Source organism: Faecalibacterium sp. Marseille-Q0746 (genome assembly GCF_017377595.1).
GTDB classification, from domain to species: domain Bacteria; phylum Bacillota; class Clostridia; order Oscillospirales; family Ruminococcaceae; genus Faecalibacterium; species Faecalibacterium duncaniae.
The window spans coordinates 1-114035 of sequence record NZ_JAFREI010000001.1 but is presented as its reverse complement, the minus strand read 5'-3'; the positions used below and the strand labels follow the sequence as shown (position 1 = coordinate 114035).

At 57.2% G+C, this 114035-nt stretch carries 114 protein-coding genes, 1 tRNA gene and 1 other annotated feature (1 of these 116 running past the window's edge); of the genes, 51 read left to right on the top strand and 64 right to left on the bottom strand.

What is annotated here, in order from left to right:
• The 4 genes in view from lon to hslO are tightly spaced (at most 15 nt apart) and all read left to right on the top strand, a layout consistent with a single transcriptional unit that may run on beyond the window.
• Window positions 1-259 carry the 3' end of an endopeptidase La gene (gene lon / locus J3351_RS00575; protein ID WP_207683844.1) on the top strand. It extends 2192 nt beyond the left edge of the window, so 259 of the gene's 2451 nt are visible here — the last part of the coding sequence; its start codon lies off the left edge, out of view; its stop codon occupies window positions 257-259.
• A 15-nt stretch (window positions 260-274) separates the two neighbouring features.
• On the top strand, window positions 275-886 hold the full coding sequence (gene yihA, locus J3351_RS00570; protein ID WP_005932873.1) for a ribosome biogenesis GTP-binding protein YihA/YsxC: 612 nt from the start codon (window positions 275-277) through the stop codon (window positions 884-886).
• A 3-nt stretch (window positions 887-889) separates the two neighbouring features.
• Window positions 890-1651, top strand: coding sequence for a class I SAM-dependent methyltransferase (locus tag J3351_RS00565; protein ID WP_098922388.1), 762 nt, complete (start codon window positions 890-892; stop codon window positions 1649-1651).
• The gene (hslO, locus tag J3351_RS00560; RefSeq protein ID WP_207696869.1) at window positions 1644-2555 is read left to right on the top strand and encodes an Hsp33 family molecular chaperone HslO; all 912 of its coding nucleotides are present in this window, start codon (window positions 1644-1646) and stop codon (window positions 2553-2555) included. Before J3351_RS00565 ends, hslO begins: the two co-directional genes overlap by 8 nt.
• 45 nt (window positions 2556-2600) lie before the next feature.
• Here hslO and J3351_RS00555 read toward each other — a convergent pair whose 3' ends face one another.
• Both J3351_RS00555 and J3351_RS00550 read right to left on the bottom strand, forming a co-directional pair.
• Window positions 2601-3839, bottom strand: a complete 1239-nt coding sequence (locus J3351_RS00555; RefSeq protein ID WP_207696868.1) for a sporulation protein YqfD — start codon at window positions 3837-3839, stop codon at window positions 2601-2603.
• Window positions 3751-4038: a sporulation protein gene (locus J3351_RS00550; protein WP_307862843.1), complete on the bottom strand. Its 288-nt coding sequence runs from the start codon at window positions 4036-4038 to the stop codon at window positions 3751-3753. The genes J3351_RS00555 and J3351_RS00550 overlap by 89 nt, the downstream gene beginning before the upstream one ends.
• 69 nt (window positions 4039-4107) lie before the next feature.
• Here J3351_RS00550 and J3351_RS00545 point away from each other — a divergent pair, with 69 nt between their 5' ends.
• The 14 genes from J3351_RS00545 (at window position 4108) to tyrS (ending at window position 17257) form a co-directional block, all read left to right on the top strand.
• On the top strand, window positions 4108-5217 hold the full coding sequence (locus J3351_RS00545) for a hypothetical protein (RefSeq protein WP_207696867.1): 1110 nt from the start codon (window positions 4108-4110) through the stop codon (window positions 5215-5217).
• Between the two features lie 78 nt (window positions 5218-5295).
• Complete coding sequence (locus J3351_RS00540) at window positions 5296-5676, top strand: Asp23/Gls24 family envelope stress response protein (protein ID WP_207696866.1); 381 nt, start codon at window positions 5296-5298, stop codon at window positions 5674-5676.
• A gap of 19 nt (window positions 5677-5695) precedes the next feature.
• Window positions 5696-6139, top strand: a complete 444-nt coding sequence (nusB, locus tag J3351_RS00535; RefSeq protein WP_005933702.1) for a transcription antitermination factor NusB — start codon at window positions 5696-5698, stop codon at window positions 6137-6139.
• Entirely contained in the window at window positions 6136-7077 is a 942-nt protein-coding gene (locus J3351_RS00530; RefSeq protein ID WP_207696865.1) for a glycoprotease, read from the top strand. The genes nusB and J3351_RS00530 overlap by 4 nt, the downstream gene beginning before the upstream one ends.
• Window positions 7065-8288 (top strand): exodeoxyribonuclease VII large subunit, encoded by a 1224-nt coding sequence (gene xseA / locus J3351_RS00525; protein ID WP_207696864.1) that lies wholly within the window; start codon window positions 7065-7067, stop codon window positions 8286-8288. Before J3351_RS00530 ends, xseA begins: the two co-directional genes overlap by 13 nt.
• Window positions 8266-8481, top strand: a complete 216-nt coding sequence (gene xseB / locus J3351_RS00520; protein ID WP_223383781.1) for an exodeoxyribonuclease VII small subunit — start codon at window positions 8266-8268, stop codon at window positions 8479-8481. Before xseA ends, xseB begins: the two co-directional genes overlap by 23 nt.
• A 12-nt stretch (window positions 8482-8493) precedes the next feature.
• Window positions 8494-9375, top strand: a complete 882-nt coding sequence (locus tag J3351_RS00515; RefSeq protein WP_207696863.1) for a polyprenyl synthetase family protein — start codon at window positions 8494-8496, stop codon at window positions 9373-9375.
• 28 nt (window positions 9376-9403) lie between these two features.
• Complete coding sequence (locus J3351_RS00510; protein WP_207696862.1) at window positions 9404-9874, top strand: divergent PAP2 family protein; 471 nt, start codon at window positions 9404-9406, stop codon at window positions 9872-9874.
• Window positions 9875-9910: 36 nt separating this feature from the next.
• Complete coding sequence (gene dxs, locus J3351_RS00505) at window positions 9911-11788, top strand: 1-deoxy-D-xylulose-5-phosphate synthase (RefSeq protein WP_207696861.1); 1878 nt, start codon at window positions 9911-9913, stop codon at window positions 11786-11788.
• A complete protein-coding gene (locus J3351_RS00500; protein WP_207696860.1) occupies window positions 11785-12588 on the top strand; it encodes a TlyA family RNA methyltransferase in 804 nt (267 codons plus the stop codon). Before dxs ends, J3351_RS00500 begins: the two co-directional genes overlap by 4 nt.
• 34 nt (window positions 12589-12622) lie before the next feature.
• Complete coding sequence (locus J3351_RS00495) at window positions 12623-13474, top strand: NAD(+)/NADH kinase (RefSeq protein WP_207696859.1); 852 nt, start codon at window positions 12623-12625, stop codon at window positions 13472-13474.
• A 28-nt stretch (window positions 13475-13502) separates the two neighbouring features.
• Window positions 13503-13991: an arginine repressor gene (locus J3351_RS00490; protein WP_154276217.1), complete on the top strand. Its 489-nt coding sequence runs from the start codon at window positions 13503-13505 to the stop codon at window positions 13989-13991.
• Window positions 13992-14009: 18 nt separating this feature from the next.
• Entirely contained in the window at window positions 14010-15686 is a 1677-nt protein-coding gene (gene recN / locus J3351_RS00485; RefSeq protein ID WP_186850701.1) for a DNA repair protein RecN, read from the top strand.
• Between the two features lie 34 nt (window positions 15687-15720).
• Window positions 15721-15973, top strand: a binding site (T-box leader).
• A 66-nt stretch (window positions 15974-16039) separates the two neighbouring features.
• Window positions 16040-17257 (top strand): tyrosine--tRNA ligase, encoded by a 1218-nt coding sequence (gene tyrS / locus J3351_RS00480; RefSeq protein ID WP_097771118.1) that lies wholly within the window; start codon window positions 16040-16042, stop codon window positions 17255-17257.
• 97 nt (window positions 17258-17354) lie between these two features.
• On the opposite strand, the gene J3351_RS00475 is transcribed toward tyrS, so the two are convergent.
• From J3351_RS00475 to asd, 5 genes are all read right to left on the bottom strand, one after another.
• Complete coding sequence (locus J3351_RS00475) at window positions 17355-17822, bottom strand: ACT domain-containing protein (RefSeq protein ID WP_097771119.1); 468 nt, start codon at window positions 17820-17822, stop codon at window positions 17355-17357.
• A 36-nt stretch (window positions 17823-17858) separates the two neighbouring features.
• Window positions 17859-19151 carry a CapA family protein gene (locus J3351_RS00470; RefSeq protein WP_242699245.1) on the bottom strand — a complete coding sequence of 431 codons (1293 nt, stop codon included), beginning with the start codon at window positions 19149-19151 and terminating at the stop codon, window positions 17859-17861.
• A gap of 46 nt (window positions 19152-19197) precedes the next feature.
• Complete coding sequence (dapB, locus tag J3351_RS00465; RefSeq protein ID WP_098922361.1) at window positions 19198-19956, bottom strand: 4-hydroxy-tetrahydrodipicolinate reductase; 759 nt, start codon at window positions 19954-19956, stop codon at window positions 19198-19200.
• 78 nt (window positions 19957-20034) lie between these two features.
• Window positions 20035-20928 (bottom strand): 4-hydroxy-tetrahydrodipicolinate synthase, encoded by an 894-nt coding sequence (gene dapA, locus J3351_RS00460; RefSeq protein ID WP_156069870.1) that lies wholly within the window; start codon window positions 20926-20928, stop codon window positions 20035-20037.
• Between the two features lie 41 nt (window positions 20929-20969).
• Entirely contained in the window at window positions 20970-22052 is a 1083-nt protein-coding gene (asd, locus tag J3351_RS00455) for an aspartate-semialdehyde dehydrogenase (RefSeq protein WP_035394444.1), read from the bottom strand.
• A 154-nt stretch (window positions 22053-22206) separates the two neighbouring features.
• On the opposite strand from asd, the gene queA reads away from it, so the two are divergent.
• The 8 genes from queA (at window position 22207) to J3351_RS00415 (ending at window position 27369) form a co-directional block, all read left to right on the top strand.
• Entirely contained in the window at window positions 22207-23235 is a 1029-nt protein-coding gene (queA, locus tag J3351_RS00450) for a tRNA preQ1(34) S-adenosylmethionine ribosyltransferase-isomerase QueA (RefSeq protein ID WP_097771258.1), read from the top strand.
• A gap of 143 nt (window positions 23236-23378) precedes the next feature.
• On the top strand, window positions 23379-24524 hold the full coding sequence (gene tgt / locus J3351_RS00445; RefSeq protein ID WP_156061155.1) for a tRNA guanosine(34) transglycosylase Tgt: 1146 nt from the start codon (window positions 23379-23381) through the stop codon (window positions 24522-24524).
• 83 nt (window positions 24525-24607) lie between these two features.
• Window positions 24608-24928 (top strand): preprotein translocase subunit YajC, encoded by a 321-nt coding sequence (yajC, locus tag J3351_RS00440; protein ID WP_097771124.1) that lies wholly within the window; start codon window positions 24608-24610, stop codon window positions 24926-24928.
• Window positions 24929-24993: 65 nt separating this feature from the next.
• Window positions 24994-25380 carry a TIGR04086 family membrane protein gene (locus J3351_RS00435; protein WP_207696858.1) on the top strand — a complete coding sequence of 129 codons (387 nt, stop codon included), beginning with the start codon at window positions 24994-24996 and terminating at the stop codon, window positions 25378-25380.
• A gap of 35 nt (window positions 25381-25415) precedes the next feature.
• Complete coding sequence (locus tag J3351_RS00430) at window positions 25416-26198, top strand: hypothetical protein (RefSeq protein ID WP_156061153.1); 783 nt, start codon at window positions 25416-25418, stop codon at window positions 26196-26198.
• A 167-nt stretch (window positions 26199-26365) separates the two neighbouring features.
• A tRNA-Thr gene (locus tag J3351_RS00425) sits at window positions 26366-26441 on the top strand.
• 307 nt (window positions 26442-26748) lie between these two features.
• A complete protein-coding gene (locus J3351_RS00420) occupies window positions 26749-27189 on the top strand; it encodes a hypothetical protein (RefSeq protein WP_156061151.1) in 441 nt (146 codons plus the stop codon).
• 15 nt (window positions 27190-27204) lie between these two features.
• Window positions 27205-27369 (top strand): hypothetical protein, encoded by a 165-nt coding sequence (locus J3351_RS00415; RefSeq protein ID WP_156061149.1) that lies wholly within the window; start codon window positions 27205-27207, stop codon window positions 27367-27369.
• Window positions 27370-27441: 72 nt separating this feature from the next.
• Here J3351_RS00415 and J3351_RS00410 read toward each other — a convergent pair whose 3' ends face one another.
• Complete coding sequence (locus tag J3351_RS00410) at window positions 27442-27606, bottom strand: hypothetical protein (RefSeq protein WP_156069864.1); 165 nt, start codon at window positions 27604-27606, stop codon at window positions 27442-27444.
• Window positions 27607-27801: 195 nt separating this feature from the next.
• On the opposite strand from J3351_RS00410, the gene J3351_RS00405 reads away from it, so the two are divergent.
• The 10 genes from J3351_RS00405 to J3351_RS00360 all read left to right on the top strand — a co-directional run bounded on the left by J3351_RS00405 (window position 27802) and on the right by J3351_RS00360 (window position 38774).
• Window positions 27802-28674, top strand: coding sequence for a sugar phosphate isomerase/epimerase (locus J3351_RS00405; RefSeq protein WP_156061145.1), 873 nt, complete (start codon window positions 27802-27804; stop codon window positions 28672-28674).
• A 28-nt stretch (window positions 28675-28702) separates the two neighbouring features.
• On the top strand, window positions 28703-29929 hold the full coding sequence (locus tag J3351_RS00400) for a Gfo/Idh/MocA family protein (RefSeq protein WP_097771129.1): 1227 nt from the start codon (window positions 28703-28705) through the stop codon (window positions 29927-29929).
• Between the two features lie 56 nt (window positions 29930-29985).
• On the top strand, window positions 29986-30996 hold the full coding sequence (locus J3351_RS00395) for a Gfo/Idh/MocA family protein (RefSeq protein WP_005934245.1): 1011 nt from the start codon (window positions 29986-29988) through the stop codon (window positions 30994-30996).
• 32 nt (window positions 30997-31028) lie between these two features.
• Window positions 31029-31916: a sugar phosphate isomerase/epimerase gene (locus J3351_RS00390; protein WP_005934249.1), complete on the top strand. Its 888-nt coding sequence runs from the start codon at window positions 31029-31031 to the stop codon at window positions 31914-31916.
• Window positions 31917-32135: 219 nt separating this feature from the next.
• Window positions 32136-33098 (top strand): PhoH family protein, encoded by a 963-nt coding sequence (locus J3351_RS00385; RefSeq protein ID WP_035394446.1) that lies wholly within the window; start codon window positions 32136-32138, stop codon window positions 33096-33098.
• 52 nt (window positions 33099-33150) lie between these two features.
• A complete protein-coding gene (ybeY, locus tag J3351_RS00380) occupies window positions 33151-33642 on the top strand; it encodes an rRNA maturation RNase YbeY (protein WP_154276129.1) in 492 nt (163 codons plus the stop codon).
• Window positions 33643-33693: 51 nt separating this feature from the next.
• Window positions 33694-34614 (top strand): GTPase Era, encoded by a 921-nt coding sequence (gene era, locus J3351_RS00375; RefSeq protein WP_207696945.1) that lies wholly within the window; start codon window positions 33694-33696, stop codon window positions 34612-34614.
• A 51-nt stretch (window positions 34615-34665) separates the two neighbouring features.
• Window positions 34666-35412: a DNA repair protein RecO gene (gene recO / locus J3351_RS00370; RefSeq protein ID WP_207696857.1), complete on the top strand. Its 747-nt coding sequence runs from the start codon at window positions 34666-34668 to the stop codon at window positions 35410-35412.
• Window positions 35413-35445: 33 nt separating this feature from the next.
• The gene (locus tag J3351_RS00365) at window positions 35446-37857 is read left to right on the top strand and encodes an endonuclease MutS2 (protein ID WP_207696856.1); all 2412 of its coding nucleotides are present in this window, start codon (window positions 35446-35448) and stop codon (window positions 37855-37857) included.
• A gap of 86 nt (window positions 37858-37943) precedes the next feature.
• Entirely contained in the window at window positions 37944-38774 is an 831-nt protein-coding gene (locus tag J3351_RS00360) for an N-acetylmuramoyl-L-alanine amidase (RefSeq protein WP_207696855.1), read from the top strand.
• A gap of 270 nt (window positions 38775-39044) precedes the next feature.
• Here J3351_RS00360 and J3351_RS00355 read toward each other — a convergent pair whose 3' ends face one another.
• From J3351_RS00355 to hprK, 19 genes are all read right to left on the bottom strand, one after another.
• Window positions 39045-39554, bottom strand: coding sequence for an N-acetyltransferase (locus J3351_RS00355; RefSeq protein ID WP_207696854.1), 510 nt, complete (start codon window positions 39552-39554; stop codon window positions 39045-39047).
• Complete coding sequence (locus tag J3351_RS00350) at window positions 39551-40738, bottom strand: tyrosine-type recombinase/integrase (protein WP_207696853.1); 1188 nt, start codon at window positions 40736-40738, stop codon at window positions 39551-39553. Before J3351_RS00350 ends, J3351_RS00355 begins: the two co-directional genes overlap by 4 nt.
• An 18-nt stretch (window positions 40739-40756) precedes the next feature.
• Window positions 40757-42103 (bottom strand): DNA repair protein RadA, encoded by a 1347-nt coding sequence (gene radA / locus J3351_RS00345; RefSeq protein WP_242699257.1) that lies wholly within the window; start codon window positions 42101-42103, stop codon window positions 40757-40759.
• Window positions 42104-42266: 163 nt separating this feature from the next.
• On the bottom strand, window positions 42267-42875 hold the full coding sequence (locus J3351_RS00340) for a SpoIIIAH-like family protein (protein ID WP_207696851.1): 609 nt from the start codon (window positions 42873-42875) through the stop codon (window positions 42267-42269).
• Between the two features lie 30 nt (window positions 42876-42905).
• A complete protein-coding gene (locus tag J3351_RS00335) occupies window positions 42906-43415 on the bottom strand; it encodes a stage III sporulation protein AG (protein WP_207696850.1) in 510 nt (169 codons plus the stop codon).
• Window positions 43412-43705 carry a hypothetical protein gene (locus J3351_RS00330; protein ID WP_207696849.1) on the bottom strand — a complete coding sequence of 98 codons (294 nt, stop codon included), beginning with the start codon at window positions 43703-43705 and terminating at the stop codon, window positions 43412-43414. The genes J3351_RS00335 and J3351_RS00330 overlap by 4 nt, the downstream gene beginning before the upstream one ends.
• Window positions 43705-44790, bottom strand: a complete 1086-nt coding sequence (locus J3351_RS00325) for a stage III sporulation protein AE (protein WP_207683861.1) — start codon at window positions 44788-44790, stop codon at window positions 43705-43707. Before J3351_RS00325 ends, J3351_RS00330 begins: the two co-directional genes overlap by 1 nt.
• Window positions 44787-45170 carry a SpoIIIAC/SpoIIIAD family protein gene (locus tag J3351_RS00320; protein ID WP_156073836.1) on the bottom strand — a complete coding sequence of 128 codons (384 nt, stop codon included), beginning with the start codon at window positions 45168-45170 and terminating at the stop codon, window positions 44787-44789. The genes J3351_RS00325 and J3351_RS00320 overlap by 4 nt, the downstream gene beginning before the upstream one ends.
• Complete coding sequence (gene spoIIIAC, locus J3351_RS00315; RefSeq protein ID WP_005934292.1) at window positions 45167-45361, bottom strand: stage III sporulation protein AC; 195 nt, start codon at window positions 45359-45361, stop codon at window positions 45167-45169. Before spoIIIAC ends, J3351_RS00320 begins: the two co-directional genes overlap by 4 nt.
• A gap of 25 nt (window positions 45362-45386) precedes the next feature.
• Window positions 45387-45845: a hypothetical protein gene (locus J3351_RS00310; protein ID WP_097771140.1), complete on the bottom strand. Its 459-nt coding sequence runs from the start codon at window positions 45843-45845 to the stop codon at window positions 45387-45389.
• The gene (locus J3351_RS00305) at window positions 45842-46762 is read right to left on the bottom strand and encodes an ATPase, T2SS/T4P/T4SS family (RefSeq protein WP_242699244.1); all 921 of its coding nucleotides are present in this window, start codon (window positions 46760-46762) and stop codon (window positions 45842-45844) included. The genes J3351_RS00310 and J3351_RS00305 overlap by 4 nt, the downstream gene beginning before the upstream one ends.
• A gap of 96 nt (window positions 46763-46858) precedes the next feature.
• On the bottom strand, window positions 46859-48856 hold the full coding sequence (gene ligA, locus J3351_RS00300; RefSeq protein ID WP_207683864.1) for an NAD-dependent DNA ligase LigA: 1998 nt from the start codon (window positions 48854-48856) through the stop codon (window positions 46859-46861).
• Between the two features lie 126 nt (window positions 48857-48982).
• Window positions 48983-49936, bottom strand: coding sequence for a ketopantoate reductase family protein (locus tag J3351_RS00295; RefSeq protein WP_207696848.1), 954 nt, complete (start codon window positions 49934-49936; stop codon window positions 48983-48985).
• Window positions 49937-50224: 288 nt separating this feature from the next.
• A complete protein-coding gene (pfkA, locus tag J3351_RS00290; protein WP_097771144.1) occupies window positions 50225-51199 on the bottom strand; it encodes a 6-phosphofructokinase in 975 nt (324 codons plus the stop codon).
• 238 nt (window positions 51200-51437) lie between these two features.
• Window positions 51438-54953, bottom strand: a complete 3516-nt coding sequence (locus tag J3351_RS00285) for a DNA polymerase III subunit alpha (protein WP_207696847.1) — start codon at window positions 54951-54953, stop codon at window positions 51438-51440.
• On the bottom strand, window positions 54950-55894 hold the full coding sequence (gene whiA / locus J3351_RS00280) for a DNA-binding protein WhiA (protein ID WP_154276113.1): 945 nt from the start codon (window positions 55892-55894) through the stop codon (window positions 54950-54952). Before whiA ends, J3351_RS00285 begins: the two co-directional genes overlap by 4 nt.
• A 36-nt stretch (window positions 55895-55930) precedes the next feature.
• The gene (gene rapZ, locus J3351_RS00275) at window positions 55931-56794 is read right to left on the bottom strand and encodes an RNase adapter RapZ (protein ID WP_097771954.1); all 864 of its coding nucleotides are present in this window, start codon (window positions 56792-56794) and stop codon (window positions 55931-55933) included.
• Between the two features lie 13 nt (window positions 56795-56807).
• Window positions 56808-57746 carry a UDP-N-acetylmuramate dehydrogenase gene (murB, locus tag J3351_RS00270; RefSeq protein WP_005934317.1) on the bottom strand — a complete coding sequence of 313 codons (939 nt, stop codon included), beginning with the start codon at window positions 57744-57746 and terminating at the stop codon, window positions 56808-56810.
• A gap of 27 nt (window positions 57747-57773) precedes the next feature.
• Window positions 57774-58709: an HPr(Ser) kinase/phosphatase gene (hprK, locus tag J3351_RS00265; protein ID WP_005934318.1), complete on the bottom strand. Its 936-nt coding sequence runs from the start codon at window positions 58707-58709 to the stop codon at window positions 57774-57776.
• A 328-nt stretch (window positions 58710-59037) separates the two neighbouring features.
• On the opposite strand from hprK, the gene J3351_RS00260 reads away from it, so the two are divergent.
• The 3 genes from J3351_RS00260 to J3351_RS00250 are packed head-to-tail and all read left to right on the top strand — an operon-like array spanning window position 59038 to window position 62872.
• The gene (locus J3351_RS00260) at window positions 59038-60840 is read left to right on the top strand and encodes a Na/Pi cotransporter family protein (protein WP_207696846.1); all 1803 of its coding nucleotides are present in this window, start codon (window positions 59038-59040) and stop codon (window positions 60838-60840) included.
• Entirely contained in the window at window positions 60837-61526 is a 690-nt protein-coding gene (locus J3351_RS00255) for a response regulator transcription factor (protein WP_097771952.1), read from the top strand. The genes J3351_RS00260 and J3351_RS00255 overlap by 4 nt, the downstream gene beginning before the upstream one ends.
• Window positions 61523-62872 carry a cell wall metabolism sensor histidine kinase WalK gene (locus J3351_RS00250; protein ID WP_207696845.1) on the top strand — a complete coding sequence of 450 codons (1350 nt, stop codon included), beginning with the start codon at window positions 61523-61525 and terminating at the stop codon, window positions 62870-62872. Before J3351_RS00255 ends, J3351_RS00250 begins: the two co-directional genes overlap by 4 nt.
• On the opposite strand, the gene J3351_RS00245 is transcribed toward J3351_RS00250, so the two are convergent.
• Genes J3351_RS00245 through J3351_RS00235 form a run of 3 tightly spaced genes read right to left on the bottom strand, consistent with a single transcriptional unit; the run spans window position 62869 to window position 66136 of the window.
• Window positions 62869-63858: a hypothetical protein gene (locus J3351_RS00245; RefSeq protein WP_207696844.1), complete on the bottom strand. Its 990-nt coding sequence runs from the start codon at window positions 63856-63858 to the stop codon at window positions 62869-62871. The genes J3351_RS00250 and J3351_RS00245 overlap by 4 nt on opposite strands.
• Window positions 63855-64679 (bottom strand): hypothetical protein, encoded by an 825-nt coding sequence (locus J3351_RS00240; protein WP_207696843.1) that lies wholly within the window; start codon window positions 64677-64679, stop codon window positions 63855-63857. The genes J3351_RS00245 and J3351_RS00240 overlap by 4 nt, the downstream gene beginning before the upstream one ends.
• 2 nt (window positions 64680-64681) lie before the next feature.
• Window positions 64682-66136, bottom strand: coding sequence for a spore germination protein (locus tag J3351_RS00235; protein ID WP_207696842.1), 1455 nt, complete (start codon window positions 66134-66136; stop codon window positions 64682-64684).
• 66 nt (window positions 66137-66202) lie between these two features.
• Here J3351_RS00235 and J3351_RS00230 point away from each other — a divergent pair, with 66 nt between their 5' ends.
• Together J3351_RS00230 and J3351_RS00225 are read left to right on the top strand one after the other, a co-directional pair.
• Window positions 66203-66910 (top strand): DUF421 domain-containing protein, encoded by a 708-nt coding sequence (locus tag J3351_RS00230; RefSeq protein WP_097771156.1) that lies wholly within the window; start codon window positions 66203-66205, stop codon window positions 66908-66910.
• A complete protein-coding gene (locus J3351_RS00225; RefSeq protein WP_005934332.1) occupies window positions 66907-67275 on the top strand; it encodes a DUF4363 family protein in 369 nt (122 codons plus the stop codon). The genes J3351_RS00230 and J3351_RS00225 overlap by 4 nt, the downstream gene beginning before the upstream one ends.
• 99 nt (window positions 67276-67374) lie before the next feature.
• Here J3351_RS00225 and nrdR read toward each other — a convergent pair whose 3' ends face one another.
• From nrdR to J3351_RS00055, 34 genes are all read right to left on the bottom strand, one after another.
• Window positions 67375-67842 carry a transcriptional regulator NrdR gene (nrdR, locus tag J3351_RS00220; RefSeq protein WP_005934334.1) on the bottom strand — a complete coding sequence of 156 codons (468 nt, stop codon included), beginning with the start codon at window positions 67840-67842 and terminating at the stop codon, window positions 67375-67377.
• A gap of 48 nt (window positions 67843-67890) precedes the next feature.
• Window positions 67891-70236, bottom strand: coding sequence for a protein translocase subunit SecF (secF, locus tag J3351_RS00215; protein WP_207696841.1), 2346 nt, complete (start codon window positions 70234-70236; stop codon window positions 67891-67893).
• 87 nt (window positions 70237-70323) lie between these two features.
• A complete protein-coding gene (locus J3351_RS00210) occupies window positions 70324-71607 on the bottom strand; it encodes an aminotransferase class I/II-fold pyridoxal phosphate-dependent enzyme (protein ID WP_005934338.1) in 1284 nt (427 codons plus the stop codon).
• Window positions 71608-71825: 218 nt separating this feature from the next.
• A complete protein-coding gene (gene clpX, locus J3351_RS00205) occupies window positions 71826-73145 on the bottom strand; it encodes an ATP-dependent Clp protease ATP-binding subunit ClpX (RefSeq protein WP_098922300.1) in 1320 nt (439 codons plus the stop codon).
• Between the two features lie 59 nt (window positions 73146-73204).
• Entirely contained in the window at window positions 73205-73801 is a 597-nt protein-coding gene (gene clpP, locus J3351_RS00200) for an ATP-dependent Clp endopeptidase proteolytic subunit ClpP (RefSeq protein WP_098922298.1), read from the bottom strand.
• A gap of 153 nt (window positions 73802-73954) precedes the next feature.
• The gene (gene tig / locus J3351_RS00195) at window positions 73955-75271 is read right to left on the bottom strand and encodes a trigger factor (RefSeq protein ID WP_207696840.1); all 1317 of its coding nucleotides are present in this window, start codon (window positions 75269-75271) and stop codon (window positions 73955-73957) included.
• A 223-nt stretch (window positions 75272-75494) separates the two neighbouring features.
• A complete protein-coding gene (locus tag J3351_RS00190) occupies window positions 75495-76178 on the bottom strand; it encodes a metallophosphoesterase (protein WP_097771161.1) in 684 nt (227 codons plus the stop codon).
• Window positions 76179-76215: 37 nt separating this feature from the next.
• Window positions 76216-77676, bottom strand: coding sequence for a threonine synthase (gene thrC / locus J3351_RS00185; protein ID WP_207696839.1), 1461 nt, complete (start codon window positions 77674-77676; stop codon window positions 76216-76218).
• Window positions 77677-77774: 98 nt separating this feature from the next.
• Entirely contained in the window at window positions 77775-78137 is a 363-nt protein-coding gene (locus tag J3351_RS00180; RefSeq protein WP_005934349.1) for a YraN family protein, read from the bottom strand.
• Window positions 78137-78781, bottom strand: a complete 645-nt coding sequence (locus J3351_RS00175; protein ID WP_207696838.1) for a ribonuclease HII — start codon at window positions 78779-78781, stop codon at window positions 78137-78139. The genes J3351_RS00180 and J3351_RS00175 overlap by 1 nt, the downstream gene beginning before the upstream one ends.
• A complete protein-coding gene (ylqF, locus tag J3351_RS00170) occupies window positions 78778-79698 on the bottom strand; it encodes a ribosome biogenesis GTPase YlqF (protein WP_207696837.1) in 921 nt (306 codons plus the stop codon). Before ylqF ends, J3351_RS00175 begins: the two co-directional genes overlap by 4 nt.
• Window positions 79695-80246, bottom strand: a complete 552-nt coding sequence (gene lepB, locus J3351_RS00165) for a signal peptidase I (protein ID WP_207696836.1) — start codon at window positions 80244-80246, stop codon at window positions 79695-79697. Before lepB ends, ylqF begins: the two co-directional genes overlap by 4 nt.
• Window positions 80247-80338: 92 nt before the next feature.
• Window positions 80339-80680, bottom strand: coding sequence for a 50S ribosomal protein L19 (gene rplS, locus J3351_RS00160; protein ID WP_035394456.1), 342 nt, complete (start codon window positions 80678-80680; stop codon window positions 80339-80341).
• Between the two features lie 215 nt (window positions 80681-80895).
• Entirely contained in the window at window positions 80896-81540 is a 645-nt protein-coding gene (locus J3351_RS00155) for a TIGR03936 family radical SAM-associated protein (protein WP_097771166.1), read from the bottom strand.
• A complete protein-coding gene (locus tag J3351_RS00150; RefSeq protein ID WP_207696835.1) occupies window positions 81515-83377 on the bottom strand; it encodes a TIGR03960 family B12-binding radical SAM protein in 1863 nt (620 codons plus the stop codon). The genes J3351_RS00155 and J3351_RS00150 overlap by 26 nt, the downstream gene beginning before the upstream one ends.
• A 40-nt stretch (window positions 83378-83417) precedes the next feature.
• Window positions 83418-83900 carry a peptidase gene (locus tag J3351_RS00145; RefSeq protein ID WP_207696834.1) on the bottom strand — a complete coding sequence of 161 codons (483 nt, stop codon included), beginning with the start codon at window positions 83898-83900 and terminating at the stop codon, window positions 83418-83420.
• Entirely contained in the window at window positions 83900-84463 is a 564-nt protein-coding gene (locus J3351_RS00140) for a M23 family metallopeptidase (protein WP_242699243.1), read from the bottom strand. The genes J3351_RS00145 and J3351_RS00140 overlap by 1 nt, the downstream gene beginning before the upstream one ends.
• Window positions 84464-84560: 97 nt before the next feature.
• Window positions 84561-86882, bottom strand: coding sequence for a polyphosphate kinase 1 (gene ppk1, locus J3351_RS00135; protein ID WP_207696832.1), 2322 nt, complete (start codon window positions 86880-86882; stop codon window positions 84561-84563).
• A gap of 48 nt (window positions 86883-86930) precedes the next feature.
• Window positions 86931-87281, bottom strand: a complete 351-nt coding sequence (locus tag J3351_RS00130; RefSeq protein WP_207696831.1) for a helix-hairpin-helix domain-containing protein — start codon at window positions 87279-87281, stop codon at window positions 86931-86933.
• Window positions 87282-87352: 71 nt separating this feature from the next.
• Window positions 87353-88189, bottom strand: a complete 837-nt coding sequence (locus tag J3351_RS00125) for an HAD hydrolase family protein (RefSeq protein WP_207696830.1) — start codon at window positions 88187-88189, stop codon at window positions 87353-87355.
• Complete coding sequence (locus J3351_RS00120; protein ID WP_207696829.1) at window positions 88186-89130, bottom strand: RluA family pseudouridine synthase; 945 nt, start codon at window positions 89128-89130, stop codon at window positions 88186-88188. The genes J3351_RS00125 and J3351_RS00120 overlap by 4 nt, the downstream gene beginning before the upstream one ends.
• 3 nt (window positions 89131-89133) lie before the next feature.
• Window positions 89134-89619: a signal peptidase II gene (gene lspA, locus J3351_RS00115; RefSeq protein ID WP_097771174.1), complete on the bottom strand. Its 486-nt coding sequence runs from the start codon at window positions 89617-89619 to the stop codon at window positions 89134-89136.
• Window positions 89620-89720: 101 nt separating this feature from the next.
• Complete coding sequence (gene ileS, locus J3351_RS00110; protein WP_207696828.1) at window positions 89721-92513, bottom strand: isoleucine--tRNA ligase; 2793 nt, start codon at window positions 92511-92513, stop codon at window positions 89721-89723.
• Window positions 92514-92552: 39 nt separating this feature from the next.
• Complete coding sequence (locus J3351_RS00105; RefSeq protein WP_117504161.1) at window positions 92553-93350, bottom strand: DivIVA domain-containing protein; 798 nt, start codon at window positions 93348-93350, stop codon at window positions 92553-92555.
• Window positions 93351-93371: 21 nt separating this feature from the next.
• Window positions 93372-94193, bottom strand: coding sequence for an RNA-binding protein (locus J3351_RS00100; protein ID WP_154276089.1), 822 nt, complete (start codon window positions 94191-94193; stop codon window positions 93372-93374).
• Window positions 94177-94641: a cell division protein SepF gene (locus J3351_RS00095; RefSeq protein WP_035394461.1), complete on the bottom strand. Its 465-nt coding sequence runs from the start codon at window positions 94639-94641 to the stop codon at window positions 94177-94179. Before J3351_RS00095 ends, J3351_RS00100 begins: the two co-directional genes overlap by 17 nt.
• 107 nt (window positions 94642-94748) lie before the next feature.
• The gene (locus tag J3351_RS00090) at window positions 94749-96065 is read right to left on the bottom strand and encodes an HlyD family efflux transporter periplasmic adaptor subunit (protein ID WP_207696827.1); all 1317 of its coding nucleotides are present in this window, start codon (window positions 96063-96065) and stop codon (window positions 94749-94751) included.
• Window positions 96062-96982 carry a tRNA (adenosine(37)-N6)-dimethylallyltransferase MiaA gene (gene miaA / locus J3351_RS00085; RefSeq protein ID WP_207696944.1) on the bottom strand — a complete coding sequence of 307 codons (921 nt, stop codon included), beginning with the start codon at window positions 96980-96982 and terminating at the stop codon, window positions 96062-96064. The genes J3351_RS00090 and miaA overlap by 4 nt, the downstream gene beginning before the upstream one ends.
• 13 nt (window positions 96983-96995) lie before the next feature.
• Entirely contained in the window at window positions 96996-99146 is a 2151-nt protein-coding gene (mutL, locus tag J3351_RS00080; RefSeq protein ID WP_207696826.1) for a DNA mismatch repair endonuclease MutL, read from the bottom strand.
• Window positions 99147-99185: 39 nt separating this feature from the next.
• Window positions 99186-101801, bottom strand: a complete 2616-nt coding sequence (mutS, locus tag J3351_RS00075; protein ID WP_207696825.1) for a DNA mismatch repair protein MutS — start codon at window positions 101799-101801, stop codon at window positions 99186-99188.
• A gap of 120 nt (window positions 101802-101921) precedes the next feature.
• On the bottom strand, window positions 101922-102329 hold the full coding sequence (locus J3351_RS00070) for a YlbF family regulator (RefSeq protein ID WP_005934385.1): 408 nt from the start codon (window positions 102327-102329) through the stop codon (window positions 101922-101924).
• A 69-nt stretch (window positions 102330-102398) separates the two neighbouring features.
• Window positions 102399-103781: a tRNA (N6-isopentenyl adenosine(37)-C2)-methylthiotransferase MiaB gene (gene miaB, locus J3351_RS00065; RefSeq protein WP_207696824.1), complete on the bottom strand. Its 1383-nt coding sequence runs from the start codon at window positions 103779-103781 to the stop codon at window positions 102399-102401.
• Between the two features lie 100 nt (window positions 103782-103881).
• On the bottom strand, window positions 103882-104268 hold the full coding sequence (locus tag J3351_RS00060; protein ID WP_097771183.1) for a Fur family transcriptional regulator: 387 nt from the start codon (window positions 104266-104268) through the stop codon (window positions 103882-103884).
• Between the two features lie 23 nt (window positions 104269-104291).
• A complete protein-coding gene (locus tag J3351_RS00055) occupies window positions 104292-105566 on the bottom strand; it encodes a replication-associated recombination protein A (protein WP_005934388.1) in 1275 nt (424 codons plus the stop codon).
• Window positions 105567-105754: 188 nt separating this feature from the next.
• Here J3351_RS00055 and nth point away from each other — a divergent pair, with 188 nt between their 5' ends.
• The 10 genes from nth to J3351_RS00005 form a co-directional block, all read left to right on the top strand.
• Window positions 105755-106456 (top strand): endonuclease III, encoded by a 702-nt coding sequence (nth, locus tag J3351_RS00050; RefSeq protein ID WP_098922255.1) that lies wholly within the window; start codon window positions 105755-105757, stop codon window positions 106454-106456.
• Window positions 106453-106785, top strand: coding sequence for a GlsB/YeaQ/YmgE family stress response membrane protein (locus J3351_RS00045; protein WP_005934393.1), 333 nt, complete (start codon window positions 106453-106455; stop codon window positions 106783-106785). Before nth ends, J3351_RS00045 begins: the two co-directional genes overlap by 4 nt.
• A 137-nt stretch (window positions 106786-106922) precedes the next feature.
• Window positions 106923-107240, top strand: coding sequence for a PadR family transcriptional regulator (locus J3351_RS00040; RefSeq protein WP_207696823.1), 318 nt, complete (start codon window positions 106923-106925; stop codon window positions 107238-107240).
• Window positions 107237-107743, top strand: coding sequence for a DUF2812 domain-containing protein (locus J3351_RS00035; RefSeq protein ID WP_097771920.1), 507 nt, complete (start codon window positions 107237-107239; stop codon window positions 107741-107743). Before J3351_RS00040 ends, J3351_RS00035 begins: the two co-directional genes overlap by 4 nt.
• A 152-nt stretch (window positions 107744-107895) precedes the next feature.
• Window positions 107896-108396 (top strand): MarR family winged helix-turn-helix transcriptional regulator, encoded by a 501-nt coding sequence (locus J3351_RS00030; RefSeq protein ID WP_242699241.1) that lies wholly within the window; start codon window positions 107896-107898, stop codon window positions 108394-108396.
• Window positions 108389-110698, top strand: a complete 2310-nt coding sequence (locus J3351_RS00025; protein ID WP_207696822.1) for an ABC transporter ATP-binding protein — start codon at window positions 108389-108391, stop codon at window positions 110696-110698. The genes J3351_RS00030 and J3351_RS00025 overlap by 8 nt, the downstream gene beginning before the upstream one ends.
• Before the next feature lies 1 nt (window position 110699).
• Window positions 110700-112511: an ABC transporter ATP-binding protein gene (locus J3351_RS00020; protein WP_207696821.1), complete on the top strand. Its 1812-nt coding sequence runs from the start codon at window positions 110700-110702 to the stop codon at window positions 112509-112511.
• Window positions 112512-112638: 127 nt separating this feature from the next.
• Entirely contained in the window at window positions 112639-113400 is a 762-nt protein-coding gene (locus J3351_RS00015) for an AzlC family ABC transporter permease (RefSeq protein ID WP_156058160.1), read from the top strand.
• Window positions 113397-113708, top strand: a complete 312-nt coding sequence (locus J3351_RS00010; protein ID WP_005934408.1) for an AzlD domain-containing protein — start codon at window positions 113397-113399, stop codon at window positions 113706-113708. The genes J3351_RS00015 and J3351_RS00010 overlap by 4 nt, the downstream gene beginning before the upstream one ends.
• Before the next feature lie 2 nt (window positions 113709-113710).
• Window positions 113711-114035: sugar nucleotide-binding protein (locus tag J3351_RS00005; RefSeq protein WP_207696820.1), on the top strand; the 325-nt coding region annotated here is incomplete at its 3' end.

Below are 114035 nucleotides of genomic sequence, written 5' to 3'. Positions count from 1 at the left end.
CATGGCTGCCTACCGTGAGGGGATGAAAACCGTGCTCATCCCCAAGGATAACGTTCCGGACCTGTACGAGGTGGATGACGAGGTGAAGAAGAATCTGACCTTCCTGCCCATGTCTGACCTCGCGCAGGTGCTCAATGCCGCTCTGCTCAAGCCCAAGAGCGTTTCTGCCCGTCATCCGCACCCCGCCAAAAAGGCAAAGCCGGTGGAAGCGGCCATCCCGCCCGCACCGGAAAAACCGAAGCCGGGGGCTGTCTGCTAATCAAAGGAGCAAACGATGAACTACAACAAAGCGGATTTTATTGCAAGCTACGGCATTTCCAGCCAGCTGCCCGAAAGTGACCGACCGGAACTCAGCTTCTCAGGCCGTTCCAACGTGGGCAAGTCCAGCCTCATCAACAAGCTGTGCAACCGCAAGAACCTTGCCCGCGTGTCCAGTACACCGGGCAAAACGGCCACCATCAACTTCTATGAGGTGGACAACTGCTATTTTGTGGATCTGCCCGGCTATGGCTATGCCAAGGTCAGCAATGCGGACCGTGAGCGCTGGGATGACCTCATCAACAGCTATTTTGAGGCTCCCCGGCATCATACCCTGCTGGTGCAGCTCATTGACTGCCGCCATGCCCCCAGCGCAGATGACCTGCAGATGCTGAAGTATCTGCACTACCATCAGATCCCCTTTGTTGTGGCATTGACCAAAGCCGATAAGCTCAAAAAGAGCCAGCTGGCCAAGACACAGGAGGATTTTGAAAAGGTCTGCCTGCCCTATGGCTGCCAGAAGGTGGTACTGACCAGCGGCGAGAACGGCTACGGCATCCCGGAGCTGCAGGCGGTGTTGAACGAGGCCGTGGCGGCTGAATTCACCGATGACGAGGAAGCGGAGTAAACCATGGCCTACAATGAATTTGCCTATTTCTATGATGAATTCAACGGCGAAGCCGACTATGATGCCCTCTATGAGCAGATCCGGCAGGAACTGAATGCCCACGATATCCGGGATGGCATTCTGGCCGATCTGGGTTGTGGAACAGGGGAGCTGACCTTGATGCTGACCCAGGCGGGCTATGATATGATCGGCATCGATCAGTCTGAGGAGATGCTCTGTGTTGTGCGGGATAAGGCGGAACAGCTGGGCCTTTCCGGCAAGCTGCTGCTTTTGCAGCAGGATCTGCTCAAGCTTGATCTCTACGGCACCATCCGGGGCGCGGTGTCTACCTTCGATACCTTCAACCACATCCCGGACCTGGATACCGCCATTGCCAACGCGGCTTTTTTCATGGAAGAGGGCGGGGTGTTCCTCTTTGATATGAACACCCCTTACAAGCACCAGAAGGTGCTGGGGGAGAATGTTTTCACCTTTGAGGAAGAGGATGCTGCCTGCGTCTGGCGCAACCACTATCACCCTGCGGACCGCCGGGTGGAGATCACAGTGGACATCGACTACCGCGAGACCGGCGAACACTTCCATGAACAGTTCTATGAATATACCTATGACCTGGATACCATCCGAGCCGCATTGGAAAAACACGGCTTTGTGCTGGAAAAGGTCTGCGACGGTGAGAGCTTCGGCCCCCTGACCGAAGAGAGCGAGCGCTATTTCTTCTGTGCCGTCAAGCAGTATACCCAATTGGAGGAAAAAGAAAATGTCTAATCTGATCCGCGGTATTTCTGAAAACGGCGGTGTTGTGTTTTGCGGTGTGGACTCCACTGAGATCGTCCGCACGGCCGAGCAGCTGCACCACACCAGTGCGACCTGCAGCGCAGCCCTGGGCCGCCTGCTCACCGGTGCGTCCCTGATGGGCTCCATGCTCAAGGACGATGACGATTCCATTACGCTGCGTGTGGCGGGCGGCGGTCCCACCGGCACGGTTGTTGCCTGTACCGATGGTACCGGCAATGTCAAAGGCTGCATCGACCACCCGCTGGTAGAGCTGCCTCTGAAAGCAAACGGCCATCTGGATGTGGGCGGTGCTGTGGGCAAAAACGGCGTGCTGACTGTCATCCGTGACAACCGCCTGCAGAAAGAACCCACTGTGGGCCAGGTGCCGCTGGTCTCCGGCGAGATTGCCGAGGACCTGACCAGCTACTATGCTTACAGCGAGCAGGTGCCCACCGTCTGCGCTCTGGGTGTGCTGGTGGATACTGACCTGACCATTGCCTGCGCGGGCGGCTTCCTGCTGCAGCTGCTGCCCGGTGCCACCGATGCCGAGATCACCCAGCTGGAGCAGAACATCGGCGCAATGCCTTCCGTCACTGAACTGCTTCGGGAAGGCAAGACCCCCGAGGATATGATGAACCTTGCTCTGGCAGGCTTCAACCCCAATGTACTAGATGAGCGCGAGGTGCAGTATAAGTGTGACTGCAGTGCCGAGCGCACCGAAGAGATGCTGCTGAGCCTGGGCCGCAAGGAGCTGGAAAAGCTCCGGGATGAGGACCCGGATTGTGAGGTCGTCTGTCATTTCTGCCACACCAAATACCATTTTGACCTGAATCAGCTGGTGGAGAAGGCTGCTTATAAAAAAGAAGCGGCCGAAGAGCCCGCCGAAAATGCATAAGATGTAACCTGAAAACGGCCTGGAGCGAGAAACTCCGGGCCGTTTTCAGGTGCAGATATCAGCAATGATGGTGTAGACTACCCGGTAATGCAGCGTATCGTTCTCGGTTGTGACATCCACTTTCTGCGCCACAAATTCTGCGTCCGGGTAATCATTTTGCAAGGCCTGTAAGCCATGCAGACGGGCCAGTGCGCTGGCTTCATCCTCTGAGGAATGTACTTCATTTTCTGCCTGTTCGTAATAGGTGGTTTCCTCGACGGAAAGCGGGAGCGTCAGCCCCAGAAGCTCCGGCTGAAGATGCCGTGTGACCGCCGTGGAATCGTCCGCAGGAGAGAAAAGGGAAGGCAATGAGAACACCTGCCCGGCAAGGAAAAGCCTTCGCTGAACGACAGTGTTCCCGGTCAGCTGGCATGTGGCAGCCGTCAGTGGAAGATCTTCCGTAAACTCCCACTCGAACTGCGCCCGGACGCTTCCGGCGGCAGGCTGAAAGATCAGCGTGCCGTCCCGTTCAGCCCGGGCAGTGCCGATGAGTCCCTGACCTTTTTCCACTGCCTGCCCGGGAACCACCAGCATCGTCCCACTGACAAGGTTTGTGCTGACAACCGTGCCTGCAGCCTTTGCCCGCAGGCCGTGGAGCGTTCCGGCGGCGATCTCCGGCACTGGTTTGGCTTCTGCCGCTTCCAGTACCAGCCGCCCGTCCTGAAAATTCAGGCTGACCCACGAGAATTCACCGCTTTGCAGCAGAGCATATTCCCCGGCGGCAAGTTTTTCCTGCGTGACGATACTGCCCGGCATCAAGGAAACGGTTTCCCGCAGCACGGAAGCTGCCCGCGCCTGCTGGCCGGTCGTCAGGCCGGAAGCATCCACAGCCCATACAAGGCCCTGTGACCAAAGCAAAAGCGGCACAAACAGCAAAAGCCCGGCCCACAGCCCCCGCCGCCGGAGGTAGGGCCGCAGAAAGAAAAACAGACCAGTCTTTTTGCGGATGCGCAGATGCACCCGCCGCTTGCGGGCAAGTTTTGCCAGCCGGAGGTAGTGCCATGCCGCGCACCGGGCCGTAAAGCCGCCGGGAGCAGGGAAGATGGCAGTGAGATGCAGGCCTGTCCGTGCAGCTTCGGAGAGCAGGCCATCGGTATCACCGTTCCGGGCAGAAAATGTTGCCCCGGCCCAAAGCTGTAAGATGCTGCATCCCTCCCTAATCGCTGGAAAATTCTGTGCGTAAAAACCGCCCCCGCAGGGTAATTCGGTGAGCGGCCAGTGTTTCGATTCTAAGCCCGTCCCCATACACGGTGAACAACCCGCCCGCGAATTCCAGGCAGAGCCTGCCCTCCTCATAGGTGCGCACCCTGCGGAAGTGCTCGATCTCCATCACACCGCCGCTCAGATAGACAGACGGCTGGCCGTAAAAGCCCCGGGGAGGCTGGCGCAGCATCCGGCCAAACCAGCCGCGCAGGGAGAGCCGCCCGGTTTTCTGCTGTTTCACACCCGCTCCCTCCCCGCCGGGCAAAACTGCGCCCCGTATCACATATATATGGAACCGGAGGGCGTGTGTATGAATCAGCTTTTCAGATGGGATCAGATGGGTTTGTTTTTGCTGGCACTGGCGGCAGGGATTCTGCCGTTTGCAGTGCCGGAGGTTTGTGCCGCTGCTCTGCGGGAAGGGCTGACCCTCTGCAGCGGGCCGCTGCTGCTCTCGCTGTTCCCGTTTCTCGTGGTATCGCGCCTGCTCGTCCAATGCCCGGAAAGCGACCTGCTGGCCCTGCCGTTCCGTCTGGCGGCGTGGGGCATCGGCATCCGCACACCCTGTGCGGCACGGGTGCTCTGCATCGGGTTCCTGGGTGGCTTTGCACCAGCGGCCAGTGCTGCGGCGCAGGCAGTCAGGACCGGTCAGCTTACGGCTGAGGAAGCGGATGCTCTGCTGCCTGCCTGTATCTGTTCCGGTCCATCCTTTGTGGTTCTGACGGTGGGGCAGAGCCTGCTGGGCAGTGCAGAGCTTGGCGTGCTGCTGTTTGCGTCACAGATCACCGCAAACTATCTGACCGCCGCCCTGCTGAACCGGTTTGCAGGAGTGCGTTCGGTCAAACCGGGATCTGCAGCGCCAGCATCCCCTGCACCGCCGCGGCTGGATGAGATCCTGGCCGATGCCGCTATAACGTACTGCAAGCTCTGCGGTTTTATCCTCTTTTTCCGGATGTTGGCTGCCGGGGCAGGGGCGCTTTTGCCTGCCGGTGCGGGCACACTTTGTGCCGTTCTGCTGGAGGTCTGCTCCGGCTGTGACCTGGCCTCCCGTACCGGACGATGGGGGAGCCTGCTCTGCTGTGCAGCACTGAGCGTGCAGGGTCTTTCCGTGTTGCTGCAGGTGCGCACCATCTGCCCGCCGGAAATGACTCTGCGCCCGCTCTACCGGGCCAGGATGCTCCATCTGCCGCTTTCACTGGCCCTGTTCTATCTGCTGCTGCCGGGCGGGGAGGCGGATGTGTTCAGCACCCTGCCTGCCCGGGTCCTTTTGATGCGGCGGGTGCCGCCGGATTGTGCCCTGCTCGTTTTTGCAGTGTGTTGTATGGCAGCCTGCACTTTGCGCAGTGGAATCCGTCAAGTTGAACAGAAACAGATGGCAAGAAATGCAGGTGGGTGTTGTATAAATTCCAAAACTTTGCTATAATAAGACGTAAGCATTCAATGACAGGGAAGCTTCCCTGAACAGATGGAAATAAAATAAATGAGCACACGCTTATTTTAGATGGAGGACCATAGAATGGATTTACAGAATATGGATCTTAAGGGCGGGAGCCTGCAAATTTCCACCGAGGTCATCGGCAAGATCGCACGCTGTGCTGCACTGGAAGTGGACGGTGTGTCCGAGGTCTCCTGCGGCAAGCAGAACAAAAAGGTCAAGGAGCTGCTGGCTGCTGCCAGCATCCAGCCCCCTGTTACCGTGGAGATGCGGGACGGCACCGCTGAACTGACCCTGAATCTGGTGGTCAAGTTTGGTGCAAAGATCCCTGCTGTGGCCGAAAAGGTACAGGAGAATGTCAAGTCTGCTGTTCAGAACATGACCAATGTCACGGTAAGCCGTGTGAACCTTGTCATTGTCGGCCTTGCGGCTGAGGAACAGGAATAAAAAGTAGAAGAGGAAGATTATGGAAAATATTTTGCCCCGTCGTGAAGCCCGTGAGAATGCGTTCCTGCTGGCTTTTTCCCAGACCTTTGGTGATGTGCCCCTGCAGGAAGCACTGGATACGAACAACGAGTGTGGGGAAGAGCGTCCTGTGGATGTGTTCGGCCAGCGCCTGCTGAGTGCCTATTACAGCCACTCTGCAGAGGTGGACGACCTCATCCGTGACCATCTGCGCAACTGGACCATGGAGCGCCTGCCCCGTGTCAGCCTGACTGTCCTGCGTCTGGCTCTGGCTGAGATGCTGTATGGCGACGAGCGTAAGCCCGGTGTTGTCATCAATGAGGCTGTGGAGCTGACCAAGAAATACGGCGCAGATGAGGACTATCAGTTCGTGAATGGTCTGCTGGGTGCTGTTGCCCGTGAGCAGGGTCTGGATACGGAGCCGGTGGAGTCGGAAGAACAGTGAGCCACTATACGCTGGGCATCGACACAAGCAACTATGCAACCTCTCTGGCGGTTTTTCACACAGCCGGAGAGGTTGTTTGCGCAAAGAAACGTTTTCTGCCGGTCAAGGAGGGCCAGCTGGGCCTGCGGCAGAGTGATGCGCTCTTCCACCATACCGCGGCTCTGCCCGAGATGCTGGAGGAGCTTGGCCGGGAGTTTGATCTGACCCAAATCTCGGCAGTGGGCGTTTCCCAGAAGCCGCGCCCCGTGGAGGGAAGCTATATGCCCTGCTTCCTGGCGGGTGTCAGCGCGGCCACAGCCTTTGCGCAGGCCCGGGGCATCCCGCTCATCCATACCACCCATCAGCAGGGACACGCGGCGGCAGCGCTGTTTGCAGCAAAAGGGGAAGAGCTCTTCCGCCAGAAAGTGCTGCTCTTCCACATCTCAGGCGGTACAACGGATCTTCTGCTCTGCAATGAGGTAAAGGAGATCACCACACTGGGCACCAGCACCGACCTATACGCCGGGCAGGCAGTGGATCGTGTGGGGGTCAAGCTGGGGTTTGGCTTCCCGGCAGGTGTGGAAGTTTCCCGTCTGGCTGCCTTGTGTGAGGAACCCATTAAGCCCAGATCCAGCGTGAAGGGGATGCAGTGCAGTCTTTCGGGGCTGGAAAATCAGTGCAACGCCCTGCTGAATGAGGGCAAAACCCCGGAGTATGTCTGCAAATACTGCCTGCTCTGTGTGGCAGACACCGTGGTCAAGATGACAAAAGCCGCCCAGAAGGAATATCCCGGCCTGCCGGTGGTCTGTGCGGGCGGTGTGATGAGCAGTGATATCATCCACGCCTGGGTGCAGCAGCGCCTTCCGCAGGTGTATTTCGTGCCCGGGCAGTATTCCAGCGACAACGCCATCGGCGTGTCCATTCTTGCCGCACAGGGGGCTGGATTATGGCTGAAGTGATCTCAGTCTCGGCCCTGAACCGGTACGTCAAGAATCTGCTGGACATGAATGATGTTCTGTTCGATCTGGCCCTGCGGGGCGAGATTTCCAACTTTGTGCAGAACGCCCGGAGCGGGCACTGCTACTTTTCCCTGCGGGACGAAGCCGCCAGCGTCAGGGCTGTGATGTTCCGCTCCGATGCGCGGCGGCTGGGTTTCCAGCCCGAAGAGGGCATGAAGGTGGTGGTACGCTGCCGTGTGACCCTCTACGAGCGGGACGGCGCGTTTCAGGTCTATGTCAACGACATGTTTCCGGACGGCATCGGTTCGACACAGCTGGCCTTTGAACAGCTGAAGGCAAAGCTGGACAAAGAAGGACTGTTTGCACCGGAGCATAAAAAGCCGCTGCCCCGGTTCCCGCAGTGTATCGGCCTTGTCACCAGCAAGACTGGTGCTGCACTGCAGGATATTCGCAATGTCATCGGTCGGCGCTGGCCCGCAGTGCGTCTGCTGCTGGCTCCTGTGAATGTGCAGGGCTTTGAAGCTGCAGAGGAGATCGCCGATGCCATTACCCGGCTGGACAAAAGCGGGCGGGTGGACGAGATCATTGTAGCGCGCGGCGGCGGAAGCCGGGAGGACCTGTGGGTATTCAACGCCGAGGTCATTGCCCGGGCGGCCTACCGCTGCAAAACGCCCCTCATCAGCGCCATTGGTCATGAGATCGATTTTACGATCCTGGATTTTGTGGCAGATCAGCGCGCGCCCACGCCCTCAGCGGCGGCAGAGCTTGCTGTGCCCGACCGTGCTGAACAGGAACGAAAATTATGCACTTTGGAAGAAAATATTCACAATTGTATCCAATTTAAGCTGAGTTTATGTTATAATAGACTGGAACAGACCGAACAGCTGCTTTCCCGTGCCGGTGTACAGGCAGCGCTGGAGGAGCGTGCTGCCTGCTTGGATACTCTGGCTGGGCGGCTGCAAACTGCCGTCAAAGACAAGCTGCAGGCCGGAGAGCTGCATCTGAAGCATACGGCAGCACTTGCCGCATCCCTGAACCCCTACGGTGTGCTGGCCCGCGGCTATGCCATGGTGCAGGACAATAGGGGAAGGATCTGCACGCCGGATGCACTCCGGCCCGGGCAGACCTGTAAACTCCGGGGCACGGAACACCGCGTGACCTGCACGGTCAACACAGTGGAGGAACTGGATGAGAGCACCCAAAAGCTTTGAGGATGGAATGACCCGGCTGGAAGCCATCCTTGAACAGATGCAGCAGCCGGAAACAACGCTGGCGGAATCGGTCAAACTCTATGCCGAAGCCGCATCCCTGATGGATTATTGTAACGGTACGCTGGAAAAGGCCACGCTGCAGCTGGATGAGATCGACGCGCAGCGGGCCCCCCGGCCGGATGCCGCACATTAAGGAGGAAGTTTCATGGATTACGCGAAGCAGTATCAAGAGTATCTTGCCAGGGCAAATCAGGCACTGGAAAAGGCCTGCGAGACTTTTTTGCCCGAGGAATCTGAGGTCTGCCGGGCTGCCCGTTACAGCCTGCTGGGCGGTGGCAAACGCATCCGCGCAGTGCTGGTTCTGGCCGTGTGCGATATGCTCAACGGCAGCGCTGAAGCAGCCGAGCAGTTTGCGGCGGCGGTCGAGATGCTGCACTGCTATTCTCTGATCCATGATGACCTGCCCTGCATGGACAACGATGACCTGCGCCGGGGCAAGCCCAGCTGCCACAAGGCCTTTGGTGAATCCACTGCTATGCTGGCCGGCGATGTACTGTTGACCGAGGCGTTCAACGTGGTCGCAAATGCACCGGCTTCGCCCATTGTCAGTGTGCAGGCCGCAAGGGCCTTGGGCGCTGGTGCGGGCAGCCATGGCATGGTTTATGGGCAGGAGCTTGACCTGAAATATGAGGCACTGGCTGCCACTGAAGAGCAGCTGCGGCTGATCCACCGGAACAAGACCGGTGCGCTCATCAATGCTGCTGTTCAGATGGGTGCTGCCGCTGCTCAGGCCAATGAGACCCAGTGCAAGGAGCTGGAGGACTATGCCTTCGGCATTGGTCTGGTGTTCCAGATCGTGGATGATGTGCTGGATGTGACCAGCACCGCCGAACAGCTGGGCAAACCCATTGGCAGCGACAGTGAGAACGGCAAGACCACCTTTGTGACCTTGTATGGGGCCGAGGGTGCCATGGAGCTGGCAAAAAAACTGAACAACGAGACCTGCGCCTCCCTGCACGCGGAATTTGGCGAAAAGGCCGCTTTCCTGGAGCAGCTGGCAAAAGAGCTGCTGGTGCGCCGCAGCTGATCCGAAAAAATAAGAAGGTGGAACTACCATGCAATTTATCCATAGCGTCCTGACGTTCAATGAGATCCTTACAGTATCCCTGTTGTCCTGGTTTGTGGCGCAGGTGCTCAAGACCATCATCAACTTTGTCCTGCTGGGCAGGTTCCAGCTGGAGCGGATGTGGGGCGATGGCGGTATGCCCAGTGCCCACAGCGCCACGGTAACGGCCATGGTCATTGCTACGGCACGCAGCGAGGGCATCAATTCGGCTATCTTTGCGGTGGCCGCAGTTGTTGCCATCATCACCATGCACGATGCTATGGGTGTGCGCCGCGAGACCGGCGAGCAGGCCAAGGTGCTGAACAAGATGCTGGAGCAGTGGATCGAAGTGACCGAGAAAAACAATCCCTTCCTGCAGAATATGCACCTGAAAGAGATGGTTGGTCACACTCCGCTGCAGGTTATGGCCGGTTTTGCACTGGGTATACTGGTCGGCTTCCTCTATCCTATGGGCCTTTGAGCGCCCCATTTCAAAACGTGAGAAGGACGTGAATTTATGAATTCGCCTTTGCTGGAGAAAATCTCTCAGCCCAGCGATCTGAAAAAGCTGTCCAGTCAGCAGACCGTGCAGCTTTGCGCAGAAATCCGTGAATTTCTTCTGGATAACGTATCAAAGACCGGTGGCCATCTGGCATCCAATCTGGGTGCTGTGGAGTTGACGGTGGCTCTGCACCGGGTGCTGACCACCCCCACGGATGAGATCGTGTTTGATGTGGGCCATCAGTGCTATACCCACAAGCTGCTGACCGGCCGCCGCGAGGGCTTTGCCAAGTTGCGGCAGCTGGATGGCATTTCCGGTTTCCCGAACCCCAACGAAAGTGAGCATGATGCTTTTATTGCCGGTCACGGCAACACCGCGCTCTCGCTGGCTGTGGGCATTGCCTGGGCCAAAAAGCTGCGGGGCGAGCCGGGACAGGTGGTTGCCCTCATTGGTGACGGAGCCTTTACCGGCGGTATGGTCTACGAGGGGATGAACAATATCGGCGGGCTGGACAATCTGCTGGTCATCCTGAACGACAACAAGATGTCCATTTCCAAGAATGTGGGCGCGTTGTCCCGCTACCTGAGCCATCTGCGCACCACCAGCCGCTATTACGATGCCAAGGAAAATGTGCGTTCCTTTCTGGATGGCGTTCCTGTCATTGGACCGCCGCTGAAATCTGCGATCCAGAACAGCAAGGCCATGGTGCGCAGGGCAATGTATCATTCGACCATGTTTGAGGATATGGGCTTCCACTATTATGGTCCTTTTGATGGCAATAACGAACCGGAGCTTGAAGGGATCCTGCGCGATATCCACAGGCAACCCGGCCCCCATTTCCTGCATGTCGTGACCAAGAAAGGCAAGGGCTATGCCCCGGCTGAGAGCAACCCCGGTAACTTCCACGGTGTTTCGACCTTTGATCTGGTCAACAGCATCCCAGACCCTGAGGTGGCTCCCAAGGAGTCTTTCTCGACGGTGTTCGGCAATGTCCTGAACAAGGAGGGCACGGAAAACCAGAAGATCTGTGCCATCACGGCCGCCATGAAGTATGGTACGGGCCTGCAGTTCTTTGCACACACCCACCCCAAGCGTTTCTTTGATGTGGGCATGGCAGAGCAACATGCTGTGACCTTTGCAGCGGGCCTTGCCAGCCAGGGAATGCTGCCGGTGGTCTGTATCTACTCCACCTTCCTGCAGCGTTCCTATGACCAGATCATCCATGATGTGAACCTGCTGAAGGAGAATGTTGTTCTTGCCATCGACCGTGCCGGTTTTGTTCCGGCAGACGGCGAGACCCATCAGGGAATCTTTGACCCGGCCTTCCTCAGTCAGGTGGGAATTCCTGTCTATTCACCCTCCAACTATGCCGAACTGCGGCACTGGCTGCCCATCCTGCTCAGTGATGAGATGCAGGGCCCCCGGGCAATCCGGTATCCCCGCGGTGGTGAGAGCGCAGCACTGGCGCAGTTTGGCTGTTCCGGCAGAGAATATGACCGGCTCTATACCGCACCTGATGCCAAGGCTGTAATGGTCAGTTACGCCGACGAAGTCGAGGATGTGCTGACTGCGGCGAAGCTTCTGGGCAAAGAAAACGTTCCCTGTGATGTTTATAATCTTGTAAAGATATATCCCTTTACACCTGAGCTTATTTCTGAAATTTCAAGATATGACGTTGTTTTGTTCGCAGAGGAATGCGTAGCCTGCGGCGGCATCGGTGAGCATCTGGAAATGGCTCTGCAGAAAGCAGGCTGGCAGGGTGCTTATATCCATCGTGGTGTGGAGGATGTGCGTCTGCCCCATGCGACGGTTCCGCAGATCAAGCAGAGCACCGGCCTGGATGCAGAACATCTGGCACAGGCCATCCGTACATGGAAAGGAGCAGAATCTTGAAGATTCGTTTGGATCAATATCTGGTTCAGCATGGTCTGATCCAGAGCCGTGAGCGCGCCAAGGCGATGATCATGTCCGGCGTGGTCTTTGTCAATGAACAGAAGGTAGACAAAGCCGGTGAGATGATCAAAGAGGATGCCAAGGTGGAGGTGCGCGGCCATGATATCGGTTATGTCAGCCGCGGCGGCCTGAAACTGGAAAAGGCGATGCAGTGTTTTCCGCTGACCCCCAAGGGGAAAGTCTGCATGGACATTGGCGCATCCACCGGCGGCTTTACCGACTGTATGCTGCAAAATGGTGCAGTCAAGGTCTACGCTGTGGATGTGGGCTACGGTCAGCTGGCATGGAGTCTGCGCACCGATGAGCGGGTGGTCAATATGGAACGCACAAACATCCGCAACGTGACCCTCGACCAATTGGCAGAGCCGATCGAGTTTTTTAGCGTTGATGTCTCTTTTATCTCGCTGCATCATATTTTCCCAGTGGCGCAGGCCATCACCACTCCGGACGCTATGGGTGTCTGCCTGGTCAAGCCCCAGTTTGAGGCTGGCCGCGAAAAGGTGGGCAAAAACGGCGTTGTCCGTGACCCTGTCACCCACCGTGAGGTGCTGCACAATGCCATGGGCTATGCTGCTGCCAACGGCTTCAAGGTCTGCGGACTGGATTTCAGCCCCGTCAAGGGCCCTGAGGGAAACATTGAATATCTGATGTTCGTTCAGAAGAGCGATGAACCCGGTGCACTGGATGATTCGGTTGCTGAACAGGTGGTGGCATCCAGCCATTCTACGCTGGACCGCTGAACCATAATCCACAAAATCAGGGAGGGCGCGGACGATGACCGTCTACATTTCCCCAAACCCCGGCAAGGCTATGGCCTACGGCATTTCCCAGCGTGCGGCGCAGATCCTGCTGACCCATGGGGCACAGGTGTTGATGCAGGACGGCCTGCAGGCCGAGTGCATGACCATGGGCGTGGTGTATCTGACCCAGAAGGAATGCCTGGAACGGACGGATGTCATCCTGACTATCGGAGGAGATGGCACCATCCTGCATGAAGCCAACCTCTCACTGGAATACCGAAAGCCCATCCTCGGCATCAATCTGGGCCGGTGCGGCTTTCTGGCTACCTGTGAGGTCGATGAAATGGAAGCCAAGCTCTCCGCCGTAGCCCGGGGGGAATATTTTCTGGATAACCGGATGCTGCTCTATGTCCGTGTGCTGGGGGATGACAGCTGGGAGGGCCATGCCCTGAATGATGTGGTTATGACCAAGGGCCGCCTGCAGCAGGCAGTGGATTTCAGCATCTATTGTGACGATATCCTGGTGGAACATTACCGGGGCGATGGTGTCATTGTGGCAACGCCCACCGGCTCCACCGCTTATTCTCTGGCGGCAGGCGGGCCGATCCTTGATTCTCAGACCAAGGGCATCGTTGTCACGCCCATCTGCCCCCACAGCCTTGCCAGCCCGGCCATGGTTTTTGCGCAGGAGCGCAAGATCAACCTCTGTGTAGGCCAGGTGGCAGATGAAGAAGTTTTTATCAGCTGTGATGGGGATGCGGGCTATTCCGTAAAAGCCGGAGCCACCGCGGAGGTGCGGCTGTCTGACCAGGTCGTGCAGCTCATCACCTTCAGCAAGGCCGACCAGTTCCAGGCCATTGACCAGAAACTGCGCGGCAGACGATGACACAAACACAACGAAGGGAGAAGATCACATGGGACGCACCAGCCGAGGGGATAACAAAAGCAAGCAGCAGCGGCAGCAGGCCATCCTGCGTCTGATCCAGGAGAATCCCATCAGCCGGCAGGAGACTCTGTTGGAGTACCTGAGCAAGGAGGGTTTTGATGCCACACAGGCGACCATTTCCCGCGATATCCGGGAGATGAACCTTGTCAAAGCTGCTACCACCACCGGCTACCGCTATGTTTCCAGCCACAGCGAGGCACTGAACCCCAAGATGCAGGCCCGGTTTGAGACCATCTTCCATGAATCTGTCCTGGGGGTGGACTTTGCGGGACATGTGGTGCTTGTCAAGTGCTATTCCGGCATGGCCAATGCGGCCTGCGAGGTATTTGACGCACTCAAGTGGAAAAATGTGGTCGGCACCCTTTCTGGTGACGATACCTTTCTGATCGTGGCCCGCTCAGAGCGGGACGCAAAGACCATTTGCACCGAGCTTGGGCATTACATCGGGCAGAAATAAAGGCAGGAGAGAACGAACATGTTGAGCAGTCTGCAAATTGAAAATGTTGCAGTCATCCAGAAGGCCAACGTGCATTTTGAGAAGGGCCTGAATGTCCTTACCGGCGAGACCGGTGCGGGCAAATCTATCCTGATCGACTCCATCAATGCCATTCTGGGCAACCGCACCTCCAAGGATCTGGTGCGCACGGGGGCTGCAAAAGCAGTCATCCGGGCTGCATTTGATGATGTTCCGCCTGCAGTGCTGGACAGCCTGGAAAAGGCGGGGTATGAGCGCTCAGAAGCGCTGACCCTGAGCCGTGAGATCACTGCCGAGGGCAAGAGCACCTGCCGCATCAACGGAATGCCTGCCACAGCAGCCATTCTGCGGGAACTGTGCGGTGGGCTCATCAACATCAACGGCCAGCACGATTCCGTAGGCCTGTTGAACCCGGCCCGCCATGAGGGTATCCTGGATGCCTACGCCCAGAACGGGGCGGTGTATCAGGAGTATTATGCTGTTTACCGGGAGCTTATCAAGGTCAAAAAGGAGCTGGATGCCATCATCACCGATGAGGGTGAAAAACAGCGAAAGATCGATCTGCTGAGTTATCAGGTACAGGAGATCGAGGATGCCAGCCTGACCGCAGGCGAAGAGGAGACGCTGGCGGCCCGCCGTAAGGTGCTGGCGAATGCCTCCACCATCCGGGAGCGCATCTCCCAGAGCTATGCGCTGCTTTCGGGTGGAGATGATGCCCCGGGTGCCGTTGATCTGCTGGGGGAAGCTTCCAATGCGATCGATGGTGCCGCCCAACTGGACAGCGGCCTTTCTTCTGCCGCCGGACAGCTGCTGGATCTTTATTACACCGCAAAAGACCTTTCTGCTGACCTGATCGGGCGGCTGGAGGGCTACGAGACGAATGATGCAGAGCTGGATGAGATCGAACAGCGGATGGATCTGATCTACAAGCTCAAGCGAAAATACGGTGATACTGTGGAAGATATCATCGCATTTGGACAGCAGGCAAGGGAAGAGCTGGACCGCATCCAATTCTCTCAGGAGCGGACAGAGCACCTGCAGGCTGAAAAGCATCGGCTCTATGTACTGGCCAGGGATAAGGCCGAGGTACTGACCCAGACTCGCCTGAAGGCCTTTGAGGAATTGAACAGGCGCATCTCCGGCACACTGGATTTTTTGAACATGCCAGGTGTCCGCATGACCCTGCGCCATACCCGCGGCCCGCTGGCCAGCCATGGCCAGGACAGCGTGGAGTTTTATATTTCCACAAACCCCGGTGAGGATCCCAAGCCCCTGGCAAAAATCGCTTCCGGTGGTGAGCTGAGCCGTATCACGCTGGCAATCAAAAATGCCATGGCCGATAAGGACGCAGTGCCTACGGTCATCTACGATGAGATCGACAGCGGTGTGTCCGGCAAGGCAGCCAGCCGCATCGGTGAGGTGCTCAAACAGAGCGCAAAAGATCACCAGATCCTCTGCATCACCCACACAGCGCAGATCGCTGCACTGGCCGACTGCCATTTGCTTATCCAGAAAAATATCACGAATGAACGCACCTATACCGAGATCCACCCGCTGGATACCGAAGGCAGAGTGGACGCGCTGGCGCATATCATTTCCGGTGACCATGTCACGGAGCTTTCCCGTGCCAATGCTCGAGAGATGCTGGGGCTGGCCGAGCATGAAACCGGTGATTGACAACCCTGCTGATTTGTGCTAAACTGATTTTTGTTGAAAGACGTTGAAGGGAACAAGTACCTTGTCAGTGTCTGCCCAGAGAGACCCCGGTTGGTGCAAGGGGTGTGCAGAACAGCAGGGAAAATACCTCCCGGAGTTGCAGGCTGAATGCTTTGGCTAGTAGGCTGTGCCGCGTGCGAGCGTTACAAACGCAGGAGTGTATCCCATCTCTGTGGGGCGCACTCGTGAGGCCGTTCCTGTGAGGGGGCGGCAAACAGAGGTGGTACCGCGATTTTCTCGCCCTCTGCCAAATTCATTTTTGGCAGGGGGCGTTTTCTTTTGTCCTCTGCCCGATAAAACAGGAGGATAATCCCATGACCCTTTACGAAGAACTGCAGGCTCGCGGTCTGGTGGCCCAGATCACCGACAATGAGATCATTGACCTCATCAACAACGGCAAGGCCACTTTCTATATTGGCTTTGACTGCACTGCGGACAGCCTGACTGCAGGCCATTTTATGGCCCTGACCCTGATGAAGCGCTTGCAGATGGCTGGCAATAAGCCCATTGCCCTGATCGGCGGCGGTACCACCATGATCGGTGACCCCTCTGGCCGTACCGATATGCGCAAGATGCTGACCAAGGAGGACATTGCTCACAATGCAGCCTGCTTCAAGAAGCAGATGGAGAAGTTCATCGATTTTTCTGAGGGCAAGGCTCTGATGCTGAACAATGCCGACTGGCTGCTGAACCTGAATTATGTTGAGCTGCTGCGTGATGTGGGCGCCTGCTTCTCCGTCAACAACATGCTCCGCGCCAAGTGCTATGAGCAGCGCATGGAGAAGGGCCTGTCCTTCCTCGAGTTCAACTACATGATCATGCAGAGCTACGACTTCTACTACATGTTCCAGCACTACGGCTGCAACATGCAGTTCGGCGGCGATGACCAGTGGAGCAACATGCTGGGCGGCACTGAGCTGATCCGCCGCAAGCTGGGCAAGGATGCCTATGCGATGACCATTACTTTGCTGACTGATTCTCAGGGCAAAAAGATGGGCAAGACTGCAGGCAATGCGGTCTGGCTCGACCCCAACAAGACCAGTCCCTTTGAGTTCTACCAGTACTGGCGCAATGTCGGCGATGCTGATGTGATGAAGTGCATCCGGATGCTGACCTTCCTTCCGCTGGAGCAGATCGATGAGATGAGCACCTGGAAGGATCAGCGCCTGAACGAGGCCAAGGAGATCCTGGCCTACGAGCTGACCAAGATGGTCCACGGCGAGGAAGAGGCTGAGAAGGCCCAGAACGCTGCCCGTGCCCTGTTCAGCGGTGCTGCCGACACTGAGCACATGCCCTCCACTCAGCTGACCGAAGCAGATCTGACCGATGGCTCCATCGGCATCCTGACCCTCATGGTCAAGGCCGGTCTGGCCGCTTCCAACGGCGAAGCCCGCCGCCTGGTTGTGCAGGGCGGTGTCCTGGTGGATGGTGAAAAGGTGGCTGCTCCCACTGTCAGCTTTACCGCTGATCAGCTGAAGAACGGTATCGTCATCAAGAAGGGCAAGAAGATCTACCACAAAGTGACCCTGTAATCTTTTAGAACCAGCGTATGATAAAAGCCCGGCGGCATCCAAAAATCGGATGCCGCCGGGCTTTTTACGTTTGTGTAATGTTTATAGAGAAGGGCACTTACAGCTCAAAGGCTTTCTTCAGCACATCGTAAGCGGAGTCCTCGTTCTCACTGCGCACCAGCAGAGAAATATCCAGATCGCTGGTGGTAATGAGCAGAACCTCGATGTCGGCCATAGCCAATGCATTCAGGGCCCGGGCAGCGACTCCGCAGCTGGTGACCATGTCCTCACCGAAGAGGTTCAGTTTGGAGTAACCGACGCTGATCAGCGGGGAAGCCTTGGCATCCTTGTCGAGATTGGCGGCAGAGATGGCCTTCATCACCAGCGTCAGATCGCTGGCAGATGCGGTAAAGCTGAAATCAATGTTGGTACCGTGAGGGGCGCTCTGACTGATCATATCCACCACAACGCCGGTATCGGCAAAGATCTGCAGGTAGCGGGCCAGGCTGTTGCCCTTGAACTCCACATCCTGCACACTGATCATCATCAGGCTGGGCTCAATATTGATTTTGGAAACACCATACATAATGAACACTCCAATCTGCCCCAAAGGGCTGCAAATTCAGGCGAGCGCCAAAAACGCGCTGTTGATGTTGGTCTGTAATACGTTCTGAATGTACTCTATCCCAAAGTTGGGGTAGGCGGCCCGGACACCGTGCGCCTGCGCCAGTTCCGACGTGTAATCCCGGAAGAGGTAGGTGCGGACATTGGATTTTCCTGCATCATAGTGGGTCACGGTGGGATGCAATTGCGGGGAAGCGACAGCGCAGTGAACGCTGCCATCCGGGTCCGTCGTCTTGTTCAGCTCCAGTGTCAGGATGGCACCGATGAGTTGATCCGGTTTGCTCTGGGTGCTGAGGAAATTTCCCAGGGAATAGGCCACAAAGGTCTGGCGGCCATCCACAGAGGTCTTCCACTCGGCATCCTGCACCACATGAGGGTGCGTGCCCAGAATAACATCCGCACCCCAGTCGGAAAGCTGCTGGGCGAGATCCCGCTGGGTCTGGGTGATCTTGTGGCTGTCCTCCACGCCCCAGTGAACTCCCACCACCACGAAATCGGCCAGCTCACGCGCCCTGCGCACCTGCTGTTCCATCACATCCCGCTGGCTGGTGTAGATGACATTGGCCGTCATGGCACTGCTCTGCGGGATGCCATTGGTGTGGTCGGTGTAGGAGAGGTAGGCAATCGTCACACCGTTTACCGTCTGCAGGGGGATGGTGCCATAATCACTCTCTCCGTACCACAGGCCGGTCGTGACCACATCTTCCGGCATCTCGTCCCAGAACCGCAGCGTTGCTGCAATACCTTTGGCACCTTTATCGTAGGTGTGGTTGTTGGAAAGACTGAACACTTGGATGCCTGCCCGGTAAAGAGCCTCTGCGCATTCACCGGGGGTAGAAAAGCAGGGATAGGTGGAAGGCTCCAGTTCCTTGCTGCAGAGCGTTTCCTGGTTGATCCAGTTTACATCCTGCGCGGCATAAAAATCCAGCAGGTGCTCGTAGCAGTAGTCAAAATTATATCGCTGGCCTTCCGCTGCCCGGCGGGCTGCCTGTTTGTAGATGGGAGCATGGATCAGATTGTCCCCGGTGGCCGAAAAACGCAGTGTGGTTGTAACAGGCTGCGGTTCCGGTTCGGGCGGGGAAACGCTTTCAGCGGTCGAAGGCTCGTCCTCAAAAGGGCCAAGCACGATGCCGGGAGTCTGGAAGCGCCAGAAGCCCAAGCAGGCCAATGCCGCACCAGCCACCAGCAGCACGCCCATCATCCTCAGAAAAACGGGTTTTCGTTTTCGCCGGTTCTGCAGTTCGTGCCGCGAATGTCGTTTCGTGGATGCAGCGTGTCTTGCCTGTTCCATTCCGTCAGCCCTCCTGCCACTCAAAATGGTGGAAGACGCAGAGACCTTACAGCTCTGCGATCATGTTACCCATATTGTACAGGCCCGGCTCTTTTTTTGCAAGATAGACAGCAGCATTTATTGCGCCATTTGCAAAAACACTGCGGGAATATGCAGTATGCTTGAGGGTGATGACCTCGTCCGGACCGCAGAACAGCACCTCGTGGTCGCCCACGATGCTGCCTCCGCGCACGGAGCTGATGCCGATCTCCTTGGGGTCGCGCTTCTGGCGCACAGAGGAACGGTCGTAAACATAATGATATGCGCCGTTGTTCTCTTCGTTGATGGCATCGGCCAGCATCAGGGCAGTGCCGCTGGGAGCATCCAGCTTGTTGTGGTGGTGCTGCTCCACGATCTCCACATCATAGTCTGCACCCAGAATGGCCGATGCACGCTTGCACAGCTCCGACAGCAGGTTGATGCCGATGGACATGTTGGCGCTCTTGAACACGGGCACAATGCGGGACAGCTGCACCACCTTCAGCTGCAGCTCTTCGGAAAGGCCAGTGGTGCAGACCACGATGGGCATCTTGTGTGCTTCGCAATAGGTCAGCGCTTTTTCCACAGCAGCAGGAGCGCTGAAATCAATGATGACATCGCCCTTGCCGTCCAGCTTATCCAGACTGTCGTATACGGGGATGCCGTTCTGCTCACCGTCCTGCTGGTCGATCCCGGCGACCACGCGGCAGTCACTCCGGTTTGCAATCATCTCGCAGAGGGCGTGGCCCATCCGGCCGCCAATGCCCTGAATGATAATATCCGTCATTTTTGTTTCCTCGTTTTCTGTTGTAACGGCAAATGCCCGGGAGAAACCATTTCCACCGGGCATTGTGCGTTGTTTCGTTTATTCCCGAATCAGACCTTCGGCCTCCAGTGCCTGCTCGATCTTCTCCTTGTGGGCATCACTGGGCTCGACCAGCGGCAGACGGCAGGGACCGGCCTCCCAGCCCAGCACATTCATGGCGTACTTGACAGGGATGGGATTTACTTCGCAGAAGAGTGCATCCGCCAAGGGCAGGATCTCCAGCTGCAGCTTGCAGGCAGTTTTGGTGTCACCCTCAAACCATGCCTTGCAGCAGTTGTGCACCAGCTCAGGCTTGACATTTGAGACCACACTGATGACACCCTTGCCGCCCAGAGACAGCAGGGGGACCACCTGATCATCGTTGCCAGAGTAGATGTTCAGCTCGTCGCCGCACAGCTGAGCGATCTTGGCCACCTGAGAGATGTTGCCGGAGGCCTCCTTGATGCCGTTGATGAGCGGATTCCGGCTCAGCTCCAGCGCTGTCTCGGGGGTGATGTTCAGGCCGGTACGGGAAGGCACATTATACAGGATAACAGGGATGCCGCCCGCCTCGGCCATAGCGGTAAAGTGAGCCACCAGACCTGCCTGCGTGGTCTTGTTGTAATAAGGGGTCACCAGCAGCAGGGCATCGGCACCGCAGGCAGCAGACTTTGCTGCCAGTGCACAGCCGTGATCGGTATCATTGGAACCAGCACCCGCAATAACAGGCACCCGGTGGTTGACCGTCTCGACCGTAAACTTGATGGCGGCCAGCTGCTCCTCATCGGTCATGGTAGAGCATTCGCCGGTAGTTCCGCAGATCACAATCGCATCGGTGCCCCGTGCAATCTGATTTTCAATGATGCGGCCCAGCTCATCAAAGTTGATGCTGCCATCTTCGTACATGGGGGTGATGATCGCCACCGCCGCGCCGGTAAAGACAGGATTCTTCATAGTATAAAACTCCTTTGTACGCTCCGTCAGGAACGTGTTGTTCAGTCAAAATAGCCCTTTGCCGCCAACAGCTCAGCCAGCAGCACGGCACCGCCGGCAGCGCCGCGCAGGGTGTTGTGGCTCATGCAGGCGAACTTGTAGTCAAACAGGGTGTCCTCGCGCAGGCGGCCGATGCAGACAGCCATGCCGTTCTCGGTGTTGCGATCCAGCTTGGGCTGAGGACGATCGGGCTCAGTGAAGTAGTGAAGGAACTGCTTGGGTGCGCTGGGCAGGTTCAGCTCCTGTGCAGGGCCGCGGAAGTTAGCCCAGGCCTCGAGCATCTGCTCCTGGGTGGGCTTTTTGTCAAAGCTTACAAACACGGCAGCGGTGTGGCCGTCAGAAACGGGAACACGGAAGCACTGCGCAGTGATCGTGGGCTTCTCGGCGTTGACGATCTGATCGCCCTCGATGTGGCCCCACAGCTTCAGCGGCTCGCGCTCGCTCTTCTCTTCCTCACCGCCGATGTAGGGGATAACGTTATCTACGATCTCGGGCATCCGGTCAAAGGTCTTGCCTGCACCGGAAATGGCCTGATAGGTGCAGACCAGAGCCTTGTTGACACCAAACTCCTTCATCAGAGGATGCAGGGCAGGCACATAGCTTTGCAGGCTGCAGTTGGACTTGACCGCAATGAAGCCGCGCTTGGTGCCCAGACGCTTGCGCTGGGCAGGGATGATCTCAATGTGGTCCGCGTTGATCTCAGGCACGACCATGGGAACGTCCGGGGTAAAGCGGTTTGCGCTGTTGTTGGAGACCACGGGACACTCAGCCTTTGCGTAAGCCTCTTCCAGTGCCTTGATCTCGGCCTTGGGCATATTGACTGCGCAGAAGATGAAATCGACCTGAGAAGCGACCTCTTCCACCTTGGCGGCATCCAGCACGACCATCTTCTTGACGCTCTCGGGCATTGGAGTGGTCATTGCCCAGCGGCTGCCAACGGCATCCTCATAGGTCTTGCCTGCGCTGCGGCCGGATGCGGCCAGCGTGGTCAGCTTGAACCAGGGATGATTCTCAAGCAGGGTCACAAAACGCTGCCCCACCATACCAGTTGCACCAACGATACCAACTTTATACTGTTTTTCCATTTCCAGCACCTTTCCTTTCAATAAAAAGCAAATTTACATCGAACACGGCTTGCAAACAAGCCGACCTTGCAATATAATAGATACTGTTTATACAGATTTTATGATAACATTGATACGGCACTCGTGTCAATCATCGGAAAGGCAAATGCAAAGCATGTTAAAAAAAGATTTTTGGTATGATTTACCCAAAGAACTCATTGCACAGGAGCCTGCAGACCCCAGAGATTCGGCCCGGCTCATGGTTCTGAGCCAGAAGGACGACAGCATCCAGCACCGGATCTTCCGCGATCTGCCGGAATATCTTGAGCCGGGTGACCTGCTGGTGGTCAACAACTCCAAGGTGCTGCCCGCCCGCATCGTGGGGGTCAAACAGCCCACCGGTGCTGTGTGTGAGCTGCTGCTTCTGCGGCAGGTCAAGGGAGATCAGTGGGAGTGCCTGGCAAAGCCCGGCAAGCGGATGCAGCCCGGCACCAAGGTTAGTTTTGGTGACGGCACCCTGACCGCTGTGGTGGACGAAACGCTGGAGGATGGCAACAAGTTTGTTACATTCTATTATGACACCGAGACCCTTTATGAAAAACTGGATGAATTTGGCAAGATGCCGCTGCCGCCCTACATCACCAAGCAGTTGGAAGATCAGAGCCAGTATCAGACGGTCTATGCCAAGGAGCTGGGCAGCGCTGCTGCACCCACGGCAGGCCTGCACTTCACCCCGGAGCTGATGGATACCATCCGTTCCAAGGGTGTCGGAATTGCTGAGGTTACCCTGCATGTGGGTCTGGGAACCTTCCGCCCCGTGCAGGAGGACGAGATCACAGATCACAAGATGCACAGCGAGTGGTATTCCATCAGCGAGGAGACTGCTCAGCGCATCCGGGAAACCAAGGCCGCCGGGCACCGCGTGATCGCCGTTGGCACCACCAGCTGCCGCACGCTGGAAGCCGCCGCCGCAAAATATGGCGAGATCAAGGCCTGCAGCGGCAATACCTCTATTTTTCTCTACCCGGGTGTCAAGTTCAACTGCATCGATGGCCTGATCACCAACTTCCACCTGCCGGAAAGCACCCTCATCATGCTGGTCTCTGCCCTCTACGGCTACGAAAAGACCATGGCTGCCTATAAAGTTGCCGTAGAGGAAAAGTACCGCTTCTTTTCCTTCGGCGATGCGATGCTGATCCTGTGATCCCTCAGCACCCGCTCTCCCAAAAGCCCAAAACACTGCCGGATCCGTTTCGGCAGCTCGGTATCCACCACTTCTGAACCTGCCGCCTGCCCGGCGGCACAAGGCTGTACGGCTGTTTTCCGTACACAGAAAGGAAAAAACTTATGCCTTCTTTGACCACTTTTAAGCTGCTCAAGCAGGAGCACAACGCCCGGCGGGGTGAGTTCAAGACCGTGCACGGCACGGTGCAGACCCCTGCCTTCCAGAATGTTGCCACCGCCGGTGCCATCAAGGGCGGCCTGTCCGCGCAGGATCTGCAGCGGATCGGCACCCAGGTAATGCTCTGCAACACCTACCACCTGCATCTGCGCCCCGGTGATCAGCTGGTAGCCGATATGGGCGGCCTGCACAAGTTTACCCGCTGGAACGGCCCCATCCTGACCGACAGCGGCGGATTCCAGGTGTTCAGCCTGTCCAAGCTGCGTAAGATCACGGAAGAAGGCGTGACCTTTGCCTCTCATCTGGACGGCCACCGCATCTTTATGGGCCCTGAGGAGAGTATGCAGATCCAGGCAAACCTGGGCTCCACCATCGCAATGGCTTTTGATGAGTGTGTGGAGAATCCTGCCCAGCACGCGTACTCCAAAGCCAGCTGTGAGCGCACCACCCGCTGGCTCAAGCGCTGTAAGGCTGAGATGGCCCGTCTGAAGCAGGAGGGCAAGGCCACCAACCCCGACCAGCTGCTGTTCGGCATCAATCAGGGATGCACCTTTGCTGACCTGCGTGTAGAGCACATGAAGCAGATCGCGGAGCTGGAGCTGGACGGCTACGCCATCGGCGGTCTGGCCGTGGGTGAGCCTGCTGAGGTGATGTACGAGATGATCAGCGAGGTGGAGCCTTATATGCCCAAGGATAAGATCCGCTATCTGATGGGTGTCGGTACCCCTGGCAACATGATCGAGGCTGTTTCCCGCGGCGTGGATCTGTTTGACTGCGTCATGCCCAGCCGCAATGCCCGCCATGGCCACCTGAATACCTGGGGCGGCATCATCAATATCAAGAACGCAAAGTATGAGCGGGACGAGCGCCCCATTGACCCCACCTGTGGCTGCCCGGCCTGCCGGAACTACTCCCGTGCCTATATCCGCCACCTGTTCAAGGCAGAGGAGCTGCTGGGCATGCGTCTGGCCGTTATGCACAACCTGTGGTTCTACAACCACCTGATGGAGCGTATCCGCGATGAGTTGGACGCAGGCACCTTTACCGCCTTCCATGACCGTTACGTCAAGCTGCTGGATACAAGAATTTGAGCTTTTTCATGCTTTTCCCTTGCAAGAGGGAGCAGAAGCGGTTATAATGAGTTTATCTGAATTTTGAGAGGAGACTTTGTCCCATGCAATTTCTGACTACTACCACTGAAAGCTATATCAGCCTGTTCTTCACCCTGGCTCTGATGCTGGTCCTGCTCTACTTTATGATCTATCGTCCCCAGAAGAAGCAGGAGAAGAAGGATGCTGCCATGCGTGCAGCTCTGGAGATCGGTGATCAGGTCGTGACCATCGGCGGTATTGTTGGCCGTGTGGTCGCCATCAAGGAGGACACCTTTGTTCTGGAGACCGGTTCCGACCGTGTGAAGATCCGCTTCACCAAGAATGCGATCAGCTCTGTTGAGAAGCTGAACATGGACAATGCTCCTGCCAACGCAAAGAAGTAATCTCTAAAAGCAAGGTCTTTTTTACCCGCCCCTCTGCATACAGTAGTGCAGGGAGGCGGGTTTTTATGTTGGAACAGAAGAAGTTACCCATCCTGGAAGCACTGGCTGCATTCGGCATTGGTGGGATATTCACCGCCGCCTGCATAGCCGGGCTGGCCTACCTGATGGCAAACCAGAGCCTTGCGCAGAGCACGGCCTGGCCCATGGTCAGTGCCATTGTCTGTGCCGGGAGCTTTTGCAGCGGCTGGCTCATGGCTTTTTTCTATCACAGCAGAGGTCTTATCTGCGGTGCTATACAGGGCGGGCTGTTTGTTCTGCTTCTGCTGGGGTTCGGCCTTTCGGAGGGCATTGAACCAACGGAAATGCAGCTGGCCCGCTTTGCACTGGTGTTTGTCTTTGGCTGTCTGGGCGGGGTGTTCAGCATCCTGCGTACAGAACGGCACCGGCATTGAGAATTTACAGCAGAAAAACAGGAGGACAGGGAAGTATGTGGGTCTATCAGGAAACACCGGAAACCGCAGCGGCAAAGGCACTGCCCGAAGCGATCCTGCCGACAGCACAGGAAGAGCCGTTAAAACAGAAGAACCGTGGAGTTCTTCCTGAGACAGCGCAGGAAGAAAGACGATCCATCCCGGCGGCGTTCTCTGAGAGTCGCGGAAATACACCGGAGAGAGCCGCTGCACGCCGCAGCAAGCCGAGTGAGGGGATTGCCCTTCTGGCGGCGGCGTACCTTCTGGGGACCTTTCTGGCGGGTGTGGCGGCAGCGCGTTGCGTGGCAGGCGATGCCGAAACGCTTTCTTATTACCTGAACTGCTGGCAGAACCTGTTTTCCGTGCAGGATGCCGCCGGAGCAGTGCGCCTGTTCCGAACGGAATTTCTCACTGTGGCAGGTGCGCTGACGGCAGTGCTGTTCCTGGGGCTTTCTGCCCTTGGGCCGCTGCCCATCTTCCTTTTTACGATGCTGTATGGGACAGGTTCCGGATTGCTTTCGTCCGGATTGCTTTCAGATTTGAACCCACGGACAACATTTGTGCTGCTCTGCGTCTGCGGTATCCCTGCATCCCTTGCGGCCGGAACGTTGTGCACGTTCGGCGCATCCGCACTGCAGGTAAGCGGAAGGCTCTGTTCAGCCGCCTTCGGGCGTGGAGGACAGGCCCCCAGCACAGGCTCGCTTTTGGGTCAGTTTGCCCGGATGCTGTTTCTGCTCCTGCCGCTTTGCGGTGCGGCAGTGGGGATGCTGTATCTGGCAGGGCAGGCAAAACTTATTTGAGCTGAAAAAAATCTCTGGCAAAAGAGTTTGTGAAGCTTACGATAAGAATTGAATAGGGCAAATCATTACGAAATGGCTTTCTGCAAAGTTCCGGAATTGTTTTTGCGTAGGGAGTACTTGACAGGTATTCTCTTTTATGCTAAACTATCTATCGTTGCAGAACGCGTGCTACTGTGGCTCAGCTGGTAGAGCAGCTCACTCGTAATGAGCAGGTCGCCTGTTCGAATCAGGTCAGTAGCTCCAAAAGTCCTATGAATCTACGATGAATTTCGTCTGGTTTATAGGACTTTTTTGTTATTCTGTTTCTGTACAAAAAAGATTCTTGCATCGTTTTTGCATCTGTCATCTGTAATGTGATTGTTTGCAGATTTCAGAGAATATGGTACAATAAAGCCAATCATTTTGAGGAAGGAGCTGAACACAGCGCAGAATGTACACGAACCATATCAACCCCGTTGCGCAGAAAAATCAGGATGCATTTTGCACGGCACTGTTTCAGCTTTTAATGAAAAAGCCGCTTGAAAAGATCTCCGTTACAGAGCTGTGTCACATGGCAGATCTCGACCGAACCACCTTTTACCGCAGCTTTGAATCCAAGGACGACGTGCTGGATTATTATCTCGACCGGCAGATGACCCTGCTTGCGGGGCAGTTGCCTGCATACAGTACCCTGGAAAAAAACCTGACTGCGCTGTTCCGCTGGACGTATGCGGAGCGAAAGAATCTTTGTATCCTGATGGATTGCCATCTGACCAGCTTTTTCAGCGATGCGTTGAGTGAGAAGATCATTCTTGTTCTGATCTCCAATATCGAATTCGGGGACGCAAGACAATTTGTGCCATGGCCCGTTTCATTGCCGGGCGAAAACCGATACTTCCGGAACTCGTTCATCGGTGCCTATATGGGTTTTTTCAACAGCTGGCGCTATGGAAACTTTGCAGAACGACCAGAGGATCTGGCCAAATGTATGGCTTCGTTCTATCTTCACTGAGGAGGGTGAAACGGGATGGCGGACTTGCGGAAAGAGGAGTTGTTCCCAGCGGATGCATTTGGTTTGTTCTACCTGCAGACCACACGCATCCCCGGCGGGTGGCACCGCCATGCAGAGTATGAGATCTTCTACCACATCAGCGGCCCCATCGTCTTTGAAGTCGCGTCACCAGATGCATAGAAAAATCCCCTCAGAGATTTCTGACAGCACTGTCAGAGCTCTGAGGGGATTTTGCGTGTCAAGAAACGGAGATCAGATCTCGACCATTCCGTTTTCGTCCTTCGGAATAGGGAGTACGATCAGGAGGTCAACCAGAGCAAATGCAAGGCCGAGACCGGTCCAGCCGACAAGCAGGTAGAGGATAAATCCTGCTGCTCTGTTTTTCGCTGCCAAGAAATCGAAGTCAAAGATGGACATTTTGCACAGTTTTTCTCCCTTTTTCACCCCACAAGATTGGTTTGATGCACCTTGTTTTATGATATGCAACAAAACGGAAAAATCTGTTGCACAACGTGCTAAAAAAACCGAAAAAGATTTGTGCGGCATTTTTTTAACAATTGTGATATATTACTTACAGTAAGGCTTGTATCCTACACAAAAAAGGAGATTTTTATGAAGGATATTTATATTTCCGGCTTTGCCGATGAGATCAGCTCTTCTTTTGATGAGCAGCTCAAGACAGTCCGTGAGCTTGGAATGCATTACATCAGCCTGCGCAGTGCAGATAAGAAAGGAATCGCCGACTTTACTGTTGAGGAAGTCAAGACCGATCTGCTGCCCCGCCTGCAGGCCGCTGGTGTTGGCGTTTCCAGCCTGGGCAGTCCCATTGGCAAGGTCAAGATCGATGATGAAGAGGGCTTTGAAAAGCAGTGTGCTCAGTTGGAAACGCTGTGCGAGATCGCTAAGGTCCTGAATTGCAAGTACATCCGCATGTTCAGCTTCTTTATGCCGGAAGGCAAGGATCCTGCCGACTATCGTGACGCTGTCATCGAGAAGCTGCGCAAGTTCATTGCTATCGCTGAGAAGCACGACGTAATTCTGATGCACGAGAACGAGAAGGATATCTATGGTGATGTTCTTTCCCGCTGTGTTGACCTGATGCAGACGCTGAACAGCGCACACTTCAAGTCTGCATTCGACTTTGCAAACTTTGTGCAGTGCGGCGAGGATACCGCCAAGTGCTGGGATGCTCTCCGTCCGTACATTGTATATATCCACATCAAGGATGCCGTTTCTACCGACAAGGAGAATGTGCTCTGCGGTACCGGTGAGGGAAAGATTCCTGAGCTGCTGCACAAGGCCATCGTGGAAGAGGGCTATACCGGCTTCCTGACCCTTGAGCCGCATCTGGTGCTGTTTGACAGCCTGCAGAGCCTTGAGACCACGGATGCAAAGAACATCATCCGTGAGAACAAGTACAAAAACGGTGCTGAAGGTTACGCCGCACAGTATCACGCACTGTGCGATATTCTGGCAAAATTCTAACGTAACAGAAAAAAAGGAGAAGATTCAAATGGAAAAGACTGAAGGAAAGATTCGTTATGGCCTGATCGGTATCGGTGCTCAGGGCGGCAGCTATGCTCGCTTCCTGACCAACGCTCCCGCTCCGTTCCCCGGCATGGTCTGCGCACCGTGCCCGGACAACTGCGCACTGGGCGCTCTGTGTGATATCGACCCCGAGAAGGAGAAGATGTGCAAGGAGCAGTACCCCGATGTTCCCTTCTTCAAGGATTGGAAGGATATGATCGCCAGCGGCACTGTTGATGCCATCATCACCACCGTTCCTCACTACCTGCACCACGAGATCTCCATCTACGCTATGGAGCATGGCATGAACGTTCTGTGCGAGAAGCCCGCCGGTGTCCGCAGCAAGGATGTTCAGAAGATGATCGCCTGCGCTAAGGCTCATCCCGAGGTTTCCTTCGGCATCATGTTCAACCAGCGTACCAACAAGCTGTATCAGAAGATCAAGGAAATCGTTGCCAGCGGTGAGCTGGGCGAGATCCGCCGCTCTCAGTGGATGATCAACTCCTGGTGGCGTCCGGACAGCTACTACCAGCAGAGCGCATGGCGTGCTACCTGGGGTGGCGAAGGCGGCGGTGTCCTGGTCAACCAGGCTCCCCATCAGCTCGACCTGTGGCAGTGGATCTGCGGTATCCCCGTGAAGGTCTTCTCCAAGAACATCAACGGCTGCCATCGTGACATCGGCGTTGAGAACGACGTGACCATGCTGGTCGAGTTCGCTAACGGCGCTACCGGCACCTTTACCACCTGCACCCACGATGCCATCGGCACCGATCGTCTGGAGATCGACCTGGACGGCGGCAAGATCGTTGTTGATAACAGCAAGACCGCTCACGTCTACCACTACATCGATAAGGAAGGCAACCCCTGCACCGAGGATTACCTGAACGAGCACATGAGCATGATGGAAGTTGCCATGCTGACCAGCGGCAACGGTGCAGGCTCCAAGCTGTACACTGAAGAGACCTTTGAGAACAACGATGGCTGGGGCTTCCAGCACACCACCGTTATGCAGAACTTTGCTGCTCACATCCTGACCGGCAGCCCGCTGCTGGCTCCCGGCGAGGACGGCATCAACGGTGTCAACCTGGCAAACAGCAGCCAGCTGTCTGCATGGACCGGCCGCGAGGTCTCCAACCCCTGCGATCCCGAGGAGTATGCTGCTGAGCTGAACAAGCTGATCGAGGCTGAGGGCAAGTTCCCCGTCCGCGAGTAATCAGTATCCCTGAAAAAAGCAATGCCTGTTCCAGGCTTACAAGGAGTTGCGTTTCCATGAAAAGAGCTGCGATCATTGGCTGCGGCACCATCTTTCAGGTTCATCTGCCCATCATTGTGGCAAATCCTGAGATCGAACTGTGTGCCGTGTGCGATAACAATCCCGCTGTGCAGGAAAAGCTGCCTGCTGCAGCAAAGGCCGTGCCGTTCTATACGGACTATGAGGAGCTTCTGGAAAAGGAGCATCCCGATGTGGTACATCTCTGCCTGCCGCATTACCTGCATGTGCCCGTGTCGGAGTACTTTGCTTCCCACGGTGTGAATGTCTTCTGCGAGAAGCCGGTGGGTCTGAACACCGCACAGGCCAAGGAGTTCGTGGAATTTGAGGCTGCGCACCCTGAGGTCAAGATCGGCATCTGCCTGCAGAATCGTCTGAACCGCACCACCGTTGAACTGAAAAAGATCATCGATGGCGGCGAATATGGCAAGGTCATCGGCTGCCGCGGCTTTGTGCCCTGGTTCCGCGGCAAGGCTTACTATGACGAACAGCCCTGGCGCGGCCAGCTGGAAACTGCTGGCGGCGGCTGCATGATCAACCAGAGTGTTCACACGCTGGATCTGCTGTATTATCTGTGCGGCGATATCGATGCCATCCATGGCTCGGTGAATCAGCTGGCAGATTACGGCATTGAGGTCGAGGACACCGTAGCTGCCCGCCTGCACTTTGCTAATGGTGCAAACGGTGTGTTCTTTGCCACCAACTGTGATTACACCAACGAGAGCGTCCAGATCAAGGTTGCCTGTGAAAAGGCCTCCTTCCTGATCGAGGATGATGCTCTGTTCCGGATCGACGCAGATGGCGTGCGCACCAAGCTGTGCGAGAATGAGAAGCTGCCCGGTGCCAAGTTCTATTTTGGTGCTTCTCATGGCATCCTGATCAACAAGTTTTACCGCGCCATTGAGAACAACACAGACGATTATATCCATGTAAGAGATGCGGAAATGAGCATCCGGCTGATCGATGCCATCCATGCAAGCAGCAAGGCTGGCCATCCCGTTGCTCCGTGACCGCAAAACACAAATAGAAGGAGAAATGAACCATGGCAAACAAAGGTTTGATCGGTGTTCAGATGAGCACCATTGCCCCCGCTAAGATGCCTCACTTCGACGCATACGAGAGCATGGGCAAGCTGGCTGATATCGGCTATCACTGCGTTGAGATTTCTCAGGTCCCCATGACTGCTGAGAACGTTGCAGGCTTCCGCAAGGCTATCGACGAGCTGGGCCTGAATGTCTCTTCCTGCACCGCATCCACCTCTCCCATGCTGCCCGGTATGCCCGGCGAGTTCCTGTGCAATCCCGACGACTATAAGAAGATCGTTGAGGACTGCCGTAAGCTGGACTGCGATATGCTGCGCATCGGCATGCTGCCCATGACCTGCATGGGCAACTACCAGAAGGCTGTGGATTTCGCCAAGGAAGCAAATGAGTATGCTCTGAAGCTGAAGGAAGACGGCATTGACCTGTACTACCACAACCATCACGTAGAGTTCGTTCGTTACGACGGCGAGTTCCTGCTGGACATCATCCGCGCAAATGCTCCGGCTCTGGGCTTTGAGCTGGACAGCCACTGGATCCACCGCGGCGGCCAGGACCCTGTTAAGTTCATCAAGAAGTATGCCGGCAGCATCCGTCTGGTCCACCTGAAGGATTACCGCATCGGTGAGATGCCCATCCCCGAGGGCGGCGTGGACTTCACCAGCAAGGAAGGCATGATGAAGTTCATGAGCAACTTCACCAACATTGTGCAGTTTGCTGAGGTTGGCGAAGGCACTCTGGATATGCCCGCTATCATCCAGGCTGGCCTGGAGGGCGGCGGCGAGTACTTCCTGGTGGAGCAGGATGACTGCTATGGCCGTGATCCGTTCGATAGCCTGAAGATCAGCCACGACAACCTGGTCAAGATGGGCTTCGGCGACTGGTTCTAATTGAAAAGTTTCTGAGGAGTCGTTTTTTACGATCCGGTAAAATGAAATCGATGCTGTTTTGCGGAAATGCAGAGCAGCATCGATTTTTTATGTTTCAGGGTTCTGCTTTGTAACACGCTCCAAAATGTTGAAAATATTTTGTGCAAGTTTCACAGTTTTCTATTTGAGCCTTTGGTGGTACAATAGATGTGGAAATTCATAAACCGCTGGAGGAGCTACATGGCCGAAAAAAGTATTGAGTTAGATAGTGTGGAGATCGCCGCTGCCATCTTTGGCAACTGTGACCGCAACATTCGTCTATTGGAAAAGGAGTTCTCTGTCACGGCAGTCTGCCGGGGTACGATGCTTCGCCTCTCTGGCGAGGAGGCCAATGTGGCCGCTGCTGTGCGTGCCGTGGAGGGGATGCTGCTTCTGATCGAAAACCACACGCCGCTGGAGGATCAGACGGTGCGCTACTGCCTGAGCCTTGCTCACGATGGAAAGGAGCAGCGTGTCCGGGAGCTGACTGAGGATTTTGTCACGGTCACGGTCAAGGGCCGCCCCATCCGCCCCAAGACACTGGGCCAGAAGGAATATCTGAATGCTATCCGCAAGAATGCTGTGACCTTTGGCGTGGGTCCCGCCGGTACCGGCAAGACCTATCTGGCCGTTGCAATGGCGGTCAAAGCGTTCAAGGCCAAGGATGTTTCCCGCATTGTGCTGACCCGCCCCGCCGTGGAAGCAGGCGAGAAGCTGGGTTTTCTGCCCGGTGATCTGCAGCAGAAGGTGGACCCTTACCTGCGCCCTCTCTACGATGGCCTGTTCGATATGCTGGGCGCTGAGACCTATGAGCGCCTGGTGGAAAAGCAGATCATTGAGGTTGCTCCGCTGGCATATATGCGCGGCCGCACGCTGGATGATTCCTTTATCATCCTGGATGAGGCGCAGAACACTACACCGGAGCAGATGAAGATGTTTCTGACCCGTATGGGCGTAGGTTCCAAGGTGGTTGTGACCGGCGATGTGACCCAGATCGATCTGCCGGACCGTACCCGCAGCGGCCTTGTGGATGCGCTGCATATTCTCAAGAACGTGGATGGCATTGCACAGTGCTATTTTACGGAGAAGGATGTTGTCCGCCATCGTCTGGTGCAGGAAATCATCAAAGCCTACGAAGCGGCTGCGCACCCGGCCAAGCGTTGAAACCGACGCGGAAAGCTGCAATTGCAGCATAAAATGAAGGGAGAGGAATGTTATGTCCAATAAAGTTTTGATCACCAATTCACAGAAAGCCGTAAAAGTACCTTCGGGCCTGCGGATCCTGATCCGCCGTGCCTGCAACGCTGTGCTGGAATATGAGCACTTCGATGAGCCTGCTGAGATCAGCGTGACTTTTGTGGATAACGCTGCCATTGCAGAGCTGAACAACCAGTACCGCAACAAGCCGATGCCCACCGATGTGTTGAGCTTTCCTCTGGGAGAAAACGGAATTTACGATGTGGATGAGAACAACGGCTGCAAGATGCTGGGGGATATCGTCATCAGCATGGAACGTGCTCAGGAGCAGGCAACGCTCTACGGCCATCCACTGCAGCGTGAGGTCGCTTTCCTGACCGTTCACTCCATGCTGCATCTGCTGGGCTACGACCATGAGAACGGTGGTCTGGAAGCCATGCGGATGCGCGAAAAGGAAGAGGCTGTGCTGACCCAGCTTGGCCTGCCCCGCACCGTCAGCTATACGGAATGATCAAAGATACTGGCAAAGGATAGGAGTTCTATTTTGAAAAACGCAGCACCCATGCAGCAGCATTACGATACCTCATCTGTGTTCGTGGCGGTTATCGGCCGCCCGAACGTGGGCAAATCCAGCCTGACCAATCGTCTGGTGGGGGAGAAGGTGGCCATTGTCACCTCCAAACCCCAGACGACCCGCACCCGCATCACCGGCGTTGTGACCCGCGGCCCTCTGCAGTATGTTCTGCTGGACACCCCGGGCGTGCATAAGGCCCACAATAAGCTTGGCAAGCGGATGGACAAGACGGCCAGCGATTCCATCGCGGATGTGGATGTCTCTATGATGCTGTTTGAGCCATACGGTGCCCTGAATGAGCCGGAAATGGTTCTGGTGGACGCTCTGCGCAGCAGCGGTGGCCCGGCCATTGCAGTCATCAATAAGACCGATCTTGTCAAGGAGCCTGCTGATCTGGAAGCCCGTAAGGCTGAGCTCAAGGAGCTGGGTGTGTTTGATGCCATTTACACCGTAAGCGTCCGGGCAGACGACCACTGTGAGGAACTGTTCGATGCCCTGAGCCAGTATGCTGTGGAGGGCCCGCACTACTTTGACGATGATGCCTACACCGATATGCCGGAAAAGGAACTGGTGTCGGAGGTCATCCGTGAAAAGGCACTGCTGTATATGCGGGATGAGATCCCGCACGGCATTGCAGTCGTGGTGGAGCGCTTCAAGGAGCGCCCCGGTACAGATCTGGTGGATATTGATGTAAATATCTACTGCGAGCGCGAGAGCCATAAGGGCATGGTCATTGGCAAGGGCGGTGCGATGCTGAAAAAGATCGCCAGCTCTGCCCGTGCAGACTGTGAGGAATTTCTTGGCTGCCGGGTCAACCTGCAGTGCTGGGTCAAGGTCAAAGCAGATTGGCGGGACAATGAGTTTCTGCTGAACAACTTTGGCTTCAAACAGAACCCGAATAATCGTTGATTTTTCTCTTTACATTGCCCGGGACACTGCTCGGGCAGGGAGAATATGCAGATGGACACGATCGTAACACCTGGGCTTGTGTTAAAAGAGACCCGGTACAAGGAATCTGACCGGATTCTGACCATTCTTACACCGGAGCTGGGGGTCATTTCGGCCTCAGCACAGAGCAGCCTGCGGCTGAAGAACAAATTATTCAGCGCCTGCGGGCTTTTTTGCTACTCTGAATTTGTGCTGCTGCCAGGCCGGAATATGTACACCATCCGAGAAGCGGAAGTGCGCAACGTATTTCACGGCATTTCCTCCACCATCGAGGGGATGAGCCTTGCCATGTATCTTGCCGAGATGGCGGCGGCACTTTCTCCTACGGGGGAGGAAGCTGCCAAGGAACTGCGCCTGCTGCTGAACTGCCTGTATATGATCAGCGAGGGTAAAACCGACCTGCATGTGGTCAAGGCTGTGTTTGAGTTGCGCACCATGAGCGAGTGCGGCTTTCTGCCGCAGCTGGTCTGCTGCAAGATCTGTGAAAAATACGATGGCCCCGCGTTTTATCTTGACCCGCAGGAGGGCATTCTGCTCTGTGAGGACTGTGCGAAAAAGGCGGGCAAAACCTGCAATCTGGACATGGGTGCCTTGTATGCCCTGCGTCATATCTGCCTTGTAGAAGATAAGAAAATATTTGCATTCAAAATCTCGGTCGGCAGTCTGGCAAAGCTGTCTGCGGTGGCAGAGCGCTACGCTTTGACCCACCTGGACAAACCGCTGAAAAGTTACGACTTTTTACAATCCGTTCTGCCTTGACCGGGATAAACAATTTTGATATAGGGAACAAACATGGAAACAAGCTATTTGAAAACTTTAGAGCTTGATAAGATCATTGCGCGTGCATCCGAGGGCTGCGTGTGCAAGGAAGCTAGAGAGCAGCTGCTGGCTCTGGAGCCTCAGTGCGACCCTGATGAGGTGCGTTACGCGCTGGAACAGACCGATGCCATCAACAGTCTGCTCATCAAAAACGGGTCTCCGCGCTTTGGCGGGGTAGAGGGTGTCAGCTCTCTGGCAGCCCGTGCGGTCAAGGGCGGTGTGCTCTCCATGGGGGAACTGCTGATGGTGGCCGGCGCTCTGCGCAACTTTCAGAACCTGACCAGCTGGTATGGCTCCTCGGAACATGATGCTCTGCCTACAGATGATCTGTTCTACGCGCTGGCACCTCAGCCCGGGCTGGAGCAGCAGATCTCCAGCGCCATTCTGGCTCCGGATGCCATGGCAGACACGGCTTCCCACACCCTGAACGAACTGCGCAAAAAGATCCGCGCTACGGAGAACAGCATCCGCGACCGGCTGGAAAGCATGGTCCGCAATATGGATACCTCCAAGTATTTGCAGGAGAGTGTGGTCTCCATTCGCAATGGGCGGTATGTTGTGCCCGTTAAGAGCGAGTATCGCGGTGAGGTGAGCGGCATCATCCATGATGTCTCGTCCACCGGCGCTACTGTCTTTGTGGAGCCGCAGGCGGTTGTGGAAGCAAATGCACGCATTCTGCAGTACCGTGCACAGGAGGCGCAGGAGATCGAACGCATTCTGGTGGCATTTACGGCACAGGTAGCCGCCATTGAGCCTCAGTTCCAGTACAGCTACAAGGCAATGCTGGAAATTGATGTGCTGTTGGCAAAGGCTCGTCTGGCTCTGGATATGAAGGCATTCAAGCCCTCTGTCCGCACCGACAGCTCCTTTTCGCTCATTCGGGCGCGTCATCCGCTCATTGACCCCAAAAAGTGTGTACCTGTGGACATTGCGTTGGGTAAAGAGTACGATTCGCTCATCATCACCGGCCCGAACACCGGTGGTAAAACTGTTACCCTGAAAACGGCGGGTCTGCTGTGTGCAATGGCACAGTGCGGCTTTCTGATCCCTGCCGATGAACGCAGTGAGATCTGCGTGTTCGATGAATTTCTTGTGGACATCGGTGATGAGCAGAGCATCGAACAGAGCCTTTCCACTTTCTCCGGCCACATGAAAAAGATCACCGGTATTCTGGAACTTGCCATGCCGCACACGCTGGTGTTATTGGATGAGCTTGGCGCGGGTACTGACCCTGCCGAAGGTGCAGCGCTGGCCGTGGCCATCATCGAGGAACTGCGCCGCCGCGGTGTGCTGCTGATGGCAACCACTCACTACGCCGAACTGAAGGTGTTTGCGCTGGAAACCAAGGGTGTAGTCAATGCCAGCTGTGAGTTTGATCTGGAGACACTGCGCCCGACTTACAAGCTGAGCGTAGGTGTGCCCGGCAAGTCCAACGCCTTCCTCATCAGCGAGAAGCTGGGCATCCCGGAGCGTGTCATTGAGGCAGCCCAACAGCATCTGTCTGCCGAGGATAAGCGCCTGGATGCAGTTTTGGGCCAGCTGGACGACCTGAAGCTGCAGCTGAAAGAAAGCCAGGACGAGGTGGAGGAGCTGAAGAACGAGGCTTCTCATCAGCTGGAGGCCGCTCAGAAAAAGCGGGATGAATTGATCCAGCAGGGCGAAAACGAGTTGGAAGCTGCCCGTGCCAAGGCCCGTGCGCTGGCACAGCAGGTGGAAAGCAAGGCGTATGCACTGACCGATGAGCTGCGCCAGCTGCAGAAGGACGAGCGCCTGAGCACCCAGCAGAAAGCCCAACGTGCCCGCGAGATCGCAAAGAAAGAGTCTGAAAAGCTCTTTATCGGTACCGAGGTGGTGCATAACCCTGTCAAGGAGTTTGTCCCGCTGAAAGAAGTCAAGGTAGGGCAGGAGGTCTGCATTGCAGAGCTCAACCAGCTGGCCACCGTGCTGGCACTGCCGGATAAAAACGGCGATGTTCTGGTGCGTGCCGGCATCATCAAGACCAAGGTCCCGCTCAAGGGCCTGAAGCAGCCGGATAAGCTCATCAAAGAGCCTCAGCCCAAAACCAAGGCACAGCAGCGCTATTCCCGCCTGACGGGCGATGCAAACCGGCCCAACGGCAGGGTAGAGCGTGTGCAGCGTTCGGCCAAAATGGAGCTGAATCTGCTGGGCCTGACTGTGGATGAAGCTCTGCCTGAGGTGGATGCTTATATCGATCGCGCCATTCTGAACGGGCAGACAGTGGTGTACCTGATTCATGGCAACGGCACCGGAGCTCTGCGCACTGCGATCCACAAACATCTGCGCGGAAACCGGATGGTAAAAAGCTTTCGGCTGGGCCGTTATGGTGAGGGCGAGAGCGGTGTGACCGTGGTTGAATTGAAGTAAAAACATACCGGGAGTTTCCCGGCAGCGCCCGTCCGGAAGATCATTCTTTGGGCGGGCGTTTCTTATAAAACGGCAGGGAAGTCATCATGGCAAAACATTCGGTACAGCGCAAAAGAAAGAAAAAGGGCAATAGTTTTTCCTTTGGCAGAGCAGTGGTTCTGGTTCTCTGTTTTATTGGTGTCAGTTTTGGGCTGTATCTGTGGCAGGCGGCTTTCTCCATTGGACAGCCAACACCGACCGTGGACGATGATGATTTTCGTCCGACCATCGGTGAGCCGCCGTACCGTATTGTGATCGATGCAGGACATGGCGGCTCAGATCCGGGGGCAAGGGGAGTGGTGCAGGAAAGTGAGATGACCGCTGCCACAGCGGAGGCTTTGAGCGCCTGGCTGGAGCGTGACCCCAATTATATCCCGCTGACCACCCGGGAAAGTTACGACAGCACCGCAAAACCTGCTGAACGCGCCGCTGCCGCCAATGCACAGAATCCGGATCTGTTGTTGTCTGTCCACGGCAATTCAGCACCCGAAGGCTCCAGCGCAGCCGGGTTTGAATGTTATCCGGCTGTTCCGGGACGAGCATACCATCAGGAGAGCTATTATTTTGCAAAGCAGCTTTCCGGGGCTATGCAGGCGGCAGGGGCCAGCTTGCGGGGACGCGGGGGAATCCGATACATTTATTACCAAGGGGAAGTAAAACAGCTGGTGGAGAGCAGCCACAAGGAAGTGCGTGTAGAGCGCAGCTTTACGATTCTGGAAGATGTAAATTGTCCAGCAGTGCTGGCGGAGCAGTGTTTTGTGACCAGCGATACGGACGTAGCCCGGTTCGGCAGTGAGGATGGATGCAAGCGGACTGCGCGTGCATACTATGAAGCAATCTGCGCATACTTTGAAACCACACCATTGCCGGAAGAGTGATAGGTACATATTTTCTATATCAACAGTTGATCGGTCAGACCCTCTGAGATCTCAGAACCCGCAGCGGGAAGAGAGAGGAGGGTCTGATTTTTTGATTATTATATTTTCGTATAATGCGGGTTATGCGAAACACAGGGGAGTGGAAAAACCCTCTTTTCTGGTTTTGGGCGTTTTTAAGGCCGCCTCGGCTCGATTTGAGCTCTGGCGGCCTGTTTTACAATAACTGTGTATTTTGCGTTTTTTACACACGTTTTTCCTGTTATTGATCTGTTACAGCATCCGGTTCATTACAACGACCGTATAGTCCTGCGAGTGATTTCTCAATCCAGTATCTGTGAACTGATTCTTTTTCCAGAACGATTCACTTTGCTTGTTGCCATCCACGTAACCCAACCGGATATACTCGTAGCCCAGACTGTGCAGATACGTACACAGCTCTGTGATGATCCTGCTCCCAATGCCATGTCCCTGTACAGAACGCTCCATCATAAAGAATCCGATGAAGCAGCTTCGTTCCGTTGGATAATGGTCAATAAAGTCCATCACAGCCACAAGCTGCTCGGCACCATCAAAAAATCCGAGATAATACTTATCCTGAGGTTCGTCCATTTTGCGCTGCGGCAAGGCACACATATCATCCCGAATGCTTTCCGCAGTTACAAATGGCGGACAATGTTCATAAAACTGTGTGTTTTTCTCACAAAGAGCTAAAACCAGCGGAATATCGCGTTCTGTCAACATCCGCACATGATAGCTCTTAGAGAAGTTGATATAGTTCATACAGTTTCCTTATCCCCGGTCATAGAAGAGATATCCACCCGGATGCCATCATTGGCAGCACCCTCAAAAGCTTCCATCGGGCTGGCAGCTTCTTCAACATCCATCGAATCGGCGTTATTTTCCCCTCTGTTCTCCCCTGCTGCCCGTTTTGTTGTATCCAAGCGTGCTTTTTCGGGTGTGACCGTGCCCAGCGGGTTCTGCTCAATGGCAGCACGCACCTGAAATTCTTGCAGATGCGTATAAATTTGCGTTGTACCCACACTGCTGTGACCCAGCAGCTGCTTGAGGGTCAAAATATCCACATTGCCGGTCTGATACATCAGCGTTGCCGCAGTGTGACGCAGCTTATGGGTGGAAAAGCCCTTGAGCCCGGCCGCTTTCATGGCACCGGTGACGAGCTGCTCCACCCTGCGGTTGGAAATGCGCTCCTTCCGGCGGCGCGTCACAAACACAGCCTTTTCCTTTGGATTCAGGCCCTCCATCGTGTTGCGTTTGGCCAGGTAGAGCTGCAGGGCTTCGACGCAGGCCTCATTCAGATAGACCATCCGTTCCTTGTGACCCTTGCCAAAGAGCCTGATCTGCCGTTGTTCTAGGTCGATATCGCCCAGATCCATGCCCACCAACTCAGAAAGCCGCATTCCGCAGTTCAGGAACAGAACCACCATGCAGTAATCCCGCTCCGGAAAATCGCTCTGATATTGCGTGCTCTCCAGCAGATCCATGGACTGTTCCGCTGTCAGATATTTGGGCAGGACTTTATCCTGCTTGGGCGGCTTGATGGAGGCAGTCGGGTTCTCTGTCAGCTTATTGACCTGATTGACCAAGTAATCATAAAAGCCGTGCAGGCTGGCCAGCCGCCGGGCGGTCGAGGATTTCTTGTTGCCACATTCGCGGTTTAGGAAATAGAGATATTCATAGATGTCCTCTTTACTCACACTGCCCCAGAAGGCTGTATCCAGACCCTTGGGGTCAATATCCTTGATCTCCGTATCTGCCGGAACCAGCCCGCGGCGGCGTTTCATAAAACGGGAAAAACCGCGCAGATCGCAGTAATAACTGAAGGCCGTGTTGGCGCTTTTGCCCGCGATCACCTCCAGGTACCGCACATATTCCACAATATCCGGCGAAGCATCATCAAACGGCGGATGCTTGCCCGGATTTTTTTCATCAAGATAGATTGACATAGTTTCTCCGTAAATTCGTTACAACCGGTCTGATTTCAACGCATGGATCGCATCCGAGATATAAGCCGCACCTATCAGCTTCATGCCCGGATAATCTGCCGGGTTCAGGTGGGCAAGGCTATGTTTTGGCACCACAGCCCGCTCAAAGCCGATGCGCTCGGCTTCCCGCAGGCGTTGTTCAAGGTTAGGCACACTGCGCACCTCACCGCCCAGACCCACTTCTCCAATGGCAATGAGCTTATCGCTCACGGGGCAGTCCAGCAGAGACGACACCATACACAGGCAGACCGCCAGATCGCAGGCAGTATCCCGCAGGGCAATGCCGCCCACTATGTTGATATAGACATCCAGATTGCCAAAGAAATACCCTGCCCGCTTTTCCAGAACGGCAATGAGCAGATTCATGCGGTTATAATCATAGCCGCTGCAGGCACGGCGCGGTGCCGGGAAATTCGTTTTGGTGGCAAGGGCCTGGATCTCGCTTAGAATGGGGCGGCTGCCCTCCATCGTACAGGCGACGCAGTTACCGGAAACCCCCAGCGGACGGCCTTCCAAAAGCATCTGGGAGGGATTTTCGATCTCCTCCAGCCCCTGCCCTGTCATATCAAACATGCCCAGTTCATTGGTGGAGCCATAGCGGTTCTTGGCGGCCCGCAGAATGCGATAAGGCAGCATCTTGTCGCCCTCAAAGTAGAGCACAGTATCCACGATGTGCTCCATGACCTTGGGGCCTGCAATGGCTCCGTCTTTGTTGACATGGCCCACAATGAACATGGGGATCTCCTGCTTTTTGGCTACCGCCAGCAGACGGGCGGCGCTCTCCTTGACCTGACTGACCGTACCGGCCGAGGAAGAAAGATCCATACAGCGCATCGTCTGGATAGAGTCGATGACTACAAGCTCCGGCTTTTCCTTTTCGATCAGGCCGCAGATCTCGTCCACATCGTTCTCCGCAGCAAGATAGATGTTCTCCTGCGGCACTTTCAACCGCGCAGCACGTAGTTTGACCTGACGGACAGATTCCTCACCCGTGATATACAGAACAGAATGCTGGTTGGAGATAGCACCGCAGAGCTGCAAAAGCATCGTAGATTTGCCAACACCCGGTTCGCCGCTGAGCAGAACCACGCCGCCCAGCACGATGCCGCCGCCCAGTACCCGGTCGAGTTCCGAAATGCCGGTCAGGATGCGGCTTTTCTCTTCCGTAGTGCTGATATCGGCCAACCGCCGGGCCGTCAGCGAGGTGACACCCTCCTGCCGGGCAGGTACTGCCGCTTTGCTGCCGGAAAGCCCTGCCTTGGGCGCTTCCGCAACAACATCCTCATTCATGGTATTCCAGCTTCCGCAGCTGGGGCAGCGGCCCATCCAGCGCGGGCTGGTTTCGCCGCAGTTGGAGCAGACGTAAACAGTTTTGAGCTTTGGTTCCTTCATGGTGCACTCCCTGCAAAAACGCCGCTGGAAAAGCGGCGCTCAATTTCATTGTTCTGTTTTAGTTTACCACATTCTGTTGTCTGCCGCAACTGCTCCCTTACTTTACCTCAACAACGGTGATATTTTGGGCTGTCACACTGCTTTTGCTCAACACAATGTCACGGATCTGCGCTACCTGTGCGGCCGTTAAGGCATCGCCCGAGGTCATAACAGTCAGATCGGCCCGACCTGACTGCAGAAAGCAGAGACAATCCGCAAACCCCTTGGCCTTGACCAGTGTCTCGATCTCGTTCTCCGCGTTGAGATCCGCAAGGTTTCCGGTCAGCTGGCTGGTGTACTCCTTCTTTTCTTCCGTGGAGAGAGAAGCGGATTTCAGCGCTCTCTGAATGCTGTCCATGGCTTCATCGTGGGCCTTGGTCCGTTTGAGCCGTGCTTCCTCAAAGAACTTGGAGCCGCTGTTGTTTGCAACGCTCACAAGCTGAGCTTCGCCATAATTCTTGTTGGCACTGGAAACCGCCTCGGCTTCGGTCATCAGTTCATCCGTAACGGGAACGGTCTCCTGACTGACGGCAGAAACGTTGACTGCATCCTCTTCCAGCGTCACACCGGTGCGGGCATACTGCCAGTTCAGGTAAACGGCAATGACCAGTGCCGCTGCCAGAGTAATGGCTGTTGCCTTGCGGGTATTCTTCGAGATGGCTCTCATAGCTGTTTCCTCCTTATATTACATGGTGCGTTATCCTTTGCGCTGTTCTACACAAATTCGATTGGCCGAAAGATCCAGCACTGCCCGGACAAGCTCTGTGATACGAGCGGCGACCCGGACATCTCCCCCACCATCACAGACAACAGCCACACCGCAGACGGCAGGCAGATAGGTCGTCTCTTCCAGGGCGGAGCCATCCTCCAGCAGAACATGGGTCTCCTGGTTCTGCATCTGGCCGGACTGCGTATCCACAGCATAGATCGTTTCTTCCCCACTTTCCAGTGTCACCATCACAACGGTCTTTCCTGCCCCATCGAGCTGTTCGATCAGCTCTGTCAGCTGTGTTTCCAATTGCTCCCGGTAGGCAGTTTCTGAAACAGCAGCAGAACTGCCTGCATTTGCTGCGGTTTTTGCGGGGGTCGAGAATAATTCTGAGAATAAGATCAGCAGCATTGCCGCCGCGCCCAGAATGATTGCAAGCTGGGTGCGGCTTTGCTTCTGGAGCAAACCGGCAAAGAGGCTCTGTTCCCTGCTCTTCATCCGGAAAGGTCCCCCTCCTTTGCTTCCTGTCCGCTGCTGCGGGCATCCAGTTCAGCCCGAATGGCATCTTCCAGCGTGCCCATGGATATGGGCGAAAGATCCGGCACAGAAAAGGACTGAACTTCTGTCCGGAGCTGAGGGATGACCTGTAAAAGCACCACTAAAATATATAGTCCAGCCACGGCTTTTATGCACCGTCGGGCCCAGCTGTTTCCTGTGAGCCGGGCCAGCAGCTCTGCGCAGATACAGGCAGTGCAAAAGACCACGGCTGCGCTTTTCAATGTCTGCATCAAACGCCTCCCAGCATAAAAAGAAGTGCAGTTCCTGTTACGGCCAGCCCGAAAAAGAGTGCGATACAGGCCATCATACACCGGACAGCGGAAGCAAAACAGGTAAGCAGTGCCTGTCCACGGTTGTTTCCGGTCAGGCTGCACAGCGTCCCGCAGAGAACGATACATCCCAGATGTGCAAGCATCCCGAGATACAGTGGCAGAAACTCAGCCAATAAAATCAGGATAGCGGCCATTCCAAGGCCGCTTTTGAGCAATTGGATGCCTGCCAGAACAGCCTCGGAAGCATCGCTCAAACTCTGCCCCACAATGGGAATGGTGCCGGTGAGAAACTGTCCTGTGCGAAGCGCCGTTCGGTCGAGCTGTGCGGCAGAGATGCGCTGGAATCCCAGCAGTGCAGCCAGCAGCTTTCCAGTAAGGGAAAGTCCCTTTTGCAGCAGTGTCCCTGCCGCTTTGCACAGGTTCCCCAGGCAGCTCTGTTCCGTGATACAGCAAGCCATGCTCAATGCAAGGTAGCATTCCAGAATGGGCGGTACAAAGGCCGTCAGGGCCTGTGCCAGCAGACAAAGCAATGTCAGAAAAAAGCCGCTTGCGGCGGCCCCGGCACTTGTCTCACCGCCCATGATCAGAACACCGGCATAGACAGGAAGAAAACCGGAGAGAAAGCGGTTCCAGCTTTCAATCTGCGCACACAGCTGCCGGGCAATTTCAAGCAATGGCTCCCACAGAAGGATCCCGCACCCACCGGCGCAGACAAGGTCACACCAGCTGTGATCACCTTCCTCCCCAAGAAACAGACTGACTATGGCAGACAGGAGCAGAAACAACAGCAGTGCGGCATAACCGCGGATGCTTTCCCGCAGTGTCTGGAACAGCGACGAAGTGCAAAAACTTTGCAGAACGCTCCACGGGTCTTCTGCTACCTGCAAAGCATCCACAGGACTTTGGTCGAGATAAGGCTGCCAGAGCTCTGCTCCCGGCAGCTGTGTGTGCAAACCGGCACTCTCTGCCGCAAAAGCTGTCGGGGCGCACAGGCAGAAGCTCGTCCCCACCAGCAGAAAAGCCCACCACTTCCAGTTCTTCATCTTGCAATGCTCCCAATCGTCTGCAGGATCTCTTCCAGCAAGGGCCACGCCGCCGCCAGTACAAGACACCGACCTGCCAGCCCAACACACCACCCTAAAGATTCTGCCCCGGCTTCCTCACACAGGGTGCGGGTATAATCTGTCAGCAGAACGATAGCCGCACTCCGTACAAGGCAGGAAAAAGCCCCGCTGTCAGCTTGTCCAGCCAGGCGTGCTATGCCGGAAAGTACTGTCCGGATGCTTGTCCCGGCCCGCACCAGCAGCACCAGCGCTGCCCCAAGGGAGAGCAGGAGTGCATAGGCGGGGGCCTGCTTTTCCAGAACCGCATAGAGCAGTGCCGCGAGCAGCGCAATGCCGAACACAGCCACGGTTGCACTCATAGTGCAAACAGCGACTTGATGGTAACGAACAGCACACTGATCTGTTTGACCAGGATGGACAGCACGACCACCAGACCTGCCAATGTCGTCATCATTGCCTGATCCTCCCGCCCGGAGCGGATCAGCAGTTGGTTCAGCACGGCAACAATGATGCCAATGGCCGCAATTTTGAAGATAAGGTCAATCTCCATCCGCGTCCTCTCCTTTTGAGCTGATTCATCCCAGCAGAATGGCAGCTGCAAGCCCGGCGGCCAGGCCCAGCTTGTGCGAAAGCATCGACTGCGTTCGGGCCGCAGCTTCACCTTCCTGCAAGGCTGCCTGAAACTGTGCCTGATACAATTCAAGCCGTCTGCACTCCTGCTCCGCTTCCAACCGTCCCAGGCCTGAAAAACATTCTGAGAAGCGGGTGCGTTCTTCTAAGGTCAGGGAGGGAAAGGGCTCCAGCGTTTGTAACGAAACCGTTTCTGGTGGAAGCTGCCCATCCTGTATCAGCTTCCGGCAGAGAAGATTCAGGTCACTGCGGCGGAAGCTGATTTCCTGATGCAGCGTTTCCAGCAGATCCAGCGTTTTGTGCAGGGCTTCCAGATGCGCCTGCGCCTGCTGATGAAAGCTGTCGCCTGCGCACCAGCCGCAGACGACAAAACAGCAGACACTCAACCAGCGCAGAGGGCTCATAGAAACCGCACCTCCCCGATGCAGCCGGGTGCTTGTCTGCCGGTCAGCCAGACGAGCACCCGCACCGCGCCGCGCTCCATCAGATATTTCACCTGTGGGCGCATGGTCGCCTCTTCAGGTGTGGCAGCATGAAGGGTGGCGATAAAATCCACCCCGCTGAACAGGCCCTGCTCCAGCGCTGTGACCTCATCCAGACCTCCCAGCTCATCCAGCAGGATCACCTGTGGCGAAAGGCTGCGCAATACCATCTGCACTGCTTGTCCCTTGGGGAGCCCGGCAAGAACATCCAGCGCCTCGCCGGGCGCATTCCCGGCAAAGAGCTCCCGCCGTTCATCAATGACCGAAAGGATCTTCTGCTGCCGGACGAGCTCCCGGGCAATACTGCGCAGCAGTGTGGTCTTGCCGCTGCCCGGCTCTCCAACAAGAAGCATCCCGATGAAATGCCCCCGCAATGCTGCGGTCAGTTCCTGTGGAAGCGGAACGGTCTTTTCCCGGGCAATGCGCAGGTTGACAGAGGTGAGCTCCTGCAGAACCGTGCCCTGTTCCGGGTTTTGCAAAAAACGCCCGCCAAGCCCTGCCCGACATCCATTTTCCAGTGTGACATAGCCCTGTGCGATCTCTGTCTGATGGGTATGGACTGAACCGCCGCAGAGGGTGAACAGGATCTCTTCCATCTGCAACGGGGTCAGCTGCATCGTTTGCAGTGCGTTCAGTTCAGGTGCCAGCTGTGTCGGTGTGCAGCTGCACCCCTGCACCGTAAACTGTGGAGCACAGCCCAGCCGGAGCCGCAGCTCATGTACAGTCTCTGCGTCTTCTGATGGGAGCTGCCCCAGCGGCCTTGCCAGCCATTGGGGCAAAGCCTGCACCACCTGATAATACTCGTCCATCTTCTGTTCTCCTTCCGTGTCCTTTGCCATCAGTTTATGCACCGGCCCGGAGGTTAGAACCCACAGGACACAGAAAAGCCCGCACAGCATCCAAACTGTACGGGCTTTATAGAACAGGTTTTCTGATTATTGCTGGGACTTATCCTCTGCGATCATAGCAAGGAACTCTGCTTCGGTCAGCACAGGCACACCCAGTGCCTGTGCCTTGGTCAGCTTGGAACCTGCAGCGGCACCAGCCACCACATACGCTGTTTTTTTGGAAACAGAACCGCTTGCTTTTCCGCCATTCTTTACGATAAGTGCCTCGGCTTCGCTGCGGGAGAGTGTTTCCAGTGTTCCGGTCACGACCAACGTTTTCCCGGCGAGCTTATCGCCCTTGGGCTCTCCCTTCCACTGCATGTTCACACCGGCATCGGCCAGGCGGTGCACCAGATCGGTAGTGCCATCCTTGGCAAAGAATTCAGTCACGCTCTGGGCCATCACGCCGCCAAAGCCATCAATCTCGCCGATCTGCTCCTCGGTTGCTTCCCGGATGGCCTGCAGAGAGCAAAAATGCTCTGCCAGCAATGCGGCGGCTTTATCGCCGATGTTGCGAATTCCAAACGCAAACACCAGCTTATCCAGATTGTTCTGCTTGGAAGCTTCGATCGCCTGCAGAAGATTGTTTGCGCTCTTTTCCTTGAACTTTTCCAGTGTGAGCAGCTGCTCTATTGTCAAGTCATAGAGATCTGCCGCAGAGTGTACCAGCCCTTTATCCACCAGCTGCGTGGCGACCATGGTGCCCAGACCGTCGATGTCCATGGCATCCCGGGATGCAAAGTGGATGATATTGCGGAGTGCCTGTGCAGGGCATTCCGGGTTGACACAGCGCAATGCGGCTTCATCTTCCAGGTGCACTGCCGGGGCACCGCAGGAAGGGCAAAATTCCGGCATCTGGTAAGGCTGAGCGTCCGGTTCGTGGCGGGTCACACCGATGACCTCCGGAATGATATCACCCGCCTTGCGCACCTGAATGGTATCTCCGATACACAGACCCAGTTGACGGATAAAATCTTCATTGTGAAGGGTGGCACGGGAAACCGTGGTACCTGCCAGAAACACCGGGTCAAAGCAGGCAGTGGGAGTCAGAACGCCGGTGCGTCCCACGCCGACTTCAATACTGCGCAATGTGGTCTCCTTGACCTCGGGCGGATACTTGAACGCAATGGCCCAGCGCGGGAATTTGTTGGTGGAGCCCAGCAGTTCCCGCTGTGCAAAGTTGTTCACCTTGATCACGGCACCGTCCATATCAAAATCCAGTGCGGCACGGTTCTGGCCGATCTGCTCGATCTCTGCAATGGCATCCTCGATATCGTGCACGATATGATAACGCGGAGAGACTGGCAGGCCCAGACTCTTGAGGTAATCGAGGCTTTCGGCATGGCTGGTCAGTTCCCTGCCCCGCACCTGCTGGACGTTGAATACGAAGATGGACAACCCCCGGCTGCCGGTAATCTTAGAATCCTTCTGACGCAGAGACCCTGCGGCAGCATTGCGCGGATTTTTGAACGGTGCCGCACCCTGTAATTCCTGTTCCGCACAAAGGTGCTGGAAGGCATCGTGCGGCATGTAGACCTCGCCGCGCACTTCCAGATATTCCGGGGCATTTTTCAAAGTCTTTGGAATACGCTTGATGGCCTTGACATTGGCTGTCACATCTTCACCCACCACGCCGTCACCGCGGGTGGAAGCACGCACTAGCACACCGTTTTCATATTCCAGGCTGCAGGAAAGGCCGTCGATCTTGATCTCGACGACATATTCCGGCTCGATTCCGGCTTCCCGTACCCGGCGGTCAAAATCACGCAGTTCGTCGTAGGAAAACGCATCCAGCAGGCTTTCCATCTTTACAGCATGCGTCACCTTGGCAAAGCGCCCGCTGGGTGTGCCGCCCACTTTCTGGGTCGGAGAATTCGCAGTGACCAGCTGCGGGAATTCTGCCTCCAGTGCTTTCAGTTCCCGGGTCAAAGCGTCATATTCAAAATCCTCCAGCTCCGGGGCATCCTGATCATAGTATAAACGGTTGTTCCTTTCAATGATCACGCGCAGCTCTTCCGCGCGTTTGCGTGCCTGTTCCAGTTCCACGTTCGTTTACTCTCCTTTTCCCAATACCAATACTGTAATTATACCATATTTCAAAAACAAAATACAGCAAAAAGTGCTGCCGGTGGCTCGGGAGTGAACGTGTCGAATCCTAACAAGACAGTCACTTTATTTTGCCCAGGTGGGTTCCTCCGTGCCATCATAATCGAACAGGCCATCATTTTTCTCTTCCATGGCCTTGATCATGTGGTAGGTGTACTCGTTATACGGCGTGGGGATACCAAGCTCCTTTCCCATCCGCATCAGTGCTCCCGAGAACATATCGATCTCTGTATGCCGTCCGGCATCCAGATCCTGCAGAGTGGAATAACGGGCCGTGGCAGGAACAGCGCATCCGTGGCTGACGGCATCTGCAATGCGCAGATCAATGCCCCGTGCAGTTGCAATGGCTTCCAGTTCCCGGCGCAGGCCATCGCTGATGGCTTTCATGTGGACGCTGTCACGGTAGCAGCCCACACCGGCTCCCAGAATCGCCTGCGGCAGATTGTTGCAGACGTTCAGCCGGAACTTGCTCCACATCTCTTCCTGAATGTGCTCCGTGACCCGGAAGTTGACCCAGGAATCCGTGAACAGTTCCCGCACTGCCTCGACACGTTCACTCTCAAACGGTGCAAATCGCTCGCCATAGATCACGCCAAGTGTTGCATCCGGGTCAAAATGGTAACCATCCGCTTCCTTGTGAGATGTAACCTTAATGAAGGAATACAGCAGATGCTCTGCACCTACCTGTGCGGCGATCAGCTCTTCGCTGTCCACACCGTTCATCAGACTCATCACAACGGTATTGCTGCCGACAGCGGTCTTGATGCTTTCCAGAGCTCCGGGCAGTGAGCCATATTTCAGTGCAACGACCAACAGGTCTACACCCTGCGCTTCCTGCGGGGTCCAGACCTCCGGGCGGTAAACTGCTCCATTGATGGCGCAGCCGCTTTCTTTTAGCCGCCGGGCACGGTCGCCTTCCGCTATCACACCCAGACGGATATTATCCTTTTTAGAAAGCCCCCAGATGATGTAAGAGCCCACCGCTCCAGCGCCCAAAATGGCAACAGATTGTATTTTCATGTTAGATTCTCCCTCTTTGATTTGTCCGATTCTATTGTAGCACGAATTCGATTTACTGGAAAGAGAAATGAAAATGCGAAGCCACTTTTGCACATAGATTTTACAGCAATTAGATTGCAGCGGATGCTGATGTGCCGCGGGGCAGCGGATATGCTGGGCGCAACCTTCAATTGACCGCAAACGGTGCCAAAGTGCTTTAAAGCGGGACACAAAAGCCCCCGGAGAACGTTTCACGGCTCTCCGGGGGCTGATTTTACGCATTATAAAACGTAGATACGTCTGTTATTCTCAAATAGAAATGGTGTTGCACACGTCAATAAGCACGGGGTCAAGCGTCTTAGTCATCTCAAGCGCCTCATCCACGGGGTAATCCACAAGGTGCTCACCCTTCATACCAACGATGCGGTTGTACTTACCCTGCTCCAGCAGGCAGACAGCGTGATAGCCCATTGCGGAAGCATTCACGCGGTCACGCAGAGTGGGAGAGCCACCGCGCTGGACATGGCCCAGAATGGTGGCGCGGGTATCGATGCCGGTACGGGCCTGGATCTCGTTGGCAATCTCCTGAGAGTGGCCAATGCCCTCGGCAACGATGACAATGAAGTGGCGCTTACCGGTGCGCTGCGTCTCGGTAATCTTATCCAGAATATCGTGCTGCATATCGAATTCCTTCTCCGGCAGCAGCACAGCCATGGCACCGGAGGCAATGGCGACGTTCAGAGCGATGTAACCCGCATTGCGGCCCATGACCTCGACCACGCTGCAGCGGTCATGGCTCTGGGTGGTATCGCGCAGCTTGTCGATCATTTCCAGGGCGGTGTTCATTGCAGTATCGTAGCCGATGGTGTAATCGGTGCAGGCGATATCATTATCGATGGTGCCGGGCAGACCGATCATCGGAATGCCGCGGTGTGCCAGCTCACGGGCGCCACGGTAGGAGCCGTCGCCGCCGATGACCACCAGTGCGTCAATGCCCAGCTCACGGCACTTTGCAGCGCCCTTGTCCTGACCCTCCTTGGTCTTGAACTCCAAGCAGCGGGCCGTATACAGGATGGTGCCACCGGCAGAGATGATATTGGAAACGCTGCGCAGGTTCATTTCAAAGCACTCGCCATCCAGCAGGCCATTGTAGCCGCGCTGAATGCCGATCATACGGAAGCCCTTATGCAGGCCTGCACGGACAACGGCGCGAACTGCAGCATTCATGCCGGGAGCGTCGCCGCCGCTGGTCAGCACACCAATCGTTTTGATTTGCTTTTCCATGGAAAGATTCCCTCCAATTGTTTCGTCATTTACCTATGGAGCACTTACCCTCTCTCTTTGGGCACCGGCTCCATCGCCTTGCTCAGATCAAAACTTGCCTTTAGACATTATAACACAGTTCCCGCTTGAATCCAATACCTTTTTGGCACTTCGTTAAAAGTTTATTAAAATTCACAGGCGTACGTCTTGGTGTTGTTTTTGGCACACGTGCACCTGGTTTGAATCGTTCCTGCGCATGTCATTTTGTTGCAACATTCCTTTCGCCCACGATGCGCTGCAGTTCCTCAAAGAACAGCGGATGCCCTGACGTATACAGCCTGCGGGGAGCCGCCAGCTTCTGTTTTGTGTCCTCCAAATAGAAGATCACCGGCATATCACCGTCAAAAATCTCCAGCAGATTGACCACCTTGGCGTACTCCGGGCTGGTGCGGGAGGGCAGCCGGACGTAGAGCCGACGGGCTGCATCCCGCATCTGATTAGGGCGGTTGGCCTGCGGCCTGACGGGATTATAGCCCTCAATGGGCGAAATACTCTCGGCGACCAGGCGGGCAGGTTCATCCTCTCGGATAGACAGGCGGCCCTCAATGACCACGACCGCGTTATCGTGCAGCACGTCCCGGAATGTTTCCAGTGTGCGCGGGAACACGATGACCTCCATGGTGCCGGTCAGATCCTCTACGCTGGTATAGGCCATCATGCTGTTGGTCTTTGTTGTCACCATTTTGCTCTTGACGATGGTGCAGACGATGCGGACATGGCTATTGTCCGGCACATTGGCATCCTCACCGGTCAGAGCTTTGATGGTGTGGGTGGCAAACTGAGCCGACTGCTCCCGGTAAGCATCCAGCGGATGACCGGAAAGGTACAGGCCGCTGACCTCTTTCTCCTGTTGGAGCAGCTCGGCGTGGGTATACTCAGGGCAGGGCTTGATCTCATAGCTGTCGGTGGCAGACGTATCGTCCGTGCCGCTCATCATCGAGAAGAGGTCGATCTGACCATCCAGATTCTTCCGGCTGTCACTCTCGATGCTCTTGAGCACGCCCTCAGTTGCTTCGACCAGACTGCGGCGGTTGGAGCCGAGATTATCAAAGGCACCGGCCTTGATGAGGCTTTCCACAGTGCGGCGGTTCAGCTCGGTGCCATGCATCCGTTTGCAGAAATCATACAGGCTGGTATAAGGCTTTTCCTGACGCTCCTCTACGGAGCGCTCGATCAGCCGGGTGCCGACATTTTTTACGGCATTCAGACCAAAACGGATCCGGCCACTGTCCTCTGCAGTAAAGCCGCTGCCCGAGATATTGATATCCGGCGGCAGGACCTTGATTCCCAGCCGGGCGCACTCGCCGGAATACTCGATGACCTTGCCGGTGTTGTCCAGAACACTGGTCAGCAGAGCAGCCATAAACTCGCTGGGGTAATGGCACTTGAGGTAGGCTGTCTGGAATGCCACATAGGCATAACAGGCGGCATGACTCTTGTTGAAGGCGTAGGATGCAAAGCTGGACATCTCATCGTAAATTTCGTTTGCAACCTTTTCCGAGATGCCGTTTGCCACACAGCCCGGGCACTCGTTGCCGGGGTCTGTGCAGCCATGGACAAAATGTTCCCGCTCCGCCTCCATCACAGCGTGCTTTTTCTTGCTCATGGCACGGCGGACATTATCTGCCTGCCCGAACGAAAAGCCCGCCAGCTCCCGGAAGATCTGCATGACCTGTTCCTGATAGACGATGCAGCCATTGGTCACATCCAGAATGTGGGCCAGCTGCGGGGTCTTATAGCTGATTTTGTCCGGTTCATGGCGGTTGCGCAGGTAGGTCGGGATGGAATCCATCGGGCCGGGGCGGTACAGGCTGATCAGAGCGATGACATCTTCCAAATTCTGCGGCTGCAGGCCCACCAGCACCTGCTTCATACCCGAGGATTCAAGCTGGAACACGCCTTCGGTCTCACCCCGGGAGAGCATTTTGTAGGTTTCGGGATCGTCATAATCCAGCTTGGCGATGGAGAAATCCGGTTCTTTTTTCTGAATGGCCAGCTCCGCATCCCGGATGACCGTCAGGGTGCGCAGACCGAGGAAGTCCATCTTCAGCAGGCCCAGCTCCTCGATCTCCGTCATGTTGAACTGGGTCACGGGCAGGCCATCGTTTGTGGCAAGGGGCAGATAGTAATCCGTTGGTTCCGGGGTAATCACAACACCGGCTGCATGGGTAGAAGCGTGGCGGGGCATTCCCTCCACCTTCATGGCAGTGTCGAGCAGTTCCGTCACCTTCGGGTCCGTTTCATACATCCGCCTGAGCTCCGGTGAGACCTCCAACGCATGTTTGATGGTCATTTTGAGCTCCGCCGGGACCTGCTTTGCTACTACATCCACTTCCTGATACGGCATTCCCATCACACGGCCCACATCGCGGATCGCATTGCGGGCAGCCATGGTGCCAAAGGTAACGATCTGGGCTACATGGTCAGCGCCATACTTGCGGTTGACGTAGTCGATCACTTCCTGGCGGCGCTCGTAGCAGAAGTCTACGTCGAAATCGGGCATACTGACACGTTCCGGGTTCAGAAAGCGCTCAAAGATCAGGTTATAGCGGATGGGGTCAATGTCAGTGATGCCCACGCTGTATGCTGCGATACTGCCCGCACCGGAGCCACGGCCCGGGCCCACCGGGATTCCCTGGCTCTTGGCATAGTTGACGTAATCCCAGACGATGAGGTAATAGTTGGTATAGCCCATCGTCTTGATGACACTGATCTCGTAGTTCAGGCGGTCTTTGTTGGCCTGCGGCACATTGGAACCGTAGCGGCGCTCCAGACCCTCCCAGCAGAGCTTTTCAAAGAACGCCTGGTTGTCCATGCCGCCAGGGGCCTTATAATACGGAATTTTGGTGTTACCAAACTCAAAATCAAAATTGCACTGGTCGGCAATGATCCGTGTGTTGGCACAGGCATCCGGCACCATGGCAAACAGATCGTACATCTCATCCGTTGTTTTAACGTAGAATTCGTCGGTCTGGAACTCCATACGGTCGGCATCCTGCATGGTTTTTCCGGTCTGGATGCAGAGCAGGATCGCCTGCATCTTGGCATCCTCCTTGCGCAGGTAGTGGGAGTCGTTGGTGGCTGCCATAGGGATGCCGGTCTCCCGTGCCAGCTTGATGAGCTGGGGCAGCACAATGTTATCCTCTTCCAGCCCGTGATCCTGCAATTCAATGTAGTAATTGCCCTCACCAAAGAGGTCGCGATACCACAAGGCAGAAGCCTTAGCGCGCTCGTAATCGCCGGACAGGATCGCCTGCGGGATCTCACCCGCCAGGCAGGCAGAGAGGCAGATGAGGCCTTCGTGGTATTGCTCCAGCAGCTGCTTATCCACACGCGGCTTGGAGTAGAAGCCCTCGATAAAGGCGGCAGAAACCAGCTTGGCAAGGTTTTTATAGCCTGTCTCGTTCTTGCACAACAGGATCAGATGATTGTTGCCATCGATCTTGTTCACCTTATCAAAGCGGGTGCGGGTGGCCACATAGACCTCACAGCCGATGATGGGCTTGATGCCCGCCTTTTTGGCTGCCTTGTAGAACTGCACACAGCCGTACATCACACCGTGGTCGGTGCAGGCAATGGCAGTCTGGCCACACTCCTTCACCCGATCCATCAGCTGGTCGATGCGGCAGGCACCGTCCAGCAGGCTATATTCTGTATGGATATGGAGGTGGACGAAGTCTCTTCCCTGCTTATTGCCCTCACTGGGTTCGATCATTTCGTTTCCTCCTTTTCCGCGTTTTCTTCCAATCTTCTGCGCAGATCCTCTGCCAGCGCTTCCAGCTTCTTCATCCGGTGCGAAAGTCCCGATTTGCTCACGGGCGGGTCAAAGCAGGCACACAGAGCTGTCAGGGACAAGTCCGGATTTTCCATTCGAATGGCCGCGGCCTGCTGCAAGACCTCGGGCAGTGTTTCCAGCGCACCCTGCTCCTGCAAAAAACGGATTGCACGGGTGGTCTGGGCATTGGCCCGGGCCGTTTTGCCCAGATTTGCGGTATCACAATTGGTCTGACGGTTGATCTGGTTGCGCAGCTGCTTGACTGCCTTCTGGGCATTCATCCGGGCCGAAGCTTCTGCCGCTCCCATAAACGCAAGGATGCGCTCCACGCTGGCGCTGCTTTTGACGTAAATCAGGTTTACGCCGTTGCGGCGGGTACGGTGGGGCGCAAATTCATGCTCAGCAAGCAGGGCCTCAAAATCCTTTGCAAGGTTGGTGCGTCCGGTCAGAAATTCCAGATTATACTCCTTCTGTGGGTCCGTCACAGTGCCGCCGCACAGGAACGCCGTGCTGATATAGGCACTCACGCAGGTCTGACACCGGATGAGCCCCGGGTCGATCTGCAAGCTTGTCTCGCTGCCCGTGGTGCCGAACAGCTCGTGCATCCGGCGCACCTGCTCCGGTTCCCGGATGCCGAACTCATATACCACACCGCTGGGGCGGGGCTTTTCCAGCACCGCGCCCTGCACGCCGCAGCGGGCAAACAACTGTTCGGCCACACGGGCGGTCAGCTCCTGTTCAGTCTGCAGCACAAGGCCCCGTGCATCAAAATATTTGGCAAAGCAGGCGATGCCATAGGCTGCCGCCCGCACACAGCAATCCTTTTGCAGCTGCAAACTGCGCTGTGCGATCTCTTCCCGTGCCTGGGATGCAAAACTCATGTCGCTCTCATTTCTGTTCTCACGGGCTCTGCCGGGTCAGCGCGCCGCATCACGGTGCTGAATGCCGGTCTGATAGCCCAGTTGTTTGCAATATTCCGCGATTTTCCGCGCAAAGGTGATCGAGCGGTGCTTGCCGCCCGTGCAGCCCACTGCAATGGTCAGCTGGCTTTTCCCCTCCTTGACATAGAGGGGCAGCGCATACTCCAGAAAGCTTTCGTACCTGCGCAGCAGTTCCTTTGCCTCCGGGTGACCCATGACAAAATCCACCACTTCCTCATCCAGCCCCGTTTTATGCTTGAGCTCCGGGATATAGAAAGGGTTGGGCAGGCAGCGGACATCCAGCACCAGGTTCGCATCCTCTGGGATGCCGAACTTGAAGCCGAAGGACATCACGGTGAGCCGCATTGCTGCCTTTGCCCCGCCATCTGGCGCAAACAAATTACAAATGCGCTCCTTGTTCTGGGCCGTGGAGAGAAACTCCGTGTTGATGGTGTAGTCTGCCCGCTCCCGGAAGGGCTGCAGGATCTGCCGTTCCTTTGCCAGCGCTTCCCGGGTGGAAATGCCCTCGGCAATGCTGATGGGATGGCGGCGGCGGGTCTCGCTGTAACGGCGCATCAGTACATCATCCGGGGCATCGATGAATAAGATCTCATACTCGATGCCCTGCTCATCCAGCTGGTGCAGCGCCTGTTCGATCTGCTCGCTGGTGTGGCAGCCGCGCACATCCATGGAGAGCGCTACCCGCTTGAGCTGGTTATCGCCTGCCTTGGAGAACGCCGTGATGCTGGGCAGAAGCTCTGCCGGAACATTGTCGATACAAAAAAAGCCGATATCCTCCAGTGCGTTCATCGCAACCGATTTTCCCGCACCGGAAAGCCCGCTGACGATCAGAAGATCCATACCATTTTCCCTCTTATGCCTTGACCACTCGAATTTCCTTTTCCAGGTCGTACCCGGTCTTTTCCTTTACGACTGCCCGCACCTCATCGCACAGGGCCAGCACATCAGCGCAGGTCGCGCCGCCCAGATTCACCACAAACCCGCAGTGCTTCTCGCTGACGGCAGCACCGCCGTGGCGATAGCCCCGCAGGCCGCACTGGTCGATGAGGGCAGCCGCAAACGCTCCCACCGGCCGCTTGAAGGTGCTGCCGGCGCTGGGCTTATCCAGCGGCTGCTTATCGATGCGCTTCTGCATCAGCTCATCCATCCGGGCCTTGATGGCTGCCGAATCTCCACGCTTCAGGTGGAACTTTGCGCTCAGGATGCAGCCGCCGTTTTCCTCAAAGATGCTGTGCCGGTAGGAGAGGTCGAGGTTTGCGGCATCTTCTGTCACGATCTCACCTTCTCTGGTCAGATACGTCACAGAGACCAGCACATCCTTCATCTCTCCGCCGTAGGCACCGGCATTCATATAAACTGCACCACCCACTGTGCCGGGGATGCCATAAGCAAATTCCAGGCCAGTCAGGCTGCTGTCCAGCGCCGCCTTACACAGAGCAGAAAGCTTCAAGCCCGCACCTGCGATGACTGCATCGTAGACCGCCCCAGGCTCTGCACCCGGATGGCTGACGTTTTCCAGAAAACCGATTCCCATTTTCAGAGCCGTGGTATCCACGACCACGCCCCGGTAGCCCCCATCCTCAAACAGGATGTTACTGCCGTTGCCCAGCAGGTAATATTTCACGTCGCACGCTTTGCACAGTGCGATCACGCGGCAGAGCTGTTCCTCCGTCTCCGGCCGGGCAAAAACATCCGCCGGGCCGCCAATTTTAAAGGTGCAGTGGGCAGCAAGGGATTCGTTCTCGGCAAAGCGGATCTCCTCCGCCTGCAGCTGTTGTTTCAATCGTTCCATAAAACAGGATTCCTTTATCTGTAATCTTCATTCAACGGTGCCGTCCAGACCCAGACGGATCAGCAGCTCCTTGGCGGCATTATAGCCCATCCGCTTCTGGCGGTTGTTGATGGCGGCGGTTTCCAGCACAACGGCCAGGTTGCGTCCCGGGGAGACCGGGATGCTGGTGCTGGGGATGTTCACGCCCAAAATCTCGTAATATTCGCTCTCCAGTCCGGTGCGCTGATAGTTCTTGGTGGGGTCCCATGCTTCCAGCTGGACCACAAGATCCAGGCTCTCGCTCTCCTTGACCGCACCCACGCCGAACACACGGGCCACATTGACGATGCCGATGCCGCGCAGCTCGATAAAATGGCGGATGTTCTCCGGAGCTGTGCCCATGATCTGGCGGTTGGAGACCTTGCGCAGCTCCACCGCGTCATCCGCCACCAGACGGTGGCCGCGCTTGACCAGCTCAATGGCCAGCTCACTCTTGCCGATGCCGCTGTCGCCCAGGATCAGGATCCCTTCACCATACACCTCCACCAGCACGCCGTGGCGTGTGATGCGGGGTGCCAGCTCCAGATTCAGCACGCTGATCAGACTGCCCATCAGGGTGCAGGTCATCTCGTTGGAGCGGAGCAGGGCCACCCCGTGCTTCTGAGCCAGTTCCAGCATCTCGGGAAATGGTTCCAGTTCCTCACTGCGGCAGACGATGACAGCCGGAGGCTGCTGGCCGAACAGCTGGTCCAGCCGCTCGTACCGCTTCTCGGCAGAAAGACCAGAAAGAAAGTTCATCTCGGCCAGACCCAGGATCTGCAGCCGGAGCTTATCAAAGTAATCATAGTATCCGGCAAGGAACAGGCCCGGGCGGTTGACCTCCGCAATCTCGACATTGATCTCTTCCAGCCCTTTCGGGGTGTAGACCACATCCAGACTGACCTTTTCCGTCAGCTTCTTCAGCGAAACATTGAAATTCGCCATCGTTCTTCCTCCTGCACAAATGTTTCCTCTCCCTGCCCGGCAGCACACCGGGTGCGGGGCACGCTTTTTCTTTCCCTTATTATAAACGAGATGGTTTCGGATTACAATGATTCTGCCGGAAAATCTTCATTCTGGAGCCTGCATCCCGTTGCATCCTCCCTCATATCCCTTTATAATAGAGATGGTACATCCCTGCACCGGGAAACAGTCATTCACTTTACACGCTTTTTACATTCTCTGGATTTCCGATTTTACATTCAGGCTCTATACTCATAAATAGGAGAACATTCCGTCAAATAAACGTGTCAAACAAAGCGAGGAACTTCAAATGACTGTTTTTAATGTATTTTCCCTGCTGGGCGGCCTGGCCTTGTTCCTGTTCGGTATGGACATCATGGGCAAGGCGCTGGAAAAGCAGGCCGGCGGCCAGCTGCAAAAGGTCCTGAGCAAACTGACTGACAACCCGCTCAAGGGCTTTTTCCTGGGTCTGTGCGTCACTGCCGTGATCCAGAGCTCCAGCGCCACCACCGTTATGGTGGTCGGCTTTGTCAACAGCGGCATCATGGAGCTGCATCAGGCCATCGGCGTTATCATGGGCAGCAATGTGGGCACCACGGTCACCAGCTGGATTCTGAGCCTTTCCGGCCTGCAGGGCGACAGCTTCCTGATCAATATGCTCAAGCCCACCTCCTTCAGCCCGGTGCTGGCCTTTATCGGCATCCTTCTGTACATGGGCAAAAGCGAAAAGCGCAAAGGTGTTGGCACCATTCTGATCGGCTTTGCTGTGCTGATGACCGGTATGACCACCATGTCCAATGCTGTGCTTCCCCTGCAGAACGAGGCGTGGTTCACCAGCTTGTTTATCCGCTTCTCCAATCCTCTGCTGGGCGTTCTGGTGGGGGCCGTTGTCACCGGCATCATCCAGAGCTCCAGCGCCAGCGTTGGTATCCTGCAGGCACTGAGCGCCACCGGTGTCATCACCTACGGCAGTGCCATCCCCATCATCATGGGCCAGAACATCGGCACCTGCGTCACCGCGCTGATCTCCTCTGTGGGTGCCAACAAGAATGCCCGCCGCGCCGCCATGGTGCACCTGTACTTTAACATCATCGGTGTCACCCTGTTCCTGGCTATTTTCTATGGTGCAAACCTGCTGCTTGACTTTGCCTTTGTCAATGAGACAGTCACTGCCTGGGGCATTGCCGTGGTCCACTCCATCTTCAACCTGACGGCCACCGCTGTTCTGCTGCCCTTTGCAAATGGGCTGGAAAAGTTGGCCATCCTCACCATTCCGGACGATGCCGAAAAAGAGAGCTTTGCTCTGCTGGATGAGCGCCTGCTGAACACTCCCGCCGTGGCTGTGGAGCGTGCCCGCGCCGCCACTGCAGACATGGCCGAGCTGGCCCGTGTGGGCGTGGTGCAGGCCATGAGCCTGACCCACAAGTGGGACGATTCCCTTGCCCAGAAGGTGCGGGAGGAAGAGGAAAAGGTGGACAAATATGAGGATGCACTGGGCACCTATCTCGTCAAGCTGTCCAGCCGTGAAATGAGCCATGCCGACAGCCAGAGTGTGAACACTCTGCTCCACACCATCAGCGATTTTGAGCGCATCAGCGATCACTCTGTAAATGTTCTGAGCTCCGCCGAAGAGATCCACGCCAAGAGCATTGCGTTTTCCAAGGATGCACAGGAGGAGCTGCAGGTGCTGGAGGGGGCCGTGCAGGATGTGCTGAGCCGCACCACCGATGCATTCCGCAAAGGCGATCTGCATCTGGCCGGCAAGGTCGAGCCGCTGGAGACCGTTGTGGATGAACTGGTGCGTGCCATCAAGGCCCGCCATGTGGCCCGCCTGCAGACCGGCAGCTGTTCCATTGAATATGGTTTTGTTCTGGAAGATCTGCTGACCAACTATGAGCGTGTCTGCGACCACTGCAGCAATGTGGCTGTTGCCCAAATCGAGGTGGCACAGGACAGCTTTGATACCCACGCTTATCTGAACGACCTGCGCTACGGTAACGAGACCAAGGAAAGTGAACAGTTTCAGCGCCGTCTGGATCGTTACCGTGAGCGCTATCTCTTCCCTGACAGCGACACTGCACCCGCAGACGCAAAGGAGGAACCCAACAAATGATCTACATTGTAGAGGACGATGCCGCCATCCGCGAGCTGGAGCAATATGCACTGCAATCCAGCGGATACGAGGTGCAGAGCTTTGAAACCTCTGAGCCTTTCTGGCAGGCCATGCGCACCGCAGAGCCTGAGCTGGTCATTCTGGATGTGATGCTGCCCGGTGAGGACGGTTTCTCCATCCTGAAAAAGCTCCGCAATACCCCTGCTCTGCGCCGCCTGCCCATCATCATGGTCACTGCAAAATCCAGCGAGCTGGATACCGTGCGCGGGCTGGACTGCGGTGCAGATGATTACATCACTAAGCCCTTTGGCATCATGGAATTTCTGAGCCGGGTGCGGGCCGCCCTGCGCCGCTCTGCCCCCGAGGAAAAGCAGAATGTTTATGCCTTCCATGAGATCCTGCTGGACAACGCCCGCCACAGCGTGACTGTGAACGGCACCCATATTGACCTGACTTACAAGGAATACAGTCTGCTGCGCCTGCTGCTGGAGAACACGAACCTTGTCGTGACCCGCGAGACCATTCTGCAGGTGGTATGGGGCACCGATATTTCTGTTGAAAGCCGCACCGTGGATATGCACATCCGCACCCTGCGCAAAAAGCTGGGGGACGCGGGCAGATATATCTGCACCGTGCGCAAGGTCGGCTACAAGCTGGCCGACAATGAGGAGGGCGAGGAAGAATGAAACCGCAGAGCATGGAAGAAAAAATCAGTTACCGGCTGTTTTTCATGGGCTTCGTCGGTCTGGTCTGCACCGCCGTGCTCTGTCTCTTCGTCTTTCACAAAGCGTTCCGGGAACAGGCGTGGACCTCGCTGGAGCATCAGGCCGATCTGGTTTCCGCCGGATACGAGCAGCTTTCCTCTCCGGATCAGCTCTCCGTGTTCGTCAACGGAGACCTGCGCATTACCCTGATCGCAGCAGATGGCAGTGTGGTGTTCGAATCCGCCACTGACCAGCAGATGGAAAATCACCTGTCCCGCCCGGAGATCCAACAGGCCATGCGGGAGGGTGTAGGCCGTAACTGCCGCGATTCCCAGACCATGGGGTACGAGACCTACTATTACGCCATGCTGCTGCCCGGCGGCGATATCCTGCGTGTGGCCCAGGATTCTGAGACCATCTGGTCGATCTACGACGCGGCCCTGCCCGCCATCATCCTGAGCTGCATTCTGATGATGGGTGCGGCAGCGCTGATCGCCGGGCTGCTGACCCGCAGTCTTGTCCAGCCCATTCTGAAAATGACGGATGATCTTGAGCACATTCAGGAAAACGTTCCCTACCGGGAACTCATCCCCTTTGCTGAGAGCATCCACTCTGACCGGCTGCTGCGGGAAAACAACGAGAAGATGCGGCAGGATTTCACGGCAAACGTCAGCCACGAGCTGAAAACTCCTCTGACCAGTATTTCCGGCTATGCGGAGCTCATTGAGACCGGCATTGCCAAGCCCGCCGATGTACCCGAGTTTGGCCGGAAGATCCATGTAGAAGCCAGCCGGATGATCCAGCTGGTGAACGATATCCTGCAGCTGTCGCACCTGGACAGCGTCAGCGAGACCCATGCACAGCCCGACATGGAAACGGTCGATCTGCTGGACGTGGCCAAGGATTGTGTGGAACGTCAGAAGCTGAACGCACAGCGCTCCTTCATCTCCCTGACCTATCTGGGCGAGAGCGCCAGAGTGCTTGGCAACCGGGATCAGCTGGATGAGCTGTGCCAGAACCTGTGCGACAACGCCATCCGCTACAATCGACCCGGCGGCAAGGTCCAGCTCATCACCTCCTGCACTCGGGACGGCCATTGTACCCTGACCGTCAAGGATAACGGCATCGGTATCCCGAAAGACGCGCAGTCCAGCGTATTCGAACGCTTCTACCGGGTGGATAAGAGCCGGAGCAAGGCCACCGGCGGCACCGGTCTGGGGCTGGCTATTGTCAAGCACATTGCCCGCATCCACAACGCCCGCATCAAGTTGGAAAGCGAAGTAAACGTTGGTACCAGTATCACCGTCGTTTTTGAGACCGCCCACTAAAACTGCAAAAAGCTCACGTCTGCCTGCACCTGCGGGCAGGCGTTTTTTGTTGTAAGCATTTCTCGCTCTGTTCCCTGCTTCAACGCCCGGACTGCTCCCAGAGAGAGCAGATCGTACCCGTTTTCCCAGCAGCGCTGAACGGTCTGCACGCAGAGTTGCTCCAGCGCCGCACACTGTGCTGCTGTGGGCAGAGCTGTGCCCGCCCTGCGCTGGCCGGTCAGGGTCACGGCAAAGCCATCTTCTACGGCTTCCACCGATACCACACAGCGCCGGAACGTCACCTGCCCGCTACCCAGCGAAAAAATGTGTTCTCCGCTCTGACCCAGCAGCAATTGTGCCATCTGGCTCTCTGCCGGGGTGAGCCGGGTGTTTTCTGTTTCGGTGAGCAGAAGCATTTCCTCCGCATTCTCAATGGCACCATCCGTCAGGATAAGCACCGGAGCCAAAAGAGCGTTCCGGCGGCTCTCGTATAGGTGCGGAGCCTGCGGTGCGGCTTCCTTCACGGCCTGCAAAAGCTGTTCCGGGAACAGTTCGTTTTCTCCGTCTGCTGCGGCCAGTTCTTCTCCGGAAAGATCCATGCAGAGGACCCGGGCAGACAAGCCCTGCACCGGCTCCTCTTTCAACACGGTCTCCGCCTGTCGAATGGTTTTTAAAGTTGTTTCGGCATTCAAAAGCAGATACTCGCACAGCCGGTAGCTTGCTTTACGGGGCAGGCCACGCTCGGCTTCCGTCAGAGCCGTTTGCAGGGTGTTTCCCCGCCCCGTGCAGAGCTGTACCTTTGCGGCGGCATCAGAAGCATCGGCAGCGGCTTCCGGAAACTGGTAGAGCAGACCCACTGTCCAACTCTGTGCCACCACTGTGGGAGGAGTCAGGAGCAGGGCACGCACCATGCTTTTTTCGGTGTTCTCTGCCCGCAAAAACACCCCACACCAGAGCACCAGCACACCCGCTGCCAGCCACCGGAGGGCACGCTGTCGGCCCGTCATGCGTTTTCCTCCGCAGGCGCAGCCCTGCCCCACAGCCGGCCGGCCAATTGACGCACCACCTGCACCAGCACGCAGAACCGGAACATTGCCGCTGCCAACCAGACCAGCAGCACAAGGGCATCAAACCGGGAGATGCTGCCCAGTCTGCCCGCCCGCAAAAGCTCGATGCCGGGCAGGGCATTCCCAACCCCAAACACCAGTTCCATACAGAGCGCAAAGCTGCCAGCCAGTAAAAAGGCTTTCACCGGAAGCCAGACAGCGCCCCGCACCTGCTTTGCCGGACAGAACAGCGGCAGGGCAAAGTATTCCGGATACAGGGGCAGAGTGGGCGTTAAAGGTTCGGTGGGCAGCATCAGCTTTTCCCAGTGGAACTGGTCATTCAATCCCAGCAGGCAGAGCAAACCCGCCAGCGCCGCCGCCCAGCACAGGATCGGCGCACAGCGGACCAGTACGGCAGGTTCCAACTTCCATCCTGCCCAGAGCAGCAGCGGGAGAAGCCCCAGCATGGCCATGGAAGAAAAATTCCCCCAGCAAAGCTCCTGCGCCTGACGGAAGGTCTCCACAGCCTCCCAGACAAACCAGAGTCCCAGCCCGCCGCAGACTACCCGGGAACGCAAGTCTGTACCCAAAAAATTGTCTGCACGCTGCTCTGCCCCGGCTGTCAGGGCGGTGATCAGAACCAGCGCCAGTGCCATGGGCAGGCCGCGCAGCAGAAAACTGCGGGCTGAGACAGGTGCCCCTGTCTGTAATACACACCGAGCGAACTCCGCAGTGAGCACACTCAAGGTCAGTGTTTTTTCAGAGAAACAAGACTGCTCCAACTTCAACCACCTCGTTTTTGCCAAATGGTAAAGGGCTGCCGGGAAAGTTTTGGGTAGCTGCGCCGGGTCACACCGTCCGGCGAGAGCGGCACTTCAGGGAAGATGACATCCCGCAGGTAGGGCACACCCAACGCTGAGACCCGGGTCAGCCCGAATAACACACCCAGTGCGCAGGCGGCAAGTCCCACCGGGCCAGCCAACCCTGCTGCCAGCAATACTACCAGCCGCAGAACGGTTGCCACCTCGTAAAGCGAGGGCGTGACGAACACCGCAATGGATGCGGCAGCGGCGGTCAGAATGACCGGCGTACTCATCAATCCGGCGGCGATGGCAGCATCCCCGATAATAAGGGCCGCAATCAGGCTGACGGAGTGCCCCAGGGTCTGGGGCATCCGCAGACCAGCCTCCCGGATGATCTCCAACATCAGGATCACCAGCAGCATTTCCCCGAACAACGGCAGAGGCGTGGCCTGCTCGGCAGCCTCGATTTTGAACAGCAGCTGGGGCGGCAGAAGTTCCGGCAGGTAGACTGCCCAGCAGACGAACACGCCCGGCAGGAAGATACTCAGGTAGAACGAGATATATTTCAACATCCGCAGAAAGGATGCAAAATAGGCCGTTCCTGCATAGTCATCCAGACATTCAAAGTTTTCGCAGAACAGGGTGGGCAGGATCAGCGCTGACGGGCTTCCATTGACCAGAATGACGATTTTTCCCTCCTGCAGCTTAGCCGCTGCCACAATAGGCCGTTCGGTATAGCTTACAGGGGCAAAGGTGCGGATCCTACAGGGAAAGAGCCATGGCACAAAGTAGCTGGAATCCAAAAGCAGCTGCGGCCTGGCCCGCTGTAAAGTCTGCCGCACCTTTTGCAACGCTTTGGGGTCTGCCGTATCCCGGCAGTAACAGAGAGCATACTCCGTTTTCATCTCACAATCGGCCTGATCGATCTCGATGACCAGAGCATCATTGCGGAAGCACCGCCGCAGCAGGCTGGTATTTACCCGGAGCAGGTCCGCAAAGCCTTCCCGGGAGCCGCGGAGATTTCCCTCCGCTGCCGGTTCATCCACCGAGCGGGCGTTCAGGCTCTGCACCGAAAAGGCGATGCCTTTTGCACATCCGTCCAGCAAAAGCACTGCCATGCCCGCCGTCAGCCGCCGGATCAGGGCATCCCAGTTCTCCACAGGGGCAGGCTCTGCGGGCAGTGCGGAGTGCTCAAACAACAATGCAAACACCTGTTCGCCGGTCAGCTGTTCTGCCGGGCCGGGCGGTGTGCGGCGGCTGGCGGCATCCAGCAGCAGCTGCCACAGCCCTTTCAGGCTGGCCATTCCATCAAACAGAACGATGGCTCCTTTGCAGTGGTAAAGCTCAAGCTCCTTCGCATAAAAATCTGCCGATTGGCCAAACCTAGCGTTGAGCTCCGCAAGATTTGCCGCCAGATGGCTGGAAAGCTGTTCCATTTTGCCGCCCCCTTTCTGGTAGCTTGTCCGCCGGGGCGGCGGTTATACGCTGGGAGGTGTTCCGGTTTGAAACTCTTGATCTTCCGTACCATCCTGATCTATCTCTGCGTCCTGTTTGCCATGCGGCTGATGGGCAAACGTCAGCTGGGGGAACTGCAGCCTGAGGAACTGGTGTCCACCATCCTCATCTCCAATCTGGCTTCCATCTCCATTGAATCTGAAGAAGTACCGGTCACAGCCAGCCTGATCCCCCTCTTTCTCATTGCGGCGCTGGAGCTGCTGGGGTCGATCCTCAGCTTCAGGAGCCAGCGCTTTTTTAACCTGATGTCCGGGCGGCCCAAAACCGTTATCCTGAATGGTAAGATCGATCAGAACGCCCTGCGCACCCTGCGGCTGACTGCCGCCGATCTGATGGAGGCGCTGCGCGGCAAAGATGTGTTCGACCCCCGGGATGTCTCCTATGCGGTCGTGGAGACCAACGGCAGTCTCTCGGTGGCTCTGCGCCCGGAAAAGGAACCGGCTACCCTCGCCGACCTTGGGGCAAGGGTACAGCGGGCGCAGGCCACCATCCCCTTTGTGCTGGACGGTCAGGTGCTTGCCGAAAACCTGACCACCTGCGGCAAGGATGCTGCCTGGCTGGAACGCACCGCACAGGCCAACAGCCTGCTTCTGGAAGAGATCCTGATCCTGGCGGGCAACGATACCGAGGATTATTTTCTGCTGAAAAAGGAGCCTCGTCAAACGGCGGGGCTCCGGCAAGGGGGTGCGGCATGAAACGTATTTATGTCTGCATTGGCATCGTAGTCCTGCTGCTGGCGGCAGCCTTTTACAGCAGCTTCCGGGTACAGCAATTCGCCGAGGATATCTCCGATGACATCGACACCGCTATGGAGGATATCCGGAACAGCGATCTGACCGGTGCGCGGCAGGCACTGGCCGAAGGAGCCGAGCTCTGCGACACCATGCGGGAAGGCATGAACCACCTGCTCCGCACGCAGGACTTCACGGAGCTGGAAGCCGCCCTGCGCGCCGCCGATGGCCATCTGGAACTGAATGCACCCGAGGAAGCCTTCGGGGAACTGCGCCGGGCGCAGGTTCAGGTAGAGACCCTGGCCTGGCTCTCTCATCGTATTCTTTGAGGATGATTGCTTTGAGCTGAACGGATGAGGCTGTGCACAACAAAAAGCCAGGCTTTCTCGTGAAGTTCACGAAAAAGTCTGGCTTTTAACGCTGGGACCTTAGTTTTTCTCTTTGCGGTCGCCCATCAGTTTTTTCAGCTCCGTGAAAAAGCTCTCGACATCGGCAAACTGCTGGTAAACCGAAGCAAAGCGGACATAGGCCACTTCATCGATCTTTTTCAGCTCCTGCATGGTCAGTTCACCAATGCGCACACTGGATACCTCGCGGTCATAGGAGCTCATCAGGCTTTGCTCAATGCTGCTGACAGCCCGTTCCAGTGCATCGTAGCTCACCGGGCGCTTGGCGCAGGCCCGCAGCATTGCGTTGAGCAGCTTCTGACGATCAAAAGGCTCACGGGAGTTATCCTTTTTGATGACGATCAGCGGGACGGTCTCCACCACTTCATAGGTCGTAAACCGCATGCGGCAGCGCAGACACTCGCGGCGGCGGCGGATCCGCTCACCGTCTTCGGTCGGGCGGGAATCGATGACCTTGGATTCCTCATCGCCGCAATAGGGACATTTCATAAATCGTTCCTCCTGATGTTGGTTCTTGGCCTGTCGGGCAAAACACGGTCAGGCTTTTTTTGTTTCAGCCTTTTTGCTCTTGCGATCGTTCCACAGCACCCAGGCGGAGGTGGAAACACAGAGCGAGGTATACACGCCGCTCAGCATACCCATCATCAGCGGGAAGGCAAAGGTAAAGATGCTGTCCAGACCGTACAGCTTGGAGACCACGCACATCACACCCAGTGCCATTACAGTGGTCACCGTAGTGATGATGGTACGGCGGGCAGACTGGTTGACCGAGTGGTTGACCAGCTCCTCGAACGGGGTCTTTTTCCCCATCAGGGCACGGTTCTCGCGGATGCGGTCATAGACCACAACCGTATCGTTGATCGAGTAGCCCAGAATGGTCAGCATGGCGGCAATAAAGTTGCCGTCCAGCGGGGTGCGCAGCAGCACAAATGTGCCAAACACCACCATCAGGTCGTTCAGCAGAGCCAGCACAGCCATCAGGCCACCGGTCAGGCCGCCGATCTTCTTGAAACGGAAGCCGATATACAGCAGGATGAGCAGCAGGGAGAACACCACAGCCACCAGACTCTTCTGCAGGAACTTGGTGCCCATGGCAGCGCTGACATTGCTCAGGGACAGCTGGGCAAAGGCATTGTCCGGGTACTGTTCGTTCAGGGAGGTCAGCAGATTCTCCACCTGATCGGTGGTCACGGTCTCGTTGCCGGGCATGGAAATCTTCAGGGTCTGCTCCCCGGTGGCGACATTCTCGCCGGTCTGCAGGGTCAGGCCGTTGTTTTCCAGTGCGGTAGAGGCGGTCTTCTGAACCTCGGAGGTGCTGATCTCACCCTGATAGCTCAGGGTGATCATGGCACCGCCAGTAAACTCCGTATCCAGCCGGACACCGAACACTGCAGCACACAGGATGATGGCCGCCATCAGGCAGGTGGAGATGGTCAGGAAGCGCTTGCGCAGACTCACAAAGTCGATGGGCTTCTTTTCCTTGACTTCCTTGCCGGGCTTGACAGCACCATAGAGCCAGGGATTCCGCAGGGCCTTGATGGAGGCTGCACCGCGGATCATCACACGGGTGGCAAACACGCCGAATACAAAGTTCAGCAGAACGCCGGTCAGCAGCGTATAGCCAAAGGCGTAGATGGTGCCTGCGGTGGAGGGCCCAAAGGCGAAGAACACGAAGTGCAGGGCCTTGGCGAACAGGCCGTCCGAGGGGCCGAAGGCACCCATCAGCACGATTGCCACAATGACAATGGTCACGTTGCCATCAATGATGGGGGTCAGGCCGCGGGCAAAGCCGCTCTTAAGCGCGCCATCCAGAGATTTGCCGTTGTTCAGCTCCTCCTTGATGCGCTCGGCGGTGATGACGTTGGCATCCACGCCCATACCAATGGCCAGGATGATACCTGCGATGCCGGGCAGAGTCAGGGTAAAGCTCTCAAACACCGGGAAATAGCCGGAGACGAAAGCCAACGTTGCCGCCACCTGACCGGCCAGTGCAATGCAGGCCAGGAAGCCGGGCAGACGATACAGCAGAGTCATCAGCACCACGATGAGGGCATAGGCAATGAGTCCGGCCAGCACCATGGCGCTCAGGCTGTTCTCGCCCAGGCTGGGGCTGACAGTGGAATAGCTGTCCACAGTCAGGGCAAAAGGCAGTGCACCGGAATTGATCTGGCGGGCCATCTTGACCACGTCCTCCTGCGTGAAGGGATTGGACGCGGAACTGGTGATGATGGCGGCACCATCGGTGATGGCCGCATTGACCGTTGCGGTGCTCACGTTCTGATCATCCAGCCAGATGCTGATGGTTCCACTGCTCTGGTAGAGCTCCGTGGTGGCATCCCCGAAGGCCTTGGCACCCTCGTCGTTGAACTTGAGGGCCACATAATATTCGGATGTACTGCCGCTCACCGGGCCATACTGAGCAGCGGCGCTCTCGACCATGGAGCCGTCCAGGATCAGTTCGCCGTCTGCACTGCTCCCCTTGCGGAAGGTCAGGTAGGCGGTGCTACCGATCTCTTCAATGGCGGCTTCGGGATCAAAATCGGTCTCACCGGACTGCCACGGAAACTCCAGGATCAGGCGGTCGGAGTCATAATCCACATACAGCTCGTAGTCGGTCACGTTCAGGCCGACCAGACGATTCTCAATGACCAGCTGGGCAGCGTCCAGCTGATCATCGGTGGCATCGTAGTTGTCCGAGGGGGCAAACGTTACGTTGACACCACCCTTGATATCCACGCCAAAGCGGATATCCTGCGCTCCCTTGATGTAGGTCTTGGTCACATCACCGTACTTGACTGCCACACCAAAGAATGCCGTGTAGACAAACGCGGCGATCAGGAGCACTGTGACAACAAGCTGCCATGCTTTGCCTTTCGTCTTCATAAAAAACAGGAAACCTCCAAAATATAATAAACCTCCGCCGCACAGAAAAACCTCTGCACGGAGGAGATTTTTTACAGAATAAAACCCTTACTCTGCCTTTTCGGCCAGCAGCTTTTCGATGACTGCCAGCTTTACGCAGACGCAGAGCAGATCAGATGCGGTCTCCACCTCGTCCAGGCTGGGATAGGTGGGCGCGATACGCAGGTGAGAATCCTGCGGGTCCTTGTGGTAGGGATAGGCGGAACCGGCACCGGTCAGGGTCAGACCGCACTCCTTGCACAGCTGGGCCACACGCTTGGCGCAGCCGGGCATAACGTACAGGCTGATGAAGTAACCGCCCTTGGGGTTCGTCCAGTGAGCGATGTCGCCGCAGGGGGTCAGCTCCTCGGAAAAGGCCGTCTTGACCGCATCAAAGCAGGGGATCAGGCGGCGGCGGTGCTTTGCCATGTGGGCCAGCACACCCTCTTTGTTCTTCAGGAAGCGGACATGGCGCAGCTGGTTCATCTTATCATAGCTGATGATCATCACGGAGAAGCGCTTGCAGATATACTTCATGGAGTCCACGCTGCATGCAATGGCGGAAACACCTGCACCGGGGAAGGTGATCTTGCTGGTGGAGGTGAACATGAACACACGGTTCTCCGTGCCGTACTTCTTGCTCTCGTTCAACAGAACAGGGGTCTCGATGATCTCCTCGGTCAGGTGGTGGACGATGTAAGCCTCATCCCAGAAGATCTTGAAATCAGGAGCAGCGGTCTTCATCTTGGCCATCCGGTCAATGGTCTCATCGCTGTAAGTATAACCATCCGGGTTGGAATACTGGGGCACGCACCAGATGCCCTTGATGGTGTCATCCTCGGCCACCAGCTTCTCCACAATGTCCATATCGGGGCCATTGGGGGTCATGGGCACGCTGATCAGCTCAAAGCCGTACTCCTCAGTGATGGCAAAGTGGCGGTCATAGCCGGGCACCGGGCAGAGGAACTTGCGCTTTTCCACCTGAGACCAGGGGCAGGGAGACTCAGGGAAGCCGAACACATAGCCAATGTTGATGAGGTTGTACATCAACTGCAGGCTGGAGTTGCCGCCCACGAACACTTCCTCGGGCTTGACACCGAACACATCCGCAAACAGGACGCGAGCCTCGTGCAGGCCCTCAAGATCACCATAGTTGCGGGCATCGGTGCCTGCGTCGGTGGTGTAATCGTTCATCTGCAGCAGACCCATTGCCAGATCCATCTGGTGAGGGCCGGGCTTGCCACGGGCCATGTTCAGCTTCAGGTTCATGGCCAGAAACTTTTTGTACTGCTCATTCAGCTTTGCCTTTTCGGCAGTGAGCTCCTCACGATTCATCTCAAGATAGTTTGCCATTGAAAAACACACTCCTTTATCGTACTTCCAATTTCCCACAGTATCCGATGCCGGGTGTTTCAGGAGTTCCTGCCAGAGAGTTCTCCCACCACAGTCATCCAGACTTTAATATTATACCGCAACTCCGGGCGCGAAACAAGCAAATTGCAAAAAAAGCCCTGCCAAAGCCGAAGCATTTGGCAGGGCATCCCTTCCCTGCTGTCTGCAGAGTGCAGATATCAGCTCAGGGCGGTCTGGTTCTTATACCGTTTGCGCACAGCGCCGTATTCCAGATGGGCCTCGCCGCCCTCCACGGTGTCCTTGTCGATGGTGACACGGATGATGGTGGGGTCATTGGGCACATCATACATGACAGGCAGCAGGATGCCTTCCATGACGCTGCGCAGACCGCGGGCACCGGTCTTGCGCTCAATGGTCTTGCGGGCGATCGCGTGGAGGGCCTCATCGGTGAACTCCAGCTCTACACTGTCCATACTCAGCAGCTCTTTGTACTGCTTGACCAGGCTGTTGCGGGGCTCCTTGAGTACACGCACCAGTGCATCCTCGTCCAGATCGTCCAGCACAGTGATGACCGGCAGACGGCCGATCAGCTCGGGGATCAGGCCAAACTTGACCAGATCGTGAGGCTCCACCTTGCGCAGCAGGGCACGCTGGGCATCATCAGAGTTGTCCTTCAGGCTGCTGCCGAAGCCCAGTGCAGAGCGATCAGTGCGGCGCAGGATGTATTTATCCAGGCCATCAAAGGCACCGCCGCAGATGAACAGGATGTTGGTGGTATCAATCTGGATAAACTCCTGCTGGGGGTGCTTGCGGCCGCCGTTGGGCGGCACGTTGCTCACGGTGCCCTCCAGGATCTTCAGCAGCGCCTGCTGCACACCCTCGCCGCCCACATCACGGGTGATGGAGGGATTCTCGCTCTTGCGGGTGATCTTGTCGATCTCATCAATGTAGATGATACCCACCTGTGCCTTCTGCACATCAAAATCCGCCGCCTGAAGCAGCTTAAGCAGGATGTTCTCCACATCCTCACCCACATAGCCGGCCTCAGTCAGGGTGGTGGCATCCGCAATGGCGAAGGGCACCCCCAGCATCTTGGCCAGGGTCTGAGCCAGCAGAGTCTTGCCGACACCGGAGGGGCCCAGCAGCAGAACGTTGGACTTCTGCAGTTCCACATCCGCACCTTTGCCGCTCAGGATGCGCTTATAATGGTTGTAAACGGAGACCGCCAGCACACGCTTGGCCTCGTCCTGACCAATGACATACTGGTCCAGCCCGTTCTTGATCTCAGCCGGGGTCAGGATATTGATATCCAGACCATCCACAGCCTGCATCCGGGTACGGCTTGCGCCGCGGCCCGGGCGGCCGTTTGCTTCCGGGTGCTCCGGCTGATCCGAGAGCAGATCATGGCACAGGCCGATGCACTCGCTACAGATGTTGACACCGGGGCCGATGATCATCCGTTCCACTTCGTCCTGATGCTTGCCGCAGAAGCTGCACACCAGGTCTTTTTCATTTTTGCCGGAATTGTTGTTTGCCATAACTGTTATTCCTTATTCTGGGTCTTTGCGCGCAGGGCTCTCCCCCGCGCCTTTCAGTTTCAGCGGTGGGCGATGACCTCATCGATCAGGCCGTATTCCTTGGCTTCCAGCGCGGTCATATAGTTGTCGCGCTCGGTGTCCAGCTGGATCTTCTCCAGCGGCTGGCCGGTGTATTCGCTGAGCATGTGGTTCATCTTATCGCGGATATACACCATGTGCTCGGCGTGGATCTTGATATCGGTGGTCTGGCCGGAAAGGCCGCCGCCCTGACCGCCGATCAGCGGCTGATGGATCAGGATCTCAGAGTTGGGCAGGGCAAAGCGCTTGCCCTTGGTGCCGCTTGCCAGCAGGAAGGCACCCATGGAAGCGGCCATGCCCATGCAGATGGTGGAGACATCGCACTTGATATACTGCATGGTATCGTGGATGGCCATGCCCGCGCTGATGGAGCCGCCGGGGCTGTTGATATACAGGCTGATATCCTTGTCCGGGTCCTGCCCTTCCAGGTACAGCAGCTGCGCCACCACAAGGCTTGCGGAGGTGTCGTTGACATCCTCGCTCAGAACGATGATGCGGTCATTCAGCAGACGGGAGAAGATATCATAGGAACGCTCACCATGTGCCGACTGTTCGACAACGTAAGGAACAAAACTCATAAAGTTCGCCTCCTGATACGAAAAATGATTCTATTTGCAAAATTGACCGATACGGCAAAAGAAACAGGGCCGTATCGGTCAATTTTAACAACCTTTGTTTACAGGGTACGCTTCAAACAGCGTTTCCTGCAAATTGCGGCCTTGGCAGCTGGATTATTCAGCGTCCTCGGTCTTTTCAGCCTCAGCGGCCTTCTCTACGATGTTGGCGTGGCTCTTGATGAAGTCGATGGCCTTGTTGATTGCCAGATCCTTCTTCAGGTCGTCAACGTTGACCAGCTCACGGACCTTGTCCTCTTCCATCTTGTACTGGTCAGCGATGCGCTTGATCTCAGCGGAGACATCCTCCTCGGAAGCCTCGATGTTCTCAGCAGCGGCAACAGCCTCCAGAGCCAGGCGGATCTTGACCTGCTTCTCAGCCTGAGGCATGAAGGAAGCACGGAACTGATCCATGGTCTGGCCCATATACTTCAGGTAGTCTTCCAGGCGCAGACCCTGCTGCTCCACACGGAAGGCGAAGTCATTGACCATCTCGTCCATACGGGTATCGTACATAGCCTGGGGGATCTCAGCCTCCATGCTCTCGATGACCTGATCGACCAGAGCGTTCTCAACAGCCAGGTCATCCTGCTTGTCCAGCTGCTCCTGGTTGTTCTTGCGGATGGACTCCTTGAACTCTTCCAGAGTGTCGTACTCAGAGCAGTCCTTAGCCAGCTCGTCATCCAGAGCGGGCAGCTCCTTGTACTTGACCTCGTGCAGCTTGATCTTAAAGACAGCAGCCTTGCCAGCCAGCTCAGCAGCCTGATACTCCTCGGGGAAGGTGACGTTCACGTCGAACTCCTCACCAGCGGAGTGGCCAACGATCTGATCCTCGAAGCCAGGGATGAAAGAGCCGCTGCCCAGGGTCAGGTTGTAGTGCTCAGCCTTGCCGCCCTCAAAAGCGACACCGTCCACAAAGCCCTCGAAGTCGATATCAGCGATATCGCCATTCTCAGCAGCACCCTCGCGGGTCAGCTCACGGGCGTTGCGCTCCTGCACGCGCTTCAGCTCTGCATCAACGGTCTCGTCGGTAACAGTATGGACAGTCTTCTCAACGGTCAGACCGTTGTAGTTGCCGACCTTGACTTCGGGCATCACAGCGACCTTGACGGTCAAGGTCACGCCCTCGGTCTCGCTGGCAGCATCCACAGAAACCTCGGGACGGCCAACAGGCTCGATGCCGGCTTCCTTCACAGCTGCCTCGTAAGCAGCGGGGAACAGCTCATTGATGGCATCATAGGTAAAGACATCAGCGCCGTACATCTTCTCGATCAGAGAACGGGGAGCCTTGCCCTTGCGGAAGCCGGGCACGGAGTACTTCTTGCCCTCCTTCTTGAAGACATCGGCCACTGCGCCCTTAAAGGCCTCAGCGTCGATGGAGAACTGCAGCTCTGCCATGCTCTTCTCGAGCTTTTCGCACTTGATGAAATTCATTTTGTGTATCCTCCACTCAAAAATTCTATTGCGTTGGGGACAGGTTTTCTTCCCTGTCTCCTGCAACCGCGCACCGCGTCCTGTATTTTCTGTTTGCGAAATGCGGGGACGCGCGCGCTCAATTGGGTGCAACAATCGCGTCAAAACTTATTATAGCACGTTCCAGACACAATTGCCAGACCAAATTTTGACTTTTTGTTCTTTTTGCCCACACTTCCCGCCTTTAATTGATGCGGTAGGGGCAGAAACGCAGGCCATCGGCACTGACAAGCTTATACCGGATGCCGTCCACATCGCCCTGCACCGCGTACCGGATGGCGTTTCCGTGCAGATGGCCGTAGTAACAGCGGGTGATGCCGTAGGCCTTCAGGGTGGCCACGATCTCAGGGGCGCTGGTGCCGGTGTAGACCGGCGGGTAATGCAGGAACACCAGCTTCTCCAACCCCGGTTCCGCAGCATCCAGGCTCATTTTTAAGCGCCCGATCTCGCGGTTCATCACTTTTTCATCGTGGGGTTCTCCCACATCGAACAGCCAGCCCCGGGTGCCGCACAGCGCATACCCCTCCACAGAGTAGGAGTTGTTGTGCAGAATGTGCAGGGTGTCAAAGCCCTCAGCCTTGAGGTAAGCGTTCATCTTGTTGGCCGTGGTCCACCAGTAATCGTGGTTTCCCTTCATGATCAGCTTCTGGCCGGGAAGCTCCTGTAAAAACGCAAAATCCCTGCGCGTATCGTTTAGGCGCATGGCCCAGCTGATATCCCCCGCCAGCACGATGGTGTCCTCGGGTTTGATCAGTTTGCGCCAGTTGCGCTCCAACCGCTCCACATAGCCGTTCCACCCCGGAAAAACATCCATAGGTTTGGAAGCGCCCAGTGAAAGATGGGTATCGCCAAGCACATAAAGTGCCATTCATTTTTCTCCTGTTCTAAGTCCGGCAGGACAAGGTTTATTCCTGATAGCTCAGCGCCACCTGCGCGATCTGCTCCGGGTCGATGACGGTATTGAACCGCTCGGCCTTCTGCCGCAGGGCAGCAAGGCTTGCGGGTGCAGTGCGGCCGGTGGCTGCTTCCAACTCCTGCATGGCCTCAAAGTCGTTCTGCGGGGCAGTGCGGCCCAGAGCCTCCAGCACACTGCGGGGGAACTTGTAGGGGGAGGCAGTGGACAGCACCACCATGGGCACACCCTCGCGCTTGTGACAGCCCGCCACATGGAAGGCCACAGCGGTGTGGGTATCGCAGAGATAGCCATCCTGCTCATAGCGGGCACGGATCTCCCCTGCCACCTCTGCCTCACTGCTCCAGCCGCAGCCAAAGCTCTCCTGAATGGCGGCCAGCGTCTCGGGCCGGACGGTATAGCTGCCGGTTTCAGACAGGCTCTTCATCAGGCCCGCCACCTCGGCATCGCTGCCGGTGACGTGATAGAGCAGGCGCTCCAGATTGGAGGACACCAGAATATCCATGCTGGGAGAAGTGGTCTTGAAGAATTCCCGCTTGGCAGTATAAGTACCGGTGGTCAGGAAATCGGTCAGGACGTTGTTCTCATTGGAAGCGCAGATCAGTCTGCCCACCGGCAGGCCCATCTGTTTTGCATAGTAGCCCGCCAGAATATCGCCAAAATTGCCCGTAGGCACACAGAAGTCCACCTTGTCGCCAAAGCGCACCTTCCCTGCCTTGAGCAGCTGGGCGTAGGCGGCAAAGTAGTAAACGATCTGCGGCACCAGACGGCCCCAGTTGATGGAGTTTGCACTGGACAGGCGGATGTTCCGCTTTGCCAGCTCGGCAGCAATGGCCGGGTCTCCAAAGACCTTCTTCACGCCGGTCTGGGCATCATCGAAGTTGCCGCGCACAGCGTAGACCGCCACATTTTCGCCTTCCTGGGTCACCATCTGCAGGCGCTGGATCTCACTGGTGCCGCCCGTGGGGAAGAACACTGCGATCTCCACACCCGGGATATCGTGGTAGCCATCCAGCGCGGCCTTGCCGGTATCGCCGCTGGTCGCCACCAGGATCAATGTTTTCTCAGTGCGGTCAAGATTTTTCTTTGCCTCCACCAGCAGCTTCGGCATCAGCTGCAGGGCGTAATCCTTGAAGGCGCAGGTCGGGCCGTGCCACAGTTCCAGAGAGTACACCTCATCCGAAACAGAGGCCAGATAGCCCGCCTTTCCGCCAAAGGCCGCACCATAGGTGGCCTTGGCGGCCTCCTGCAGGAACTCCTGCGAATAATCGGTCAGATACTGCCCCACGATGGCAGCAGCCATCTCGGGGTAATCCAGCGCACAGATCGCCTTGACATCCACCTGCGGGAAGCTCTGCGGAACAAACAGACCGCCCTCATCCGACAGGCCCTGTGCAATGGCCTGAGAGGCACTTACCACGCGGTTATGATCTCTCGTGCTGAAAAACTGCATTGTCGTCGCTCCTTTTTGCCAGCGGGACCCGCATTGGCCCCATGTTTGTGACAGCGGCAAAAGCCGTTTTCTGCCTTTTCCCACCAATGCATCCCGCATTACGCGGTAAATGCACCCTTTATAATATGTACCATCCAGCGCCCGCTGTCAAGAGGGGTCACTTCGGCAACGTCAAAACGAACCGGTTCATCACTCTGTCCGGTGTGCTGGAGATAATATTCCGCGGTGCGGATGAGCCTGCGCTGCTTGGCAGGGGTCACGGCCGCAGCAGGTGCGGCCAGCGGGTCGGGGCTGCGGGTCTTGACCTCACAGAGCACCAGCGTGCCGTCCGGCTCCCGCAGGATGAGGTCGATTTCCCCCATCCTAGTGCGGTAGTTGTGGGCCACCAGCTCACATCCCTGCTTCTGGTAATACCGCGCGGCCACAGCCTCGCCGGTGCGGCCGGTCTCGGCCCGATCCATCACTTGCCCTCCGGCCAATAGCCCTGCTTTTTCAGGAAGCTGCGGCGGTAGAAGGGCTGGATCCCGTACTGCTCAATCAGTTCATAATGGAGCCTGGTCGGGTAACCCTTGTGTTTTGCCAGCTGATACTGCGGGTACTGCTTGTCCAGCTCCATCATATAGCGGTCACGGCTGACCTTTGCCAGGATCGATGCCGCGCCGATGCTGGCGCTGGTGGCATCGCCCTTGACCACCGGCTGGGCGGGGATCTCCAGCGCAGCCGGGACACGGTTGCCGTCCACCAGCACAAGATTCGGCACAATGTCCAGCCCTTCCGCAGCCTGCTTCATGCCGCTCATGGTGGCGTTCAGGATATTATCCTGGTCGATGATCTCCGGGCCTACAAAGACGATCTTATAGGCCAGCGCCTTGTCAAGGATTTCATCAAAGAGGGCTTCCCGTTTTTTCTCGGTCAGCTTCTTGGAGTCGTTGATGCCGTACACCGGCTTCTCCGGGTCAAGGATACAGGCCGCCACAACGACCGGGCCGCACAACGGGCCGCGTCCCGCTTCGTCCACACCGGCAAAAAAGCCGTACTGCGCACGGATGGCGGCATCATACTCGTACAGAGGGGCAGAGATCTCCTCGTCAGAACGCCGTTTCATTCGTCGTCCTCCTCGGCAAAGTCTGCCAGATCATCTCTCTGGGGTGGGCGCTCCAGAGAGATGCGGCCCCACTTGCAGGCACGGAACTCGTCCACCAGCATGATGGCACAGCGCTCGGTGTTCACCTCGCCGCCGCGCACCAGCAGACCGCGCTTGCGGCCGATGGCCTCCATCAGTTCGTAGGGCGGCAGGGCCAGCGTCTCTGCATCCAGCTTGTAGCGCTGGGCCACGAGGTCGGGGTAATTGCGGCGCACCTCATCCAGCAGATTCATAGCCAGCTCTTCCACATCCAGGATATCATCCTTGATGGAGCCGATGAAGGCCAGATTAGAAGCAATGGTCTTGGAATCAAACTTTTTCCAGAGCACGCCGGGCATATCCAGCAGGTCAAACTTTTCGGTGCTGACCCACTGCTTGCCCTTGGTCACGCCGGGGTGGTCGGCCGCCTTGGCACGGGCAGAACCTGCAAAGGTGTTGATGAAGGTGGATTTGCCCACGTTGGGGATGCCGCAGAGCATCACCTGAGTTTTGGCACCACCCATACCACGGTTCTGGCGGCGCTCCAGCAGCGAGGCCAGCTCCCTTTCAATGGCGGTCTGCACCGCCTTGGCACCGCCCTTCTGCTTGGCGCTGATGGCCACACAGCCTGCATCGGCGGCGTGGAAGTATCTGATCCACTCCTCTGTCACAGCAGGATCGGCCAGATCTGCCTTGTTCATCACATAGAGCTTTGGTTTGCGGGCCGTAATGCGCTCCACCTCGGGGTTCAGGCTGGAAAGCGGGATGCGGGCATCCAGCAGCACCAGACTGGCATCCACATGCTGGATCTCCGTCTCCATCATCCGCAGGGTCTTGGTCATGTGGCCTGGGAACCATTGGATGTTATATTGATTTGCAAAGCGGGTATCGTTGTTCATTTTACCACCCCAAAATCCGAAAAGGGCAAAAAGCAGAGCAGCACTTTGCCCAGAATATCGCGTTCATCAATGCAGCCCACATAGGACGAGCGGCTGTCCAGCGAGGCGTTGCGGTTATCGCCCATCACGAACACCGTGCCCTCCGGCACCGTGTACGGGAACGTTACGTCATAGCCAAGATAGGTCGGTTCAGCGATATAGGTTTCCTGCAGCACTTCCCCGTTCACCGAGACCGTGCCCGCCTGATAATCAATGTTCACCACATCGCCGCCTTTGGCAATGACACGCTTGACCAGCGGCTTGCCGTAGGCTGTGTAGCTGTCCACGATGACCACATCGCCCCGCTGGGGCTCGTAGCCTGCGCCCCAGACGATCAGCTTATCGCCGTTCTGCAAGGTGGGCACCATGGATTCGCCGTCCACCTGAATGATGCGGAAGAACAGCGAGAATACCAGCACCAGCACCAGCGCGGCGGAGATCAGCGCCTCGTACCACTCAAACACATTCTGTCCACGCACAGTTTCCTGTGTTGAAGTATGTTTTTCCATTTCCCGATGCACCTCACAATCTTGTCTGGCCCGGAATAAAGAAAAAAGGGACAACAAGTTGTCCCTTTTCTCCCGGTTTTACGCGGGGATCATCAAATATCGCTCTTGACCTTAGCAGCCTTGCCGGTACGACCACGCAGATAGAACAGCTTGGCGCGGCGGACCTTGCCCTTGCGGACAACGGTGACCTTCTCAACGAAGGGGCTGTTGATGGGGAAGACACGCTCAACGCCGACACCGTAGGAAACGCGGCGAACGGTAAAGGTCTCTGCAACGCCGCCGTGCTTCTTAGCAATGACGGTGCCCTCGAAAGCCTGGATACGCTCACGCTCGCCTTCCTTGATACGAACATCAACGCGAACGGTATCGCCAACGTTGAACTGGGGCTTCTCAGCCTTGATGCTGCCTTCAGAAATAATCTTCAGTGCGTCCATTTTTGAATCCTCCATTTGTTTTTAGACGTTCATGCACGGCACCTTGCCGTCAGAGGACCGCCCGTTTAATGATATTGTCATTAACCCCGCTGTGGTATCAGCGGACACTAACGCCTTAATAGGATAGCACAAAACGCCCGTAAAATCAAGCGATTTGCCCAAAATAATCCCAAAAATTTTCTGTTCTGCCCAAAAGGCATTCTTTGCCCGGGAAATCAGGCAAAGAGCTGCCGATCCGCCGTCAGGAAGCGCTTGCGCAGGATGCCTGCGCTGGCGGCAGGCAGACCGAACTTTTCTTCCAGAAAGCCGGTGAGCAGCGAGGGATTCAGGTTCAGCTCCTGTGCGGCAGGCAGGCAGAGCTCCATGCAGACACGATCCCCTGCGGTGGTATATTCCACCTGCGGGATGTGATCCTTGAGCTCTACGATCTTTTTGCCCTTTTTGCTGTGCTTTTCCACCGGGGCGCTTTCCAGCGCGTTATACTGTTCCAGCACAGCCGCTGCCGCTGCCGGGTAGGTGATCTGGTAGCAGGCAAAGGCGATGAGGTCAGCCTTCATCTGCACCGGGCCCACATGGGTGATGCGGATGCCGGTGGGCATGATGGCGTTCAGCTCGGTCTGCCACTGGGCAAAATCCGGGTTCTCAGCCTCGGTCTTGACATCCACGCACTCGCACTCGCTCTCCTGCCCCAGCGAAAGCGGGCAGGCAAAGGTCATGTAGATGTGGGGGTTGAAGCCCAGCGTGTGCCACACAGGCAGGCCGCTGCGCTTGAGCACCCGCTGCATCACCCGCTGCAGATCCAGCAGGGAGATGTAAGAGGCCTCATTCTTTTTCTCAAACGAGATTCTGACTGTAATCAAAGCAGGGACCTCCTAACAGATGATTGGCACCGCAGCCATGGCAGGCGCGGTTGCAGGGCTGGGTGGTCTGGGCGGCAAGGGCCTTGTTGTACTCCCGCACCAGATATTCGTGGGTCACACCGTAGTCCATGTGGCTCCACGGGGTCACCTCGTCCAGCCCAATGGGACGCTGGCAGTAGAACTTGGGATCAATGCCCAGATCCTCAAACACCTGCATCCAGGTATCATACTTGAAGCACTCTTCCCAACCGTCAAAGTAACAGCCCCGCTTGTAGGCTTCCAGAATAACAGGAGCCAGACGGCGGTCGCCCTTGGCGAACACACCCTCCAGAAAACTGGTGGTGCTGTCGTGATAGTTCACCTTGATCTTGCGGCTGTGGACGCTTTCCAGCAGGTGCTTCTGCTTGGCCTGCAGGCTTTCCTCCGTGTCCATGGGCACGAACTGGAAAGGCGTATGGGGCTTGGGCACAAAGCAGGCACAGCTGATGGTCACCTGAACGCCCCTGCCCTTGGCGTGCCTGGGGTTGGAGTAATAGAGATCTACCACCTTCTGGGCGGTCTCGGCAATGCCCTCGATGTCCTCCATCGTCTCGGTAGGCAGGCCCATCATAAAGTAGAGCTTGACCGAGGAATAGCCGTTGGCAAAGGCCAGCGAGCAGGTCTTTTCGATCTCGTCCCAGGTAACATTCTTGTTGATGACATCCCGCAGGCGCTGGGTACCGGCCTCGGCCGCAAAGGTCAGGCCGCTCTTGCGCACCTTGGTGGTCTTTTCGATCAGGCTCTGGGAGAAGTTGTCCATCCGCAGAGAGGGCAGCGAGAGGCTGACGTGCTCCTTGGGGGCCCACTCATTCAGATCATCCAGCAGTTCTTCCAGCTGGCCATGGTCGGAGGTGGACAGGCTGGACAGGCTCAGCTCCTCATAGCCGGTGTTGGCGCACAGATCCTGTGCCGCCTTATTCAGCAGGCTGGCATCCCGCTGGCGCATGGGGCGGTACAGGAAGCCTGCCTGACAGAACCGGCAGCCGCGCACGCAGCCGCGCAGCACCTCAATGCTGGCACGATCCTGGATGGCCCCCACCATGGGCACAACAAAGTTCGTTGGCGGAGCAAACTCGTTCAGATCCTTGATGATGGCCTTGGTGATGACCGCCGGGATACCCGGCTCGTTGGGGGTAATGGCCTTGACCTGGCCGTCCTCAAAGTAGGTCACATCGTAGAAGGCAGGGATGTAGACCCCGGGGATCTTTGCAATGCGGCGCAGCAGCTCCTTTTTGGAGACGCTGCCCTCTTTCTTGGCACGCTCAATCTCGGCGCAGATGGAAGGCAGCTGGTTCTCACCCTCACCCAGCTGGATGACATCAAAGAAATCCGCAATGGGCTCCGAGTTGCAGGCGCAGGGGCCGCCCGCCACGATCAGGGGCCAGTGCTCGTCACGGTCCTTTGCGTAGAACGGAATGTGCGCCAGATCGAGCATTGCCAGAATGTTGGTGTAGGAAAGCTCGTACTGCAGGGTAAAGCCCACCGCATCAAAATCGGTCAGGGGGTCCTTGCTTTCCATGGTGTACAGGGGCAGGTCCAGCCGCTCCATCTCAGCCTTCATATCCAGCCAGGGCATAAAGGCCCGCTCACACCACCAGTTCTCGTGGCTGTTGAGCAGCTCGTACAGGATCTTCTCACCGAGGAAGGACATTCCCACCTCGTAGGTATCCGGGAAGCAGAATGCAAACCGGACATCCACCTTTTCTTTGTCTTTATACACGCTGCCCGGTTCGCCGCCGGTGTAACGGCCCGGCTTCTGTACCCGGCCCAGCGCTTCTTTCAGCTTGGGATCAAACATCAAGTTCCTCCATTGACAGAACAGTTTTACTTCATTCGTTTTATTGTACCCGATTCTGCCGGGAAATGCAATCATTGTTTTGGAGGCACCACCATCCGCACGCCGCCAGCTGTGCCCCATCCAGCGGCGGGATGGGCAGAAGGTTGAAAGCCCCGGTCAGGAGGTTGGCCGCCAGAAAGGCACTGGCCCGGATGGTGGCCCGCTGTTCCAGCCGAAGCATCCAGAGCCCGGCCAGCACAAAATTCACCGCAGGGCCTGCCGCGGCAAGGAGAGCGGTCTGCCACAGGGTCATTTCCCTGCCCCGGGTGCGCATACAAAAGCCGGTAAGGGTGACTTCAATGACCGGAAACTGCCCAAACAGGGCAAGATATACCCCGATGTGCCCCCACTCATGCAGGAATGCTGCCAGCAGCCCCAGCCGCAGAAACCCGCTTGCATCGAAATAGAGCAGAACGTACAGCGCCCCGCAGAGCAGCAACGGGTCCCGGAACACAAGCGGCCCATACTGGAATCGATGCCGCATCACGGCAGGCTCAGTGCGGCAGAAGGATCATACCGGATGCCGCCTGTCAGAAATTCAAAGTGCAGGTGTGCCCCGGTGGCACGGCCCGTCTGTCCGGCGGTGCCCAGCCGCTGGCCCGCTGCAACCACCTCCCCGGCCCGGACATAGAGATACTGCATGTGGGCATAGAGCGTTTCCTGCCCGTCTCCATGGGTCAGCCGGACATAGTTGCCGTAAGCGGCTCCACGCCGGGCGGCGGTCACCACGCCGTCCAGTGCCGCAAGGACCGATGTGCCCTCCGCGCAGGCAAGGTCCACGCCCCGGTGGAAGGCTTTTTCCCCGGTAAAGGGATCCTTCCGCCAGCCATAAGGGTCAGAGACACGCCACGCCGCCGTTTCCAGCGGGAAGCAGAGCGTCTGCCCCGGCTTTGCCTGTTTCAGGCTGGCTCCCGCCGGGACATTTTTGCCCGCACAGACCGGGAGCACCCTGCCAGCCAGCAGTATGATCAACAGCACCGTCAGAGCCAGCACCGCCGCCCGTTGATATCGATTGTGTTTCCCTGCTCGTCCATGTTTTGCCTGCATCTTTTCGCCCTCCGTTCTGGAAAGTGTATGCAGAAGGAAGATCACTGAGAACCAAAACACCCCCTGGGAGATTTCCCAGAGGGTGCTCGTTCCGTATTTACCGGCGGAGCCAGTCATGGAGCCGCTGGAAGATGCTGGGGTGGCCGTGCCGTTCCGTGCGATCAACAGCGTGCGGAATGGGTGTGCTCTGCACGGCCGGAGCAGGTGCTGCTTTCACCGTGGCAGGCTGTTTTGCTGGTTCTGGGGGCTGCTCCGCCACCTGAACCGGCTCCGGTCTCGTTTCGGGCTCAGACGGCCGTACCGGTGCCTTTGGCTCGGGCTGCTCCGGTTCTGCCGCAGAAGCGGTATCCCGGGCGAGCCAGTCATCCCGGAGCAGATCGTACATGTCCATCTGGCCGTTGACAAGGGGCTCACCGGGGGCCGCTTTCACCTTCTGATAGCTGCCGTCTGCCCGCATCTCCCGGGCATTGACGTTATCCCGCAGCTGCAGCTGCAGGATATCGCTCAGCTTCTGGATGAGGACAGGGTCCTCCACCCGGACACCCACCTCCACGCGGCACTCCGTGTTGCGGGTGAGGAAATCTCCGGAGGCGATATAGATGCGGGTGGTCACGCCATCGTAGAAGCTGTAGATGCGGCCATGCTCAAGGTAGCGGCCCACCAGACTGCGGATATGCAGGTTCTCGGTCTTGCCCGGCACCTCGGCGCGGACACAGCAGATACCGCGCACGATCATATCGATGCGAACCCCCGCACAGCTGGCTTCTTCGAGCTTCAGGATGATATCCCGATCCGAGATGGAGTTGTTTTTCAGGATCATGGATGCCGGGCGGCCCAGCTTGGCTGCATTGATGACCCGGTCCATCTCGTCCAGCAGCACGCTCTTGAAGCGCAGAGGGGCCACCAGCATCTTCTCGGTGGTCTCCGTCAGCTTCTGCACGGCAAGGTTCTGGAACACGTTGGAGGCTTCCTCACCGATGCCCAGATCTGCCGTGATGAACGAATAATCGGTATAGAGCTCGCTGGTCTTTTCGTTGTAGTTGCCGGTGCCGATCTGGGTGATGTAGCTGTAGCCCTGCGGGCCCTTCTTGGTGATGAGGGTCAGCTTGGAGTGCACCTTGTAATCATCAAAGCCATAGAGAATGGTACAGCCAGCCTCTTCCAGCTGCTTGGACCAGTCGATGTTATTCTGCTCGTCAAAGCGGGCACGCAGCTCTACCAGAGCCACCACTTCCTTGCCATTTTCGGCGGCTTCGATCAGGGCCTGCACGATCTGGGATTCCCGCGCCATCCGGTAAAGGGTCATCTTAATGGAGATGACCTCCGGATCCCGCGCGGCCTTTTTCAGCATCGCGATGAAGGGACGGATAGACTGATACGGATAACTGAGCAGGACATCGTGCTTTTCCACCTCGGCGGCAAGGTCATAATCCTGGGGCGGCAGCATGGGCCGGGCCGAGGGATAGAACAGCTCCGGGTTGCCCTCGGCCTCCATCTTACCGGTGAGCTTGTAGAAGAAGCTCAGATCCAGTGGGCTCTTCTGGGCAAACACCCGCTTATGGCTCAGTTCTAATTTGTCGCAGAGGAGACGCAGGATCTCCTGCGGGGCCGTGGGAGTTACCTGCAGGCGGACAGCGGCCAGCTTGCGGCGGCGCTTGAGCAGGTCGGCCATGATCTCGCGGTAATCGATATCATGGTCCATCATGCCCTCTTTTACATCAATGTCGGCGTTGCGGGTGACGCGGAACAGGCACTTTTCCTGCACGGCATCCTTGCCGAAGATAAGGGACGCATAGTGGAGCACCAGTTCCTCTGTCAGGGCAAACTCGGTCTTGCCCTCCCGGCGCACCAGGATCAGCCGCTCCATCTGGCTGGAGATAGGGATCATGCCAAGGCTCTGGCCCTCTTTCTCCTTGAGCAGAGCGCCGAGGTAGATCTCCTTATTGCGCAGGAATGGGAACGGGTGGCGGTTGTCCACGATCTGCGGGCTGAGGATGGGGAACAGCTCGTTCTGGAAGTATTTTTTCCAGAAGCGCTCCTGTTCCTTATCCATCGCATCAAAGTTTACCTTTTTATAGCCGCAGGCATCCAGATTTTCCAGCGCTTTCTCGTAGTATTTATCGCAGTCCTCCTGCAGATGGGCAACTTTGGGCATGATGGCGTTCAGCTGTTCCTCGGCCGTCATGTTGGTCTTGTTCTCACGCTTGTCCTTATCTTTCTGACTGCGTGCAAGGTTGGCGCGCTCCTGCAGAGAACCCACACGCACCATGAAAAATTCATCCAGATTGGAGCCATAAATGGCAAGAAATTTCACCTGCTCCGCCAGCGGGACATTCTTATCCTTGCCCAGCACCAGCACACGGCGGTTAAAGTCCAGCCAGCTGAGTTCACGGTTGATGAAGATCGTATCCTCTTTCATAGTAGTTTACTCCCTTTTTCCCTGACCTGCGGTTTTCTCCGCAGCGCTTCAGCTCACATAAGCAAGTCCATCCCACTCTTCTACCACCGCTTCTGTCAGGCCGGGCACGGCGGCGACTTCTTCCACCGCAGCAAAGCGTCCGTACTGCTCCCGGTATTCGATGATGGCCCGGGCGCGCTGTTCCCCCACCCCCGGCAGGGTGCAGAGAGCGTCCTGCCCGGCGGTGTTCAGATCGACCCGCGCCAGCTGGATAAGCGGTGTTTCACTCCCGGCTGCACGGCCCGGCCCTGTCTGCCGCGGAACGGCAAACCCAAACGCCAGCGCGACGCACACTGCGCAGACAAGAGCCGCTGTCCACAGAAATCTCTGTTCTGTTTTTGTGAGACTGGCTTTCTTCATCCCATTGTACCCGACTTTCTCTGAAAAAGAAAGCCCTCTGCGGAGAATTTGCAGAGAGCTTTACAATGATTTTACGCAGAAGTTTCCGCACGGCGCACCATGCCGTACAAAAGCTCTGCCGCTGCACCGGTATCGTGGTCGGTCAAGGTCATCCGGTTGGCGGCAAGGCGCAGTTCAGGCGCGGCATCCGCAGGCACAACGCTCTCTCCCGCCAGATGGACAAGGTCGAGCATCTGGGTGCAGCCAGCCAGCACCGTCAGCTGCTCGGCAGCATAGCCGGAGGGAGGGCAGACGGCGTTGAGCATGGCACTGCCTGAGACAAGGCCCGGGGTAAGCACCAGCGTATCCTGTGCAAGGCGCTCCGCATGCAGGAAGGCTGCCGCGTCCCCCAGCGCCTTTTGCAGCGTGGGCAGAATGGGCATCTGCTTTTTGTCCTGATAGAACAGGATGCGCAGAACGTCCTCGCCCTTGACATCGGCGGCGTTGCTCAGCACAAAGGGAGTCCACTCCTGCTTGAGGTGGAACACCAGTCCCTCGCTCATCCGCACAGCGCGGGTGGAGCCATCGCGCATCTGCAGGGCAATGCCCACGCCGGACAGGGAGGGCAGCATCTTCAGGACAGACTCCTCCATCCCCTCAAAGCTGCACAGCGCGGTGCCGGATCCCTCCGAAAAGTTGTAGGCCAGTGTGCCGCCGCAGACCAGTGCGGGCGCACTGAGCCGCACCCCGCCCAACAGAGAGCGGACCGCCCGGGGCGAGCGCTGAGAGAAAACGGTCAGCCTGCCGCCCCTGCTGGCAAAAAGCTGCAGCACGTCCCGCTGGAGCTGGGGCAGATTGCCTGCGGCATCCAGCAGCAGGCTGTCCAGATCACAGAGGACTAGGGTCTGGTCAATGTTCGTCTCTTTCATAGGGTATTTCCTCCTGTGCGCTGACGGAGCGTGGTCAAGAAGCGGGTGAAGTAATCCGGCAGCTCAGAATCGAACCGCAGGTGTTCCCCCGTGATGGGGTGAATAAACCCCAGCGTTTTTGCATGCAGGCACTGACCATGCAGGCTGGTGATGCAGTTGTGGGGGCCGTACACCGGGTCGCCCGCCACCGGGTGGTGGATGGAAGCCATGTGAACGCGGATCTGGTGGGTACGGCCCGTTTTCAGGCGGCACTCCAGCATCGTGAACTCGCCCAGCCGTTCCAACACCTTGTAGCCGGTATAGGCGTACTTTGTGTGAGGCTCACTGGCCGGATAGACCGCCATCTTCTTGCGGTCGGTCTTGCTGCGGCCCAGGTTGCTCTCCACAAAGCCCTCATCCTGGGCAAAGCCGCCATAGACGATGGTATTGTAGGCCCGCTCCACGCTGTGCACCGCCATCTGCTGGGAAAGGCCGATGTGGGTTGCATCATCCTTTGCCACCACAAGCAGACCGCTGGTGTCCTTATCGATGCGGTGGACGATGCCGGGCCGGATCTCGCCGCCAATGCCGGAAAGGCTGCCCTTGCAGTGCCAGAGCAGAGCGTTGACCAGGGTGCCGTCCGGGTTGCCGGGAGCCGGGTGGACGACCATCCCTTTGGGCTTGTTGACCACCAGAAGGTGTGCATCCTCATAGATGATGTCCAGCGGGATCTCCTGCGGCACAGCCTCGATGGGCTTTGCGTCGGGGATCTCCAGCAGGATGATATCCCCTGCCTTGAGCTTCAGGCTCTTGGCCGGGGCCCTGCCGTTGCAGAGCACATGGCCCTCAGCCACAAGGCCCTGCAGGGCACTGCGGGAAAGGCCGGTGTCCTCGCCGCTCAGAAAGCGATCGATGCGCTGGCCTGCGCCCTCGGCTTCCACGATATATTCACGCTGCTCCATGGCTTACTGCTCCTTCGGGCCCTTTTTCGTATCCTCGTGCAGCTCCTCCAGGAAAATGACCAGCACCCAGAGTGCCACACCAACGCAGACACAGATATCTGCAAAATTGAACACTGCGAACCGCATGAACAGCAGGTTGATGTAATCCACCACCTCGCCGTTCAGCACACGATCGATCAGGTTGCCGATGCCGCCGCCCAGCACCAGGATGAGTGCGGCCTGCTGCAGACGGTTGTTCCGGCTGCGGAAGAACAGCCAATAAGCAACCAGCAGCAATGCTGCGCTGGTTGCAACGATCAAAAACAGCTGCTTGCCGCTGAGCAGGCTGAATGCCATGCCCTGGTTGAGCACGAACCGCAGCTCCACCACATGGGGGATCAGCGGCATTGCGCCCACCGGCTGCAAAGCGCTGACAGCCCAGAACTTGATGGCCTGATCGAGGCCGACCAGCGCCGCAACGCACAGCAGATTGAAGATCACAAATGCCATAAAAGTACTCCCAACGGCGGCATGCTGCCGCCTGTGTTCTGATACCAAAAAGCGGCGCTCCCTGCTCGAAAGGAGCGCCGCAGCGTTTAATTCAGGAAGGCTTATGCTTCCACCACGCTTGCGCAGCGTGCGCAGAGGGTGGGATGTGCGGCGTGGGTGCCGATGTCTGCGGAATACTTCCAGCAGCGCTCGCACTTTTCGCCGGTGGCATGTGCAGCAGAAACGCCCAGACCCTCAACAGCGGAGGCGGAACCACCCTCGCCCTTGACCAGTTCCACATGGGAGACGATCATCAGGTCAGCCAGCTCGTCCATGGGAATGCTGTTCAGCAGGTCATAGACGGCATCATTGCAGTACAGGGTAACGGAAGCTTCCAGAGAAGCACCGATGGTCTTTTCTGCACGGGCCTGCTCCAGCACCTTCTTGACCTCGTCACGGACAGCAATGAGCTGTGCCCACTTGGCCTTGAAGGCATCGTCTGCAGCGTACTGGCCTGCCTTGGGCATTGCCTCAAACACAACGTACTTGTTCATGCCTTCGGTCTTGGGCAGGAAGTCCCAGATCTCCTGGCTGGTGAAGCAGAGGATGGGGGCAATGATCTTGTCCAGTGCGACCAGGATCTTGTACATGGTGGTCTGGGCAGCCTTGCGGCCCACACCGTTGGTGCAGTACAGGCGGTCTTTCGTCACATCCAGGTAGAAGTTGGACATGGCAACAACGCAGAAGTTGTAAACGGCGTGATAGACCTTGTTGAAGTCATACACATCGTAGCCTGCCTTGGCATTCACGATCAGGTCATCCAGAGCAGCCAGTGCCCAGCGGTCGATCTCCTGCAGCTGGTCATCTGCCACACAATCGGTGTTGGGATCAAAGCCATCCAGATTGCCCAGAATGAAGCGGGCGGTGTTACGGATCTTGCGGTAAGCCTCGCTCAGCTGCTTGAAGATATTCTTACCGGCGCGCACATCCACAGTGTAGTCGGAAGAAGCGACCCACAGGCGGATGATATCCGCGCCATAGTCCTTGATGATCTCGCTGGGCTCCACGCCGTTGCCGGCGCTCTTGTGCATCTGCTTGCCCTGCTCGTCCACGACCCAGCCGTGGCACAGAACGGACTTATAAGGTGCGCAGCCCTTGGCAGCCACGCTGGTCAGCAGGCTGGACTGGAACCAGCCGCGGAACTGGTCGCCGCCCTCCATATACATGTCGGCCGGGAAGCTCAGCTCCGGGCGCTCCTCCAGCACAGCAGCGTGGGTGGAACCGGAATCGAACCAGACATCCATGATGTCGGTATCCTTGGTCCACTCGGAAGCGCCGCACTTCTCGCAGACTTCACCTGCGGGGATGATCTGCTCTGCCTCATACTTGTACCAGGCATCGGAGCCCTCCTTGCGGAACAGCTCGCTGACAGCCTTGATGGTGGCATCGGTGATGTGGTAAGCGCCGCACTTCTTGCAGTAGAAAGCCGGGATGGGCACGCCCCAGGTACGCTGACGGCTGATGCACCAGTCGTTGCGGTCACGGACCATGCCCTTCATGCGGTCGTGGCCCCAGTCAGGCATCCACTTCACGGTGTCGATGGCCTTGTAGACATCGTCACGGAACTTGGCAACAGAGCAGAACCACTGCTCGGTGGCACGGAAGATGATGGGGTTGTGGCAGCGCCAGCAGTGGGGGTACTGATGCTTGATGTGCACCTGACCCATGATGACACCGGCTTCGGTCAGGTCGGCCAGAATGGTCTTGTTGGCAGCCCAGACACGCTGACCTGCGTACTTACCGGCCAGCTCCGTCAGGCAGCCGCCGTCGTCCACAGGAACAGTGATGGGCACGTTGTACTTCTGAGAAACATTGAAGTCATCCACACCGTGACCGCCTGCGGTGTGGACGCAGCCGGAACCGCTTTCCAGCGTAACATGGTCACCCAGGATGACGATACCCTCCTTGGGCAGGTAGACGTGATGATAGCGCATCAGCTCGAACTCAGCGCCGGAAACAGGTTCGCCCACGATCTCGTAGTTCTCAATATGGCAGGCATCCATCACGCTCTTGACCAGCTCGGTGGCCATGATATGGTACTCCTCGCCGATCTTGACAAAGGAATACTCAAAGGCACCGTTCAGGCAGATGGCCTCGTTGGCGGGCAGGGTCCAGGTGGTGGTGGTCCAGATCACGAAGTAAGTCTTATCCATCGGAATGCCGTGCTTTGCCAGCACACCGTTGGGGTCCTGAGATACGTGGAAGCGGACGAAGATGGAATCGCAGTCGTCCTCGCCGTACTCGATCTCTGCCTCAGCCAGAGCGGTGCGGCAGTCGGGACACCAGTACACAGGCTTCAGGCCCTTGTAGATGTAGCCCTTCTTGGCCATCTCGCCAAAGATCTCGATCTGGCGGGCCTCGAACTCAGGCTTCAGGGTCAGGTAGGGGTGCTCAAAGTCACCGATAACGCCCAGACGCTTGAACTGGTCGCTCATAATGTCGATATGCTCGGTGGCAAACTTTTCGCAGATCTGGCGCAGCTCCAGCTTGGAGATGTCCTTCTTCTTCTCGCCCAGAGAGGACAGAGCCTTCAGTTCAATGGGCAGGCCGTGGGTATCAAAGCCAGGCACATAGGGAGCCTGGAAGCCCTCCATGTTCTTGTCGCGGATGATGATATCCTTGATGATCTTGTTCAGCGCGGTGCCCATGTGGATGTTGCCGTTTGCATACGGAGGGCCGTCGTGCAGGACAAACTTAGGCTTGCCGTCGTTGTGCTTGATCAGGTTGTTGTACAGGTCGTTCTTCTCCCAATCCTCCAGCATGGCGGGCTCCTTCTTGGGCAGACCGGCACGCATCTCAAACAGAGTCTTGGGCAGGTTCAGGGTACTATCGTACTGGGACTTATTCTTAGCCAATGGTTACACACTCCTCTAATTTACTAAAACGCTTTGGGATCACTCGCTGAACTTCACGCCCTTAAAAGCGGCGTAGTCCGGCGCTGCAGCCTCATCCTCGGCGGCAGGGGCCGGGGGCGGGTCGAGCTTGAGCTGGCTCTCGTCCTGTGCCCAGAACTCCTCGCTGGTCTTTTCATCCGCAGGGGTCTCGTCCTCAGCATCCACATCCGCTGCAGCGGGCTGTGCCTCGGCGATCTCCTCGGTCACAGCGGCGGCAGTGGTATCGGCGGCTGCAGCCTCATCCTCGGCAGGAGCATCCTCAGCGGGCTCCTCCTTCTGGAACTCAGGCAGGCGGCTCAGAGACTCAACATGGCTGCGGTACAGGTTCAGCACATCGGACTTGAAGCGGGTCACTTCCAGCCGGACGCGGTCATACTCGCGCTCCTGGGCAAGCTTTTTCTCGTTTGCCTCGTTGATGATCTCATCCGCGCGGTCACTGGCTTTTTGCAGCAGCTCGTTGGCATCACGGATAATATCATCACCGCGCAGATTTGCGCGATGCAGGATCTCTTCCGACTTCTGGTTTGCTTCCCGGATGACATTCTCACCCATCCGCTGGGCATTGATCAGCGCGCTCTTGAGCATATCGCCGTCAGCCTCGTAGCTCTCCATTTCCTTGTGCAGACGCTGATTCTCGGCGGTCAGCTCAGCAATCTGGCGGCGCAGCTCCTCAGCCTGATCTTCATCCTGCTTCAGCTGCTCCTCTACTTTATCCAGGAAACGGTCCACCTCTTCGGTCCGGTAGCCGCGGATGTTCTTTTCAAACTGTGCAGCACGCACATCCTGCGGGGTCAGCATAGTGGTTTCCTCCCTTTTCATTCAATATTGAAAAAACTCGATGATCGATCGGTCTTTTTTGCTTTTTCCGGGCAGGGCCGTCAGGCCAAAGCGTCCCTTTCCGCGCACCGTGAACACATCACCCTCATACACCGGGGCGTGGGCACTCTCTGCAGGCAGGTGGTTGATCTCCACCCGGCCCGCCGCGATCCACTCACACGCCTGCCCGCGGCTGCAATGGAGCATGGCCGCAAGCACAGCGTCCAGCCGCAAAGAGGACACGGTGGCTGTCTGCGTTTTGCGCTCTGCCTGCGGGAATTCAGGCACCTCATCCAGCGAAAGCAGCGTGGTGGTGACCTCTGTCCGGCCCACCTGCAGCAGTTCCCGGCAGATGAGCTCCCCCGCCGTTTCCAGCGCAAAGACATAGGCAGTGCCCGGTGTATCGGCCGGGAGCACGATGTCTCCCAGCGCTTCCCGACGCAGCTCCAGCCCCATCAGACTGCCCAGATAATCCTTGTGGCCCGGCAGTGCCGCCCCGGAAAGGGTACGGCAGGTCAGCTTCACGCAGCACAGCGGGCTTGCAGGGTAGCAGCCCTCCGGCTCCAGGCAGAGCAGCTTCCGCTCTGCCCCGGGCCAGCCGCCCTCAAAATGATGGTCGCTCTCCGGCACATCGGCACGATTCAGCGCCGCGCGGGCCAGATCCTGTTCCCTGTCGCTCAAAAAGCCGGAGTAGCGGGCAATGCCGCGTCCCTCGGCCGCGCGGGCCAGATCTTCTACATGCCGCATCAGAAAGCGCTCTTCATCGGTGCGGGCGGGCACAAAGCCCCGCACTGCCCTGGGAGCAGGATCAATAGAACGCGCCATTGTTCTCCAGCTCGTCCAGCAGATCGCCCATAATGTCCACATTGTACGGGGTAATGATGAAGGTGCTGTTGGCAACGCGCTTGATCTGGCCGTTGTTGGCGTAAGCCACGCCGGACAGGAAATCCACCAGACGGCGGGAAACTTCCTTGTTGGTAGACTCCAGATTCAGCACGACCGTGCGCTTGTTGTTCAGGTGGTCTGCAATGGTGCTGGCATCCTCAAAGCGCTCGGGCTTTACCAGAACGACCTTGAGCTGGGTGGTGGCGTGGATGTTGACCACCTTGTTCTTCTTCTGGGCACCCTCCACCGGCTCTTCCTCTGCATCGTCCATGCCAACGCCGAGACCGCTGTTGTTGTTCACCATCTGGGGGCCGTCGTCGATGTACTGATCGTCGTAATCGTCCTCACCGCCAAAAAGGCCCTTTTTGAGACTATCCACGAAAGACATAGTATCTGCTCCTTTCATTCAGGCAGCCGCAGCTGCCTGGCGCCTTTTGCAAAAGAGATGCAAATAGCTTTTACTATTATCGGATTTTTTGCCGCAGATGTCAATAACTACAAAAGTTTTCCATCATACAAATTTTGTCCGGAGACAATAATCTCGTCATAAAGCCGAACCTGACTGACAGAACCAGCCGTTCCGCTGGGCAAAACGATGAGGTCGTCACCGTCTGTGATCTGCGGGTGGGCATCGTCCACAGGGTCGATGCGGCAGAAGCGGGCCAGGTTGCCGTACTTCACATACACGCCGGGGATGTAGTTCTCACCCTGACCCTCTGCCTCGGAGCCGTCCTCCTTGAGGTAGTGCACCGCGGCAGCAGGCACCCGCAGGCCGGTGTTGCGTCCCACGATGATCTGGGCATCGGCACAGTTCAGCCGGAGCACATCGCCGTTGATGATCTCGCAGGAGAGGACGAAACGTGCAATATCGTTTTCCGCATCAATGTTCACCTCGCTGACCTTTGCCTTGAGGGGCGTTTCCACTTGACCGGGAAAGCGGATCTCAACGCTCTTGGTCAAGGGCTTGCCGTCCCTGCCCAGCAGCTTTTCCGCCTGTTTGGCCGAGCATACCCCGGCATAGTACCAGGTAAAACCTGAAACGATCTTTCCCGCGCAGCCGTCCAGCGCGATCTCCGGGGAGGATTCGACGTAAGCTTTCAGGTTGGCTGCATCCAGCGCAAGGATATCGGCAGAACCTGCGTTCAGCCGCCCGGAACTGGAGCTGCGGATGAAATAGCCCGTCTGCGGGGCCGTGATCTGGGACGGATTGCCCAGCTGAGACTGCACCGTGGTGGCCTGCTGGGTCAGCGCGGTAATCTGGTCGGAGAAGCTGGCCACCTCGCCGGTGATGACCCAGAGCTTGTTCTGGGCCAGAATGTAGTTTTCCTTCTCCGCATCGGTATCCTCGTAGTCCCCCGCATCCAGCGAATCCATCAGGTCGTACAGAGCGGCGGAACGGTTCTTGCGCAGGGATTCCAGCTGCACCGAAGTGGTGTTCTGGGAGCGCTGCAGCAGGTCGATCTGGTCATTGATCTGGGTCAGCTGCTGGCGCAGGGTAGCCTGCGCTGCATCGCTGTAGATCTCAGCTACCGCTGTGCCTGCCGAAACACGTTCGCCGTCTGCCACCAGATATCCCAGCGTGCCGCCGCCCGCAACGTAGCTTTCCTCAAACAGGAGCACTCCTTCGGCATCCACGGTGTCCTCCACCGTAGCCAGCAGGGCGGTCTCGTAGGTATTGGGCGGAAACAGCACCTGCATTGCCTGATAGCCCACATACAATGCCGCCAGCAGCAAAAACACGATAACGACAGCGGCCAGCGTTTTCAGTGCGCCGGAGATGCCCTCGCGGTTTTCTTCCTGTATATCGCTCATCCTTTCGCTAAAAATTCATTTGTGAGACGTGCAGCCTGTTCCCGGACATCCGGGGCCGAGGCATCCAGCCAGCAGATACCCTCCATGTGGCGGAACCAGGTCAGCTGGCGCTTGGCATAGTTGCGGGAAGCCTGTTTCAGCTTCTCCACACAAGGGGCAAGCGCGCTCTCCCCCGCAAAGTAGGGGAAGAATTCTTTGTATCCGATGGCCTGGGCCGCCGTCTTATAGGTATCCCGGTGTTCCCACACACGTTTTGCCTCGTTCAGCAGATCCTGCTCCATCATCAGATCCACCCGCAGGTCGATGCGGCGGTAGAGCTGGGCGCGCTCCGGGAAATCCAGCCCAAGGATCAGAGAACGGTAGGGCCTTTCGGGCGGGAGTGAGTCTGCTTTCTGCTCACTGAGCTTTTTGCCGGTGGCGCGGTAATGTTCCAGCGCCCGCAGCACCCGGACATGGTTGTTCGGATGGATGGCTGCCGCCGCTTCGGGGTCCACCGCCTGCAGCTCCGCATACATGGCTTCCGGACCCTTTTCATTCAGTTCTGCGGCCAGCTGTTCCCGCAAACCGTCCGGCGTTTTCTCGGCAGCAAAGCGGACACCATACAAAAAACTCTGGACATAGAGCCCGGTACCGCCCACGAGGATGGGCAGATGTCCTCTGCCGGAGATCTCACGCTCCAGCGCCCCGGCCAGCGCGGTGAAATCTGCCACGCTGAACGGTTCATCGGGCTGCAGGATATCTACCCCATGGTGCGGAATGCCGCGAGTCTCCTCGGGGGTCACCTTGGCGGTGCCCACATCAAGCCCTTTGTAGATCTGCATCGAATCGGCGCTGATGATCTCCCCGCCGAACTGCTCGGCCAGTGCAACACCCAGCGCGGTCTTGCCGGAAGCCGTGGGGCCGACCACGGCCAGCACCGGGTGCTTATTGTTACACGATCCGTCCAAACTGCTTTTCCAGCTCCTTCCGGGTCAATTTAAGGACACAAGGCCGACCATGGGGGCAGAAGGGCGGCACCTCGCCCGAGAGGATCTTTTCAGCCAATGCCATCAGCTCCTGCGGGGAGGTCTTATCCCCCGCCTTGATGGCCGCGCGGCAGGAGATGGAATGGAGCACCCACTCGGTCTTTTCGCTCAGGGCATCGCGGCTGCCCTTGGAGAGCTTATCTGCCAGCTCCACCAGCAGATCCTCAGCGCTGCCCTGTTCCACATCCGCGGGCACAGAGCGCAGGAACACGCTGTTGCCGCCAAAGTCATCGATCTCCAGTCCTGCGCTTTCCAGCAGCTCAAGGTTGGAGAGGAGGGCAGTCTTTTCCTCCGCCGACAGCTCCACCACCAGCGGCTCCAGCAGCAGCTGGGCCGGAACATCTCCATAGTTTGCCGCCAGCTTCTCGAAAAGCTGGCGCTCGTGGGCGGCGTGCTTATCAATGATGCAGATTTCCTCCCCGCGCTCAGCGAGGATGTAGGTCTTGAAGATCTCACCCACATAGCGCAGAGGGGCAGGGCCTTCCTGCACATCAAAGCCCAGCTGTTCCGGCGTATCCTCGGCAGCAGAGGTCTGCTGCCGAGCTGGGGCGGCAGGCATTTCCTCCTTGGGGGCAGGATCCCATGCCGCCATGTGGTCCTGATGTTCGGGCAGATCTGCACTGTCCGGTTCAATGTCCAATGCACCTTCTCCCAGCGCTGCGGCAAAGGCGGGTGCTTCAGGCTCACTCACCGTGGGAGCTGGTGCTGGGCTGTGCAGGGTGGCATCCTGCCGGATGGGCAGGCCCGATGCAACCGTTGTCCAGCTGTGCTCTGTCGGCTTTTCCTCGGAAGTGCCCGGCACAGGCAGGATATCCGGGTGGCTTGCAGGTGCCGGACGGGACAGCGGTACTGCTGCCGGTGCCGGAGTGAAGCTCCGGAAGCTCCGCTGGGGCTGAGGCGTATGCTCATGGAGCGTTCCCGGCTCGGCCTGGCCCGGAATGATGGCGGAAAGCCCTGTAAAGTCATTCTTCTTTACATCTTTTTCTATCGTGTTATCATTTATTTCCAATTCGTTGGATTCTTCATCTTTTTTATCCTCTTCAAAGGCGAAGCGCCGCTCTCCGGTGCCCGGTTGGGCCAGTGCCAGCTTGACAGCGTGATAAACGAGGTCAAAGATATCGTTTTCCCGGGCAAAGCGCACCTCAGTCTTGGCCGGGTGGACATTGACATCCACAAGGTCAGCGGGCATTTCCAGAAGCAAGATTCCTCCAGGGAACTTGCCCTGCATCGTGGTGCCTTTGAACGCTGTTTCCATGGCTGCCATCATGGTGCGGTTGCGGACATAGCGCCCATTGATGTAGAAATACTGCATACTGCGGCTGGCGCGGCAGCTCCTGGGCTGGGTGATGAGGCCCCACACCCGGTACACCCCTTCCTGATTGTCCAGCTCCATGAGGTCACGGCTGAATTCCCGGCCCAGCACCGCGTAGGCGGCACTGCGCAGCTTGCCATCACCGGGGGTGACATACTGCAGCTTGCCTTCCCGGACAAACTTGAAGCTGACCTCGGGGTGGCTCAGGGCCACATGGGCCACGATATCCGCCACAAAGGTACCCTCGCTGGAATCCTTTTTGAGGAACTTCATCCGGGCCGGGGTGTTGTAGAACAGATCCTGCACCCGGATGGTAGTGCCCACGCCGCGTGCACCGGGCTCCAGCGGATAATCCTCGCCGCCCTCGATGCGGTAGACGGAGGCGCACTCGTCGTTCTCAGTACGGGTCAGCACTTCTACCCGCGCCACGCTGGCAATGGAAGCCAGCGCCTCTCCACGGAAGCCCAGGGTGTGGATATGATTCAGATCATCCTCCGTCTGGATCTTACTGGTGGCGTGGCGGATGAATGCCGTAGGGATATACTCTGCTTCAATGCCCGAACCGTTGTCGCTGATCTCGATCAGCTTCACGCCGCCTGATTCAATGGTCACGGTGATCTGGCTTGCCCCGGCATCAATGGCGTTTTCCAGCAGCTCCTTCACCACGGAAGCAGGCCGCTCCACCACCTCACCGGCTGCAATGAGCTCCGCCGTGTGCTTGTCCAGAACATGGATGACTGCCATATTCGTTCCCTCCCCTGTTTTTTAGGATTTTTCAGGAAATCAGCCGTTCAGGCTGCCCTTCAAGGTCTTTTTCAGCTCGTACAGGAAATTCAGCGCTTCAATGGGGGTCAGCGTTTCCACATCCAGCGCATCCAGTTTTTCCAGCACCTCGCTGGGCACTGCGGGAGAGTTATACTCCTGCAGCGCATCAAAGTCCATCTGCTCCACCTTGTTCTTGGGGGCAGTGGCTTCCAGTGCGCGCAGCACCTCGTGGGCGCGGCGGGTCACGGTGCCGGGCAGACCGGCCAGCTTTGCCACCTCAATGCCATAGCTGTCATCGGCAGGGCCGCGGACGATGCGGCGCAGGAAGGTGATGTCCTCACCCCGCTTTTTCACCGCAATGTTGTAATTTTTCACGCCGCTGATGGTGCCCTCAAGGTCCGTCAGCTCGTGGTAATGGGTGGCAAAGAGGGTTTTGCAGCCCAGTCCCTTGGCAGGGTCGCTGATGTGCTCCACCACGGCGCGGGCAATGCTCATACCGTCAAAGGTGGACGTGCCGCGCCCGATCTCATCCAGCACCACCAGACTGCGGGAGGTAGCGTTCTTCAGGATCTCTGCCACCTCGGTCATCTCCACCATAAAGGTGGACTGACCTGCCGAAAGGTCATCCGACGCGCCGATACGGGTAAAGATGGCATCCACTACACCCACATGACACTCTCTGGCCGGAACAAAGGAACCGATCTGTGCCATCAGGGCAATCAGCGCATTCTGGCGCATATAGGTCGATTTGCCCGCCATGTTAGGGCCGGTGATGATGAGGCAGCGATCTTCGCCGCAGTTCAGGGTGGTATCGTTGGGTACGAACAGACTGCCCTTGAGCATCTGCTCCACCACAGGGTGGCGGCCCTCCACGATGGTCAGCTGGTCGCTCTCATCCACAGTGGGGCGGCAGTAGTTGTTTTCTGCTGCCACCTGAGCCAGAGCGGCCAGCACGTCCAGCTCTGCCACGGCGTTGGCTGTACGCTGGATGCGGTCGAGCTGGGCACCAATGCTTTCCAGCAGCTCATTGAACAGCCGGTGTTCCAGAGCGATCAGCCGCTCGTGAGCACCCAGGATCTTATTTTCCAGCTCCTTGAGCTCCTGTGTGATGTAGCGTTCGCCGGTGGTCAGGGTCTGCTTGCGGATGTAGCTCTCCGGTACCTGTGCCTTATAAGAGTTGCTGACCTCGATGAAATAGCCAAACACGTGGTTATAGCCGATTTTCAGCTTGGGGATGCCGGTCTCCTGCCGCAGACGGGTCTCGAGCTGAGCCAGCACGCCCTTGGTGTTATCGCGGATGGAACGCAGCTCGTCCACCTCGGGGTGGTAGCCCTTGGCAATGACACCACCATCCTTCAGGGTAGAAGGTGCGTCAGGGTCCACAGCGGCATAGATCTTGTCCTTGATATCGCTCAGCGGGTCGATCCTGGAGACGATCTCGCTGAGTTCGGCGCAGCCGCAGCTTTCGGCCTGCTGGCGCAGGCTGGGCAGGCGCTCACAGGTCTGTGCCATGGCATAGATCTCTTTGGGCGTGGCCGAGCCGTAGACCGTGCGGGTCATCATACGCTCCAGATCGGCGATGTAATGCAGTTCTTCGATCAGATCGCCGCGCTGTACGGTCTGATTGACCAGGCTTTCCACAGCATCCAGACGGTGGTTGATGGCATCGCTGGAAAGCAGCGGCTGCTCGATCCAGGTGCGGAGCAGACGCTTGCCCATGGCAGTGCTGGTCTTGTCCAGCACCCAGAGCAGGGTTCCCCGCTTCTCGCGGCCCCGCAGGGTCTCGGTGAGTTCAAGGTTGGCCCGCGTCACAGGCGAAAGCTGCATATACTGGGCTTCGTTGTAGCTGATGACGGTCTTCAGGCGCTCCACACCTTTGATCTGGGTGGTGTGCAGGTATTCCAGAAGCGCGGCCATGGCAAACCGCACCAGACCTTTTTTGTCGATAGCGGTGGTCTCATCCCAATTGCGGCCAAACTGATTTTCCAGCGAGATGGCCACCAGACCCGGGGCGTAGCGCTCCTCTTCCACCAGCTCCACAGAGCAGGTCATATTCTTTTTGATATAGCCGGTCAGCTCACGGCAGTCCAGCATTCCGGGGTTCATCAGCACCTCGCTGGGATGGTAGCGGCAGAGCTCCGCGATCACGGCAGGCACGATCTTCTCCCGTTTCAGCTCGGTGATATGGGCCGTGCCGGTGGAAACATCGGCAAAACAGATGCCCGCCGCATTCCCTTTCAGAAAAATGCTTGCAATGTAGTTGTTTTTGTCATCCTGCAGCATACTGCTCTCGATGACAGTGCCCGGCGTGACCACCCGGATGATATCGCGCTTGACCAGTCCCTTTGCCTTGGACGGGTCCTCCATCTGCTCACAGATCGCCACCTTGTATCCCTTGGCGATCAGGCGGGCCACATAGCCCTCGTAGCTGTGGAAGGGCACGCCGCACATGGGGGCACGCTCTTCCATGCCGCACTGCTTGCCAGTCAGGGTCAGGTCCAGCTCCCGGGAGGCGGTCAGCGCATCGTCAAAGAACATCTCGTAAAAGTCGCCAATGCGGTAAAACAGGATCTCGTCCTTATACTGCTTCTTGATGTCCATATACTGCTGCATCATGGGCGACAGTTCTGCCATAATCGTTCACCTTTCCTGCGGGCTATGCCGCTTTGCTTCTTTCCGTCGGTTTGCAGTAAGTAACTGCGAATGGAAGGAAAACGCGGCCTGCGATTTGCAGCCGCGTTCTCATTTTACCTGTTAGTGGCAGCCTCCGCAGGTGGAGCAGCTGCCGGTGCAGGATTCGCTGGGCTCCTGCACGGTCATGGGGTCGCCGCCGTTCATTGCGGTGTTGATGATGGCATCAATGTAGTTGACCAGGTTCTCGCAGTCGCGCTTTGCCTCGTTGTAAGCAGTCATACCCTCGTCAGCCATGATCTTGCCGTACAGGTCGTTGACCTTGGTGTTCAGCTCGGCGATGCGCTCATCACTGCGCTCGCTCTTGCTGATCTCGTTGTTCAGATCCATGCGGGCCAGATTGAACTCCCCGATGAGATTCTGCAGCTCCTCATCCTTGTCGTTTGCCTTGCGGGCCTGATCCAGAGCCAGGTAACGGGGGTCAGTCTGCAGTGCCATGGCGGCGCGCTTGAACAGATCGATGCAATCCATAATCAAAAATCTCCTTTGATGTGTTTGTTTTTATAGTTACATTATCATTGGGGCCGGTGTGCCCCGGGATCACGTTTCCAGTTCGCCCAGCAGGACAGTGGCGCGGGCACCGGTCAGGTGCACCTGTGCGTAGCTGCCCATCAGGGCGGGGTCTGCGGCAAACTCCACGGTCAGGTTGTTGTCCAACCGGCCGGAGAGGGTGCCATCACTGCGCCCATAGCCTTCCACCAGCACCCGGACAGTCTGGCCCACCTGCTGCCGGACCAGATCCATTGCGATCTCGTCCTGCACCTTGAGCAGACGGGTCATCCGGTCGGTTTTCTCCGCGCGAGGGGTGGGGTCGGGCATTTCCGCTGCCTTGGTGCCGGTGCGCTTGGAGTAGATAAAGGTGAACAGCTGCATGTAGCCGACTTTCTTCACCAGTTCCAGCGTGCCCTGGAAATCCTCCTCCGTTTCCCCGGGGAAGCCCACGATGATATCGCTGGAGAAGGTGATGCCGGGCACCTTTTTGCGGGCGTACTCGATCAGCTCCATGTACTGCCCGATGGTGTAATGGCGGTTCATCTTTTTCAGCAATTCATCCGAGCCGCACTGCACCGGCAGGTGCAGGTGTTTGCACAGGTGGGGCTGGGCCGCAATGGTGTCGATCAGCTTGTGGCTGGCATCCTTCGGGTGGCTGGTCATAAAGCGGATCTGGTAATCGCCGGGCACAGTGCAGAGCAGATTGAGCAGATCAGCAAAGTCCACCTGTTCTTTCAGGCCCTTGCCGTAGCTGTTCACGTTCTGGCCCAGCAGAGTGATTTCCTTGTATCCGGCTTCCACCAGCCCCCGGAACTCCGCCAGGATATCGCCGGGCTTGCGGCTCTTCTCACGGCCCCGCACATAAGGTACGATGCAGTAGGTGCAGAAATTGTCGCAGCCATACATGATGGGCAGCCAGGCGCGGAACTCACTCTCGCGCCGGATGGGGATGTTCTCCACGATGACCGGGCGCTGGGCAGGCTCCATCAGCACGCGCTTATGCTTCTGCAGCTTCTGAGCAATGAGCTGGGGCAGCGTATCGATGCCATCCACGCCAAAGACCAGATCAACATAGGGATAGCTTTTGCGCAGCTTTTCCACCACATGTTTCTGGTTGGCCATACAGCCGCACAGGCCGATCATCAGGCCGCGCTTTTTCTCCTTCAGGCCCTTCAGTGCACCCACATTGCCGAACACGCGCTGCTCGGCGTGCTCCCGCACAGCGCAGGTGTTGAAGAGGATGAGGTCTGCATCCTCGGGCTTATCGCACAGGCCGTAGCCGATATCCACCAGCACGCCCTTGATGCGCTCGCCATCGTTGACGTTCTGCTGACAGCCATAGCTGTGTACAAAGGCCAGCGGCGGGGTGTCGTAAGCCGCACGCACCAGCTCCGCAGCCGTTTCGTTGTGTTCAAAGTTAATGTATTCCAATAAAAACCATCCTTATTTTTCAAAAGCTCTTTTTAGTATACCCTCTTTCTGCCATAAGGGCAAGTGGGAAACCGCAAATTTCAGAATCCTTCGGGGTAATTCAGCCTTCTGCCTGCTTTTTGGCGCATGCTTCACACAGGCCGAACAGCACCACAGCGCAGTCCTGCACCACAACATCCTTCTGGCGGCGCACCAGCCTCATCACCTGTTTCTCATCCACATCGGCATCCACTACGCCGCCGCAGGCCGTGCAGTAGAGGTGGCTGTGCCAGCACAGGGTGTGATCAAAACGATCCGCCCTGCCCGGAATGGACACCCGGCGCACCATGCCTGCCTCCACCAGACTGTTCAGGTTGCGGTAGACAGTGCCCAGGCTCAGGCCCGGGCACTCCGGGGCCGCCTTATCAAAGATCTCTTCGGCGGTGGGGTGGTCGCAAAGCTGCTCCACGGTGTGCAGCACCAGCTCCCGCTGTTTGGAATAACGCATCTTCCTCTCTCCTTCTCTTCCCTTTATACGTTCTCTTCGCCCTTGATCCGCGCCCAATATGCGCGGGAGGCCTGCTCGTTCTTGTTTTCTCCAAAGGTGTAGTATTTTGTGTTCTTGAGCACATCCGGCAGATACTGCTGCTCGACCCAGTGGTTGGGGTAATCGTGGGCATACTTGTAATTCTGACCCTTTACCAGCGCATCCTCGCCGTCATAGTGCTTGTTCTGCAGCTGGCGGGGAATGGGCCCGGTGCGCCCGGCCTGCACATCCGCAATGGCGGCGTTGATGGCATCGTGGGCGCTGTTGGATTTTGGACTGGTCGCCACCAGCACAACTGCATCCGCCAGGGCCAGCCTCGCTTCGGGCAGGCCCACCGCGTTGGCGATATCCACCGCCGCCTTTACGATGGGGATGATCTGCGGGTAGGCAAGGCCCACATCCTCGCAGGCGCACACCATGAGCCGACGGCAGGCCGAGGGCAGATCCCCGGCTTCCAGCAGCCGGGCCAGATAGTGGAGCGCTGCATCCGGGTCGGAGCCGCGCATGGATTTCTGGTAAGCCGACACGATATCATAGTGGTCATCGCCGTCCCGGTCGTACCGCATGGCAGTGCGGCGGGTGACCTGCTGGATCATATCCAGCGTGATGTGCTTCCCCTCCGGTTCGGGAGCCGCCGCCGTCACTGCAAAATCAAGGCAGCCCAGTGCCTTGCGCAGATCGCCGCCCGCGCTCTCGGCAAGATAGGCACAGGCATCGTCCTCCATCCGGATGGGCGTGCCCTCACTCTCCGAAAGCTTTTTCAGGGCGTTCCGCAGCCCCTGCTCCACATCCGCAGCCGTCAGCGATTTGAACTCGAACACGGTGCAGCGGGAAAGCAGTGCATTATAGATGTAAAAATAAGGGTTCTCGGTAGTGGAGGCGATCAAGGTCACAGTTCCGTCCTCAATGCACTCCAGCAGGCTTTGCTGCTGCTTCTTGTTCAGATACTGGATCTCATCGAGGTACAGCAGGATACCCCCCGCCCCAGCCAGTGTGCCGATATCCTTGAGCACTGCCTTGATATCCCCCGTGCCGCAGGAAGTGCCGTTGAGCTTGTGCAGCGTCATGCCGCTGTTCTCGGCAATGATGCGGGCCACAGTGGTCTTGCCAGTGCCGGATGGGCCGTAAAAGATCATGTTGGGGATGCGGCCGCTCTCGATGGTGCGGCGGAACACCCGCCCCGGGGCCAGCAGATGCTGCTGGCCGCAGACTTCGGCCAGCGTTTTGGGGCGCATACGCTGCGCCAGCGGTTCATTCATCGGGCGTTCCCTCCTGTACTGCCCTGCTGTTCTGCATGGGCCTTATATAGAAATAGTATACCTCATTTTTACACGAACAGCAAGAGCAATAATGAAAATCATTCTCAGATGGATGTCACAAACCCCATTTACAAAAAAGTCGAAACATGCTATTATCATAGTACATTTACGGGAAACGAGGGGTTCAGATGAAGAAAGCTGCTGCGGCAGAAGATCTCTCTGCCAAAAAGGAGCTGGCGCTCCAGGTCATCGACCGGCTGAAAACAGAATATCCAGATGCAGCCTGCACGCTGGATTACGACCACGCCTGGCAGCTGCTGGTCAGTGTCCGGCTGGCGGCTCAGTGCACCGATGCCCGGGTAAACATTGTGGTACAGGACTTGTTTGCAAAATACCCCAATGTAGCAGCGTTGGCTGCGGCAGAGCCCGATGAGATCGAAGCCATTGTCAAGCCCTGTGGGCTGGGCCGCAGCAAGGCCCGGGATATCTCGGCCTGTATGCGAGTGCTGCGGGATAAATACAACTGCAAAGTGCCCACCACCTTTGAAGAGCTGCTGGCACTGCCCGGCGTGGGCCGCAAGAGCGCCAACCTGATCATGGGTGATGTGTTCTGCAAACCCGCTATCGTCACAGATACCCACTGCATCCGGCTGTGCAATAAAATCGGGCTGGTGGATGGCATCAAGGAGCCGCAGAAGGTGGAGATGGCCCTGTGGAAGATCATTCCGCCGGAGGAAGGCAGTGACCTGTGCCACCGCTTTGTGATGCATGGCCGGGCTGTCTGCAACGCCCGCAAACCCGAATGTGAAAAGTGTTGTCTGAACGACATCTGCCGGTACGCGGCAGAAAATGCCGTTCTTACAAAAGAAACCAAGGAGGCTTCTGTATGATCACTTTGTCTATCCTGATCGTTCTTGCCCTGATCTGCGCTCTGGTGGGCGTGCTGATGGGCCTGTTCTCTCTGATTGGCCTGCTGGCTTCCCTGCTCGTGGGCGTGCTGGTAGGCGCTCTGGCCGGTCACATCGCCAACCGTTTCATGGGCACCCAGACCTCCACCGGCCGCAACATTGTGCTGGGTATTCTGGGCAGCTTTGTGGGTGAGTTCCTGTTCGGTCTCATCGGCATCCATGCCACCGGCAGCATCAGCTCCTTTGTTATCTCGGTGCTGGGTGCCTGCGTCTGCATCTGGGTGGATAACCGACTGTTCCACGATCGTTGACCGATTTTCTCTGGTTGTTTGTCTTTGCTCTCCCCTCCGGGAGAGCTTTTTTATTTTCAGCCCCTTGACAGTTATATCGAGAAGCGATATAATACATCCATGATATATCGCATAGCGATACAAAGCGAGGTGATATAATGGAAAATCCGGCACTGACGGAAACCACCTACTACATCCTGCTTTCCCTCTATCATCCGCGGCATGGCTACGGCATCATGCAGGAAACCCAGCAGCTCTCCGGCGGAAGGGTACGGCTGGCTGCCGGAACCCTGTACGGTGCCCTGAATGCCCTGTGCGAAAAGGGGTGGATCTCTCCCCTGCCCATGGAAAGCGGGAGCCGCAAAAAAGAATACCAATTGACCTCCGCCGGGCTGAAGGTGCTCAAACAGGAGCTGATCCGGCTGGAGGAGCTTGCTGCCAATGGCCGCGCCATTTTACAGGAGGAACAGGTATGAGTGAAACAAAAACGCTGCATCGGAATTTCTGGGTCTGGGAATTTGAAAAAGAAGAACGCTGGCTCAACGAAATGGCGCAGGAGGGCTGGGCCCTGCAGAATGCCGGGTTCTGCACCTACACCTTTGAAAAGACGGAACCCGGCCAGTACATCATCCGGCTTGCCATGCTGGACAGTTCCCCGGATTTTGAAAGTTTCATGGAAGAGTTGGAAGCACAGAGCGTTGGGCATTGCTTCAGTTGGGGATATTTCCGCCGTAGCGCCCAGCTAGGTCCCTTTGATATGTTTTCGGATGTGGATTCCCGTATCTCCCACCTGAACAAAATTGGACAGATGGTGAGGCTACTCTGTCTGGCAAACCTTCTCATAGGCGTTACCAACACCTTCAGCGGTGCGTCGCTGGCATGGCTGAACCTGCTTTGCGCCACGTTTTTGGCCTACGGGCTGGGACGTATCAGCAGCAAACGAGAGAGTCTGGTGGAAGAACGTCAGCTCCACGAGTGATTTTTTCTCCTTGATGCGCAGGATCTTCAGAGTTTTCAAAAAGTTCATTTTTACCCGCTTGCATTCCGATGCAGGCGGGTATATTATTGTCATCAGCAAATAGTTATCATGTGTTAAGCATTTGTATCTGTTAAGTGATAAGGAGGGATCGTATGCCGCAGAAGAGCGCACCGGAACTGTTCGCCTTGGTCCATTATCTACATCGGCTGAGCACAGAAGGCAAACGCGGTGCCAAAATGGCACTGGAAAGCTGCCCCAAGTGTCATTTCATCATGCTGGAAGGCGTGCTGATGACCATTGAAGAGCATGGCCAGAATGGCACCATCTATGTTTCCGATCTGGCTGCCGCCGTCAAACAGCCCCTGCCCGCTGTTTCCCGCGCGCTGCGCCAGCTGGAGCAGGATGGACTCATTGAGCGGATCACAGACCCCAATGACCGCCGCAAAACGCTGGTACGCCCCACGGAAAAGGGGCTGGATGCCAGCCGCCAGGTCGAGGCCGCCATCAGCCGTTACTTTGAGCGGGTCATCTGCCGCATCCCGGAAGAGCAGCGGGAGCAGCTGTTTTCCCTGACCGGTGTACTGCTGGAGGCTGTGGAAGCGGAAAATGCGGAGCAACAAGCAAAATTGAAGGGAGAAAACGAAAATGGGTAAAATTTTCAAGCAGCTGGCCCGCCACTGGGCTGCCTGCCTTGCCGTGGTGGCTCTGCTGTTCGTACAAGCCTACTGCGACCTTTCCCTGCCGGATTACACGAGCAAGATCGTGGACACCGGCATCCAGCAGGGCGGCATCGAAAGCCCCCTGCCGGAGACCGTGCGCCAAAGCACACTGGATGCCCTCTCGCTTTTGATGAGCGAAGAGGATGCAGACGCGCTGCAGAATGCCTACGGATATTATCTTCAGGACGACGGTGTTCTGAAACTCCGCAGTGACCTGACCGATGCCGAGCGCACGGCTCTGGAGGATGCCGTTACCACACCGGATATCGTGCTGTATATGGCGGCGGCGCAGAATGCCAACGCCCCTGCCGGGCAGAACGCTGCCGCCATGGCTCCGCTGTCCGGCTACCAGAGCGAGGACGAGACTGCCGGGGTTGAAGCAGAGACCATGACCGCTGCTCCCACGGCGGAAGATCTGGATGCCGTCTGTGCCCAGTTCGCAGCCATGGCCCAAATGCCCGGTTTTTCCCGGGAAATGATCCAGCAGCAGCTGGCCAGCGCCATGGAACAGGTGGACGAGACCACCCTTTCCAGCATGGCAAGTCAGGCCACCCTGCTGGTCAGCCTGGAATATGAGGCACAGGGCGTTTCCCATGATGTACAGATGGCCTACCTCTTCCGTGTGGGCGGCCAGATGCTGGCCCTGACCCTGCTGATGGTGGTCGTTGCCATTCTGGTGGGCCTGATCGCCTCCCGCGTCTCGGCTTCCATCGGCCGGGAGCTGCGCAGAGAGACCTTCTCCTCGGTCATCCACTTTTCCAACGCGGAGATCGAGAATTTCTCCACCGCTTCCCTGATCACCCGCACCACCAACGATATCCAGCAGGTGCAGTTCACCTGTGTCATCCTGCTGCGCATGGTGGCCTACGCTCCCATTCTGGGCATCGGCGGCGTGATGCACGTCACCCAGGGCAACACCGGCCTTGCCTGGATCATCGTGCTGGACGTGGCCGCTCTGCTTCTGCTCATCACGGTTCTGATGAGCGTCGCCATGCCCAAGTTCAAGATCATGCAGACCCTGGTGGACAAGCTGAACCTCGTCAGCCGCGAGATCCTGACCGGCGTGATGCCGGTGCGTGCATTCAGCCGCGAATCCTTTGAGGAAAATCGTTTTGATGCTGCCAGCCGGGAGCTGATGGGCACCCAGCTGTTCACCAACCGCGCCATGGTGGCCATGATGCCCTTTATGACCCTGATCATGAACGGCACCAGCCTGCTCATCGTCTGGTTCGGCGGCAAGGCCATGGATGCCGGAAACATGCAGGTGGGCGAGATGATCGCATTCATCACCTACACCATGCAGATCGTCATGTCTTTCCTGATGCTGGCCATGGTGGCCGTGATGCTTCCCCGTGCCGGTGTGGCTGCTGACCGTATCGACGAGGTCTGCCGCACCAAGGCTTCCATCCATGATCCCGACGCTGCCACCGCAAAGCCCGCCCTTGAAAAGAAGGACTGGGATGGCGTGGTCCGGTTCGAGGATGTCAGCTTCCGCTTCCCCGGTGCCGACAGTGACGCGTTGGAGCACATCAGCTTTACCGCAAATCCCGGCGAGACCACAGCCATCATCGGCTCCACCGGCTGCGGCAAATCCAGCCTGCTCAACCTCATTCCCCGCTTTTATGATGTCACCGGCGGCCGCGTGACCATCGACGGCATCGACGTGCGGGAGATGCCGCAGGAGCAGCTCCACAGCCTTTTGGGCTATGTGCCCCAGAAGGGCGTTCTGTTCAGCGGCACCATCGAGAGCAACCTGAAATTCGGCGGTGCGCAGATCACCGATGCGGGCATGAAGAAGGCGGCTTCCATCGCACAGGCCACCGAGTTCATCGACGCAAAGCCCGAGGGCTATGCAAGCCCCATTGCACAGGGCGGCTCCAACGTATCCGGCGGCCAGAAGCAGCGGCTCTCCATCGCCCGCGCCATTGCCAAGGAGCCGAAGATCTATCTGTTCGACGACAGCTTCTCTGCCCTTGACTACAAGACGGATGTCACCCTGCGCCGTGCGCTGAAGGAAGAGACTGACAACGCCACTGTGATCATCGTGGCACAGCGCATTTCCACCGTCCTCCACGCCAATCAGATCCTGGTGCTGGACGACGGCAGGCTGGTGGGCAAGGGCACTCACGCGCAGCTCATGGCCAACTGCCCTGAATATCAGGAGATTGCCAGGAGCCAGCTGAGCCAGAAGGAGCTCAACCTGCAAGACCTGAACACCGGAAAGGAGGATGAGTGATATGCCGAGACCCGGAAAACAGACCACCGAGCGCGCCAAGGATTTCAAGGGCACTCTGCGGCAGCTCCTCAGCGCATTGCGCCAGTATAAGCTTTCCCTCATCGTTGTGATGGTCTTTGCCATCCTTTCCACCATCTTCAATATCGCAGGCCCCAAAATTCTGGCCAAGGCCACCACGGCCCTTGCCACCGGCTGGATCGCCAAGCTGCGGGGGATCGGCAGCATCGACTTTGCTTACATCGGCAAGATCCTGCTCACCCTGCTGGCCATGTACCTCTGCTCCGCAGCATTCAGCTTCATTCAGGGCTGGCTGATGACCGGCCTTTCCCAGAAGGTCTGCTACGATTTCCGCCGCCAGATCAGCGAGAAGATCAACCGCCTGCCTCTGGCCTACTTTGAAAAGCGGACGGTCGGCGAGGTGCTCTCCCGCATCACCAACGATGTGGATACCCTGGGCCAGAGCCTGAACCAGAGCGTGACCCAGCTCATCACCAGCATTACCACCATGATCGGCGTGCTGATCATGATGCTGTCCATCAGCCCCAAAATGACCCTGATCGCACTGCTCATCCTGCCCGTCTCTCTGGTACTGGTGATGCTGGTGGTCAGGTTCAGCCAGAAATACTTCAAGGCCCAGCAGGCCACCCTGGGCGTTGTGAACGGTCAGGTGGAGGAGGTCTACTCCGGCCACAACGTCATCAAGGCCTTCAACCGGGAGGCCGCCGTGCTGGAGGACTTCAACGCCGCCAACGACAAGCTGTTTGAATCCGCCTGGAAGAGCCAGTTCCTTTCCGGCCTGATGCAGCCCATTATGAACTTTGTGGGCAACCTGGGCTATGTGGCTGTCGCCATCGTCGGCAGCATCTTTGCCGCCAACGGCATCATCACCATCGGCGATATCCAGGCTTTTATCCAGTATGTCCGCAATTTCACCCAGCCCATCCAGCAGCTGGCACAGGTGTCCAACATGCTGCAGAGCATGGCCGCCGCTGCCGAGCGCGTGTTCGAGTTCCTGAACGAGCCCGAAGAGGATCAGCTGGCCGACCCTGCCCGCCGGGCAGACCCTGCCTGCATCGATGGCCAGGTCACCTTTGACCATGTCCGGTTCGGTTATGTGCCCGAAAAGACCATCATCCACGATTTCAGCTGTAAGGTGCAGCCCGGCCAGAAGGTCGCCATCGTCGGCCCCACCGGTGCCGGCAAGACCACCATGGTCAAGCTGCTCATGCGGTTCTACGATGTTGATTCCGGCTCCATCACCCTGAACGGCCACGACATCCGCGACTTTGACCGCAGTGCCCTGCGCGAGGGCTTTGGCATGGTACTGCAGGACACCTGGCTGTTTAAGGGCACCATCATGGAGAATATCCGCTATGGCCGTCTGGATGCCACCGATGAAGAGGTCATTGCCGCCGCCAAGGCCGCCAATGCCGACCACTTCATCCGCACCCTGCCCGGCGGCTACCAGATGGAGCTGAACGAGGACGCTTCCAACGTCAGTCAGGGCCAGAAGCAGCTGCTGACGATCGCCCGGGCCATTCTGGCCGACAACCGCATCCTGATTCTGGACGAGGCCACCAGCAGTGTGGACACCCGCACCGAACAGCGCATCCAGACTGCTATGGACAACCTGATGCGGGGCCGTACCAGTTTCGTCATCGCCCACCGCCTGTCCACCATCAGGGATGCAGACCTCATCCTTGTCATGCGGGACGGCGACATTGTGGAGCAGGGCACCCACGACCAGCTCATTGAGGCCGGCGGTTTCTACGCTGACCTGTACAACAGCCAGTTTGAGGATGTTGTGGATTAAGCCACGCTCCCTTCTTTGAAAAAGGCTCAGGTTTTTGATCGAAACCTGAGCCTTTTTCTTTTGTCAATTCCTACCGGATGTGCTATACTTATTTTCGTGTCTTGAAGTAGGAAAGGAGTAACCACTCATGGAAACCACTCAAAAGCCCTACGCATTCAGCCGCAAGGTATTCTGCGAAGGGATGCGGGATGGTGTGCCCATTGCGCTGGGCTATTTTGCTGTCTCGTTCTCATTGGGCATTGCAGCCCGCAATGCGGGGCTGACCCCCATTCAGGGCTTTTTTGCAAGCCTGTTCAACAATGCTTCTGCCGGTGAGTATGCAGCTTTTTCGCTGATCGCTGCCGGTGCCACCTATCTGGAAGTTGCCATCATCACCCTGATCGCCAACGCGCGCTACCTGCTGATGAGCTGCGCTCTGGCCCAGAAATTTGCCCCCGGCACGCCGTTCTTCCACCGGCTCATCATCGGCTACGATGTCACCGACGAGCTGTTTGGCATCACGATCGCACGGCCAGGCTATCTGAACCCGTTCTACACCTACGGTGCCATTGCTCTGGCGGCCCCCGCCTGGGCCATGGGCACAGCGCTGGGCATCATTGCGGGCAATCTGCTGCCGGTGCGTGTGGTCAGCGCCCTGAGCGTGGCCCTGTACGGCATGTTCCTGGCCATCATCATTCCCCCCGCCCGGAAGAACAGGGTCGTTGCCGTGCTGGTGATGCTGAGCTTTGCCCTGAGCTTTGCCTGCGGCTGCCTGCCCGGCATCGCTTCCCTTTCGGACGGCACCCGCACCATCCTGCTGACGGTGCTGATCTCCTGCGGGGCAGCCGTTCTGTTCCCTGTTACACCCGAAGCACCGGAAACTGCCGGAACTGAGGAGGTGCAGGCATGACCTACAATAACTGGGTCTATATCGCCGTGATGGCCGCCGTTTCTTACGCTATCCGTGTGCTGCCGCTGACCCTTATCCGCAAACCCATCAAAAACCAGTTCATCCAGTCCTTCCTCTACTATGTGCCCTATGTGACGCTGGCCGTGATGACCTTCCCGGCCATCATCAACGCCACCCAGAGCCCCATTGCCGGTGCCGCCGCGCTGGTCGTGGGCATCGCCGCCGCATGGTTCGGAGCCAGTCTGTTTCAGGTGTCCGTCTCCTGCTGTGCCGTGGTGCTTGTGCTGGAACTGTTTTTGGTGCACTGAGCATGAAGATCTTAATTTCCGGCTCCTCCGGCTTTGTGGGTTCCCGGGTACTGCACCAGTGGCAGGGTCGTGCAGAGCTTATTACTTTCCCGCGCGGATCTCTGGCTGCTGCCAATGAATCCGCCATTCGCCGTTTTGTGGAAACCGTGCAGCCGGATGTCATCCTTCATCTGGCGGCATTGTCCGATACCGGCTACTGCCAGCAGCACCCGGAGGAATCCCAGCGTGCCAACGTCGAACTGCCTGTCTGGATGGCAAAAGCTGCACGGGACACCGGGGCCAAGCTGATCTCATTCAGCTCGGATCAGGTGTACGCAGGTGTGACCC

Coding starts and splice junctions, on each gene's coding strand:
- recO (WP_207696857.1), top strand. CDS start 34,666: ATGGACACGATCGTAACACCTGGGCTTGTGTTAAAAGAGACCCGGTAC.
- xseB (WP_223383781.1), top strand. CDS start 8,266: ATGAGAGCACCCAAAAGCTTTGAGGATGGAATGACCCGGCTGGAAGCC.
- J3351_RS00410 (WP_156069864.1), bottom strand. CDS start 27,606: ATGTCCATCTTTGACTTCGATTTCTTGGCAGCGAAAAACAGAGCAGCA.
- ybeY (WP_154276129.1), top strand. CDS start 33,151: ATGTCCAATAAAGTTTTGATCACCAATTCACAGAAAGCCGTAAAAGTA.
- mutS (WP_207696825.1), bottom strand. CDS start 101,801: ATGGCAGAACTGTCGCCCATGATGCAGCAGTATATGGACATCAAGAAG.
- J3351_RS00385 (WP_035394446.1), top strand. CDS start 32,136: ATGGCCGAAAAAAGTATTGAGTTAGATAGTGTGGAGATCGCCGCTGCC.
- J3351_RS00090 (WP_207696827.1), bottom strand. CDS start 96,065: ATGAGCGATATACAGGAAGAAAACCGCGAGGGCATCTCCGGCGCACTG.
- rapZ (WP_097771954.1), bottom strand. CDS start 56,794: ATGGATCTTCTGATCGTCAGCGGGCTTTCCGGTGCGGGAAAATCGGTT.
- ylqF (WP_207696837.1), bottom strand. CDS start 79,698: ATGAACAACGATACCCGCTTTGCAAATCAATATAACATCCAATGGTTC.
- J3351_RS00350 (WP_207696853.1), bottom strand. CDS start 40,738: ATGTCAATCTATCTTGATGAAAAAAATCCGGGCAAGCATCCGCCGTTT.
- dapB (WP_098922361.1), bottom strand. CDS start 19,956: ATGACGGATATTATCATTCAGGGCATTGGCGGCCGGATGGGCCACGCC.
- J3351_RS00125 (WP_207696830.1), bottom strand. CDS start 88,189: ATGAAAGAGACGAACATTGACCAGACCCTAGTCCTCTGTGATCTGGAC.
- J3351_RS00105 (WP_117504161.1), bottom strand. CDS start 93,350: ATGCTGACCCCGCAGGATGTGCGTGCTGCACAGTTTGAAAAGAACATC.
- J3351_RS00120 (WP_207696829.1), bottom strand. CDS start 89,130: ATGGAGCAGCGTGAATATATCGTGGAAGCCGAGGGCGCAGGCCAGCGC.
- J3351_RS00365 (WP_207696856.1), top strand. CDS start 35,446: ATGGAAACAAGCTATTTGAAAACTTTAGAGCTTGATAAGATCATTGCG.
- J3351_RS00470 (WP_242699245.1), bottom strand. CDS start 19,151: ATGGAACAGGCAAGACACGCTGCATCCACGAAACGACATTCGCGGCAC.
- J3351_RS00390 (WP_005934249.1), top strand. CDS start 31,029: ATGGCAAACAAAGGTTTGATCGGTGTTCAGATGAGCACCATTGCCCCC.
- J3351_RS00045 (WP_005934393.1), top strand. CDS start 106,453: ATGATCACTTTGTCTATCCTGATCGTTCTTGCCCTGATCTGCGCTCTG.
- radA (WP_242699257.1), bottom strand. CDS start 42,103: ATGGGCCGCTGCCCCAGCTGCGGAAGCTGGAATACCATGAATGAGGAT.
- xseA (WP_207696864.1), top strand. CDS start 7,065: ATGGCTGAAGTGATCTCAGTCTCGGCCCTGAACCGGTACGTCAAGAAT.
- whiA (WP_154276113.1), bottom strand. CDS start 55,894: ATGAGTTTTGCATCCCAGGCACGGGAAGAGATCGCACAGCGCAGTTTG.
- J3351_RS00510 (WP_207696862.1), top strand. CDS start 9,404: ATGCAATTTATCCATAGCGTCCTGACGTTCAATGAGATCCTTACAGTA.
- clpP (WP_098922298.1), bottom strand. CDS start 73,801: ATGAGTTTTGTTCCTTACGTTGTCGAACAGTCGGCACATGGTGAGCGT.
- nrdR (WP_005934334.1), bottom strand. CDS start 67,842: ATGAAATGTCCCTATTGCGGCGATGAGGAATCCAAGGTCATCGATTCC.
- yihA (WP_005932873.1), top strand. CDS start 275: ATGAACTACAACAAAGCGGATTTTATTGCAAGCTACGGCATTTCCAGC.
- J3351_RS00490 (WP_154276217.1), top strand. CDS start 13,503: ATGGGACGCACCAGCCGAGGGGATAACAAAAGCAAGCAGCAGCGGCAG.
- J3351_RS00145 (WP_207696834.1), bottom strand. CDS start 83,900: ATGCGGCATCGATTCCAGTATGGGCCGCTTGTGTTCCGGGACCCGTTG.
- J3351_RS00415 (WP_156061149.1), top strand. CDS start 27,205: ATGGCGGACTTGCGGAAAGAGGAGTTGTTCCCAGCGGATGCATTTGGT.
- J3351_RS00060 (WP_097771183.1), bottom strand. CDS start 104,268: ATGCGTTATTCCAAACAGCGGGAGCTGGTGCTGCACACCGTGGAGCAG.
- thrC (WP_207696839.1), bottom strand. CDS start 77,676: ATGCAGTTTTTCAGCACGAGAGATCATAACCGCGTGGTAAGTGCCTCT.
- J3351_RS00175 (WP_207696838.1), bottom strand. CDS start 78,781: ATGAAACGGCGTTCTGACGAGGAGATCTCTGCCCCTCTGTACGAGTAT.
- asd (WP_035394444.1), bottom strand. CDS start 22,052: ATGGAAAAACAGTATAAAGTTGGTATCGTTGGTGCAACTGGTATGGTG.
- tgt (WP_156061155.1), top strand. CDS start 23,379: ATGCCTTCTTTGACCACTTTTAAGCTGCTCAAGCAGGAGCACAACGCC.
- J3351_RS00320 (WP_156073836.1), bottom strand. CDS start 45,170: ATGAGTGCAACCGTGGCTGTGTTCGGCATTGCGCTGCTCGCGGCACTG.
- J3351_RS00435 (WP_207696858.1), top strand. CDS start 24,994: ATGTTGGAACAGAAGAAGTTACCCATCCTGGAAGCACTGGCTGCATTC.
- J3351_RS00070 (WP_005934385.1), bottom strand. CDS start 102,329: ATGGATTGCATCGATCTGTTCAAGCGCGCCGCCATGGCACTGCAGACT.
- yajC (WP_097771124.1), top strand. CDS start 24,608: ATGCAATTTCTGACTACTACCACTGAAAGCTATATCAGCCTGTTCTTC.
- J3351_RS00430 (WP_156061153.1), top strand. CDS start 25,416: ATGTGGGTCTATCAGGAAACACCGGAAACCGCAGCGGCAAAGGCACTG.
- J3351_RS00405 (WP_156061145.1), top strand. CDS start 27,802: ATGAAGGATATTTATATTTCCGGCTTTGCCGATGAGATCAGCTCTTCT.
- J3351_RS00180 (WP_005934349.1), bottom strand. CDS start 78,137: ATGGATCGGGCCGAGACCGGCCGCACCGGCGAGGCTGTGGCCGCGCGG.
- J3351_RS00565 (WP_098922388.1), top strand. CDS start 890: ATGGCCTACAATGAATTTGCCTATTTCTATGATGAATTCAACGGCGAA.
- queA (WP_097771258.1), top strand. CDS start 22,207: ATGTTAAAAAAAGATTTTTGGTATGATTTACCCAAAGAACTCATTGCA.
- J3351_RS00495 (WP_207696859.1), top strand. CDS start 12,623: ATGACCGTCTACATTTCCCCAAACCCCGGCAAGGCTATGGCCTACGGC.
- recN (WP_186850701.1), top strand. CDS start 14,010: ATGTTGAGCAGTCTGCAAATTGAAAATGTTGCAGTCATCCAGAAGGCC.
- J3351_RS00400 (WP_097771129.1), top strand. CDS start 28,703: ATGGAAAAGACTGAAGGAAAGATTCGTTATGGCCTGATCGGTATCGGT.
- J3351_RS00210 (WP_005934338.1), bottom strand. CDS start 71,607: ATGGCAAACTATCTTGAGATGAATCGTGAGGAGCTCACTGCCGAAAAG.
- dapA (WP_156069870.1), bottom strand. CDS start 20,928: ATGAAGAATCCTGTCTTTACCGGCGCGGCGGTGGCGATCATCACCCCC.
- J3351_RS00475 (WP_097771119.1), bottom strand. CDS start 17,822: ATGTATGGTGTTTCCAAAATCAATATTGAGCCCAGCCTGATGATGATC.
- J3351_RS00355 (WP_207696854.1), bottom strand. CDS start 39,554: ATGAACTATATCAACTTCTCTAAGAGCTATCATGTGCGGATGTTGACA.
- J3351_RS00100 (WP_154276089.1), bottom strand. CDS start 94,193: ATGGCGCGTTCTATTGATCCTGCTCCCAGGGCAGTGCGGGGCTTTGTG.
- J3351_RS00285 (WP_207696847.1), bottom strand. CDS start 54,953: ATGATCGAACCCAGTGAGGGCAATAAGCAGGGAAGAGACTTCGTCCAC.
- J3351_RS00420 (WP_156061151.1), top strand. CDS start 26,749: ATGGCAGATCTCGACCGAACCACCTTTTACCGCAGCTTTGAATCCAAG.
- hslO (WP_207696869.1), top strand. CDS start 1,644: ATGTCTAATCTGATCCGCGGTATTTCTGAAAACGGCGGTGTTGTGTTT.
- J3351_RS00250 (WP_207696845.1), top strand. CDS start 61,523: ATGAAACCGCAGAGCATGGAAGAAAAAATCAGTTACCGGCTGTTTTTC.
- J3351_RS00340 (WP_207696851.1), bottom strand. CDS start 42,875: ATGAGAGCCATCTCGAAGAATACCCGCAAGGCAACAGCCATTACTCTG.
- J3351_RS00515 (WP_207696863.1), top strand. CDS start 8,494: ATGGATTACGCGAAGCAGTATCAAGAGTATCTTGCCAGGGCAAATCAG.
- J3351_RS00055 (WP_005934388.1), bottom strand. CDS start 105,566: ATGAATGAACCGCTGGCGCAGCGTATGCGCCCCAAAACGCTGGCCGAA.
- dxs (WP_207696861.1), top strand. CDS start 9,911: ATGAATTCGCCTTTGCTGGAGAAAATCTCTCAGCCCAGCGATCTGAAA.
- J3351_RS00030 (WP_242699241.1), top strand. CDS start 107,896: ATGCCGCAGAAGAGCGCACCGGAACTGTTCGCCTTGGTCCATTATCTA.
- J3351_RS00245 (WP_207696844.1), bottom strand. CDS start 63,858: ATGACGGGCCGACAGCGTGCCCTCCGGTGGCTGGCAGCGGGTGTGCTG.
- murB (WP_005934317.1), bottom strand. CDS start 57,746: ATGGAACGATTGAAACAACAGCTGCAGGCGGAGGAGATCCGCTTTGCC.
- lspA (WP_097771174.1), bottom strand. CDS start 89,619: ATGGCATTTGTGATCTTCAATCTGCTGTGCGTTGCGGCGCTGGTCGGC.
- J3351_RS00020 (WP_207696821.1), top strand. CDS start 110,700: ATGCCGAGACCCGGAAAACAGACCACCGAGCGCGCCAAGGATTTCAAG.
- tyrS (WP_097771118.1), top strand. CDS start 16,040: ATGACCCTTTACGAAGAACTGCAGGCTCGCGGTCTGGTGGCCCAGATC.
- J3351_RS00235 (WP_207696842.1), bottom strand. CDS start 66,136: ATGGAACAGCTTTCCAGCCATCTGGCGGCAAATCTTGCGGAGCTCAAC.
- J3351_RS00360 (WP_207696855.1), top strand. CDS start 37,944: ATGGCAAAACATTCGGTACAGCGCAAAAGAAAGAAAAAGGGCAATAGT.
- J3351_RS00130 (WP_207696831.1), bottom strand. CDS start 87,281: ATGAAGAAAGCCAGTCTCACAAAAACAGAACAGAGATTTCTGTGGACA.
- lepB (WP_207696836.1), bottom strand. CDS start 80,246: ATGGAAAAACATACTTCAACACAGGAAACTGTGCGTGGACAGAATGTG.
- J3351_RS00555 (WP_207696868.1), bottom strand. CDS start 3,839: ATGGGGACGGGCTTAGAATCGAAACACTGGCCGCTCACCGAATTACCC.
- hprK (WP_005934318.1), bottom strand. CDS start 58,709: ATGGCGAATTTCAATGTTTCGCTGAAGAAGCTGACGGAAAAGGTCAGT.
- J3351_RS00095 (WP_035394461.1), bottom strand. CDS start 94,641: ATGTCTTTCGTGGATAGTCTCAAAAAGGGCCTTTTTGGCGGTGAGGAC.
- J3351_RS00025 (WP_207696822.1), top strand. CDS start 108,389: ATGGGTAAAATTTTCAAGCAGCTGGCCCGCCACTGGGCTGCCTGCCTT.
- era (WP_207696945.1), top strand. CDS start 33,694: ATGCAGCAGCATTACGATACCTCATCTGTGTTCGTGGCGGTTATCGGC.
- J3351_RS00325 (WP_207683861.1), bottom strand. CDS start 44,790: ATGAAGAACTGGAAGTGGTGGGCTTTTCTGCTGGTGGGGACGAGCTTC.
- J3351_RS00260 (WP_207696846.1), top strand. CDS start 59,038: ATGACTGTTTTTAATGTATTTTCCCTGCTGGGCGGCCTGGCCTTGTTC.
- rplS (WP_035394456.1), bottom strand. CDS start 80,680: ATGGACGCACTGAAGATTATTTCTGAAGGCAGCATCAAGGCTGAGAAG.
- J3351_RS00255 (WP_097771952.1), top strand. CDS start 60,837: ATGATCTACATTGTAGAGGACGATGCCGCCATCCGCGAGCTGGAGCAA.
- clpX (WP_098922300.1), bottom strand. CDS start 73,145: ATGGCAAACAACAATTCCGGCAAAAATGAAAAAGACCTGGTGTGCAGC.
- J3351_RS00540 (WP_207696866.1), top strand. CDS start 5,296: ATGGAGGACCATAGAATGGATTTACAGAATATGGATCTTAAGGGCGGG.
- J3351_RS00395 (WP_005934245.1), top strand. CDS start 29,986: ATGAAAAGAGCTGCGATCATTGGCTGCGGCACCATCTTTCAGGTTCAT.
- J3351_RS00010 (WP_005934408.1), top strand. CDS start 113,397: ATGACCTACAATAACTGGGTCTATATCGCCGTGATGGCCGCCGTTTCT.
- pfkA (WP_097771144.1), bottom strand. CDS start 51,199: ATGGAAAAGCAAATCAAAACGATTGGTGTGCTGACCAGCGGCGGCGAC.
- J3351_RS00330 (WP_207696849.1), bottom strand. CDS start 43,705: ATGCAGACATTGAAAAGCGCAGCCGTGGTCTTTTGCACTGCCTGTATC.
- J3351_RS00035 (WP_097771920.1), top strand. CDS start 107,237: ATGAGTGAAACAAAAACGCTGCATCGGAATTTCTGGGTCTGGGAATTT.
- mutL (WP_207696826.1), bottom strand. CDS start 99,146: ATGGCAGTCATCCATGTTCTGGACAAGCACACGGCGGAGCTCATTGCA.
- J3351_RS00140 (WP_242699243.1), bottom strand. CDS start 84,463: ATGCAGGCAAAACATGGACGAGCAGGGAAACACAATCGATATCAACGG.
- J3351_RS00040 (WP_207696823.1), top strand. CDS start 106,923: ATGGAAAATCCGGCACTGACGGAAACCACCTACTACATCCTGCTTTCC.
- J3351_RS00335 (WP_207696850.1), bottom strand. CDS start 43,415: ATGAAGAGCAGGGAACAGAGCCTCTTTGCCGGTTTGCTCCAGAAGCAA.
- secF (WP_207696841.1), bottom strand. CDS start 70,236: ATGAAGACGAAAGGCAAAGCATGGCAGCTTGTTGTCACAGTGCTCCTG.
- ppk1 (WP_207696832.1), bottom strand. CDS start 86,882: ATGAAAGAGGATACGATCTTCATCAACCGTGAACTCAGCTGGCTGGAC.
- J3351_RS00015 (WP_156058160.1), top strand. CDS start 112,639: ATGGAAACCACTCAAAAGCCCTACGCATTCAGCCGCAAGGTATTCTGC.
- J3351_RS00310 (WP_097771140.1), bottom strand. CDS start 45,845: ATGAGCCCTCTGCGCTGGTTGAGTGTCTGCTGTTTTGTCGTCTGCGGC.
- nusB (WP_005933702.1), top strand. CDS start 5,696: ATGGAAAATATTTTGCCCCGTCGTGAAGCCCGTGAGAATGCGTTCCTG.
- J3351_RS00225 (WP_005934332.1), top strand. CDS start 66,907: ATGAAACGTATTTATGTCTGCATTGGCATCGTAGTCCTGCTGCTGGCG.
- spoIIIAC (WP_005934292.1), bottom strand. CDS start 45,361: ATGGAGATTGACCTTATCTTCAAAATTGCGGCCATTGGCATCATTGTT.
- J3351_RS00190 (WP_097771161.1), bottom strand. CDS start 76,178: ATGGCACTTTATGTGCTTGGCGATACCCATCTTTCACTGGGCGCTTCC.
- J3351_RS00305 (WP_242699244.1), bottom strand. CDS start 46,762: ATGGCAAAGGACACGGAAGGAGAACAGAAGATGGACGAGTATTATCAG.
- tig (WP_207696840.1), bottom strand. CDS start 75,271: ATGAATTTCATCAAGTGCGAAAAGCTCGAGAAGAGCATGGCAGAGCTG.
- nth (WP_098922255.1), top strand. CDS start 105,755: ATGAAGAAAGCTGCTGCGGCAGAAGATCTCTCTGCCAAAAAGGAGCTG.
- J3351_RS00150 (WP_207696835.1), bottom strand. CDS start 83,377: ATGTTTGATCCCAAGCTGAAAGAAGCGCTGGGCCGGGTACAGAAGCCG.
- J3351_RS00545 (WP_207696867.1), top strand. CDS start 4,108: ATGAATCAGCTTTTCAGATGGGATCAGATGGGTTTGTTTTTGCTGGCA.
- J3351_RS00295 (WP_207696848.1), bottom strand. CDS start 49,936: ATGAAAATACAATCTGTTGCCATTTTGGGCGCTGGAGCGGTGGGCTCT.